This window comes from Delftia sp. WSY_16 (genome assembly GCF_043104415.1).
Lineage (GTDB): Bacteria > Pseudomonadota > Gammaproteobacteria > Burkholderiales > Burkholderiaceae_C > Comamonas > Comamonas tsuruhatensis.
Window position 1 is genome coordinate 55,934 of sequence record NZ_JBICKS010000006.1, and the last position, 114,000, is coordinate 169,933.

The 114,000-nt window shown below is 67.9% G+C and carries 98 protein-coding genes and 1 tRNA gene (2 of these 99 only partly in view); 40 read left to right on the plus strand and 59 right to left on the minus strand.

Going from position 1 to position 114,000, the window contains the following annotated elements:
- Window positions 1–610, minus strand: the 5' portion of a protein-coding gene (locus ACF8O7_RS05105; protein WP_016447947.1) for a LysR family transcriptional regulator. 314 nt of this gene lie to the left of the window's left edge; 610 of the gene's 924 nt are visible here — the first part of the coding sequence; the start codon lies at window positions 608–610; its stop codon lies off the left edge, out of view.
- A gap of 102 nt (window positions 611–712) precedes the next feature.
- On the opposite strand from ACF8O7_RS05105, the gene ACF8O7_RS05110 reads away from it, so the two are divergent.
- The 5 genes from ACF8O7_RS05110 (at window position 713) to ACF8O7_RS05130 (ending at window position 6,238) form a co-directional block, all read left to right on the plus strand.
- A complete protein-coding gene (locus tag ACF8O7_RS05110) occupies window positions 713–1,417 on the plus strand; it encodes a pirin family protein (protein ID WP_154835588.1) in 705 nt (234 codons plus the stop codon).
- Window positions 1,418–1,525: 108 nt separating this feature from the next.
- Complete coding sequence (locus tag ACF8O7_RS05115) at window positions 1,526–2,224, plus strand: hydrolase (RefSeq protein ID WP_016447949.1); 699 nt, start codon at window positions 1,526–1,528, stop codon at window positions 2,222–2,224.
- A 39-nt stretch (window positions 2,225–2,263) separates the two neighbouring features.
- Window positions 2,264–2,530 carry a XapX domain-containing protein gene (locus ACF8O7_RS05120; RefSeq protein ID WP_016447950.1) on the plus strand — a complete coding sequence of 89 codons (267 nt, stop codon included), beginning with the start codon at window positions 2,264–2,266 and terminating at the stop codon, window positions 2,528–2,530.
- 124 nt (window positions 2,531–2,654) lie between these two features.
- Entirely contained in the window at window positions 2,655–4,553 is a 1,899-nt protein-coding gene (locus ACF8O7_RS05125) for an amidohydrolase (protein WP_016447951.1), read from the plus strand.
- 11 nt (window positions 4,554–4,564) lie between these two features.
- Complete coding sequence (locus ACF8O7_RS05130) at window positions 4,565–6,238, plus strand: MFS transporter (protein ID WP_133072284.1); 1,674 nt, start codon at window positions 4,565–4,567, stop codon at window positions 6,236–6,238.
- Between the two features lie 49 nt (window positions 6,239–6,287).
- On the opposite strand, the gene ACF8O7_RS05135 is transcribed toward ACF8O7_RS05130, so the two are convergent.
- The 10 genes from ACF8O7_RS05135 to mdlC form a co-directional block, all read right to left on the minus strand.
- Window positions 6,288–6,926, minus strand: a complete 639-nt coding sequence (locus tag ACF8O7_RS05135; RefSeq protein ID WP_016453182.1) for a response regulator transcription factor — start codon at window positions 6,924–6,926, stop codon at window positions 6,288–6,290.
- Window positions 6,919–8,019: a sensor histidine kinase gene (locus ACF8O7_RS05140; RefSeq protein WP_047217479.1), complete on the minus strand. Its 1,101-nt coding sequence runs from the start codon at window positions 8,017–8,019 to the stop codon at window positions 6,919–6,921. The genes ACF8O7_RS05135 and ACF8O7_RS05140 overlap by 8 nt, the downstream gene beginning before the upstream one ends.
- A gap of 203 nt (window positions 8,020–8,222) precedes the next feature.
- The gene (locus ACF8O7_RS05145) at window positions 8,223–9,542 is read right to left on the minus strand and encodes a TolC family protein (RefSeq protein WP_392442641.1); all 1,320 of its coding nucleotides are present in this window, start codon (window positions 9,540–9,542) and stop codon (window positions 8,223–8,225) included.
- 11 nt (window positions 9,543–9,553) lie between these two features.
- On the minus strand, window positions 9,554–12,727 hold the full coding sequence (locus ACF8O7_RS05150; protein WP_392442644.1) for an efflux RND transporter permease subunit: 3,174 nt from the start codon (window positions 12,725–12,727) through the stop codon (window positions 9,554–9,556).
- The gene (locus ACF8O7_RS05155; RefSeq protein WP_392442646.1) at window positions 12,724–13,923 is read right to left on the minus strand and encodes an efflux RND transporter periplasmic adaptor subunit; all 1,200 of its coding nucleotides are present in this window, start codon (window positions 13,921–13,923) and stop codon (window positions 12,724–12,726) included. The genes ACF8O7_RS05150 and ACF8O7_RS05155 overlap by 4 nt, the downstream gene beginning before the upstream one ends.
- A 46-nt stretch (window positions 13,924–13,969) precedes the next feature.
- Entirely contained in the window at window positions 13,970–14,128 is a 159-nt protein-coding gene (locus ACF8O7_RS05160; protein ID WP_392442649.1) for a hypothetical protein, read from the minus strand.
- Window positions 14,129–14,412: 284 nt separating this feature from the next.
- On the minus strand, window positions 14,413–15,411 hold the full coding sequence (locus ACF8O7_RS05165) for a tripartite tricarboxylate transporter substrate binding protein (protein ID WP_141830153.1): 999 nt from the start codon (window positions 15,409–15,411) through the stop codon (window positions 14,413–14,415).
- Window positions 15,412–15,481: 70 nt separating this feature from the next.
- A complete protein-coding gene (locus tag ACF8O7_RS05170; protein ID WP_392442652.1) occupies window positions 15,482–16,456 on the minus strand; it encodes a Bug family tripartite tricarboxylate transporter substrate binding protein in 975 nt (324 codons plus the stop codon).
- Window positions 16,457–16,498: 42 nt separating this feature from the next.
- Complete coding sequence (locus ACF8O7_RS05175) at window positions 16,499–17,437, minus strand: ketopantoate reductase family protein (protein ID WP_126312464.1); 939 nt, start codon at window positions 17,435–17,437, stop codon at window positions 16,499–16,501.
- A gap of 28 nt (window positions 17,438–17,465) precedes the next feature.
- Entirely contained in the window at window positions 17,466–19,112 is a 1,647-nt protein-coding gene (gene mdlC, locus ACF8O7_RS05180; RefSeq protein WP_223275118.1) for a benzoylformate decarboxylase, read from the minus strand.
- Between the two features lie 130 nt (window positions 19,113–19,242).
- Between mdlC and ACF8O7_RS05185 the strand changes: the two genes are divergently transcribed.
- Together ACF8O7_RS05185 and ACF8O7_RS05190 are read left to right on the plus strand one after the other, a co-directional pair.
- The gene (locus ACF8O7_RS05185) at window positions 19,243–20,172 is read left to right on the plus strand and encodes a LysR family transcriptional regulator (protein ID WP_126312462.1); all 930 of its coding nucleotides are present in this window, start codon (window positions 19,243–19,245) and stop codon (window positions 20,170–20,172) included.
- 437 nt (window positions 20,173–20,609) lie between these two features.
- Window positions 20,610–21,392 carry a 3-hydroxybutyrate dehydrogenase gene (locus ACF8O7_RS05190; protein WP_047326103.1) on the plus strand — a complete coding sequence of 261 codons (783 nt, stop codon included), beginning with the start codon at window positions 20,610–20,612 and terminating at the stop codon, window positions 21,390–21,392.
- Window positions 21,393–21,408: 16 nt separating this feature from the next.
- Here the strand turns inward: ACF8O7_RS05190 and ACF8O7_RS05195 are convergent, their stop codons facing one another.
- From ACF8O7_RS05195 to ACF8O7_RS05225, 7 genes are all read right to left on the minus strand, one after another.
- Window positions 21,409–22,413: a tripartite tricarboxylate transporter substrate-binding protein gene (locus ACF8O7_RS05195; protein WP_126312461.1), complete on the minus strand. Its 1,005-nt coding sequence runs from the start codon at window positions 22,411–22,413 to the stop codon at window positions 21,409–21,411.
- A gap of 194 nt (window positions 22,414–22,607) precedes the next feature.
- The gene (gene nadC / locus ACF8O7_RS05200) at window positions 22,608–23,489 is read right to left on the minus strand and encodes a carboxylating nicotinate-nucleotide diphosphorylase (RefSeq protein ID WP_016447964.1); all 882 of its coding nucleotides are present in this window, start codon (window positions 23,487–23,489) and stop codon (window positions 22,608–22,610) included.
- 124 nt (window positions 23,490–23,613) lie between these two features.
- Window positions 23,614–24,564 (minus strand): membrane protein, encoded by a 951-nt coding sequence (locus ACF8O7_RS05205; RefSeq protein ID WP_013804059.1) that lies wholly within the window; start codon window positions 24,562–24,564, stop codon window positions 23,614–23,616.
- A gap of 68 nt (window positions 24,565–24,632) precedes the next feature.
- On the minus strand, window positions 24,633–25,508 hold the full coding sequence (locus tag ACF8O7_RS05210) for an SMI1/KNR4 family protein (protein ID WP_392442711.1): 876 nt from the start codon (window positions 25,506–25,508) through the stop codon (window positions 24,633–24,635).
- Window positions 25,509–25,513: 5 nt separating this feature from the next.
- Window positions 25,514–26,056: a CbrC family protein gene (locus tag ACF8O7_RS05215; protein WP_016453167.1), complete on the minus strand. Its 543-nt coding sequence runs from the start codon at window positions 26,054–26,056 to the stop codon at window positions 25,514–25,516.
- Between the two features lie 159 nt (window positions 26,057–26,215).
- On the minus strand, window positions 26,216–27,310 hold the full coding sequence (gene ychF, locus ACF8O7_RS05220; protein WP_016447967.1) for a redox-regulated ATPase YchF: 1,095 nt from the start codon (window positions 27,308–27,310) through the stop codon (window positions 26,216–26,218).
- Between the two features lie 69 nt (window positions 27,311–27,379).
- Complete coding sequence (locus ACF8O7_RS05225) at window positions 27,380–28,246, minus strand: MOSC domain-containing protein (RefSeq protein WP_034399449.1); 867 nt, start codon at window positions 28,244–28,246, stop codon at window positions 27,380–27,382.
- 175 nt (window positions 28,247–28,421) lie between these two features.
- On the opposite strand from ACF8O7_RS05225, the gene ACF8O7_RS05230 reads away from it, so the two are divergent.
- The 5 genes from ACF8O7_RS05230 (at window position 28,422) to ACF8O7_RS05250 (ending at window position 33,553) form a co-directional block, all read left to right on the plus strand.
- On the plus strand, window positions 28,422–29,567 hold the full coding sequence (locus tag ACF8O7_RS05230) for an FAD-dependent monooxygenase (RefSeq protein ID WP_026062153.1): 1,146 nt from the start codon (window positions 28,422–28,424) through the stop codon (window positions 29,565–29,567).
- Between the two features lie 144 nt (window positions 29,568–29,711).
- Entirely contained in the window at window positions 29,712–30,428 is a 717-nt protein-coding gene (locus tag ACF8O7_RS05235) for a DsbC family protein (RefSeq protein ID WP_016447970.1), read from the plus strand.
- A 121-nt stretch (window positions 30,429–30,549) separates the two neighbouring features.
- A complete protein-coding gene (locus tag ACF8O7_RS05240; protein ID WP_392442659.1) occupies window positions 30,550–32,472 on the plus strand; it encodes a M61 family metallopeptidase in 1,923 nt (640 codons plus the stop codon).
- Window positions 32,473–32,567: 95 nt separating this feature from the next.
- A complete protein-coding gene (locus tag ACF8O7_RS05245) occupies window positions 32,568–33,347 on the plus strand; it encodes an enoyl-CoA hydratase (protein WP_016447972.1) in 780 nt (259 codons plus the stop codon).
- Between the two features lie 129 nt (window positions 33,348–33,476).
- A tRNA-Met gene (locus ACF8O7_RS05250) sits at window positions 33,477–33,553 on the plus strand.
- A 106-nt stretch (window positions 33,554–33,659) separates the two neighbouring features.
- Here ACF8O7_RS05250 and ACF8O7_RS05255 read toward each other — a convergent pair.
- The 5 genes from ACF8O7_RS05255 to ACF8O7_RS05275 form a co-directional block, all read right to left on the minus strand.
- On the minus strand, window positions 33,660–34,862 hold the full coding sequence (locus ACF8O7_RS05255) for a DUF1513 domain-containing protein (RefSeq protein WP_392442661.1): 1,203 nt from the start codon (window positions 34,860–34,862) through the stop codon (window positions 33,660–33,662).
- Entirely contained in the window at window positions 34,846–35,940 is a 1,095-nt protein-coding gene (locus ACF8O7_RS05260; protein ID WP_392442663.1) for an imelysin family protein, read from the minus strand. The genes ACF8O7_RS05255 and ACF8O7_RS05260 overlap by 17 nt, the downstream gene beginning before the upstream one ends.
- The gene (locus tag ACF8O7_RS05265) at window positions 35,940–37,451 is read right to left on the minus strand and encodes a di-heme oxidoredictase family protein (protein WP_392442666.1); all 1,512 of its coding nucleotides are present in this window, start codon (window positions 37,449–37,451) and stop codon (window positions 35,940–35,942) included. The genes ACF8O7_RS05260 and ACF8O7_RS05265 overlap by 1 nt, the downstream gene beginning before the upstream one ends.
- 105 nt (window positions 37,452–37,556) lie before the next feature.
- Window positions 37,557–38,753, minus strand: coding sequence for an imelysin family protein (locus ACF8O7_RS05270; protein ID WP_016447976.1), 1,197 nt, complete (start codon window positions 38,751–38,753; stop codon window positions 37,557–37,559).
- Window positions 38,754–39,002: 249 nt separating this feature from the next.
- Complete coding sequence (locus ACF8O7_RS05275) at window positions 39,003–41,171, minus strand: TonB-dependent siderophore receptor (RefSeq protein WP_392442668.1); 2,169 nt, start codon at window positions 41,169–41,171, stop codon at window positions 39,003–39,005.
- 736 nt (window positions 41,172–41,907) lie between these two features.
- On the opposite strand from ACF8O7_RS05275, the gene ACF8O7_RS05280 reads away from it, so the two are divergent.
- Complete coding sequence (locus ACF8O7_RS05280) at window positions 41,908–43,065, plus strand: MFS transporter (RefSeq protein WP_227468451.1); 1,158 nt, start codon at window positions 41,908–41,910, stop codon at window positions 43,063–43,065.
- 81 nt (window positions 43,066–43,146) lie between these two features.
- On the opposite strand, the gene ACF8O7_RS05285 is transcribed toward ACF8O7_RS05280, so the two are convergent.
- From ACF8O7_RS05285 to ACF8O7_RS05295, 3 genes are all read right to left on the minus strand, one after another.
- Window positions 43,147–43,557 (minus strand): hypothetical protein, encoded by a 411-nt coding sequence (locus ACF8O7_RS05285; protein WP_392442671.1) that lies wholly within the window; start codon window positions 43,555–43,557, stop codon window positions 43,147–43,149.
- 93 nt (window positions 43,558–43,650) lie between these two features.
- Window positions 43,651–43,929, minus strand: a complete 279-nt coding sequence (locus ACF8O7_RS05290) for a hypothetical protein (RefSeq protein WP_016447980.1) — start codon at window positions 43,927–43,929, stop codon at window positions 43,651–43,653.
- A gap of 216 nt (window positions 43,930–44,145) precedes the next feature.
- Window positions 44,146–44,973, minus strand: coding sequence for a TOBE domain-containing protein (locus tag ACF8O7_RS05295; RefSeq protein ID WP_016447981.1), 828 nt, complete (start codon window positions 44,971–44,973; stop codon window positions 44,146–44,148).
- A gap of 103 nt (window positions 44,974–45,076) precedes the next feature.
- On the opposite strand from ACF8O7_RS05295, the gene modA reads away from it, so the two are divergent.
- The 9 genes from modA (at window position 45,077) to ACF8O7_RS05340 (ending at window position 55,051) form a co-directional block, all read left to right on the plus strand.
- Window positions 45,077–45,838 carry a molybdate ABC transporter substrate-binding protein gene (gene modA, locus ACF8O7_RS05300; protein WP_046237955.1) on the plus strand — a complete coding sequence of 254 codons (762 nt, stop codon included), beginning with the start codon at window positions 45,077–45,079 and terminating at the stop codon, window positions 45,836–45,838.
- An 89-nt stretch (window positions 45,839–45,927) separates the two neighbouring features.
- The gene (gene modB, locus ACF8O7_RS05305; RefSeq protein WP_016453156.1) at window positions 45,928–46,608 is read left to right on the plus strand and encodes a molybdate ABC transporter permease subunit; all 681 of its coding nucleotides are present in this window, start codon (window positions 45,928–45,930) and stop codon (window positions 46,606–46,608) included.
- Window positions 46,605–47,735, plus strand: coding sequence for a molybdenum ABC transporter ATP-binding protein (gene modC, locus ACF8O7_RS05310; RefSeq protein ID WP_126312453.1), 1,131 nt, complete (start codon window positions 46,605–46,607; stop codon window positions 47,733–47,735). Before modB ends, modC begins: the two co-directional genes overlap by 4 nt.
- A 52-nt stretch (window positions 47,736–47,787) precedes the next feature.
- Entirely contained in the window at window positions 47,788–48,708 is a 921-nt protein-coding gene (gene fdhD / locus ACF8O7_RS05315) for a formate dehydrogenase accessory sulfurtransferase FdhD (protein WP_061288075.1), read from the plus strand.
- Between the two features lie 73 nt (window positions 48,709–48,781).
- Window positions 48,782–49,183 carry a hypothetical protein gene (locus tag ACF8O7_RS05320; RefSeq protein ID WP_016447986.1) on the plus strand — a complete coding sequence of 134 codons (402 nt, stop codon included), beginning with the start codon at window positions 48,782–48,784 and terminating at the stop codon, window positions 49,181–49,183.
- 156 nt (window positions 49,184–49,339) lie between these two features.
- On the plus strand, window positions 49,340–50,668 hold the full coding sequence (miaB, locus tag ACF8O7_RS05325) for a tRNA (N6-isopentenyl adenosine(37)-C2)-methylthiotransferase MiaB (protein WP_016447987.1): 1,329 nt from the start codon (window positions 49,340–49,342) through the stop codon (window positions 50,666–50,668).
- Between the two features lie 209 nt (window positions 50,669–50,877).
- On the plus strand, window positions 50,878–53,166 hold the full coding sequence (locus ACF8O7_RS05330; protein ID WP_126312452.1) for a hypothetical protein: 2,289 nt from the start codon (window positions 50,878–50,880) through the stop codon (window positions 53,164–53,166).
- Window positions 53,163–54,380 carry a collagen alpha-1(I) chain gene (locus ACF8O7_RS05335; protein ID WP_082145151.1) on the plus strand — a complete coding sequence of 406 codons (1,218 nt, stop codon included), beginning with the start codon at window positions 53,163–53,165 and terminating at the stop codon, window positions 54,378–54,380. The genes ACF8O7_RS05330 and ACF8O7_RS05335 overlap by 4 nt, the downstream gene beginning before the upstream one ends.
- Entirely contained in the window at window positions 54,377–55,051 is a 675-nt protein-coding gene (locus ACF8O7_RS05340; RefSeq protein WP_016453151.1) for a DUF1266 domain-containing protein, read from the plus strand. The genes ACF8O7_RS05335 and ACF8O7_RS05340 overlap by 4 nt, the downstream gene beginning before the upstream one ends.
- A 22-nt stretch (window positions 55,052–55,073) precedes the next feature.
- On the opposite strand, the gene ACF8O7_RS05345 is transcribed toward ACF8O7_RS05340, so the two are convergent.
- The 3 genes from ACF8O7_RS05345 to ffh all read right to left on the minus strand — a co-directional run bounded on the left by ACF8O7_RS05345 (window position 55,074) and on the right by ffh (window position 57,598).
- Window positions 55,074–55,469, minus strand: coding sequence for a helix-turn-helix domain-containing protein (locus tag ACF8O7_RS05345; protein ID WP_016447991.1), 396 nt, complete (start codon window positions 55,467–55,469; stop codon window positions 55,074–55,076).
- A gap of 86 nt (window positions 55,470–55,555) precedes the next feature.
- Window positions 55,556–56,110 carry a C40 family peptidase gene (locus tag ACF8O7_RS05350; protein WP_016447992.1) on the minus strand — a complete coding sequence of 185 codons (555 nt, stop codon included), beginning with the start codon at window positions 56,108–56,110 and terminating at the stop codon, window positions 55,556–55,558.
- Between the two features lie 93 nt (window positions 56,111–56,203).
- Window positions 56,204–57,598, minus strand: coding sequence for a signal recognition particle protein (ffh, locus tag ACF8O7_RS05355; RefSeq protein ID WP_016447993.1), 1,395 nt, complete (start codon window positions 57,596–57,598; stop codon window positions 56,204–56,206).
- A 267-nt stretch (window positions 57,599–57,865) separates the two neighbouring features.
- Here ffh and ACF8O7_RS05360 point away from each other — a divergent pair, with 267 nt between their 5' ends.
- The 10 genes from ACF8O7_RS05360 (at window position 57,866) to ACF8O7_RS05405 (ending at window position 73,646) form a co-directional block, all read left to right on the plus strand.
- Complete coding sequence (locus ACF8O7_RS05360) at window positions 57,866–61,774, plus strand: response regulator (RefSeq protein WP_126312450.1); 3,909 nt, start codon at window positions 57,866–57,868, stop codon at window positions 61,772–61,774.
- Entirely contained in the window at window positions 61,767–62,693 is a 927-nt protein-coding gene (locus tag ACF8O7_RS05365; RefSeq protein ID WP_016447995.1) for a diguanylate cyclase, read from the plus strand. Before ACF8O7_RS05360 ends, ACF8O7_RS05365 begins: the two co-directional genes overlap by 8 nt.
- An 86-nt stretch (window positions 62,694–62,779) precedes the next feature.
- Window positions 62,780–63,595 carry an inner membrane protein YpjD gene (locus tag ACF8O7_RS05370; RefSeq protein ID WP_017407444.1) on the plus strand — a complete coding sequence of 272 codons (816 nt, stop codon included), beginning with the start codon at window positions 62,780–62,782 and terminating at the stop codon, window positions 63,593–63,595.
- Window positions 63,592–63,852: a PP0621 family protein gene (locus tag ACF8O7_RS05375; protein WP_126312449.1), complete on the plus strand. Its 261-nt coding sequence runs from the start codon at window positions 63,592–63,594 to the stop codon at window positions 63,850–63,852. Before ACF8O7_RS05370 ends, ACF8O7_RS05375 begins: the two co-directional genes overlap by 4 nt.
- 2 nt (window positions 63,853–63,854) lie before the next feature.
- On the plus strand, window positions 63,855–65,618 hold the full coding sequence (locus tag ACF8O7_RS05380) for a PAS domain-containing sensor histidine kinase (protein ID WP_126312448.1): 1,764 nt from the start codon (window positions 63,855–63,857) through the stop codon (window positions 65,616–65,618).
- The gene (locus ACF8O7_RS05385) at window positions 65,618–67,132 is read left to right on the plus strand and encodes a sigma-54 dependent transcriptional regulator (protein WP_017407447.1); all 1,515 of its coding nucleotides are present in this window, start codon (window positions 65,618–65,620) and stop codon (window positions 67,130–67,132) included. The genes ACF8O7_RS05380 and ACF8O7_RS05385 overlap by 1 nt, the downstream gene beginning before the upstream one ends.
- A complete protein-coding gene (gene ampD, locus ACF8O7_RS05390; RefSeq protein ID WP_126312447.1) occupies window positions 67,119–67,760 on the plus strand; it encodes a 1,6-anhydro-N-acetylmuramyl-L-alanine amidase AmpD in 642 nt (213 codons plus the stop codon). The genes ACF8O7_RS05385 and ampD overlap by 14 nt, the downstream gene beginning before the upstream one ends.
- Window positions 67,761–68,289: 529 nt before the next feature.
- Entirely contained in the window at window positions 68,290–71,208 is a 2,919-nt protein-coding gene (locus tag ACF8O7_RS05395; protein ID WP_310042485.1) for a ribonucleoside-diphosphate reductase subunit alpha, read from the plus strand.
- A gap of 206 nt (window positions 71,209–71,414) precedes the next feature.
- Window positions 71,415–72,509, plus strand: coding sequence for a ribonucleotide-diphosphate reductase subunit beta (locus tag ACF8O7_RS05400; RefSeq protein ID WP_016448002.1), 1,095 nt, complete (start codon window positions 71,415–71,417; stop codon window positions 72,507–72,509).
- Window positions 72,510–72,686: 177 nt separating this feature from the next.
- Window positions 72,687–73,646 (plus strand): hypothetical protein, encoded by a 960-nt coding sequence (locus ACF8O7_RS05405; protein WP_074922800.1) that lies wholly within the window; start codon window positions 72,687–72,689, stop codon window positions 73,644–73,646.
- Window positions 73,647–73,743: 97 nt separating this feature from the next.
- Here ACF8O7_RS05405 and ACF8O7_RS05410 read toward each other — a convergent pair whose 3' ends face one another.
- The 7 genes from ACF8O7_RS05410 to ACF8O7_RS05440 all read right to left on the minus strand — a co-directional run bounded on the left by ACF8O7_RS05410 (window position 73,744) and on the right by ACF8O7_RS05440 (window position 80,341).
- On the minus strand, window positions 73,744–74,646 hold the full coding sequence (locus tag ACF8O7_RS05410; protein WP_016448004.1) for a carbohydrate kinase family protein: 903 nt from the start codon (window positions 74,644–74,646) through the stop codon (window positions 73,744–73,746).
- Window positions 74,647–74,680: 34 nt separating this feature from the next.
- Window positions 74,681–76,027 (minus strand): zinc-ribbon and DUF3426 domain-containing protein, encoded by a 1,347-nt coding sequence (locus ACF8O7_RS05415; RefSeq protein WP_151019271.1) that lies wholly within the window; start codon window positions 76,025–76,027, stop codon window positions 74,681–74,683.
- A gap of 75 nt (window positions 76,028–76,102) precedes the next feature.
- The gene (gene prmA / locus ACF8O7_RS05420) at window positions 76,103–76,993 is read right to left on the minus strand and encodes a 50S ribosomal protein L11 methyltransferase (protein ID WP_017404628.1); all 891 of its coding nucleotides are present in this window, start codon (window positions 76,991–76,993) and stop codon (window positions 76,103–76,105) included.
- 85 nt (window positions 76,994–77,078) lie between these two features.
- Window positions 77,079–78,443: an acetyl-CoA carboxylase biotin carboxylase subunit gene (gene accC / locus ACF8O7_RS05425; protein ID WP_016448007.1), complete on the minus strand. Its 1,365-nt coding sequence runs from the start codon at window positions 78,441–78,443 to the stop codon at window positions 77,079–77,081.
- 132 nt (window positions 78,444–78,575) lie between these two features.
- Window positions 78,576–79,040: an acetyl-CoA carboxylase biotin carboxyl carrier protein gene (gene accB, locus ACF8O7_RS05430; RefSeq protein WP_016448008.1), complete on the minus strand. Its 465-nt coding sequence runs from the start codon at window positions 79,038–79,040 to the stop codon at window positions 78,576–78,578.
- 145 nt (window positions 79,041–79,185) lie between these two features.
- The gene (locus tag ACF8O7_RS05435) at window positions 79,186–79,686 is read right to left on the minus strand and encodes a TlpA disulfide reductase family protein (RefSeq protein WP_016448009.1); all 501 of its coding nucleotides are present in this window, start codon (window positions 79,684–79,686) and stop codon (window positions 79,186–79,188) included.
- A 46-nt stretch (window positions 79,687–79,732) separates the two neighbouring features.
- Window positions 79,733–80,341, minus strand: a complete 609-nt coding sequence (locus tag ACF8O7_RS05440) for a hypothetical protein (RefSeq protein ID WP_016448010.1) — start codon at window positions 80,339–80,341, stop codon at window positions 79,733–79,735.
- Between the two features lie 244 nt (window positions 80,342–80,585).
- On the opposite strand from ACF8O7_RS05440, the gene mpl reads away from it, so the two are divergent.
- Window positions 80,586–82,025, plus strand: a complete 1,440-nt coding sequence (mpl, locus tag ACF8O7_RS05445) for a UDP-N-acetylmuramate:L-alanyl-gamma-D-glutamyl-meso-diaminopimelate ligase (RefSeq protein ID WP_074922743.1) — start codon at window positions 80,586–80,588, stop codon at window positions 82,023–82,025.
- A gap of 83 nt (window positions 82,026–82,108) precedes the next feature.
- Here mpl and ACF8O7_RS05450 read toward each other — a convergent pair whose 3' ends face one another.
- Window positions 82,109–82,426, minus strand: a complete 318-nt coding sequence (locus ACF8O7_RS05450; protein WP_016448012.1) for a hypothetical protein — start codon at window positions 82,424–82,426, stop codon at window positions 82,109–82,111.
- Window positions 82,427–82,673: 247 nt separating this feature from the next.
- Here ACF8O7_RS05450 and ACF8O7_RS05455 point away from each other — a divergent pair, with 247 nt between their 5' ends.
- The gene (locus ACF8O7_RS05455) at window positions 82,674–83,042 is read left to right on the plus strand and encodes a YqcC family protein (protein WP_016453140.1); all 369 of its coding nucleotides are present in this window, start codon (window positions 82,674–82,676) and stop codon (window positions 83,040–83,042) included.
- A 57-nt stretch (window positions 83,043–83,099) separates the two neighbouring features.
- On the opposite strand, the gene ACF8O7_RS05460 is transcribed toward ACF8O7_RS05455, so the two are convergent.
- The 4 genes from ACF8O7_RS05460 to rodA all read right to left on the minus strand — a co-directional run bounded on the left by ACF8O7_RS05460 (window position 83,100) and on the right by rodA (window position 88,399).
- Window positions 83,100–84,257 carry a 3-deoxy-7-phosphoheptulonate synthase gene (locus ACF8O7_RS05460; protein ID WP_016453139.1) on the minus strand — a complete coding sequence of 386 codons (1,158 nt, stop codon included), beginning with the start codon at window positions 84,255–84,257 and terminating at the stop codon, window positions 83,100–83,102.
- A 441-nt stretch (window positions 84,258–84,698) separates the two neighbouring features.
- Entirely contained in the window at window positions 84,699–85,319 is a 621-nt protein-coding gene (locus tag ACF8O7_RS05465) for a hypothetical protein (RefSeq protein WP_312840213.1), read from the minus strand.
- 97 nt (window positions 85,320–85,416) lie between these two features.
- Window positions 85,417–86,877: a metalloprotease TldD gene (tldD, locus tag ACF8O7_RS05470; protein WP_016448016.1), complete on the minus strand. Its 1,461-nt coding sequence runs from the start codon at window positions 86,875–86,877 to the stop codon at window positions 85,417–85,419.
- 352 nt (window positions 86,878–87,229) lie between these two features.
- Window positions 87,230–88,399, minus strand: a complete 1,170-nt coding sequence (rodA, locus tag ACF8O7_RS05475; protein ID WP_016448017.1) for a rod shape-determining protein RodA — start codon at window positions 88,397–88,399, stop codon at window positions 87,230–87,232.
- Between the two features lie 212 nt (window positions 88,400–88,611).
- Between rodA and ACF8O7_RS05480 the strand changes: the two genes are divergently transcribed.
- From ACF8O7_RS05480 to ruvC, 6 genes are read left to right on the plus strand one after another with little or no spacing between them, the layout of a single operon-like run.
- Window positions 88,612–89,196 carry a YqiA/YcfP family alpha/beta fold hydrolase gene (locus ACF8O7_RS05480; RefSeq protein WP_016448018.1) on the plus strand — a complete coding sequence of 195 codons (585 nt, stop codon included), beginning with the start codon at window positions 88,612–88,614 and terminating at the stop codon, window positions 89,194–89,196.
- A gap of 55 nt (window positions 89,197–89,251) precedes the next feature.
- Complete coding sequence (locus tag ACF8O7_RS05485) at window positions 89,252–91,318, plus strand: ribonuclease catalytic domain-containing protein (RefSeq protein WP_126312869.1); 2,067 nt, start codon at window positions 89,252–89,254, stop codon at window positions 91,316–91,318.
- A 48-nt stretch (window positions 91,319–91,366) separates the two neighbouring features.
- Window positions 91,367–92,230 carry an energy transducer TonB gene (locus ACF8O7_RS05490; protein ID WP_016448020.1) on the plus strand — a complete coding sequence of 288 codons (864 nt, stop codon included), beginning with the start codon at window positions 91,367–91,369 and terminating at the stop codon, window positions 92,228–92,230.
- A 41-nt stretch (window positions 92,231–92,271) separates the two neighbouring features.
- Window positions 92,272–93,132 carry a shikimate dehydrogenase gene (gene aroE / locus ACF8O7_RS05495; protein WP_126312868.1) on the plus strand — a complete coding sequence of 287 codons (861 nt, stop codon included), beginning with the start codon at window positions 92,272–92,274 and terminating at the stop codon, window positions 93,130–93,132.
- A 7-nt stretch (window positions 93,133–93,139) separates the two neighbouring features.
- Window positions 93,140–93,856, plus strand: coding sequence for a monofunctional biosynthetic peptidoglycan transglycosylase (mtgA, locus tag ACF8O7_RS05500; RefSeq protein ID WP_016448022.1), 717 nt, complete (start codon window positions 93,140–93,142; stop codon window positions 93,854–93,856).
- 17 nt (window positions 93,857–93,873) lie between these two features.
- The gene (ruvC, locus tag ACF8O7_RS05505; RefSeq protein ID WP_016448023.1) at window positions 93,874–94,422 is read left to right on the plus strand and encodes a crossover junction endodeoxyribonuclease RuvC; all 549 of its coding nucleotides are present in this window, start codon (window positions 93,874–93,876) and stop codon (window positions 94,420–94,422) included.
- A 152-nt stretch (window positions 94,423–94,574) separates the two neighbouring features.
- Here the strand turns inward: ruvC and ACF8O7_RS05510 are convergent, their stop codons facing one another.
- The 18 genes from ACF8O7_RS05510 to hslU form a co-directional block, all read right to left on the minus strand.
- Window positions 94,575–94,751 carry a hypothetical protein gene (locus ACF8O7_RS05510; RefSeq protein WP_016448025.1) on the minus strand — a complete coding sequence of 59 codons (177 nt, stop codon included), beginning with the start codon at window positions 94,749–94,751 and terminating at the stop codon, window positions 94,575–94,577.
- Window positions 94,752–94,764: 13 nt separating this feature from the next.
- Entirely contained in the window at window positions 94,765–95,688 is a 924-nt protein-coding gene (lpxC, locus tag ACF8O7_RS05515) for a UDP-3-O-acyl-N-acetylglucosamine deacetylase (RefSeq protein WP_012203406.1), read from the minus strand.
- A 93-nt stretch (window positions 95,689–95,781) separates the two neighbouring features.
- Entirely contained in the window at window positions 95,782–97,020 is a 1,239-nt protein-coding gene (ftsZ, locus tag ACF8O7_RS05520; protein WP_392442682.1) for a cell division protein FtsZ, read from the minus strand.
- A 119-nt stretch (window positions 97,021–97,139) separates the two neighbouring features.
- Complete coding sequence (ftsA, locus tag ACF8O7_RS05525; RefSeq protein ID WP_012203404.1) at window positions 97,140–98,369, minus strand: cell division protein FtsA; 1,230 nt, start codon at window positions 98,367–98,369, stop codon at window positions 97,140–97,142.
- Window positions 98,370–98,453: 84 nt separating this feature from the next.
- Window positions 98,454–99,254 (minus strand): cell division protein FtsQ/DivIB, encoded by an 801-nt coding sequence (locus ACF8O7_RS05530; protein WP_016448028.1) that lies wholly within the window; start codon window positions 99,252–99,254, stop codon window positions 98,454–98,456.
- On the minus strand, window positions 99,251–100,228 hold the full coding sequence (locus ACF8O7_RS05535) for a D-alanine--D-alanine ligase (protein WP_017404614.1): 978 nt from the start codon (window positions 100,226–100,228) through the stop codon (window positions 99,251–99,253). The genes ACF8O7_RS05530 and ACF8O7_RS05535 overlap by 4 nt, the downstream gene beginning before the upstream one ends.
- A complete protein-coding gene (gene murC, locus ACF8O7_RS05540; protein WP_016453132.1) occupies window positions 100,225–101,658 on the minus strand; it encodes a UDP-N-acetylmuramate--L-alanine ligase in 1,434 nt (477 codons plus the stop codon). The genes ACF8O7_RS05535 and murC overlap by 4 nt, the downstream gene beginning before the upstream one ends.
- On the minus strand, window positions 101,655–102,746 hold the full coding sequence (gene murG, locus ACF8O7_RS05545; RefSeq protein ID WP_016448031.1) for an undecaprenyldiphospho-muramoylpentapeptide beta-N-acetylglucosaminyltransferase: 1,092 nt from the start codon (window positions 102,744–102,746) through the stop codon (window positions 101,655–101,657). The genes murC and murG overlap by 4 nt, the downstream gene beginning before the upstream one ends.
- Complete coding sequence (ftsW, locus tag ACF8O7_RS05550) at window positions 102,743–104,008, minus strand: putative lipid II flippase FtsW (protein ID WP_017404612.1); 1,266 nt, start codon at window positions 104,006–104,008, stop codon at window positions 102,743–102,745. Before ftsW ends, murG begins: the two co-directional genes overlap by 4 nt.
- 5 nt (window positions 104,009–104,013) lie before the next feature.
- Window positions 104,014–105,975, minus strand: coding sequence for a UDP-N-acetylmuramoyl-L-alanine--D-glutamate ligase (gene murD / locus ACF8O7_RS05555; protein ID WP_126312867.1), 1,962 nt, complete (start codon window positions 105,973–105,975; stop codon window positions 104,014–104,016).
- A 4-nt stretch (window positions 105,976–105,979) separates the two neighbouring features.
- Window positions 105,980–107,158, minus strand: coding sequence for a phospho-N-acetylmuramoyl-pentapeptide-transferase (mraY, locus tag ACF8O7_RS05560; protein WP_016448034.1), 1,179 nt, complete (start codon window positions 107,156–107,158; stop codon window positions 105,980–105,982).
- Complete coding sequence (gene murF, locus ACF8O7_RS05565; RefSeq protein WP_047217442.1) at window positions 107,149–108,564, minus strand: UDP-N-acetylmuramoyl-tripeptide--D-alanyl-D-alanine ligase; 1,416 nt, start codon at window positions 108,562–108,564, stop codon at window positions 107,149–107,151. The genes mraY and murF overlap by 10 nt, the downstream gene beginning before the upstream one ends.
- Window positions 108,561–110,090 (minus strand): UDP-N-acetylmuramoyl-L-alanyl-D-glutamate--2,6-diaminopimelate ligase, encoded by a 1,530-nt coding sequence (locus ACF8O7_RS05570; protein WP_016453129.1) that lies wholly within the window; start codon window positions 110,088–110,090, stop codon window positions 108,561–108,563. The genes murF and ACF8O7_RS05570 overlap by 4 nt, the downstream gene beginning before the upstream one ends.
- Window positions 110,087–111,835, minus strand: a complete 1,749-nt coding sequence (locus ACF8O7_RS05575; protein ID WP_013804112.1) for a penicillin-binding protein 2 — start codon at window positions 111,833–111,835, stop codon at window positions 110,087–110,089. Before ACF8O7_RS05575 ends, ACF8O7_RS05570 begins: the two co-directional genes overlap by 4 nt.
- Entirely contained in the window at window positions 111,832–112,116 is a 285-nt protein-coding gene (gene ftsL / locus ACF8O7_RS05580) for a cell division protein FtsL (protein ID WP_012203393.1), read from the minus strand. Before ftsL ends, ACF8O7_RS05575 begins: the two co-directional genes overlap by 4 nt.
- Before the next feature lie 40 nt (window positions 112,117–112,156).
- Window positions 112,157–113,086: a 16S rRNA (cytosine(1402)-N(4))-methyltransferase RsmH gene (rsmH, locus tag ACF8O7_RS05585; RefSeq protein WP_126312866.1), complete on the minus strand. Its 930-nt coding sequence runs from the start codon at window positions 113,084–113,086 to the stop codon at window positions 112,157–112,159.
- A gap of 15 nt (window positions 113,087–113,101) precedes the next feature.
- Window positions 113,102–113,530 carry a division/cell wall cluster transcriptional repressor MraZ gene (mraZ, locus tag ACF8O7_RS05590; protein WP_026062826.1) on the minus strand — a complete coding sequence of 143 codons (429 nt, stop codon included), beginning with the start codon at window positions 113,528–113,530 and terminating at the stop codon, window positions 113,102–113,104.
- Window positions 113,531–113,900: 370 nt separating this feature from the next.
- Window positions 113,901–114,000: the 3' portion of an ATP-dependent protease ATPase subunit HslU gene (hslU, locus tag ACF8O7_RS05595; RefSeq protein WP_193616008.1), read on the minus strand. Its footprint extends 1,220 nt past the window's final position; 100 of the gene's 1,320 nt are visible here — the last part of the coding sequence; the start codon falls outside the window, past its right edge; its stop codon occupies window positions 113,901–113,903.

Here is a 114,000-nt window from a genome sequence, read left to right on the forward strand (position 1 = left end):
AGGCCTCGCCCAGGCGGCTGTGCACATAGCGCAGCGCCCGGTGCTGCGCCAGCTCGCGCGGATGGGTGGGGCGGCCGTGGCGCTCGAAGTATTCGGGTGATCCCACCAGCAGCAGGCGCACCGTGCACAGGCGCCGCGCCAGCAGGCTGGAGTCGGGCAGCGAGGAGATGCGCAGCGCGATGTCGAAGCCCTGGGCCACGACGTCGATCAGCTCGTCGCTGAAGTGCAGGTCCAGCGTGACTTCCGGGTGCTCGGCCATGAAGGCGGGCACGGCCGGCGCCAGGTGCGAGATGCCGAACGACATGGGCGCCGCAATGCGGATGGGGCCGCGCAGGCTCTTGGACTGCTCGCTGATCTCGGCCTCCACGGCCTCGCCCTCGGCCAGGATGCGCGCGGCCCGCTCCAGAGAGGCCTGGCCGCCGGCCGTCAGCGACATGCGCCGCGAGGTGCGGTGCAACAGGCTGGTCTTGAGCCGCGTCTCCAGCCGCGTGATGGCCTTGGAGATGGTGGGCTGGGAGACGCCCAGCTCGGCGGCGGCCTTGGCAAAGGAGCCCGTCTCGGCCACCTTGGCGAAGACGGCCCAGGCTTCGAGGTCAGGAAGTCTTGGCATGAAAGTTTAGGAATAGATGTCTTTGCATATTTTCTATTCTCTTCTTGATCGGCAAAACATAAAGTTCATCCATCGCAACACACAACGCAGCAGGAGAACACCATGATCGAACGCCGTCCCTTCCAAGCCCTTGGCGGTGCCAACCACGGCTGGCTCGATGCCAAGCACCACTTTTCCTTCGCCGGCTACCACGATCCGGCCCGCATGGGCTGGGGCGCGCTGCGGGTGTGGAACGACGACACCATCGCCGCCGGCACGGGCTTCCCGCCCCATGCCCACGCCAACATGGAAATCATCACCTATGTCCGTGAAGGCGCCATCACCCACCAGGACAGCCTGGGCAACAAGGGCCGCACCGAAGCGGGCGACGTGCAGGTAATGAGCGCGGGCACCGGCATCCGCCACTCGGAATACAACCAGGAAAAGGACACGACGCGGATCTTCCAGATCTGGATCATGCCCGACGAGCGCGGCCAGCAGCCCCCGTCCTGGGGTGCCAAGCCCTTCCCCAAGGGCGAGCGCTCGGGCAGCTTCGTGGCCCTGGCAAGCGGCCTGCCCGGTGACGAGGACGCCCTGCCCATCCGCACCGCCGCCCGGGTGCTGGGCGCCACGCTCAAGGCCGGCGAGAGCACGGAGTACCGCATCGGCCGCGACCGCCTGGGCTACCTGGTGCCGGCCAGCGGCTCGGTGCAGATCGACGGCGTGACGCTCCAGGAGCGCGACGGCGCCGCCATCAGCGACGTCGAGACCCTGCGCGTCACGGCCCTGACCGACGCCGAGCTGGTGCTCGTCGACACGGCGCGCTGAAGCGCCCTTGCCGCCCCGGCTCCGGCCGGGACCCACCTGCCCCAACTGTCTTTCCGAATTTCCGCTGTCCCTTCCTTCACCCAACCCACTGCCTCACAGGAGATCACCATGACCGACCGCAAGTACCTCGAAGTCCTGACACCCGCCAACAGCCAGATCATCTTCATCGACCAGCAACCCCAGATGGCCTTCGGCGTGCAGTCCATCGACCGCCAGGTGCTCAAGAACAATGTGGTCGGCCTGGCCAAGGCGGCCAAGGCCTTCGACATTCCCGCCACCATCACCACGGTGGAGACGGGCAGCTTCTCCGGCCACACCTATCCCGAACTGCTGGCCGTGTTCCCCGAGCACAGGCTGCTGGAGCGCAGCTCCATGAATTCCTGGGACGACCAGAACGTGCGGGATGCGCTGGCCGCCAACGCCGCCCAGGGCCGCAAGAAGATCGTGGTCTCCGGCCTGTGGACCGAGGTGTGCAACACCACCTTCGCCCTGTCCGCCCTGCATGACACGGACTACGAGATCTACATGGTGGCCGACGCCTCGGGCGGCACGTCGCTGGACGCCCACAACTACGCCATGGACCGCATGGTGCAGGCCGGCGTGGTGCCCGTAACCTGGCAGCAGGTGCTGCTGGAATGGCAGCGCGACTGGGCCCGCCGCGAGACCTATGACGCGGTGATGGACATCGTGCGCGAGCATTCCGGCGCCTACGGCATGGGCGTGGACTATGCCTACACCATGGTGCACAAGGCCGCCGAACGCGTGCAGCATGGCGAGACCGTGGGCCCGAACCCCGCCAAGGCCTGAGCACCAGCGCCGCCGCCGGCCCGCCAAAGGAGTCTCGCCATGAAGCTCTACGCACTTTCCCTGGGGGCCGGCCTGCTGGTCGGCGTGGTCTACAGCCTGCTGCAGGTGCGCTCGCCCGCACCGCCGCTGGTGGCCCTGGTCGGCCTGCTGGGCATCCTGGCCGGCGAGCAGATCGTGCCCGTGGGCCGGCATCTGCTGCAGGGCATGGACCTGCGCAGCGCCTGCAGCAAGACGCAGGCCACCGAGCATGTGCTGGGCGAGTTGCCCGGTCGCAAGAGCACCGATGCCGATCGGCAGCACGGCTGACCTCTCCCCAAACCTTCAAGAAAACTGCACCATGACCACGCGCAGAAAAGTCCTGGGCTCCGCCGCCACCCTTGCCATGGGTGGACTGCTGGGTTGCACCACCAACGCTCGCCAAGGAGCCTCCATGTCCGATTCCACGCCCGAAGTCGTCTTCCACAACGGCCGCTTCACCACCCTGAACAAGGCCCAGCCCACGGCCACCGCCGTGGCCGTGAAGGACGGCCGGTTCATCGCCGTGGGCACGGACGCCGAGGTGCTGGCCCTGGCCGGCAGCGGCACGCGCCGCATCGATCTGCAGCGCCGCAGCGTGCTGCCCGGCCTGTTCGACAACCATACGCACGTGATTCGCGGCGGCCTGAATTTCAACCTGGAGCTGCGCTGGGACGGCGTGCGCTCGCTGGCCGATGCGCTGGACATGCTCAAGCGCCAGGTGGCCAACACGCCCGCGCCGCAGTGGGTGCGCGTGGTCGGCGGTTTCACCGAACACCAGTTCGTGGAAAAGCGCCTGCCCACCATCGAGGAGATCAACGCCATCGCGCCCGACACGCCGGTGTTCCTGCTGCACCTGTATGACCGCGCCCTGCTCAACGCGGCCGCCCTGCGCGCCGTGGGCTACACCCGCGACACGCCCGAGCCCGCCGGCGGCGAGATCACGCGCGATGCCAACGGCAACCCCACGGGCCTGCTGCTGGCCAAGCCCAACGCCACCATCCTCTATGCCACGCTGGCCAAGGGTCCCAAGCTGCCGCTGGACTACCAGGTCAACTCCACGCGCCACTTCATGCGCGAACTCAACCGCCTGGGCGTGACCGGCGTCATCGATGCGGGCGGCGGCTTCCAGAACTACCCCGACGACTACGAGGTGATCCAGAAGCTCAGCGAGGCCAACCAGATCACCGTGCGCCTGGCCTACAACCTGTTCACGCAAAAGCCCAAGGAGGAGAAGGCCGACTTCCTGAAGTGGACGCAGAGCGTGAAATACAAGCAGGGCAACGACTATTTCCGCCACAACGGCGCGGGCGAGATGCTGGTGTACTCGGCCGCCGACTTCGAGGACTTCCGCCAGCCGCGCCCCGACATGCCGCCCAGCATGGAGGGCGACCTGGAGGAAGTGGTGCGCGTGCTGGTGCAGAACCAATGGCCGTGGCGCCTGCACGCCACCTATGACGAGACCATCTCGCGCGCGCTCGATGTGTTCGAGAAGGTGCACCGCGACACGCCCATCGACGGCCTGAACTGGTTCTTCGACCATGCCGAGACCATTTCGGACAAGTCCATCGACCGCATTGCGGCCCTGGGCGGCGGCGTGGCCGTGCAGCACCGCATGGCCTACCAGGGCGAATATTTCACCGAGCGCTACGGCGCACGCGCCACCGAGGCCACGCCGCCCGTCAAGAAGATCCTGGAGCGCGGCGTGAAGACCTCGGCCGGCACGGACGCCACGCGCGTGGCCTCCTACAACCCCTGGGTGTCGCTGTCGTGGATGGTGACGGGCAAGACTGTGGGCGGCCTGCAGATGTACCCCCAGCGCAACCTGCTGGACCGCGAGACCGCGTTGCGCATGTGGACCGAGAACGTGGCCTGGTTCTCCAACGAGGAAGGCCTGCGCGGCCGCATCCAGGTGGGCCAGCTGGCCGACATGATCGTGCCCAGCAAGGACTATTTCGCCGTGCCCGAGGACGAGATCTCCTTCCTCACCTCCGACCTCACCGTGGTGGGCGGCCGCGTGGTCTATGGCGCAGGCCCCTTCCAGCAGCATGACGACAACCCGCTGCCGCCGGCCATGCCCGACTGGTCTCCCGTGCGGCGCTTCGGCGGCTACGGCGCCTGGGGCGAGCCCGAGGGCGCGGGCAGGAACTCGCTCAACCCCGCGCGCTACCGCAGCCTGGCGGCGGCCTGCGGCTGCGGCACCAGCTGCGGCATGCACGGCCACCGCCATGCCGACGCCTGGGCATCGAACGTGCCGACCTCGGACCCCCGAAGCTTCTTCGGCGCGCTGGGCTGCTCCTGCTGGATGGCCTGAGGAGCAAGGCCATGTCCATCGATTCCAAGCCGTCTGCCCCAGCTGTTGCCGGCAGTTCCTCCGGCAGCTTCGCGCCGCTGCGACAGCCCGTGTTCGCCGTGCTATGGGCGGCCACGGTGCTGGGCAATATCGGCAGCTTCATGCGCGATGTGGCCAGCTCCTGGATGGTGACCGAACTGTCGGCCAGCCCGGCCGCCGTGGCCCTGATCCAGACGGCGGCCACGCTGCCCATCTTCCTGCTGGCGATTCCGGCCGGCGTGCTGTCCGACATCCTGGACCGCCGCCGTTTCCTGATCGGCATCCAGATCCTGCTGGCCGCCGTCAGCGCCAGCCTGCTGCTGCTGGCCCGCACCAATACGCTGACCGTGGAGTACCTGGTGGCGCTGACCTTCGTGGGCGGCATAGGCGCGGCGCTGATGGGGCCGACCTGGCAGTCCATCGTGCCCGAGCTGGTGCCGCGCAGCGACCTCAAGAACGCGGTGGCGCTGAACTCGCTGGGCATCAACATCGCACGCGCCCTGGGCCCTGCGGCCGGCGGCCTGCTGCTGGCCAGCTTCGGCGCGGCGGCGGCCTACGGCGCGGACGTGGTCAGCTACGTGTTCGTAATCGCCGCGCTGGTCTGGTGGAAGCGCCCCAAGGCCGAGGCATCGGCGCTGAACGAGCAGTTCTTCGGCGCATTCCGCGCAGGCCTGCGCTATGCCCGCTCCAGCCGCGAGCTGCATGTGGTGCTGCTGCGCGCCGCCGTGTTCTTCCTGTTCGCCAGCTCGGTCTGGGCCCTGCTGCCGCTGGTGGCGCGGCGCATGCTGGGCGGCTCGGCAGGCTTTTACGGCGTGATGCTGGGCGCCGTGGGCGCAGGCGCCATCCTGGGCGCGCTGGTGCTGCCGCGCCTGCGCAAAAGGCTGGATGCCGATGGCCTGGTGCTCCTGTCCTCCGTGCTCAGCGCCGCCGTGATGGCCGCGCTGTCCACGGCACCGCCGCAATGGGCCGCCGTGCTGCTGATGCTGGTGCTGGGCCTGGGCTGGATCATTGCGCTGACCACGCTCAACGGCGTGGCCCAGGCGGTGCTGCCCAACTGGGTGCGCGGCCGCGGGCTGGCCATCTACCTGATGGTGTTCAACGGCGCCATGGCGGGCGGCAGCCTGGCCTGGGGGCTGTTCGCGCAGGGCGTGGGCGTTCCCACGGCACTGCTGATCGGCGCGGCGGGCCTGGTGGCCATCTCGCTGGTGTTCCACCGCATCAAGCTGCCCACGGGCGAGGCGGACCTGCAGGCCTCCAACCACTGGCCCGAGCCGCTGCTGGCCGAACCGGTGGCCCATGACCGTGGCCCGGTAATGATCCAGGTGGAGTACCAGGTGCGCCGCGACGACCTGCCAGCCTTCATCGAGGCCATGCAGCATGTGGCGCGCGAGCGGCGGCGCGACGGCGCCTATGCCTGGGGCATCGCCGAGCACACGGGCGAGCCGGGCCGGGTGATCGAGTGGTTCCTGGTGGAGTCCTGGGCCGAGCATCTGCGCCAGCACCAGCGCGTGTCCAGGGCCGATGCCGATCTGCAGGCCCAGGCGCTGCGCTTTCATATCGGCCCCGAGCGGCCCGTGGTCCACCACTTCCTGGCGCTGGACGCCGCCAGTGCAACCAGTGCCGCCAGCGGGCCTGCGCAGGCACCGGCGCACGGCCACGCCCACTGAAGCGTTGCGGCAGGCCTGCCCTGGCCTGCGCCCGGCCTGCCAGGACACCTCAGCGGATATCCAGCCGCTCCAGCGCACGCACCAGGTCGGCCAGCGTGCGCACCTGCATCTTGCGCATGGCCTGGCTGCGGCGCACCTTGACCGTGATTTCGCTCACGCCCAGGTCTGCCGCGATCTGCTTGTTCAGCAGGCCGCGCACCACGCCCACGACCACTTCCTGCTCGCCGGGCGACAGCGACTGCCAGCAGGCGCGCAGCGCCTGTTCGCCGGCCTCCAGCGCGCGGCGCTGGCGGTCCAGGGCAATGCCCTGCTGGATGGCGTCGAGCAGGTCCTGGTCGCGGAAGGGCTTGGTCAGGAACTCGATGGCGCCGGTCTTCATGGCCTCCACGCTCATGGGAATGTCGCCATGGCCGGTGATGAAGATGGTGGGCAGCTTCAGGCCCAGCTCCAGCATCTGGCGCCGGAAGTCCATGCCGCTTTGCCCCGGCATGCGGATGTCCAGCACCAGGCAGGCCGGCCCCTGCGGCGGCTGCCGCTGCCAGTGGTCCAGAAACTCGCGCGTGGCGCCGAAGGCGCGCACGCACAGGCCCACCGAGGCCAGCAGGTCCTCGATGGCTGCGCGCACCGAGGGGTCGTCATCGACGATGTAGACCAGTGCCTCGGCTTCGGCGGTGGAGGGTTCAGCCATGGCGCAATCCCGTGGAAGGCCTGGCGCCCGTGGCCGGGGCGCAGGCGATGGTGACGTGAAAAGCCGTGCCCCCGCGCCCGTCCTCGCGGTCCGTGGCCCAGATGCGGCCGCCGTTGGCCTCGGCCATGTGGCGGCAGATGTTCAGGCCCAGGCCCATGCCGTCGGGCTTGGTGGTCCAGAAGGCATCGAACAGGTGGGTGCGGGCCAGCGGCGACAGGCCTTCGCCCGCATCGGCCACGGTCAGCACCAGCTGCTGGCCCAGGGCCTGCGTGGCGATGGCGATGCGCCGCTGCGCGGCCGGTGTGTGCTGCATGGCGTCCATGGCATTGAGCAGCAGGTTGGCCAGCACCTGCTGGATCTGCACGCGGTCGGCCCAGGCCGGCTGCAGCGCGGTCGCCAGCTGCAGGTCCAGGGCCACGCCGCGCCGGTCCAGCTCTGCGACGGACAGGCGGGCCATTTCGCGCACGGCCTCGTTGAGGTCGAAGGACTGCCGGCTGGGTGCGTCTCCGCGTGCCATGCTGCGGATGCGTGCGATGACATCGCTGGCGCGCTGCGCATCGCCCAGGATGCGCTCCAGCGCCTGGCCGGCCTTGGCGAGGTTGGGCGGCTCCTGGGCCAGCCAGCGCTGGCAGGCGTTGCCGCTGGTGACGATGGCCGCCAGCGGCTGGTTGACCTCATGGGCGATGGAGGCCGTCAACTGCCCCAGGCTGGTGGTCTGGGTGATGCGCAGCAGCTGGGTGCGCGCCGCATGGGCCGCGTTCTGGGCCGCCACCATCTTCAGGCCCAGATAGGCCGTGATGGCAATGGCCAGGATGCTGATCACCATGTTGATCAGTCCGGTGCGATAGGCACCGGCAGGCGTGAGCGCAAAGCTGGCCAGGGTCAGCACGATGCACAGCGCCGTGAGGCCGATGACCACGCGCGGGCTGAACCAGCGCACCGCCACCAGGATGATGGCGGTGTGGAACACGGCGGCCGCCACGGCGTAGTCGGTCAGCGTGTCCAGCGCGAAGATCGCGGCCATGGCGACGCCCATGGCCGCCAGGATCAGGGCCCGGGGCCAATGGGGAAAGCGGCGCAGAGCGGTGGTCATGGCGTGCAGGGAAAAGGAATGGACTGTCAGCTGCCAATTCTCATTCAAGAAGCCGCTGCACCTGAATGCAAGCTATACCCGAACCGTACGATACTGGCGCGACCCAAAACAAGGGACACCGAGGAAGGGACGCCCCGCACCGAAGGTGTCGTCCCCCTCCCGCGCAGCGAGAGAGGGGGAAGCCGCGCAGCGGCTCAGGGGGTTCACAACACTGGCCGGCGGCCCACGCTCAGCTGCAGCTCCACCGTGGCCTTGGCCAGCTCGGTCTCGGCCTCCAGCGATCCCAGGTAGGCCTCGTCGGCCGAGCGCTGGGCGGACAGCAGCTCCAGCAGCGAAGCCTCGCCATGCCGGTAGGACAGGCGTATGCCTTCGAGCACGCGCTGCGCATCGCGCAGCACGCCGTCGCGGTAGCGCTGCACGTTCTCGCGCGCGGCGGTCAGGCGAAAGCGGGCGGCGCGCACATCGGCCTCGGCCCGGTTCTGTGCCTGCTGCAGGGCCAGCATGGCCTGGGTGACGGCCGCCTCGGCCTGCACCAGGTCGCCCCGGTCCAGGCGCGACAGCGGCAGCGGCACGCTGACCGAGACCGACAGCGTGCGCGAGCGCCCGCCGCCATCGAAGGGATTGCCCTGGGCATCGATGCCGGCCGCCGTGGACGGCACGGCGGCCATGCCCACGGCCAGCGTGGGATTGACCCAGCGGTTGGCCTGGGCCAGGCCCGCGTTGTCGCGTGCATGCTCCAGCGCCGCCTGGGCGATGCGCACCTCGGCGCGCGACTGCAGCGCCTGGGCGACCAGGGCGTCGGCATCCTCCAGCCCCGAGTCTTCGGCCAATTCCATGAAGCCGCATTGCAGCGTGTCGCTGGCAAAGACTTCGGACAGGCGGCGCCCCAGCGGGACGGACAGCGCCAGCCGCGCGGTCTGCGCCTCGGCGCGCGCCTGCACCACCTCGGCCTGGAAGCGGTCGCGCTCCACGCGCGACTGCAGCCATTCCACGCCGCCGATGTCGCCGGCCTTGCGCCGCAGCTCGTTGGCCTGCACCACGTCGCCCAGCGCCTTCAGCGTCTGCTGCTTGCGCTCCAGCGCCAGCGAGTCGCGGCAGGCCTGGGTGTAGTCCTGGGCGGCATCGGAGAACAGCTGGCTGCGCACGCCTTCAAGGCCGGCCTCGGACAGGCGCACCTGGCTGCGTGCGGACTGGATGCGCGCGGCGCGCTTGCCGCCCGTCTCCAGCTCCATGCTGATCTCGTAGTTGCGCGTGGTGGGCCGGGGCTGGCCGGTGCGCACCTGCTCGCGCGAGGCGCCCAGCGTGAGGCTGGGGTCGGGGCGTATGCCGGCGATGCCGATGCCGGCACGCGCGGATTCCACGCCCTGCTCCTCCGAGCGCAGCAGGGGGCTGTGCTGCTCCACGGCGTTGAGGTAGTCGGAAAAGCGCAGGCCGGCGGACGGCGCCGTCTGCGCCTGGGCTGCGGCGCCAAGGCACAGCAGCAGGGCCAGGGCCTGCCTGGGGAAGAAAGGGGTCGTTTGCATGGCGACTCGCATCAATGGGGTTGGCTCGTTGCGGTGCGATGCCCGCCCTCGTCCTCGGCGGCATCCGGATCGCCGCTCTCACCGCGTTCAGCGGCACGACGCTGGCGGCGCTCGGCCGCGCGGACGGCACGGGCCTCGATCACGTAGTAGAGGTTGGGCAGCAGCAGCAGGGTCAGCAAGGTGGCGCTGAACAGGCCGCAGACCACGACGGTGGCCAGGGGCCGCTGCACGTCGCTGCCCAGGCCCGTCGCCAGCATGGCCGGCGTGAGGCCGAAGGCGGCGACGGTGGCCGTCATCAGCACGGGGCGCATGCGGCTGGAGGCACCCTCGAGCACGGCTTCGCGCAGGCCCAGGCCGTCCTCGCGGCGCAGCCGGTTGATCTGCGAGACCATGAGCACGCCCGAGAGCACGGCCACGCCGAACAGCGCGATGAAGCCCACGGCGCTGGAGACGTTGAGCGTCATGCCGCGCAGGTGCAGGCCCGCAAAGCCGCCGATCATGGCCAGCGGCACCACGCCCAGCACCAGCAGCGGCTGGCGCAGGTTGCCGAACTCGCCGAACAGCAGCACCAGCATGATGCCCAGCGTCAGCGGCAGGATCATGAGCAGCCGCGCCTCGGCACGCTGCAGGTTCTCGAACTGGCCGCCCCACTCGATGTGCAGCTTCTGGCGGTCGTAGTCCAGGTGCTGGTCGATGGCGGTGTGCGCATCCTTGAGGAAGCCCGCCAGGTCGCGGCCACGCACATTGAGCTTGACGAGGATGTGGCGCTCCCCGCCCTCGCGCACGATGACGCTCTGGCCCACGGTGGTGGTGATGCGCGCCACGTCGGCCAGCGGCACCTGGGCGCCATTGGCGGCCGACAGGCGCAGCGCGCCGATGGCCTCGGGGCTGCTGCGCGTGTCGGGCGTGAAGCGCACGGCCATGTCGTAGCTGCGCTCGCCCACGTAGAGCTGGCCGATGGAGGCCCCGCCCACGCCGGTGGAGATGAGCTGCGCCACGTCGGAGGCATTGATGCCGTAGCGCGCGGCAGCGGCGCGGTCCAGCGCAATGCGCAGGTTGGGCAGCGGCGGCTCCACGTCCACGGCCACATCGGCCGCGCCGGGCACTTTCTCCAGCACGGCCACCAGGGCATCGGCCACGCGCCGGTCTTCGGCCAGGTCCTGGCCGAAGACCTTCACCGTGAGGTCGCTGTGCGCGCCCGACAGCTTGTCCTGCACGCCGTCGATCATGGGCTGCATGAAGCCCACGGAGTAGCCGGGCAACTGGTCGAAGCGCGCGGCCATCTTCGCGATCAGCTGCTGCTTGGTCAGGCCCGACTTCCATTCGCCATAGGGATGCAGGCCCACGCTGGCCTCGATGTGCGAGGGCGTCCAGTAGTCGGTGCCGTCATCGTTGCGCCCGGTCTGGGTGACGATGTAGGAGACCTCGGGGAACTCCAGTGCGGCGCTGCGCAGCGCGTCGGCCATGTCGCGCGCCTTGTCCAGCGTGATGCCGGGCGGCATCTGCACCTGCAGCCAGATGGAGCCTTCGTCCAGGTACGGCAGGAAGTCGCGGCCCATGGTGCCGGCCAGCACGCCCAGCGCCAGCAGCGAGGCCGCCACGGCCCCCGCCAGCCAGCGCACGCGGCCCACGGCCGCGCCCAGGAAGCGGTCATAGCCCACGCCCAGCCGGTGCAGGACGGGGTTGTGGAAGATCCTGCGCGGCCTGCGGAAGGCCAGCCAGGCCAGGGCCGGCGTGAGCAGCAGGGCCACGGCCAGCGCCCCCACCAGGGCCGCGCCCACGGCGCTGGCCATGGGCGAGAACAGCTTGTACTCGATGCGCTCGAAGGCGAACAGCGGCAGGTAGGCGGCCGCGATCACGCACATGCCGAAGAAGATGGGCCGCGCCACCTGCAGCGTGGCCGTGATGGCGTCCCTGGGCGTGAGCGGCCGGTTCTGGTCGGCCTCGCGGCGCCGCAGGATGTTCTCGACCACGACCACGGCCCCGTCCACCAGGATGCCGAAGTCGATGGCGCCCAGCGACAGCAGGTTGGCCGGAATCTTCGCGTGGTGCATGAAGATGAAGGCCAGCAGCAGCGCCATGGGAATGGTCAGGGCCACGATCAGCGCCGCGCGCGGACTGCCCAGGAAGACCAGCAGCACCAGGGTGACGACGATCAGGCCTTCGGCCAGGGTCTTGCCCACGGTGTGGGTGGTGCGCTCGATCAGCGTGGTGCGGTCCAGGTAGGGCACGACCTTCACGTCGGGCGGCAGCAGCTTGCCGTTGAGCTCCTCCACGGCGGCATGGATGCCCTCCAGCGCCTGCGAGGGGTTGGAGCCCTTGAGCAGCAGCACGATGCCCTGCAGGGTGTCGGAGTTGCCGTCCTTGCCCAGGATGCCACGCCGCTCCACGTTGCCGTAGGTCAGCCGCCCCAGGTCCTTGACCAGCACGGGCGTGCCGCTGTCCGTGGTCTTGACGACCACGTTGCCCATGTCGTCCAGCGAGCCCAGCAGGCCCACGCCGCGCACCACATAGGAGACATCGCCCCGGTCGATGACGCTGCCGCCGCCGCTGGCGTTGTTGGCATTGATGGCCTCGATCACCTGGGACAGCGCCAGCCCGTACTGCAGCAGCCGCGCCGGGTCCAGCTCCAGCATGAACTGCGTGGTCAGGCCGCCGAAGTTTGTCACGTCCACCACGGACTGGGCCTTCTTCAGGCGCGGGATCACCACCCACTGCTGCAGCTCGGACAGCTCGCGCAGGCTGCGCACCGGGCTTTCCAGCGTGTAGCGGTAGACCTCGCCCGTGGGCGAGCTGTAGGGGTCCAGCCCGGCGCGGGCACCATAGGGCAGCGTGACCTCGTCGATGCGCTCCTTCAGGCGCTGGCGCGCCCAGTAGCCGTCCACGCCGTCCTCGAAGACCACGGTGATCAGCGACAGCGCGAACAGGCTGCGCGAGCGCAGCACGTGCATGCCGGGCGTGGCCAGCAGGGCGCGCTCCAGCGGAATGGTGATCTGCTGCTCTATCTCCTCGGCCGCCAGGCCTGGCACCTGGGTGACGATCTGCGAGGTCACGTCGGCAATGTCGGGATAGGCCTCCAGCGGCAGCTGCTTCCAGCTGAACACGCCATACAGGGCCGCGAAGCAAAAGACCAGCCAGACCACGCCGCGGCGCGAAAAGCCGATGTTGACGATGCGCTCGATCATTGCAGCAGCACTCCCCCGTTGACCACCACGCGCTCGCCGGCCGCCAGGCCCGAGAGGATCTCGGCCTGGCCGTCCTGCTGCGCGCCGACCTGCACGTCGCGCGGCTCGAAGCGCCAGCCGCCCTTGTCCACGAAGACGCGCGTGCTGACCTGGCCCTGCAGCAGGGCCGCGGCCGGCACCATCACGGCCTGGCGCGCCGGGGCGTCGAAGCCCACGCGCGCAAACATACCGGGGCGCAGCCGCCCTTCGGGGTTGTCCACGGCCACGCGCACCTTGACGCTGCGCGTGGCGGTGTCCACCAGCTCGCCCACGTACTGCACGCGGCCCTGCAGCTGCAGGTCGGGATAGGCGGCCAGCGCGATGTGGGCCTGCTGGCCCACGTCCACATGGGCCAGGTCGCGCTCGCTGACGCTGGCGCTGAGCCAGACCTTGCGCAGGTCGGCCACGGTCATGACGGAGGCATTCACATCGTTCCAGTAGCCGCCCTGCGAGCCCGCCATCTCGACCACGCGCCCGCTGATGGGCGACTTGACCACGTAGCTGCCGCGCGAGCCTTCCTGCACGGCCGCACCCAGCTGGGACAGGTGGTCGGAGGCGGCGCGCGCATCGGCACCTGCTGCGGCCAGCGCCTGCTGCGCGGCCTCGTAGTCCTTGCGCGCGGCGATCTCGGCATCGAACAGCAGCTTCTGGCGGTCGAATTCCTGGCGCGCGTGCAGCAGCGCGGCCTGGGACTTGGCGTGCTCGGCACGCACGCTGGAGATCTCGGAGGAGTCCATGGTGATCAGCGCATCGCCGGCCTTCACCGCATCGCCCAGCTGGTGGTGCAGGCGCACCAGGCGGCCCGCCACGGGCGGCGTGATGCGGACCAGCTTTTCAGGCTCGGCCTCGATGGTGGCGGGGGCCGACAGGCGGGTCTGCAGCGGCTGCAGGGCGATCTCGGCCACCTGCAAGCGCTCGCGCAGCGGCGAGCCTTCGGGCACCACGATGAGGTTGCCTTCGCGGCGCACGGGAGCCGGCTGCGGGGCGGCGGTGGCGGGGGTTGCTGCTGCAGCCGGGGTTTCGGCCGGGCCGTTGCAGGCGGCCATGGCCACGCTGATCAGCAGCCCGCCCACAGGCCAGGCGGCCGCCAGCAAGGGATGGCGCGGGTGCAGGCCATGGGGTCGGCCTGGTCGTTCAGAAGCGAGAAAGCGGGTCATCCTGAGGTCTCCGGGTGCCATGGACCCGCGCAGACCTCTCGCCCCTTCAGGCGATCACAGGCCTCCGCCCAGGTCCGGGCAGATCAAGAAATGAAAGAAGGGAAAGGCGGAAAGGGACGGCGCGGCAGCGCCTGGCAGGATCGGGATCGGGATCGGGATCGGGATCGGGATCGGGATCGGGATCGGAATCAGGATCGGGGTCCATGGGGTACTCCTTTGCGTGTGGGTGGCGCAGTCCCCGTGCAGGCCGGGAGCCCTGTTTGCTGCAGTGCAATATGTGCCCGGAATTATCAAAGGCGAAAGTGCCTGCGGCCAGCCTTTGTTGGGAAGGTTGGCCTGTTCATTGGTGGATGCGGGATATACCTTCGTATAGAAGATGGCCGGCACAAGGGCCCCTCGGCCTGGCCTGGCCCGGCCCAGCCCGGCCCGGAAAGCAAAAAGCCGCCAGCGCGGAGCGGGCGGCTTGCGGGCGATGGCCTGCGGGAAAGCTCAGTCCACTTTCAGGCCGATGGCTTTCACCAGTTCGCCGAAGCGCTCGCGCTCGGTGGCGTGGTGGTCGATGAAGGCCTTGCGGCTCAGGGGCGCGGGCGTGGCTCCCAGGGTGAGGATGACGTCGTTGACGTTCTTTTGCTCCAGCGCCTTGGCCACGGCAGTGCGAACGGCCTCGATCACCGATTCGGGCGTGCCCGTGGGCGCGTAGAGGCCGAACAGCGTGTCCGCATCAAAGCCCGGCAGGCCGCTTTCGGCCAGCGTGGGCACGTTGGGGTACTGCGGCGAGCGGTGCGGGCTGCCGATGGCCAGCAGGCGCAGCTTGCCGGCCTCGACCTGCTTGAGGCCCGGACCCGGGTCGAACCAGAACTGCAGCTGCCCGCTGAGCACGTCGCTGAGCGCCGGGCCCGCGCCCTTGTAGGGGGCGTGCACGGCATCGACGCCGGCCATGCGCTTGAACATCTCGCCGGCCAGGTGCGGCGAGCTGCCCTGGCCCGGCGAGCCGTAGGACAGCTTGCCGGGGTTGGCCTTCAGGTGCTTGATGAACTCGGCCACGTTGGTGGCGGGCACGGCGGGATTGGTCTCCAGGAACACATGCACGCGCGCCACGGCAGCCACGGGCGTCAAATCCTTTTCGGGATTGAAGGCCAGCTTGCTGTAGATCATCGGATTGATGGTGATGGCCCCGCCCGAGCTGAGCAGCAGCGTGTAGCCATCCTTGGGCGCGCGCACGGTTTCGCTGATGCCGATGTTGCCGCCCGCGCCGGGCTTGTTGTCCACCACCACCGACTGGCCCAGCACCTGGGACATGGTGGGCGTGATGGCGCGCGCCAGCACATCGGCCGCACCGCCGGGCGCGAAGTTCACGACCAGGCGCACGGGACGCTCGGGCCATTTGTCGCCGGCCTTCTGCGCCAGCGCAGGGACCGAGGCCGTCGCGCCCAGCAGGGCCAGCAGGCCCAGGCGGCGCCAGCGGCTGAAGGGATTTGTCTTGTGCATGAGCTATGTCTCCTTGGGTTATGAGTTCTTGAAAACGGTGAGGGCGCCTGAAGCAGCAGCGGCGCTACGGTCAATCCAGCCGAATGCCCGCCGACTCGATGACCTGGCCCCAGCGCCGGCTTTCGCTGCGCCAGTAGTCACGCATCTGCGCAGGCGTGCTGGGCAGCGGCTCCAGCGACAGCGCCTCGAAACGCGCCAGCACGGCAGGCGAGCGCAGCGCCTGCTGCAGCGCCACGGACCAGGCCTGTACGGTGGCGTCGTCCGTGCCTGCGGGTGCGACCAGGCCCTGCCATGCATGGGCCTCGAAATCCTTCACGCCCTGCTCGGCCAGCGTGGGCACGCCCGGGTGGCTCTTGAGACGCTCGGCGCTGGCCACGCCGATGACACGCAGCTTGCCGGCCGCAATGTGCTGGGCCGCCGCCGCGCTGTCGGCCAGCATGAAGGGGATCTGGCCGCCGATCACATCGATCAGGGCCGGCCCCGCGCCGCGATAGGGCACATGGGACATCTTCACGCCCAGGCGCTGGGACAGCAGTTCGGTGGCCAGGTGGTGGGGCGTGCCCAGGCCCGGGCTGCCATAGCTGACGGGGCCGGGCTGGGCCTTCACCCACTGCGTGAACTCCTGCAGGTTGTGCACCGGCAACGGGTTGCCGACCACAAGGAACAGCGGAAAGCGCGCCAGCAGGCCGATGGGCACGAAGTCCTTCTCGGCGTTGTAGGCCAGCTTGCGAAACAGATGGGGGTTGGCCGCCAGCGTGGCGAAGTCGGCCGTGAAGACCAGGCTGCCCAGTTCGCGCGTGCGCGCCGCGTACTCGGCGGCGATGTTGGTGCCTGCACCGGGCTTGTTCATGACGACCACGGTGCGGCCCAGGGCCTTGCCCCAGACTTCGGCCACGCCGCGCGCCACGGCGTCCGAGCCGCCGCCTGCGGCAAAGCCCACCACCCATTCGATGGGCTTGCCGGTCTGGGCGTGTGCCGTGCCCATGCCCAGCAGGGGCGGGGCGCCTATGGCCAGTGCGGCCTTGAGTGCTTGTCTGCGCAGCATCTTGTCTCCTTCTTGTAGTGGCTCGTTTTGCCTTGAGCGCGTTCAGCGCGGTGCGACGGCGCCCGCGTTCTCGGACAGGCTGACCAGTGCATGCAGCGTGCGCGTCACGGGCACAGCAATGCCCAGCCGGTCGGCCACCTGCAGCACGGCGCCGTGGATGGCGCCCGTCTCGGTGGCACGGCCGGCCAGCAGGTCCTGCAGCATCGAGGGCTGGTGGCCCCGGTGATGGTCCAGCGCATCGCGCACGGCCGCGCCCACGCGCTCGGCACTGGCAGCGACGCCATGGGCATGGGCGACGGACAGCACCTCGTCCAGCACGCGCTGCAGCAGGGCCTCGCCCTGCGGATTGGCCAGTCCGTCCACGGTCTGGCGCGTCACGGCGCACACGCCGTTGAAGGCGGCATTGAAGGCCAGCTTTTCCCAGATGGCCTCCTGCACCTGCGGGTCGATGCTGCAATGCATGCCTGCGCGGTTGAGGTCTTCCGCCAGCAGGTCGAAGACCGCGCTGCGCTGGCCGTCGCAAGGCATGAAGCGGATGCCGCCCTGCCCCATGGAGCTGACCTCGCCCGGCGACATCACGCGCGCAGGCCAGGTGGTCACGCCCACGGCGATGCGTTCGAGCGGCACCATTTCACGCAACACATTGGCATGGCCTATGCCGTTTTGCAGGCTCAGGAAATGCGTGTCCGGCCCGATGAGATGGGCAATGCCCTGCAGTGCAGCGCGCGTATGGGCCGACTTGGTGAAGACCAGCCACAGCGCGGGCCCGGCCGTGAGCTGCTCGGCCCGCGCCGCACGTACGTGGGCCTGCAGCAGCCCCTCATCGGTGTGGCAGCGCGCGCCATCGCGGTTCAGGGCCTGCAGCAGTTCGTCGTTCACGTCGACCAGGGTCACGTCCAGGCCGATGCGGGCCAGCCGCGCGCCGAACAGGGTGCCCATGGCGCCTGCGCCGAGGATGCCTATGCTTCTTGTGTTTTCCATGGCTTTGTCTCCTGCAGGGGGCTTCGCCTCAGGCGACTTCGACCTCGACCACGATGGGCTTGGGATGGGCCAGCGCGCGGGCCAGCACCTCGGCCAGCTCGGCCGCGTTCTCCACATGCACGCCGTCGCAGCCCTGGCCACGGGCCAGCGCCACGAAGTCGATGTCGGGCAGTTCCGTGCCCTCGACCTTCTCGCCCTCGCGGTAGCCGAAGACATGGGCGAAGTCCTGCAGCGCCGCATAGCGGCGGTTCTTGAGGATCACGAAGCTGATGGGCAGGCGCAGCTGGGCTGCACTCCAGAGGGCCTGGATGGCGTACATGGCCGAGCCGTCGCCGATGACGGCGACCACCTTGGCCTCGGGCTGCGCCAGCGCCACGCCCACGGCGGCCGGCATGCTGTGGCCCAGGCCGCCGCTGCACATGGTGTAGAAGGTGCCCGAATGGAAGATGGGCAGGTAGGTCTGGATGGTGGAGCGCGAGCTGGGCGCCTCTTCCACCACGATGCTGTGGCGGTCACGCACCTGGGCCAGCGTGTGCATGGCAAAGGCCACCGACATGCGCTCGCCTGCGGCGGGCGCGGCCGGCACGGGCGCTGCGGGCCGGGGTGCGGGCGCCTGGCGCGGTGCGGGCGCGGGGCGCTGCAGCAGCTCCTCCACGCCCATGCGCACATTGCCCACGGCGGCCGTGCCCACGGGGGCCCAGGCGGCAATGGCCGGGTCCTCGATCAACTGGTAGAGCGCCGTGCCTTCGGGGATGTGCGGGCCCTCGCCTTCCACGTGGTAGGTGAAGGCGGCCGCGCCCACGGCGAAGACCACGTCATGACCGGACAGCAGTTGCACGATGCGCTCGCGCATGGCGGGCAGGAAGCCGGCGAACAGGGGATGGTCCTCGGGGAAGCTGCAGCGCCCGCTCATGGGGGCCACGAAGACGCGGGCCTGGTGGCGCTCGGCCAGCGCGACCACGGCATCCCAGCCCTGGGCCCGGTCCACGGCCGCGCCCACGACCAGGGCCGGGGCACGCGCCGCATCCAGCGCATCGCCGATAAGGTCCAGCGTGCGCGGATCGGGCCGCGTCTCGAAGCCCACATGGCGCAGCGTGACGGGCTCGGCCGGCTTGTCCCAGTCATCGGCGGGAATGGAGACCAGCACGGGGCCGCGCGGCTCCTGCATGGCGATGTAGTAGGCACGCGCCAGCGCCTGGGGCACGTCTTCGGCGCGCGCGGGCTCGCAGCTCCACTTCACATAGGGCTTGGGCAGCTCGGCGGCCTGGCTGGAGTGCAGGAAGGGGTCGAACTGCAGCAGCGAGCGCGCCTGCTGGCCCGCCGTGATCACCAGGGGCGTGCGGTTCTTGAAGGCCGTGAAGATGTTGGCCATGGCGTGGCCCACGCCCGCGGCCGAATGCAGGTTCACGAAGCTGGCATTACGCGTGGCCTGGGCATGGCCGTCGGCCATGCCCACGACCACGGTTTCCTGCAGGCCCAGCACATAGGAGAAGTCTTCGGGGTAGTCGCGGAACAGCGGCAGCTCGGTCGAGCCCGGGTTGCCGAAGATGCGCGTCATGCCCAGCTCGCGCAGCATGGCGATCACGGCATGGCGCACGGTGTAGGTCGCGGTGCAGGTCGCGGTGGAAGAGGATGCCTCGGCGGGCTGGCTGCGCGGTGTGGTGGGTGCTTGCAAGATGGGGTCTCCTGGGAAATGGGCCGGCCGCCCGGTGCGTGCCGCGCGGTGGCCATGGAAGTCGGTGCCCATGGTGCAGGCGCTTATGATTTCCAGCAATTGAATAAACTATCTAAGAGATATTCACCAAATGGATATCAAGAACCTGGACCTCAACCTGCTGCGCGTCTTTGACGCCGTGTACCGCCACTGCAGCGTCAGCCGCGCGGCCGAGGAGCTGGGCATGTCCCAGCCCGCCGCCAGCCAGGCCGTGACGCGGCTGCGCCTGCTGCTGGGCAATCCGCTGTTCGAGCGCGCGCACGCAGGCGTGCGCCCCACGCCGCGTGCCGAGCGCCTGGCGCTGGCCGTGCGCCAGGCGCTGGAGGTGCTGGAAGTCGCCATGTCCGAGGCCCAGAGCTTCGAGCCGCTGCAGGCGCGCCAGCGCTTTCGCATCCACCTGAGCGACATCGGCGAGGCGCGCTTTCTGCCGCCGCTGATGCAGGCGCTGCACCAGCGCGCCCCGCATGTGCAGCTGGAGACCCTGCCCATGCCGCTGGACGGCATTGCCGATGCGCTGGACCGGGGCACGCTGGACATCGCCATCGGCTTTCTGCCGGGTGGCACGCGGACCCGGCAGACCGTGCTGCTGTCCGACCACTACGGCGTGCTGCTGCGCAGCGGCCACCCCGCGCTGGCGCAGGTGCCCGAAGACGCGCCACTGGCTCTGGCCACGCTGCGCCAGCTGGATTTCGCGGCCGTGCGCTCGCATTCGGAGACGCTGCGCATCCTGCAGGCGCTGCGGCTCGATGAGCGCATCCGCCTGTCGGCCGCACATTTCATGGCCGTGCCCTCCATCGTGGGCAAGACCGACCTGGCGGTGATCATGCCGGCCGAGATCGCGGCCGGCTTTGTCGAGCGCGGCGGCTATGCGGTGCGCGATGCCGACCTGCCCGATCACCGCTTCGACGTGTCGCTGCACTGGAGCTGGCGCTTCGAGCAGGAACCGGCCAAGCGCTGGCTGCGCGAGCTGGTCTGCGAGCTGTTCCAGCAGCCCCGGCACCGCGAGGCCGCCGCGCACTGAAGGGCCGGCCGTCACGGGCATGACTTGCGGGCTGCCAACACTAGAGCGTGTTGTGCACTTTTACGTGCCCGCGAAAGCCGGGAAAGGGGTCCGGAACGAGGCGTAGCACGCGCCGCGGTTGCCACACCGCAAGCGGGCTGCAACGAAGGGCCGGGCCCCTTTCCCGGCTTTCCCTTCGGGTTGGCTCTGCGCGCAGGCGCTCGCGGCGTTGCAGCGCTTGCCAAGGCATGAGCCTTGGCGGCGCACTGCGCCTTGCGATCACCAGCGCGCAGAACCAACGCGGGTACTTAAAAGTGCATAACACGCTCTGGCCTGCCGACTCAGTTTCGTCTAAGAAACCGGCGCCAGACTGGTCCCTGCGCCGACAAGGGCACGCGGCCGGCCCCGCCGAAGATGGGCACCGGCCTGTTTCATCCACTCTCCAGGAAAGACTCACCATGCAACTCAAGGACAAGGTCGCCTTCATCACCGGCTCGGCCAGCGGCATCGGCAAGGAGATCGCCACGCTGTTCGCCAGCGAGGGCGCGCGCATCGTCATTGCCGACCTCAACAAGGAGGCGGCCGACGCCACGGCGGCCGAGCTGCGCGCCACGGGAGCGCAGGCCATGGGCGTGGCCGTGGACGTGACCGACGAGGCCCAGGTCAACGCCTCGGTCGAGGAGGCCGCCCGGGCCTTCGGCGGCATCGACATCCTGGTCAGCAATGCCGGGATACAGATCGTGCATCCGGTGGAGGAATTCAGCTTTGCCGAGTGGAAGAAGATGCTGGCCATCCACCTGGACGGCGCCTTCCTCACCACGCGCGCCTGCCTCAAGCACATGTATGCGCAGGGCCGGGGCGGCAGCGTGATCTACATGGGATCGGTGCACTCCAAGGAAGCCTCGCTGCTCAAGGCGCCCTATGTCACGGCCAAGCACGGCCTGATCGGGCTGGCCAAGACCGTGGCCAAGGAAGGCGCCAAGCACGGCGTGCGCGCCAATGTGATCTGCCCGGGCTTCGTGCGCACGCCGCTGGTGGACAAGCAGATTCCCGAGCAGGCCCGCACGCTGGGCATCAGCGAGGACGAGGTCATCAAGAACGTGATGCTCAAGGAAACCGTGGACGGAGAGTTCACCACCACCGAGGACGTGGCCCGCGTGGCCCTGCTGTTCGCGGGCTTCCCCAGCAATGCGCTGACCGGCCAGTCGCTGGTGGTCAGCCACGGCTGGTTCATGCAGTAAGTCGCCAATCGGCCACTCAATCGGCCTTCAGGCCCAGCGCACGCGTCACGGCGGCATAGCGGTCGATGTCGGCCGCGATCAGCGCCTGGAATTGGCCCGGTGTCTGCCGCGCCAGGGTGTAGCCCTGGTCGCGCAAGCCAGCGCTGACGGCGGGATCGGCCAGCGCCTGCTCCAGCGTGTCATGCAATGCCTGCACCGTGGCCCGGGGCGTGGCGGCAGGTGCCAGCAGGCCATGCCACTGCTCCACCGCAAAGCCCGGCAGGCCGCGCTCGGCCACCGTGGGAACGCCGGCCAGCTGCGGCAGTCGCTGCGGCGCCGTGACGGCCAGGGCGCGCACGCGGCCTGCAGCGATCATGGCCGCAGCACTGCTGGCCGTGACCATGCCCGCCGCCACCTGGCCTGCCGCCACGGCCGTGATGGCCGGGCCGCAGCCCTTGTAGGGCACATGCTGCACAAAGCGCTTCGCCTCCCGGGCCAGCATCTCGCCGGCCAGGTGCTGGGGCGTGCCGTTGCCGCAGGAGGCGAACAGCAGCGGCCGTTCCTGGCGCGCCTGGGCCAGCGCATCCTCCAGCGTCTGCAGCGCGCTGTCCGCAGGCACGACCAGCACCGAGGCGATGGAGCCCGCGTTGAATACCGCCGTGAAGTCCTTGCGCGGGTCGAAATCCAGGCGTTCGTAGACACCGGGGTTGATGGCGAACGAGCTGTTGGCCATCAGCAAGGTGCTGCCGTCCGCTGCGGCCTGGGCCACGGCATGGGCGCCGATGTTGCCGCTGGCGCCGGGACGGTTATCCACCACCACGGTCTGGCCCAGGCGCTGCTGCAGCTGCTCGCCCAGGCGCCGCGCCAGCAGGTCCGTGCCGCCGCCCGGCGGAAACGTCACGACGATGGTGATGGGCCGCTCCAGGCGCGTGCCGGCCTTGCCCGGCGCCGCCAGCCACAGCCCCGATGCGCCCGCCAGCAGCGCGCAGGCCGCCAGCGTCCAGAGTCTCCGTCGCTTCAAGGTACACCCTTCAAAAAACATGGCAACTGCTCCACTGGGCTAGGTGCAAAAAACCGGCGCAGCCCAACTCAGGGACACCGAGCAAGGGCCTGAGCCGGCCGCGCCGCCCCGCAGCCAGGGTGTCGCCGGTTGCCCGGACGCCCCCCTCCCGCGCAGCGAGAGAGGGCGCCGTGCACACGGGGGAAGCCGCGCAGCGGCTCAGGGGGTGCCTCATTTCAGGTGTCGAGGCCGATGTCGAGAACTCGGGCGCTGTGCGTGATCCAGCCCACGGCGATCTGGTCCACGCCGGTCTCGGCCACGGCGCGCGCCGTCTCGGGCGTGATGCGGCCCGAGGCTTCGGTCACCGCGCGCCCGCGCGCCATGGAGACGGCCGTGCGCAGCGTGTCCAGGTCCATGTTGTCCAGCAGCACCACTTCCACGCCCAGGGACAGCGCCACCTCCAGCTGCTCCAGCGTGTCCACCTCCAGCTGGATCTGCACCATGTGGCCCACGCCCGCGCGCGCCCGGGCCAGGGCTTCGGCCACGCCGCCGGCCAGCGCGATGTGGTTGTCCTTGATCAGCACGGCATCGTCCAGGCCGAAGCGGTGGTTGCTGCCGCCGCCCACGCGCACCGCGTACTTCTGCAGCGCGCGCAGGCCCGGCATGGTCTTGCGCGTGCAGGTCACGCGTGCACCCGTGTCGGCGATGGCCCGCGCGATCGATGCCGTGGCCGTGGCCACGCCGCTCAGGTGGCACAGGTAGTTGAGCGCCACGCGCTCGGCGGTGAGGATGGCGCGCGCGCTGCCGTGGATGCGCGCGATCTCCTGGCCGGGCGCCAGTTCGCTGCCATCGCGCAGCACCGGCTCGAAACGCGACTGCGCATCCAGCGCACGGAACGCCAGCCGCGCCATGTCCAGCCCGGCCAGCACGCCCTCCTGGCGCGCCACCAGGCGCAGTTCGGCCTGCGCGTCGGCAGGGACGATGGCATCCGTGGTCAGGTCGCCCGCGCGGCCCAGGTCTTCCAGCAGGGCCGAGCGCACCAGCGGCTCCAGCATCAGGTCGGGCAGCGGCGGCACAGGCAGGCGGGCACTGAGGGCATTGGCAATATTAATGCTCATTTTGAGTATATGTAGGTCAAAAAAATGTGGCGCGCGGCCTTGCGGGCTTGAGCGAGGAACTTATGCTAGATACGAGCATAAGTGCTGTCAAGCCATTGTCACAATCGGGCAAGTGCCGTGCAGCTCAGGGGGAACCGTCGATGCCCTTGGCCAGCGGCAGCTTGCTGCCGGAGATGGCCCGCTCCAGCAGCACATCGCTGCGAAAGCGGAACAGCTTGGCCGGCCGGCCCGCCGAGCCCACCGTGAGCTGGCCGGTCTCCTCGACCAGATCCTGCTGCTCGATCAGGCGGCGGAAGTTCTGCTTGTGCAGCCCGCGCCCGGCCAGGGCCTCCACCGTCTGCTGCAGCTGCAGCAGCGTGAACTCGGGCGGCATCAGCTCGAACACCACGGGCCGGTACTTGATCTTGGCGCGCAGCCGCGCCATGCCCGTGGCCAGGATGCGGCGGTGGTCGTGGTGCATGGCCTCGCCGGGCAGCATGGCGGCCGCGCCATGGACGCGGTGGGCCGCCTCCTGCACCAGTCCGGCCTCGTACAGCAGCTCGTAGCGCTGCAGCACCATGTCCTCGTTCCAGGGCCCGCCGTCCAGGCCGAAGGCGATGTCCGCGCGCTGGCGCCGCAGCGCACGCTGGGCGCCGCGCGCCTCGGCCATCCAGGCATGCAGGCGCGGAGCGATGTGGGAGCGCAGCAGGGCCGGCTCGCCGCCGCGCCAGTCTTCCCAGGGAAAGTAGCGGTACCAGTCCTGCCAGACGGCCTGTCCCGCGCTGCGGTCGGCAGACTCGCGCGTCAGCCCCAGGTAGCTGACCGAGATCACGCGCGCCCCGCTGGCATCGGTGCGATCGCCATCGGCAAAGGTGTAGAGCTGCTCCATGTAGCCCAGCGGGTGATGGGTCTGCTCCTCCACCCAGGCGCGCAGGCCGGCCTGCAGCGAACGGTGCCCCACCTCGAACGGCCCCGCCGGCAGCAACTGCCCGTCCGCCGTGGTCAGCACGCGCGGCGTGCCCTGGGTCACCGCCGCCAGCACGGCAACGAGTTCGGCATGGATGGGAGAGGCTGCGGGACTGGTGGGGTGGGGCACGAAGGTGAGGGAGGTCGGTTGGCGGGATGGGTGATTATGGTGGGTTGCAGGGGCGGGGTTGCCCGCGTTCAGGCATGGCGGTCCAAGCTTCCGATGTACTGGTCCACCATGGCCTTGGCCTGTCCCAGGCTGCAGCCATGCTCACTCTGGCAGGCTCTGATGGCCGCCATCTTCTGCAGGGGATCGGCGGCAAGGGTGCGCCAGTCGATCTTTGCGGGCTCTGGCACCAGGCCGGGCTGCGTGCTGCCCTCGTCCGATGAACACACTTCCCAGCGCGCCACGACGGGAAAGGAAAGGTCCACGGCGGGCAGCCTGTCCAGTTCGGCCGCCAGTTCATCCTGTGAAATCAATGAAGCCACCTGGCGAACACGCGCCCGGGGCCCGTCGCGCCAAGGCCTGATCTCCAAGGGACGCCGGCAGAAATCCTGCAGATAGCCTCCCAACTCCTGAGTCATGAAGCGCGTGGTCTGTGCGACATCGGCCCGCAACAATTGCAAAGCCTCCGGCTCCGACAATTCATCCAGCTGATCGCTCAGGTCCGCAAAGGCCTGCAGAAATCCCGCACAGACAAAGTCATCGAAGCAGGCATGGGCAACGCTGCTGGCCTCGTCATCGTGCAACACCAGCGCCACGCCCACGCCATGCGTGTCCAGCGGCGTCAGGCACCAGGCATCGCCGGCGCCCGACTGGGCGAATGGCAAAAAGCGCCTGCCGTTCTGCGCGGAAGGATTGAGCCAGCCCTCGATGATTTCCCGGCTGGCTTCGGCGTCTATCCATTCGAAGTCCTGCCAACTCATGAACAAGGGCGGGTCCTGCAGGCAGCGCTGGCGCCAGGTATCAGCCCAATCCGGGCCGTAGTGGGTCTTTCCCGATGCCAGAAATTCCTTCAACAGTGGCGGCAAGGCAATGCCGGTCTGGGTGGAGAGCGTTTCGTAGTCGATCATCGGGTTCATCCCACATCCATATGCAGCCTATGCTCGCCGCAACGCACGCACCGGAAAAGGCAGCCTGAAATCATGCCGTCCTTGGACATCCGCTCCAGCATCCACTGGGCATCCTTTTTGTAGATGCCTTCCATGTCGGGCAGGACTTCAGCAAGGAAAGGCTCTACGGTCTGCCTGTCGGCGTGACCCAGGAAGACACAGGGCTCGTTGCAGTGCGTGAGCCACACGGGCTGCTGCCAGGCCCTGTAGCCGGGCGTGCGCAGCGCTACTTCCAGCAGCAGCTCCCTGGCGATGGCGGGCTCCGGGTCTGCCGGATCAGGCGACACGCCTTCGATATCGGTGTATCCCACAAGTTCGCCGTCGTATGTCTCGCAAGCCTGCCCGCTGGCAATGCACCAGGGACACAGGTAGTCGGGGCTTTGCTGGCTGTAGAAAGGGCCTTCGTACTTGAGGCTTCGGTTTTGTCCGCAGCAGGAGCACACCCCCTCTTCCTGCTCGAAGACGGTTTCATAGGCACCGGGATGGAATCTGAAATGCGGGCGGTCCATTTCAAGGTCTCTCTTTCCCCAATGGAAAGGCGCCATTGTCCATGGACGTTCGGTGCGTGGGACTGAATCGATCCAGACATGAAAAAACCGCGCAAAAGCGCGGTTTCCTGAGGTGGGCGAGAACTGCTTTTCAGCAGTTCTGCCGCGGCATCCGTTGCCTCAGACGTTGAACAGGAAGTTCATCACGTCGCCATCCTTGACGACATATTCCTTGCCTTCGGCGCGCATCTTGCCCGCGTCCTTGGCGCCCTGCTCGCCCTTGAAGGCGATGAAGTCGTCGAAGGCGATGGTCTGGGCGCGGATGAAGCCGCGCTCGAAGTCGCCGTGGATGACGCCTGCGGCCTGGGGGGCGGTGTCGCCGACCTTGATGGTCCAGGCGCGCACTTCCTTGACGCCGGCCGTGAAGTAGGTCTGCAGGCCCAGCAGGCCGAAGCCGGCGCGGATCAGGCGGTTCAGGCCCGGTTCTTCCAGGCCCAGTTCCTGCAGGAACATGTCGCGGTCCTCGTCGCTCATCTCGGCCATTTCAGCCTCGATCTTGGCGCAGATGGCCACGACGGGAGCGCCCTGCGCCTCGGCATAGGCCTTGAGGCTGTCGAGCAGCGGGTTGTTCTCGAAGCCGTCTTCGCTGACGTTGCCCACGAACATGGCGGGCTTGGCGGTGATCAGGCAGAACTGCTTGAGCAGGGGCGCGTCTTCCTTGGAGACGGGAACCGTGCGTGCGGGCTTGCCCTGGTCCAGGGCAGCCTGGATGGGGGTCAGCAGCGCCACCAGCTTGGCGGCTTCCTTGTCGTTGCCCGACTTGGCGGCCTTGCTGTAGCGGTTCAGCGCCTTCTCGACGGTGGCCAGGTCGGCCAGGCACAGCTCGGTCTGGATGACCTCGATGTCGGCGATGGGGTCCACCTTGTTGGCCACGTGGATGACGTTCGGGTCTTCGAAGCAGCGCACCACGTTGACGATGGCGTCGGTTTCGCGGATGTGGGCCAGGAACTGGTTGCCCAGGCCTTCACCCTTGGAGGCGCCGGCCACCAGGCCGGCGATGTCCACGAATTCGACGATGGCCGGGACGATGCGCTCGGGCGTGATGATGTCGGCCAGCTTCTGCAGGCGCGGATCGGGCACTTCCACCACGCCGGTGTTCGGCTCGATGGTGCAGAAGGGATAGTTCTCGGCGGCGATGCCGGCCTTCGTCAGCGCGTTGAAGAGAGTGGACTTGCCCACATTGGGCAGGCCCACGATGCCGCATTTGAGGCTCATGGCAGGGCTTTCTACAGGGATTCTGGGGACAAACCCCGTATTTTAGTCAACCGGGCATTTCCTGTCGTTTCAGGCGAACTGCCAGTCGCCGGCCACGGACTGGCCAACAGCCAGTTCAGCCCCGTCGTGCAGGCCTTCCAGCACGGCATTCATGCCGAAGGTGATGGCACCATCGACACGGTCGTCCTGGCGGTAGGTACGGATGGCATCACCCACGGCGGTGCCCTGCACGGCCGTGACGGGGTCGATGTCGGGAATGGGGCAGCGTGTGCAGGGCTTGGCCATGCGCAGCCGCAGGCCCCGGGCATCGAGCACGTCGAACCCGTCGACCCGGTCCTCGTCGTGGGCCTCGAGGCCCTCGATCACGATGTTCGGTCGGAAGCGGCGGGCATCGACGGCGGGCTGGCCGGCGGCCTGCAGGCGCTGGTTGAGCTCATCCACGGCCGCCTGGCTCAGCACCAGCAACGGGTAGCCGTCCGCAAAGTGCACGGGCGCGGCCTCGCCGCCTGTCCAGCGCTCGCTGGTGCGGCGCGGCGCGGCCGGGTCGAAACGCACCAGGGCGCAATCCGCGCCCAGGGCCTGGGTCAGCCAGCGCGCTGCCTCCGGCCCCATGTCCCAGGCCTGGACCCCATCCGACCAGACGCGCGCCTGGCGCACCGGGCCCGTGGCCTGCAGCGGGATGCGCAGGGGCGGGAGCTGGGGGAAATGCAGGACCAGGTGGCCGGCCTCCAGCTCGGGGCGTATCCAGGCCATGCGCGGATGGTCGCGCTGGGTCAGGAATTCGCCGTTGGCATCAACCACCATCCAATGGCGGTCCCAGGCCAGGCCCGTGGCGCCGACGCCGCTGCTTTGCAGCGCGATGCCCGCGCAGGATTTGACGGGATATACCCACAACTGGGCAATGCGGCCCTGCACGTCTCTTTCTTGGTCAAACATCGGATAGCTCTTTTTGGGGAAATCTGGAGTGTGTATGCCATCCATGGCGCGAATGGCGCCATGCGATGGGCGGCAATATGCCAGATGGCGACGCAGGCTGCGGCACATCACGCCAAAGCCGGAGTTTGCGCCAGTTGGAATCCCCGGCATGGCCCGGACTCCTACAATGCCGGCCATGGCGCAAACCTTTGATGTATGTATACGCGGGGCCGGCATCGCAGGCCGGACCCTGGCTCTCCTGCTGGCCCGGGAACGGCTGCGCGTGGCCCTGGTGGTGGCCGCTCCCACCGGCAACGCGCCCGATGTGCGCGCCTACGCGCTCAATGCCAGCGCACGCGGCCTGCTGGACAGCCTGCGCTGCTGGCCGGACGACGAGCACGCCACGCCCGTGACGCAGATGGAAGTCTTTGGCGACCTGGACGGCCATGTGCTGTTCGACGCTGCCCGCCAGGACGTCGACGCCCTGACCTGGATCGTCGATGTGCCCGCGCTGGAGCAGCGCCTGGCCGAGGCCGTGCGCTACCAGCCCATGGTCGAGGTGGTGCACCAGCCCGTGGCCGCGCCGCTGACGGCCATCTGCGAAGGCCGTGCCAGCCGCACGCGCAGCGAATTCGGCGTGGACTTCGCCGTCACGCCCTATGCACAGCACGCCATCGCCACCCGGCTGCACTGCGAGCTGCCGCACGGCCAGGTGGCGCGCCAGTGGTTCACGCCCGAAGGCATCCTGGCCCTGCTTCCGCTGGAAGGTCCCCAAGGCCACAGCGTGGCCGTGGTCTGGTCCATCGCCCGCGAGCTGGCCGATGGCTGGCTGGCCGCCGACACGCAGGATTTCACGGCGCGGCTGGAAGCCATCAGCCAGGGCGCACTGGGCCGGCTGGAGCTGAGCGCACCGCGCATGGCCTGGCCGCTGCAGCAGGCCGTGGCCGACCACTGGTGCGGCTCCATGCCTGACGGCGATGCACGTTCGGCCCGCAGCTGGGTGCTGGTGGGCGACGCGGCCCACAACGTGCACCCGCTGGCAGGCCAGGGCCTGAACCTGGGCCTGGGCGATGTGCAGGCCCTGGCCCGCGTGCTGCAGGAGCGCGGCTACTGGCGCAGCACGGGCGATCTGCGCCTGTTGCGCCGCTACGAACGCGAGCGCAAGGCCGCGCTGGCGCCCATGGGCCTGGCCATGGACGGGCTGCAGCAGCTGTTCAGCCGACCGGAGGTGCCGGTGCAGATGCTGCGCAACTGGGGCATGAAGGGCTTCGAGCGCTTCGGCCCGCTCAAGGACTGGATGGCGCGCCAGGCCATGGGCCTGGACCCGCGCAGCGGCGCCTGAGCCCGGCATGCAGGAATGCTTGCCGTTGAACCCTTTGCCGATTTGCGACTCGTACCCGTGCTCCGTGGCGCACTGCGCTGCGCACTCCCCCCTCAACCACGGCGCGGCCGGCCTGAACGCGGCCCCGCCCACCTCCGCATTGCCATGAAACTCTTCGCCTGCCTGCTGACGGCTGCCAGCCTGACCTGGAGCCTCGGTGTTCACGCCCAGGACGCCAACCTGCGCAAGACGCTGACCGAGCGCATTCCCCAGCTGGAAAAGATCGACGAAATCCGCCCCACGCCCATGTCCGGCCTGTTCGAGGTGCGCATCGGCACGGATCTGTTCTACACGGACGCCAAGGGCAACTACCTGATCCAGGGCGAGCTGATCGACACCAAGGCACGCCGCAACCTCACCGAAGACCGCATGAACCAGCTGACGGCGGTGGACTTCAAGCAGTTGCCGCTCAAGGACGCCGTGACCATCGTCCACGGCAAGGGCGAACGCAAGATGGCCGTGTTCGAGGACCCCAACTGCGGCTACTGCAAGCGCTTCGAACGCGACCTGCAGAACGTGGACAACGTCACCATCTACCTGTTCCTGTACCCCATCCTGAGCCCCGATTCGGCCGAGAAATCGCGCAACATCTGGTGCGCCAAGGACCAGGCCGGTGCATGGGCCGACCACATGCTGCGCGACAAGGTGCCGGCCGCCGCCCAGTGCGACACCTCGGCCGTGCAGCGCAACCTGGCCTTCGGCCGCAAGTACAAGATCACGGGGACGCCCACCGTCATCTTCACCAACAACACCCGAGTGCCTGGCGCCATCAGCGCCCAGGAAGTCGAGAAGAACCTGGCCGCAGCCGCAGCCGCGCGCTGATCGCCGCCTCGCGGGCCCGATGCCGGGCCCGCCCCTCTGATTCCCCTTGGCCGGAGCTTCCCGGCTCCAGCCCGCCGCAGCGGGCCCGGGCAGCCTCCAGGCCACACCTGCAGGAGCCCGAATGACCTCTCCCCTCGCCGCCACCGCCGCTGCCACTGCCGCAGCGGACATCCACTACCGCGTGCAGGCCCTTGATGTGGACGCGCACCTGTTCAGCGCGCAGCTGCACATCGCCCGCCCGGCCGCCGGCCAGACCCTGTCGCTGCCGGTCTGGATTCCCGGCAGCTATCTGGTGCGGGAGTTCTCCAAGAACCTCCAGGACCTGTCTGCCGAGCAGGACGGCCGTCCCGTCGCGCTGGCCCAGCAGGGCAAGAACCTCTGGCAGGCCGACTGCGCAGCCGGCGTGCCGCTGGTGCTCAGCTACCAGTTCTGCGCCTACGACAGCTCGGTGCGCACGGCCTGGCTGGACCGCCGCCGCGGCTTCTTCAACGGCACCAGCCTGTGCCTGCGCGTGCACGGCCAGGAAGACACGCCGCATACGCTGCAGCTGCTTGCATCGGACGCCACGGCATCGTGGCAGGTGGCCACCGGCCTGGACGCCGTGGACGCCGATGCGCGCGGCTGGGGCCTGTACCGCGCTGCCCACTACGACGAACTGGTGGACTGCCCCGTGGAGATGGGCAGCTTCTGGCGTGGCGACTTCGTGGCCGCGGGCGTGCCCCACAGCTTCGTCGTTGCGGGCGCCGCGCCCAGCTTCGACGGCACGCGCTTGGTTGCCGACGCACGCAGGATCTGCGAGACCGTGCTGGCCTTCTGGCACGGTACGGGCGAGCAGGCCACGCCCGCGCCCATGCAGCGCTATGTGTTCATGCTCAACGTGGTCGATGACGGCTATGGGGGCCTGGAGCACCGCAACTCCACGGCCCTGATCTGCGGCCGGCGCGACCTGCCGCGCGTGGGCGAGCGCAAGGCCGCCGAGGGCTACACCACCTTGCTGGGCCTGATCAGCCACGAGTACTTCCACACCTGGAACGTCAAGCGCCTGCGCCCCGCAGAATTCGCACGCTACGACTACGGGCAGGAGAACTACACCGAGCTGCTGTGGTTCTTCGAAGGCTTCACCAGCTACTACGACGACCTGCTGCTGCGCCGCGCCGGCCTGATCGACAACGCCCAGTACCTCAAGCTGGTCACGCGCACCATCAACCAGGTGCTGCAGACACCGGGCCGCCGCCTGCAGTCCGTGGCCCAGGCCAGCTATGACGCCTGGGTCAAGTACTACCGCCAGGACGAGAACACGCCCAACCAGACCGTCAGCTACTACACCAAGGGCTGCCTGGTCGCGCTGGCCCTGGACCTGCAACTGCGCCGCGAAGGCCGCAGCACGCTGGACGACGTGATGCGCGCGCTGTGGCAGCGCTGCCAGGGCGGCCCCATGCGCGAGGCCGATGTGCTGGCCGTGCTGCAGGAGCTGGGCGGGCGCAGCTTCGCCCCCGAGATCACGCAATGGGTGCACGGCACCGACGACCTGCCGCTGGCCGAGCTGCTGGCCGCCCAGGGCGTGCAGGCCAAGGCCGAACCGGCGCAGACTGCCCAGCGGCTGGGCCTGCGCGTACAGGAAAGCCAGGGCATCACCGTCAAGACCGTGCTGCGCGGCAGCCTGGCCGAGCGCGCCGGCTTCATGGCCGGCGACGAATGGCTGGCCATCGAGCTGCCCACCGGGGCCGAGGATGCACAGCCCGCACGCTGGCGCATCACCCGCCTGGACGATGTGGCGCTGTACGCAGGCACGGCGCTGGAGGTCGTGGCCTGGGTGGCCCGCGACCGCCAGATCCTGGCCTTCACCCTGCCCTGGGGCTCGGCCCTGCTGAGCGAGGCCGCCATGGTCGAGAAAACGGACAACGGCGATGCAAAAGCTGCCATCTCCAGCGCTCCACAGCTCCCATCTCCCAGCAACCTCGCCCTGGAAATCACCGACGAAGAGGCCGTGGGACGCTGGCTGGGCGGCCGCGCCGACAGCCCGCAGGCTCCCGGCACGCCGTGAAACGCGGTGCAGGCGCGCACATGCACACACGCGCACCCGCGCCCCTGGCCGGTTATTCTTGAGCATCAAGACGACAACCCCAGCAGGAGACTCCCTTGGCCTACGAAATGATTGAAGTTCGCGTCGAAGCCGACAAGGTCGGCATCATCACGCTCAACCGCCCCAAGCAGCTCAACGCGCTCAACGACCAGCTCATGAACGAGCTGGGCCAGGCCCTGCAGGCCTTCGATGCCGACGAGGCCATCGGCTGCATGATCATCACCGGCAGCGAGAAAGCCTTTGCGGCTGGCGCCGACATCGGCGCCATGGCCAAGTACAGCTTTGCCGACGCCTACAAGGGCGACTACATCACGCGCAACTGGGAGACCATCCGCAGCATCCGCAAGCCCGTGATCGCCGCCGTCAGCGGCTTCGCACTGGGCGGCGGCTGCGAGCTGGCCATGATGTGCGACTTCATCATCGCCGCCGACAACGCGAAGTTCGGCCAGCCGGAAATCAAGCTGGGCGTCATCCCCGGCGCCGGCGGCACGCAGCGCCTGCCGCGCGCCGTGGGCAAATCCAAGGCCATGGACATGGCCCTCACGGCCCGCATGATGGACGCCACCGAGGCCGAGCGCGCCGGTCTGGTCAGCCGCGTAGTGCCCTTCGACAAGCTCATGGACGAAGCCCTGGGCGCCGCCATCATCATCAGCGGCTTCTCGCAGATCGCCGTCATGGCGGCCAAGGAATCGGTGAACCGCGCCTTCGAGGGCTCGCTGGCTGACGGCGTCATGTTCGAGCGCCGCCTGTTCCACGCGCTGTTCGCCACGCAGGACCAGAAGGAAGGCATGGACGCCTTCGTCAACAAGCGCCCCGCAAACTTCAAACATCTCTGAACCTGCTGAAAGACACGCTACAATGCGCGTCTTCCGGCAAGGCACTGCAGGCCTCTCGCAAAGAAATTTCGAGAAATTTGCACAACTTCCCGGATCGACCAAAAATTCTGCATATAATTTAGGTCTTACGGCGCTTTAGCTCAGTCGGTTAGAGCGATGGAATCATAATCCACAGGTCCGCGGTTCGAGTCCGTGAAGCGCCACCAAACAAAGAAAAGGGTCTACGTGCAAGCGTAGACCCTTTTTTCTTGCCCGACGAACAGAGCGCGGGCACGCCGGGAGCGCACCCTGCTCGCCGCCCTCCCCCGGCTGCTAGCGGCGGCTCTTCAGCTCAATCCAGTGGTTGTCCAGCGCCATTCCAGGCACTGCCACCGTGCGCAACACCTGGCCGCGTTGTCGCAGCTGGGCCTGGCGCGCACCGCCCATCCACAGCGCGGGCTCGGCAGGCAGGGGCCGGCCGTTGGCATCGAGCGAGACGCTTGCGTTGGCCACGCAGTACACGCCTGGCATGGCATCGCCACGCAGCCAGCGTCCGCTGGCCTGGCCGTTGCCGGGCACCTGCCACCAGGTGACGGTGTTCACGCGCGGGCAACTGACGGCGAAGAGCTGGCCGTCGCAACCGATGTCGCCGCCATAGCCGGCCAGGGGCTCGTGCCCTTCGGGCAGGGGCACGGCATGCAAACGGTGGCCATCGAACAGGGCCAGCACGGGCGCGGCGGCGCGCGCTTCGGTGTCGCGGTGCTCGGCCTGCAGCGCAATGCCCAGCCAGCGGCGCGCGGGCGCGTGGGCGACCTGCGGGCCCCAGGCCAGGTGGCGCAGGCTCAGGCGGCTGTCGTCCAGCTTCCACAGGCCGGCACGGGCGCCGCCTTCTGCCGGCAACAGCCGCGCGATGGACGAGTCCATGTGGTCCAGCTGCAGCTTGCGCCGGCCGGTCTCGGACTGCGTGGGAATGCCGCCGTTGGCGACCATAAGCGTGCCGTCGGCGTCCAGCAGCAGCTGGTGCGGGTCCATGCCGCCCGTGCGCCATTCGGCGATCTTCTCCAAGGTGATGGCATCGCGCACGCCGATCAGGCCCTGGGCATCTTCCAGGTCGGTCTCGGTGGTGTAGAGATGGCGGCCATCGGCGCTTTCGATGACATGGCCGTTGAAGAAGCGGTCGGGCTCTATCCACTGCCATTGCGCATCCTCGGCGGCCTGTCCGGGCTTCAGGCGCACCAGCCAGTCGCCGGGGCGGCGGCTGGCGAAGACCACGGAGCCGTCGCGCAGCGCGGCCATGCCATGGGCGCGCGTGGGCACATCCAGGGCCTGCAGCACCTGCAGCGGCCTGTCCACCTGCGCACTGGCCTGCACGATGCCGACACGCATCTGCTCGCCCTGCATCCAGGCCGCAGCCAGCGACCGTGCCGGTCCAGACGGCCTGGCCGCATGGGAGTTTGCCAGCGGCATGGCAGCCAGCAGACCCAGGCCCTGCAGCCAGCGGCGGCGATTCAGCGCCTGCTCAATCCCCGTCGGCATCCGAGAACCCGATGTTGACTTCCAGCGCAGGCGCCACCTCGCCTTCCATGAGGCGCTTGAGGCGCGACAGCGGCTTGGTGGCGGCATCGACGGCCTTGGCGCTCGGCTCGGTCAGGGCGCGCATGCCGGCATCGGCCTCGTTGACGGCCGTGAGCCAGCGGTCGGCCAGCGGGTTGAGGCCACGGCCGCGCAGGTAGGACTCGATGGGCACGATGTCCACGCCGGGCCGGGGCACCTTGCGGTCCACGCTCACGGCCAGCGTACGCAGGCCCTGCCAGTGCGCGCGCCAGACCTCGACGGTGCTGCCGCTGGCCAGGTGCTCCCAGGCGGGGGGCTTGCTGCCTGCACTGCCCGCACTGCGCAAGGGCTTTTCCATGTCCGCCCAGCGCAGGCGCTCCAGGCCGCCCACCCACTGGTTGATGAACTCGGCCATGGCTTCGGTGGTGGCATCGCCATCCTCGGACCAATCCTGGGTCGCGAGCTTGGCAAAGCCGTTGCTGAGGATGCCCATCTCGGCGCCGATTTCCTCGGACACCAGGGTGGCATAGGCGCAGGCCGGCGTCTGCGGCTCCACGGGCTGGGTCCACAGCAGGTTCTCGAGCGCCGGGTATCCCTTGGCGGGTGCACCGATGCGCTCCATGGCAGCCAGATCGGCGGGGGCCGACTGTATGGCCTTCTTGAGCAGAGCCGGGCGCATGGGGCGGAAGTCCACCAGACGCGCCGAGCGGCGCTCCACCAGCGGCCCCAGGGCCACGGCCGAGAAGCTGCTCCACTGCCGCGACGATTGCACATAGGCCTGGCGCGCCGTCTGCAGCGTGGCGGCAGCCGATCCCGCAGGTGCCGCAGGTGCCGTGCAGTGCGCGCGCAGCGCCTGGCTCAGCGCCTGGGCGGATGCCTGCGCGGCCTTGGCCTGGGGCGAGAACCATTGGCCATACAGCCCCTGCACGGCATGGGCCGTGTTGTAGAAGGGGATGGCCATGTTGGCCTCCACGTCCTGGGCCTGGGCCGGGGTGGTGGCCAGCAGCGCCAGCGCGGCGGCACAAAGGATTTGGCGAGGGGTCATGCGCATGTCTTGCATCAGAGGGACTCCACAAATTTGACCAGGGCTTCACGGTCTTCGGCGCTGAACTGGCGCACCTGTTCGCGCGCGGCTTCGGCCTCGCCGCCGTGCCAGAGGATGGCTTCGAGCACGCCGCGCGCACGGCCGTCGTGCAGCAGGCGCTGGTGGTTGTTGACATCGGGCAGCAGGCCTATGCCCCACAGCGGCGGCGTGCGCCACTGGCGGCCTGAGGCCTTGAAGTCGGGCCGGCCATCGGCCAGCGCATCGCCCATGTCGTGCAGCAGCAGGTCGGTGTAGGGCGCAATGGTCTGGCCCGACAACCCCTTGCTGCTGAGTGCCGGCGACAGCGCGGGGAACAGCTCCCCGCCGGTCTTGTACGAGGGCCGGTGGCACTGCGCGCACTGGGCCTGGTGGAACAGTGCCTCGCCACGGCGCACGGCAGGGTCGCTGGCGTTGCGCCGTGCAGGCGGCGCCAGCGTGGCCTGGTAGAAGATCACGTCGTCCAGCACGCGGTCCTCGATCTCCACGCCTTCGGCGCCGTTGCCGTTGGGCGCGGCCAGGCAGTCCTTTTGTGCGGGCGTGCAGGTCTGGTGCGGGAAACGCTTCGATGTGATGCCGATATCGCCCAGGAAGGCCGAGGCCGTCTGGTGGGCAATGGAGGCCACGTTGGCCTTCCAGCCGAAGCGGCCCAGCATCATGCGTTCGCCGTAGGCATCCCAGACATAGTTGGGCTGGCCCTTGATGGGGCCGCCCAGGGCCGCCTGGGCGGCAGCGTTGGCCAGGATCTCGGACTCGGGGATGTGCTCCAGCAGGCCCAGGCCGATGACCTGGGGCGCAATGCGCGGGCTGGTCATCAGGTTGGCAGCCAGGGGGCCGTAGTTGAGCGCAGCCAGCTCGTAGACCGGCTTTTCCAGCGTGTAGGCCGTGCCGTCGGCAAAGCGGCCATGCACCTGTTCATAGCGGATGCGCAGCTGGCCCTCGCCCCTGACGCCCAGCACGCCCTCGGTGTTGAACTGGTCGCCATAGACCGGGTCCGGCACCGGGCTGCCGTGCGGGCCTTCGCCCGGAATGGACAGCCGCATGAGCAGGCCCGCGAACGGCTGGGGCTTGAGCGGGTTGTGGAAGTCGGGCGGCTGGGCACGGCCGTCCTGCACATGGCAGCCGCCGCAGGAGCGCGCCAGGAAGTGCGGGCCCAGGCCATCGCGCGCCGTGGTGGAGGCCGGCGCCTGCACCCAGTTGCGCTTGAAGAAGGAGTTGCCGATGACGAAGCGCGTGCGCTCGGCATCGTCCAGGTTGGCGGCAGGCAGCGAGAAGGCGTTGCGGCCCGTGGCGTGGACCGTGGTCTGGCCGCCCGGGGGCAGGGGCTCGCCGGGTGCCGCGAACAAAAGAACTGGATCGGGAGCTGGATCGGGAGCAGGCTGCGGTACTGGCGCGCGCGCTGGCGCGGCAGCCACCGTGTCCTGCTGTCGGGCCGAGCAGCCCATCAGGACCAGGGAGGCAGCGACCAGCAGCGAGGGGGAGAGATTCATGGGTGGGGACGTCCCTGGAAAAGCCAGGGCCGCCGAACCCTTTCGGGGGCGGCGGCCTTGGCGCATGGGCGTGAGAGGGGTTGGACGCTTGGGGTGAATGCTCTTTTAGTTGGCCTTGGGGTCCACCAGGTTGAGCTGGGTGATGCCGACGGCATTGGCCGCCTCCACCAGGTCCTTGCTCTGCTGGACCAGGCTGTCGATGGTGGCCTGGATCTTGGCGCGCGAGGCCGAGTCGCGCGCGCCCTGGATGGCCTGGTCGAACGGCGCGGGAATGGCCTGGGCCGCCTGCACCGACTGCGTGATCTGGCGCGTGGTCCTGTCGGCCAGCGCGCTGTCCTTGGAGGCCACCCAGTCCCTGATGCCCGGGCCTTGCAGCTCGCTGCCGTCCAGGCGCTTGTAGCTGCCCTGCCAGACGTTGAGGATGCCCTGGGCATTGGTCACGGCATCGCGGTGCGTGTTGTCCGAGAAGCAGGAGTGCTCGTCTTCCTGGTCGCGGCTGGCCAGGGCCACTTCCAGGCGCTCGCCGGCCAGCTCGCCGCGCGACAGCGAACCCAGGCCCACGAAGATGCGGCGCAGCGCGTCGTCGGGCTTTTTCTCGAACTGGGCGCGGAAATTCTTGGCCGAGCCGGGCTTCCACTGGTCGGCCACCGACTGCAGATCCTCGATCAGCAACTCGGTCACCACCTTCAGGTACTCACGGCGGCGGTCGGCATTGGATTTCTTGCCATCGACGAAGTCGGTGTAGGGACGCGCGCCCGGTCCCTTGTCATTCAGGTCCTGGCCCCAGAGCATGAACTCGATGGCGTGCCAGCCGGTGGAAACGTTCTCCTCGCCGTCATGCTCGTTGAGTTCGGCCAGGCGCTTCTTGGTGATGGCTTCCTTGCGGTTGTTGATGATGCCGGCATTGGGGTTGCCTTCCACATAGTCCACATAGGACTCGTCCATGGGCCAGGCGTTGATCTGGCCTTCGGGTCCTTCATCGTTGTCGATGGGACCGGCGTAGAAGCGGAAGGCCTCGGTCTGGCCGTAGTACTCGCGTGCATCCAGCCAGGCCTTGCGCGCATTGTTCAGGCCCTGCTCGCTGGGTGATGCGAGAAAGGCCCCGATGGCTTTCTGCATGGTCTTGGCGGAGCTGATGGAATCCGAGTAATTGGCGTGCACCAGGGTGCCGTAATGCTTGACCACCTCTGCAACGGAGAGGTTCTTCTTCACGGGCTGTTGAACGGTGCCGGCGGCTGCGGCCTGGCTCATCGGGGCGGCCGCGCCCAAAGCGAGGGCGGCTGCAATCAGGATGGGATGCATGGCAGAAAGGATCGGAGGTTGGAGAACTCGGAATGCCAAACTGTAATGAGAATTGTTTTTATTGGCAAAACCTGCGAGATATCGCCGCACTGCACCGCAAGGTCATAGACGGACCCGGGCGGCCAACGGGCAGTGAACGGACGGCAATGGGAGCGCTTGCGGCGCACGGGCCGCAGCGGGCGCCAGCCTAGCACGGCGCCCTTGGCGCCAGGGCCAAAGACCCCGCGCTGGCGCAGCGCGGGCCCGGCCTCAGAACTTGTAGTTCAGGCTGACATTCACCGAGCGCGGCTCGCCCCAGGTGTAGGTGCTGTAGTAGCTGAAGATGGTGTAGTACTTCTTGTCCAGCAGGTTGCGCACGTTGACGGTGGCCGACAGCTGTTTGCTGAACTCGTAGCGCGCCATCATGTCCAGCAGCCAGTAGCCCTTGACGGTGTGAACGGCCGTGCCGCCCGATGGCGTGGAGATGTCGCCCCAGGTCTTGTCCTGCCAGCGCGCGCCGCCGCCCACCGTCAGGCCGGAAAGCGGGCCGTCCAGCCTGTAGCTGGTGTGCAGGCTGAACTGGTTGGAGGGCGTGAGCGTGGCCACGCGCTTGCCTTGGTCGCGCGAAATGGCATGCGAGAAACCGGCCTGCAGTTGCCAGGCGGGCGTGATCTGGCCGGATATCTCCGCCTCGAAGCCGCGCGTCCTGACGCCATCGACGGCCCGGTAGGCGGTGGCGCCGCCGGGCGTCACGCCGCCGGTCTCGATACCGAAGTTGTCTTGCTGAAGCTGGAACAGCGCCGCCGATGCATTGAGGCGGCCGTCCATGAAGGCCGCCTTGACGCCGACCTCGGCGTTGTTGCCGCGCAGCGGGTCCAGCGCCTTGCCGCTCTCGTTTTGCTTGGACTGCGGGCTGAAGATGCTGGTGTAGCTGGCGTAGACCGAATAGTTGCCATTGAGGTCGTAGATCGCGCCCACATAGGGCACGAAAACGCCGGTCTCGCGCTGACCCTGCACCTGGTTGCGATAGTTGGACCAGCGCCCGCCCGTGATCAGCTTGAGGTCGGCCGCCAGGTTCCAGCGCGCCGCCGTGTACAAGCCCTGCTCCTTGGTCACTTCGCTGTTCACGTAGTCGGGTGAGGCGCCCCACACCGGCAGGCGCGAATCGCCATTCCAGTGGTAGTAGTCATTGACCGTGGACACATAGTCGGCGGGCAGTTGCCAGTAGCCATCGTTCTTCCAGTGGCGCCTTGCTACGCTGGCGCCCAGCACCAGTTCGTGCTCGCGCCCGCCCAGCGAGAAGGGCCCGCTGGCGTAGGCATCGAGCGCATTGCTGGTGGTGCGGCCTATGTACTGGCCGCGCCACAGCGACACGCCGGAGCCGTCGGCCGGGTTGGGGAAGCCCGCAGCCGCCGCGCCCAGGTTGGCGTTGTAGCCGTTGATCTGGTGGTTGAACTGCGCCTTGGCCACCCAGCCGTTGCTGAAGCTGTGCTCCAGCGTGGCAAAGGCCGTGCGCGTGTACTGGTCCCAACGGCTCCAGCGCGTGCCGTTGTTGTGCGAGCGAGGCATGTCATTGAATTGGCCATCGGCATTGAGCAGCGGAATGCCGCCCCAGGTGGAGTTGACCGGACGGTTGTTCTGCGCATCGCCGCCCAGCGTCAGCAAAGTGCGTGGCGTCAGGTCCATTTCCACAATGCCGTACAGCGTCGCGGTCTTGCGCGAATAGCGGTCCATGAACGAGTCCTTGTCCTGGTAGGCGGCCACGCCACGCGCGCGCACGCTGCCGCTTGCATTGAGTGCGCCGCCCACATCCACCTCGGTGCGGTAGTTGCTCCAGCTGCCCGCAGAGATGGACGCATGCCCGCGGAAATCGCGCGTGGGCTTCTTGCGGATCAGGTTGATGGTCGCGCCCGGAGTGCCGCTGCCCGTGAGCAGGCCGGTTGCGCCCTTGAGCACCTCGACGCGGTCATAGATCGCCATGTCGCTGAGGGTGTTGCCGGCCGAGTACGCGGAGTCGCGCATCATCGGAATGCCGTCGTACTGGAAGTTCTGGATGGCGAAGCCGCGGGCGTAGTACTCGGTGCGCTCGCTGTCATAGGTGACGATGCTGATGCCGGGCGTGTGCTCCATCACCTGGTCGATGGAGGTGAGGTTGAAGTCATCCATCTTCTGGCGTGTGACCACGCTGATGGACTGCGGCGTCTCGCGCGGCGTCAGCACCATGCGCGTGGCTGTGGCAATGGTGCCCGGCGTATAGGAGCCCGAGCCTTCGGTCACCTCGCCCAACTGGTTGGAGATCACGTTGACCGTGGGCAGCGTGGCCGGGTTCTGCGTGTCCGGCAATGCCTGAGCCTGAGCGGACAGGGCGCCGATGGCAAGGGAGATGGCCAGCGCAAGAGGCGCAGGGCGATGGCCGGGTCGAAGGCGATGCAGTGGCATGAAATGCTCCGGGAGAACAGCAATACGGCAATAAAAAAACTTCCTCGCCATGCCCTCCGATGGGTCGAAGGGCATGAAGAGAAAGCGAATGCGATTTGTTCTCATTATCGTTTCTTCAATTGTCTGGGCCATCGGCAGCACAGGGGCTGCTGCATCCGCGCAACACCCGAATCCGTCCCGCGCCCGCCGGGCAGTACCAGCCGCCCATGTCGTAGAAGCTGTCTGGCAAGACTGCCCTACTTGCCTTGTCCGGCCACTTCCCTTACCATTGCGCCCGCCCGCATGGGAGCGCCCTTTTCACCGGGCCTGCCCGCAGCCTCCAAGCCCTGATCGCCCAGCCGATTCAGGGCTTTCGCTTTTTGCAGAAGCGGTCTTTTGGCGCTGCACCTTGCGCTCTGTCTTTGCGCGCAGCCCCTGCCATGCTCCGGCATGCCGGCCGCCCAGCTTGTTTTCCCACCAGGACTCCCGTGCCCATCGCCTTCCCAGGATGCAGCACACGCGCAGCGTGCCCGCACGCCGGCTCAGCCGGCGGCGCAGGCGTTTTGCGCGGTGCCGCACCCCAGCGAGAGCGCGCGCCGTCCTGGCTTTCAAGGATCTTCACGTGACCACCACTTCCTCCGGGGCGCTCGCAGCCAATGCTGCCGGCGCCAGCACAGACACGCATGCCGGCGCCCATGCCACCCAGGTCAATGGCTACAGCTGGAAGGCCCTGGCCGGCTCGGCCGTCGGCTATGCCATGGACGGCTTCGACCTGCTGATCCTGGGCTTCATGCTGTCGGCCATCTCGGCCGACCTGCACCTCACGCCGGGCCAGGCCGGCTCGCTGGTGACCTGGACGCTGATCGGTGCCGTGTTCGGCGGCATCTTCTTCGGCCTGCTCAGCGACCGCTACGGGCGCATCCGCGTGCTGACCTGGACCATCATGCTGTTCGCAGTCTTCACGGGCCTGTGCGCCTTCGCGCAGGGCTACTGGGACCTGCTGGCCTACCGCACGATTGCGGGCATCGGCCTGGGCGGCGAGTTCGGCATCGGCATGGCACTGGCTGCCGAGGCTTGGCCTGCCCGCCACCGCGCGCGCGTCTCGTCCTACGTGGCCCTGGGCTGGCAGATGGGCGTGCTGGGCGCGGCGCTGCTGACGCCGCTGCTGCTGCCCCTCATAGGCTGGCGCGGCATGTTCCTGGTGGGCGTGATCCCGGCCGTGGTGGCCTGGGTGATCCGCAACAAGCTGCACGAGCCCGAGGTCTTCGTGAAGCGCCAGCAGTCCGCCACGCCGTCGGCCCGCGTGCCGGTGCTGCAAAGCCTGAAGCTGCTGGTGAAGGACCGCGCCACGGCCAAGGTCAGCCTGGGTGTGATCGTGCTGACCTCGGTCCAGAACTTCGGCTACTACGGCATCATGATCTGGATGCCCAGCTTCCTGTCCAAGCAACTGGGCTTCAGCCTGACCAAGTCCTCGATATGGACTGCCGTGACCGTGGTGGGAATGATGGTCGGCATCTGGGTCTTCGGCCAGCTGGCCGACCGCATCGGCCGCAAGCCCAGCTTCCTGATCTTCCAGCTGGGCTCGGTCATCATGGTCGTGCTCTATTCACAGCTGTCCGACCCTGCGGCCATGCTCTGGGCGGGGGCCCTCATGGGCCTGTTCGTCAATGGAATGATGGGCGGCTACGGCGCCGTGATGAGCGAGGCCTATCCCACCGAGGCGCGCGCCACCGCGCAGAACGTGCTGTTCAACATCGGCCGCGCCGTGGGCGGACTGGGCCCGGTGGTGATCGGTGCGCTGGCCATGAGCTATTCGTTCCAGGTGGCGATCGCCCTGCTGGCGGCCATCTATGTGCTGGACATGCTGGCCACGGCCTTTCTGATCCCCGAACTCAAGGGTCGCGAGCTGTCCTGAGCGGTGCGGGCAACGGCCCTGCCATGCAAAGAGCTGCCGATGGCAGCTCTTTTTTTGTCCCGGGACCGGCCGGCCCGGGGCTCAGCCGCCCTCGCTGCATTCCAGGTTTTCGATGCGGTCTGCCGCCTCTCGGATGTCTTCCTGGAACATCTGATCGCCCAGCATCATGGAAACCTGGCCCTCAAAGCCGCGCAGCTTGACCAGCGCTGCCTCGTAGCCGCCGCTGCCCATGCGCTTGAGCCCGCACAGCGCATAGAGCTTGGCCACGGGAGATCGGCGCGGATCGTCGATCACCGACAGCAGGACGGCATTGGCCTCGGGCCGCCTGAGCATGGCCTCCAGATGCCGCTCCGCTGGCGAAATCTCGCCGGCAAGGCCGACCAGTCCCAGGTTGAACTGCGAGGCATCCAGCGGCGCCGGGTCCAGCGGACGGGCCAGGGCCGGGGCAGACAGGAACAGGCAGATCAGGGCGGCGGACAGGGTGGTCTTCATGGCAGGGGCAAGGCCGTGTGAGGCCTGGGAGGCAGTCGCAAATGCTCTTCGACGCAAAGCATTGCGGCAGGTTCCCCTTCGGCGCCATCGCGATCATCGACCGCCAAACAGCCAGCCTGCGACCAGCGTGCCGCCATAGAACAGGAGCAGGGTGACCGGCACCAGGTGCCAGCCCCAGACTCTGAACCACCAGTGATTGAACAGGGTCACCACGGCGCCGATGACGATGCAGATGGCCAGCGCACCCAGTCGCTGCTCCAGACTGTCCGCCACGTCCTGGGACGCGAAGAAGATGAACGCCGCGACGGACGAACACAGCAAGGCGGTGTAGAACGCCACTTTCTCTTGCCTGCGCAATTTCAGGATGCTCATGGGGGCTAGGGAGGTTTCGATGGATCGGTCGCCGGGAAAGCCTGCGCCACCGGAGCGCGCAGGTTGCGCTGCGGCACAATTTTTCGTATCCCACCCGGGATGCGCCATAAGACCCGTCCGAATCTGCAGCCACTGCAGCGCACGCGCAACGCGCTGCGGCCTTCTCGACGCCCAATCGGCCCAGTCAGCTCAATCGACCCTGTCAGGTCAGTCGTGTCAGTCGGCCACGGCCAGCACCACGGCGGACTCCGGCACCGACAGCCAGACCTTGCGTCCTGTGCGCAGCGTCCAGGGCTCGCCTTGCGCCTGCTGCGCCGCATACCCCACGCCGCTGCCGCCCCAGGGCAGCCTGGCCACCACTTCGCGCGGTCCGTCCCCCTCGGCACGGGCCAGGCGTTGCACCTTGGCAGGCCAGGCATTGGCCAGGCCCTGCGCACCGGCCAGCGGCGCCACTGGCAGCACCTGGACGGCAGTGGCCTTGCACAGCGCCATCACGGGCAGGCCAGGGGCCAGGCCCAGCAACTGGGCGCTTTCGGCGGTGATGCGTGCGGCAATGCCTGGCGCATCGCCACCGCCATCGGGCAGCATCCAGACGCGGACCTGGGCACCCTGCGCCTGCAGGGCCCCGACCCGGCAAGGCCACAGATTGCGCATGCTGGTGCGCAGGCCCAGCCCCAGTCCGGGAGCCGCCGAGGAAACGCCGGCCGGCCCGCCAAAGCGCTGCAGCACCTGTGCACGGGCCTGCTCCAGCGCATCGGCCATGGCCAGCAGGGACTGCCCGGCTGCGGTGATGCGCGCGCCGCCGCCGCCGGCGCCGCCGACCGAGCGCTCCACCAGGGCACAGCCCGCGAGATTGGTCAGCACATCCAGCGCCTGCCATGCCGCCTTGTAGCTGACGCCGGCCTCGCGCGCCGCCTGTGAAATCGAATGCCCTGCTGCGATATGGCGCAGGATGGCGAGGCGGCGGTCAGCCAGGTCATGGCCCAGCGCGGGCGCCAGATCGGAGGGTGAAGCAGGAGCGTCGGCAGTCATGCGCGACATCATGCCCGCCAAGCGTTATTTCCCACGAAGCAAAACGCCTGCACCCTGCATGCGCATTTTCAGGTCGCTACACTGCGCTATTCACCAACGGAATAGCGAGAGACCCATGAACGTGAACCAGCCCCTGCGTGCCACCGCCTTTGCCGCCCTTGCCCTGTTGGGCGGTGTCGCTGCGCAGGCTGCCGAAGTGTCGGTGGCCGTTGCCGCCAACTTCACGGCGCCCATGCAGAAGATCGCCGCCGAGTTCGAGAAGGACACCGGGCACAAGGCCCTGCTGTCCTTCGGCGCCACGGGCAAGTTCTACGCGCAGATCGTCAACGGCGCGCCCTTCCAGATCCTGCTGGCCGCCGACGACACCACGCCTGGAAAGATCGCCAAGGAAGGCCGTGGCCTGCCCGACTCGCGCTTCACCTACGCCATCGGCCAGCTCGTGCTGTGGAGCCCCAAGCCCGGCTATGTGGACGACAAGGGCGAGGTCCTCAAGACCGGCGACTACAGGCACATCGCCGTGGCCAACCCCAAGCTCGCGCCCTACGGCACGGCCGCCATGGAAGTGCTGGACAAGCTGGGCATCACGGCCCAGGTGCAGCCGCGCATCGTCATGGGCGAGAACATCGCCCAGACCTACCAGTTCGCGGCCACGGGCAATGCCCAGCTGGGCTTCGTGGCCCTGTCGCAGGTGATGGAAAACGGCAAGCTGCGCGAAGGCTCGGCCTGGCAGGTGCCCGCCGCCATGCACGAATCCATCCGCCAGGACGCCATCGTGCTCAACAGCGGCAAGGACAACGAAGCCGCCACCGAGCTGATGAAGTACCTGCGTGCTGATAAAGCGCGTGCCATCATTCGCTCCTACGGCTACGGGCTCTAGGCTCCCCCTGAGGCGCTGACGCGCCTTCCCCCTCTCGCTGCGCGGTAGGGAGACGACACCAGCGCTGCGAACCACTGAATTCTTCCAGCATGATTCTTACCGCCGACGACTACGCCGCCATACGTCTGACGCTGAAACTTGCCAGCGTGACCACGGTGCTGCTGCTGGCGCTGTGCACGCCGCTGGCCTGGTGGCTGGCCCATACGCGCTCGCGCTGGCGCGGCCCGATTGGCGCCGTGGTGGCGCTGCCCCTGGTGCTGCCACCCACGGTGATCGGCTTCTACCTGCTGGTGACCATGGGGCCCAATGGCCCCGTGGGCCAGTTGACGCAGGCGCTGGGGCTGGGCACCCTGCCCTTCACCTTTGCAGGCCTGGTCATCGGGTCCCTGGTCTATTCCCTGCCGTTCACGGTGCAGCCGCTGCAGCGCGCCTTCGAGTCGCTGGGCACGCGCCCCATGGAGGCCGCGGCCAGCCTGGGCGCGGGGCCGCTGGACCGCTTCTTCACCGTGGCGCTGCCGTTGGCGCGGCCGGGCTTCATCACCGCAGCCGTGCTGACCTTCGCGCACACCGTGGGCGAGTTCGGCGTGGTGCTGATGCTGGGCGGCAATATCCCCGGCGTGACGCGCGTGGTCTCGGTGCAGATCTACGACCACGTGGAGGCCATGGAGTACGCCCACGCCCACTGGCTGGCCGGCGGCATGGTGGTGTTCTCCTTCCTGGTGCTGCTGGCCCTGCACCTGTTGCAGCCGCGCGAGGAGCGCCGCGCATGATGACTGACTTCTCTCCCGTTGCTTCGGCCGGCGCCCCGCCCGCCGCGAGCCCTTCGCAAATCCTTGCTGCGCTGGCGCTGGAGCGTGCCGACTTCCGCCTCGATGTGCTGCTGCAGCTGCCCGGGCGCGGCGTCACGGCCCTGTTCGGCCCTTCGGGCTGCGGCAAGACCACCTGCTTGCGCGCGCTGGCGGGGCTGGAGCGCGCACGGGGCCGTGTCGTCGTCAATGGCGAGGTCTGGCAGGACGATGCGGCCAGCCAGTGGCTGCCCACGCACCGCCGCGCCCTGGGCTATGTGTTCCAGGAGGCCAGCCTGTTCCCGCACCTGAGCGTGCAGCGCAACATCGACTACGGCATGCGGCGCACGCCCGCCGCGCGGCGCAAGGTGTCCCAGGACCAGGCCGTGTCACTGCTGGGCATAGGCCACCTGATGGACCGCATGCCCTCCACCCTGTCGGGCGGCGAGCGCCAGCGCGTGGCCATTGCGCGGGCGCTGGCCACCAGCCCGCGGGTGCTGCTGATGGACGAGCCCCTGGCCGCGCTGGACGCCCAGCGCAAGGCCGAGGTCCTGCCCTACCTGGACCAGCTGCGCCGTGAACTCGACATTCCCGTGGTCTATGTCAGCCACTCCATCGACGAGGTAGCGCGCCTGGCCCAGCACCTGGTGCTGCTCAAGGCAGGCGGCATCGTCGCGGCCGGCGCCACCAGCGAACTGCTGGCACGGCTGGACCTGCCGCTGAGCATGGGCGACACGGCAGCGGCCATGCTCAGTGCGCAGATCCGGCAGCACGATCCGGATACCCACCTGAGCACGCTGTCCTTCGACGGCGGGCGCCTTCGCCTTGTCATGGCCCGCCCGCGCCCCATCGGCGAGAGCGTGCAGCTGCGCGTGCAAGCGCGCGATGTGAGCCTGAGCCTGCAGCACCCACAAGACAGCAGCATCCTCAACATCCTGGCGGCCACCGTGCAGGATCTGCGCGAGGACGGCCCGGGCCAGGTCATGGTCTCGCTGCAGCTGGGCACGTCCCGCCTGCTGGCGCGCATCACCCTGCATTCCGCCCGGCAGCTGGGCATTGCGCCGGGCATGCATGTCTTCGCCCAGATCAAGGGCATGGCATTGCTGGACTGAAGCTGCGCGGCGGCACCGATATCATGCGCAGGCCGCCTGCGCGGCCCACGCCATGAACGCCACCACCGAACACGCTCCCGCACCCGCCCCGGACTCGGGCCCGGCAGATGCTGCCTGCGCCATCGCGCCCGCCATTGCCGCACTGCGCACGCATGCGGTGGTGCGCCACCGGATCGCCGATGGCGGCGCCGTCAGCCTCCAGCCCGAACCCCAGGTGCTGGCCAGCGAAGTCCCCATCGCCCTGGTGTTCAATGGCATCTCGCATGCCGTGATGATGGGTACGCCCTCGGACCTGGAAGACTTTGCGCTGGGTTTTGCGCTCACCGAGGGCATCCTGGACAGCGGCGCCGACTGCTACGGCATCGAGGTGCGGGCCGTGGCCGCCGAAGCGGCAGGCCTTCCGTCCGGCATGGACGGCATCGAGGTGCAGCTGGACGTGGCCTCGCGCTGCTTCACGCGCCTCAAGGACCGGCGCCGCAGCATGAGCGGGCGCACAGGCTGCGGCGTCTGCGGCGTGGACAGCTTCGCGGCGCTGGACCTGTCCTTCGACCCCCTGCCCGCGCACGACTGGATCGCCCGTGTCGATGCCACCACGGTGTGCGCTGCCATCGATGCCCTGCCGCCGCTGCAGCGGCTCAACGCCGAAGCCGGCGCCGTGCATGCCGCAGGCTGGGCAGGGCTGGACGGGCAACTGACGGATGTGCTCGAGGACGTGGGCCGCCACAACGCGCTGGACAAGCTGGTCGGCCGCCTCTCGCGCACCGGCCGCCTGGGCGAGGCCGGCTTTGTCGTGCTCTCCAGCCGGGGCAGCCATGAGCTGGTGCGCAAATGCGCCAGGGTCGGCATCGCCGCCCTGGCCACCATCTCCGCCCCCACGGCCATGGGTGTGCAGATGGCCGAGCTGACCGGCCTGCGCTTCTGGGGCCTGTGCCGGCCGCCCAAGGCCGTGCTGTATGCGCCGGGCCGCGCCTGACCCAATGCCCGAGTGCCGCGCCCGCGCAGCGGCAAGTTCGTAGAATCGCGGGTTCAGCCCCTGGATGTACACCATGAACCGCTGCAAGCCCCATTTCTCCGCCGTCCGCCGCCTGTGCGCCGGCGCCCTGCTCGCCGGCCTGGCCTGCGCCAGCCTGGGCGCGGCCGCGCAGGGCCTGCCCTCCAACGAGACACGCAACTTCCCGCCGCAGGCCCAGTTCGGCGAGCTGGTCGTGACCGCGCAGTTTCCCGTGGTCGAAATCGACGGCAAGACCATTCGCACCAGCCCGGGCTTTCGCCTGTTCAGCCCCGAGCGCACGCTGGTGCAGGCCATCAACTACCAGGGCAGCAAGCTCGTGGTGGGCTATGTGATCGAGCCGCAGACGCAGTGGCTGCACCAGGCCTGGATCCTGACCAAGGCCGAGGCCGACAAGCACTACAAGCCCAAGTCGATGCTGCACCGCTTCTTCAACTGAGGCCGGCGCACACCGCACGCACACGATGGATGCGGCCCGCAGCTTGCGGGGCGCAGCGGCTCGGGCCAGGGAGCACAGCGCCCGCCCTGGCCCGGCCATCTTCTTTTTTTGCAGACCGCCGCTTGCAGTGCGGCGGCTGCCTGACGGAACCCCACCATGTCCAAGAAAGTCTTTATCAAAACCTTCGGCTGCCAGATGAACGAGTACGACTCGGACAAGATGGCCGATGTGCTGGGCGCAGCCCAGGGCTACGAGTCCACCGACGACCCGGAGCAGGCCGACCTGATCCTGTTCAACACCTGCTCGGTGCGCGAGAAGGCACAGGAGAAGGTGTTCAGCGACCTGGGCCGCTACAAGCACCTGAAGGAACGCGGCGTGCTCATCGGCGTGGGCGGCTGCGTGGCCAGCCAGGAGGGCGAGGAAATCATCAAGCGCGCGCCCTATGTGGACGTGGTCTTCGGCCCGCAGACCCTGCACCGCCTGCCCGAGCTGCTCAATGCACGCGCCGCCAGGCACAAGCCCCAGGTCGATATCAGCTTTCCCGAGATCGAGAAATTCGACCACCTGCCACCGGCGCGCGTGGAAGGCTCCTCGGCCTTTGTCTCCATCATGGAAGGCTGCTCCAAGTACTGCAGCTACTGCGTCGTGCCCTATACGCGCGGCGAGGAAGTCAGCCGCCCGTTCGAGGACGTGCTGGTCGAGGTCGCGGGCCTGGCCGACCAGGGCGTGAAGGAGGTCACGCTGCTGGGCCAGAACGTGAACGCCTACCTGGGCAAGATGGGTGACACGGCCGAGATCGCCGACTTTGCCCTGCTGCTGGAGTACGTGTCCGAGATCCCCGGCATCGAGCGCATCCGCTACACCACCAGCCATCCCAACGAATTCACGCCGCGCCTGATCGAGGCCTACGCTCGGCTGCCCAAGCTGGTCAGCCACCTGCACCTGCCCGTGCAGCACGGCAGCGACAAGATACTCATGGCCATGAAGCGCGGCTACACGGCCATGGAATACAAGAGCACCATCCGCAAGCTGCGTGCCATCCGGCCCGAGATGGCCATGAGCAGCGACTTCATCGTGGGCTTCCCCGGCGAGACCGAGGAAGACTTCCAGAAGATGATGAAGCTCATCCACGACGTGCGCTTCGACAACAGCTTCAGCTTCATCTTCAGCCCCCGCCCCGGCACGCCGGCCGCCAACCTGCACGACGACACGCCGCACGAGGTCAAGCTGCGCCGCCTGCAGGAGCTGCAGGCCGTGATCAACAACAACATCAAGGACATCAGCGACGAGCGCGTGGGCACGGTGCAGCGCCTGCTGGTGGAAGGACTGTCCAAGCGCGATGGCAGCGAACTCATGGGCCGCACCGAGTGCAACCGCGTGGTCAACTTCCCGGGCAACGAACGCCTGATCGGCCAGATGATCGATGTGAAGATCACCGAGGCACGCACCTTCACGCTGCGCGGCGAAGTCGTGGTGCGCCACTGATCCCAACCCGATCCCTGCGGCCCCGGTGGCCCAGCGACCTCTTGCGTAACGAAAGCCCGGCAATGCCGGGCTTTTTGCATGTAACAGGACGTGAAAACTCCCGGCCACACTGGCCTGGCGCGGGCCGGCCCGCTAGCATCGCGGGTTGCCGCCCTGAGGTCTGTCGGCCTGCATGGCTTTTCCAGCTTCGCTTGCTTGCTATCGATTCCATGAACACCTCCCAGCCCGCCAACGCCCAGGCCATCCTTGAGGGCGAAGCCCTGCATGCCTTCATGGACCAGGCGCACGACCTGCTGCAACAGGAAGATGAAACCAGCCCCATCGCCCCGGCCGAACGCCAGGCGGCCGTCATGGAGCTGCTCTCGCAGCAGCGCTTCGCGCCGGCCACGGTGAGCGAACTGGAGCGTCTGCACGATCTCTGGCTCGACCTGGAACGGCCCGAGACCGCCAACGCCCTGCTGCGCGAGCACCGCGATGCCACGCTGCAGCACCTGCAGGGTGACAACCGCCTGCTGGCCACGGCCAGCCTGGCGCTCAGCGACATCCAGAGCCGGCTGCGCTTTGACCGCGAAGGCGGCGTGGCCCTGCTCGCGCCTGCCGCCGATCTCATGGGCCGGCTGCCGCACACCGGCGAGCCCTATCGCTACTGGAATGGCTGGCACTACCTGGCCCGCGAGGCCCAGGCCTGGGAACTGGCCGAGCAAGGCGTGGACCTGCAGCGCAACCACGAGCGCAGCGACCCCGACGGCGAGACATCCCCCGCGCGCCGCGACGCGCGTGCCAGCCTGCGCAAGGCCGAGCTGGCCCGCCTGCGCGGCGATGTGCCGGCCACCGTGCGCCATGTGCAGGCCGCCACGGCGCAGTTGGCCCTGGCAGACGCCGACCAGAACGTGGACTTCGACGACTGGCTGCACCTTGCGCGCGAAGTGCTGCCGCTGGCCCCGCAAAGCGTTCCGGCCGTGCTGATGGCGGCGCAGCAGCACCTGGCCCGCACGGAAAGCCCCGCCGCATCGCAGGCGGTGCGCGCGCACCGCAAGGTCCATGAGGCACGGCTGCAGGCCATGGCCTGCCATGCCATGGGCCAGCCAGAGGCCGCGCTGCAGCTGGCCGAGCTGGGCCGCTTCGGCCTGGTGGACGACTCCGACGACGCCTTCAGCGGCCTGGTGCTGCAATGGCTGCAAGAGGCGGGCCGCCTGGCCGATGCAGCGGACCTGGCGCTGGAGAGCGTGCTGCACAGCCGCCCCGGATCGGCCCGCCAGGGCTATGAGCTGGCACTGCGCATGGTGGACAGCGACACCGCCCACGCCCCCGCCTGGGCGCTGATCCTGGCCTGGGCGGGACTGGATTCCGACATGCAGGAGATCCTGGAAGACAGCCCGGCTGCTGCGCGCAGCGCCGACGACTACCTGGCCCTGGCGCGTGCCCAGGCGCCCGGCCATCCGCTGCTGGACATGATCGACGGCTGGCGCCTGGCCAGGAACCACCAATGGGAACAGGCCCTGCCGCTGCTCGAGCGCGGCGTGGGCGAGCAGCCCCGGCACGCCAACTCCGAACTGCTGCCCATGCTCTGGGCCGCACGCTTTGCCGCGCTGCCGGCCGCGCAGGCGCTGCAGCGGCCCTTTCCCCAGGGCTTCGGCGCCCACTGGTGCTATGCGGCGGGCGTGACGCTGGATGACGAGGACGACCTGGCCGCCATCATGGGCGAAGGCCGGCAGGTGCCGGGCGACGAGGTGCGCGAGCCGCTGGTGCAGCGTTACTACGAGGAAGGCCTGGCCCGCTTCGAGGCCTTCTGGGCCAGCGGCCAGGGCAGGTACAAGGACGCGCACCTGCACGTCTACTCCATGCTCTGCAACAACCTTGCCATCAAGTACCGCTCGCAGCAGCGCTATGAAGAGGCTGCAGCCCTGCACCACAAGGGACTGTCCAGCAGCCCCTTCGCCGAGCACCATGACGGCCTGCTGTGGTGTGCCATCCGCCGTGACGACCGACCCGGCATCGTCACGGCGGCCGAGCAGCTGTGGCACTTCACCCAGGACTACGGCTACAGCCGCCACTGCCCCACCGACTACTTCCCCAGCGTGGCGCTGGCGCTCTACCAGCTCGGCCGCGCGGGCGAGATCGGCATCTGGCTGGAACGCCTGGACCAGTGGTTCGAGGAACTGGACGCAGACGAGCAGCGCGAACAGCGGCGCGACTACCTGGCGGCCCTGATGTCCCTGCTCGACTTCTTCTCCGAAAGCCATGGCGACGTGGTGCGCCCCCGCCTGGAGGCCCTGCTGCCCGAAGTGCGCGCCCTGGGCGAGTGCTACACGCTGCGCCGCCTGGCCTGCGCCATGGAAAGCTGCGGCCCCATCGATCAGGCCGTGGCCCTGCACCGCGAGGCCATCGCCAAGCTCACCCCCGATGACAGCGAGGCCGAGCACAAGATGGCCAGGGACGGCCTCCAGCGCTGCCTCAAGCTGCACTCGGACAGCAAGCCCTGGTGGAAGCTGTGGTGAACCCGGGAGCCGCCACGGCAGCCAGCGCCTACCGCCCGCGCGACGTGGTCAATGCGCCGGACATCAAGCAGCGCATCCGCGAGCGCAGCGCGGCGCGCGGCGACAGTCAGGAGATCGCGGCCTGGCTGGCCAACCACTTCTACCGCCACGTGATCGGCAACCTCGACGCCGATCCGCCGGCCGTTCAGCCCATCTCCACGCAGGCCGAACTGCTGCGCCTGCACAGGCGCACCGAGCCTGCCGCCTGGGCGCTGGAGCGCCTGCGCGCACATGCGGCCCGCCAGCCACCGCTACAGGACAGCCCTGCGGCCGGCGCCAGCGCACCGCTGTGGTGGGTGGAGCCTGACAGCGCCCCGCTGCTGGCGCTGGAAAGCCGGCTGCTGGAGTTCCTGTCCACCCGGCGCGGCACGGCGCTTGAGGGCAAGCTGCAGCGCATCAACTGCCCGCAGGCCCTGGCGCGCTGGACGCTGGAGCACCTGGCCTTCGCCAGAAAAAGCGAAAGCGGCTGGGCCGAGCACCGGCCCGGCGCCGTGCGTCCGCTGCTGCGCGGCCAGTTGGGCGTGTTCGTGGAATTCGATGCCCAAAGCCCGGACCTGCGCGCCGAAATGGCCTATGAAAGCCAGATGATGCGGCACTGCCTGGGCCAGTTCAGCGCGCGCGGCGCGCTGCGCGGCGGCTACGGCGAGCACTACGCCGAAGCCTGCGAGCAGGGCCGGCTGCGCCTGTTCAGCTACCGCACGGGCACGGCCCAGCCGCGCATCACCGTCAGCGCCCAGGTGCTTGACGGCGGGCGGCTGCGCATCGACCAGATCAAGGGCAAGCAGAACCGCCCGCCGATTGCGCGCTACCTGGCCGACGTGCTGGCCCTGCTCAACCACCTCGATGCCGATGGCGAGGCGCCAGCGGATGCCCTTGCCATGGGCATCGTGCGCCGTCCGGCGCATCTGCTGGCCTCGGGCCACACCGGCGCCTGGTGCGCGGCCAGCGAGCTGCACACCGAAGCCGAGCAATTGTGGCTGCTCCAGGCCCACCCGGCGCTGCTGGAGCAGCTGGATATCCGGTCGCCCCTGATGCAATGGCTGGTCGCGGCACGCCGCGACACCGTGCCCGTGCCCGCCTTCGAGCGCATGCCGCGCAGCGCGGCCCTGCAGCAGTCGCTGGAGCTGGCGCGGCGCCGGGCAGGATCGCCGGGCAGGACAGGAAATCCGCGATGAACGCCTTCACTCTTGTTGTGCTGTCTGCATTGGTCTGGTGGGCAGTGCGCGCCGGCCTGCGCCGCAGGCGCGCGGCGCGCCAGCGCGGCGACTTCAGCAGCTACCGCAGCGGCGATGCGGCGCTGGACTGGGCCCTGGCCCTGGCCCATCCCATGGCCTTTCACGCCATCCAGGGCGGCTTTGCAGACCGGCAGCTCCATGGTGCCGACGACGCCCTGACCACCCAGCTGCGCCCCATGGTGCTGCACCACCTGGGCCTGCGCACCGACCTGGACGATGCCCAGATCGCACGCCAGTTGCCCGACGGCCTGCGCCAGCGCTGGTTCACGCTGGACCTGCAGCGCCTGCAGGCCGGCGACGATCCCCATGCCGCCATGGCCTTTGCCTGCGCGCGCGTGGCCTTCCACGTGCGATGTGCCTGGCTGCTGGGCTGGCTGGACGAGGCCCTGCACCAGCAGATCCTTCACCTGAACGCATGCCGCGCGCGGGATTGCTTTGACAGCTGGCAGGCCTTCGGCCAGGCCTATGCGCGGGGCCGCAGCCAATGGCTGGCCCGTGGCCGGGCCGACGTGCTGGGCCGCAGCGTGACGCCCGAGGAGGTGCAGCAATGGGTGGCCGATCCGCGCCATCCCTGGCATGCCATGCCCTGGCAGCCGCAGGCGGTGCGGTGACGGCTGCCCGGTGGCCCGGCCCTCAGCCTTCGCCGTGCACCTTGGCGAAGGTCAGGATCACCTCCCGCACCACCTGGCGTTGCGGCGCGGGCAGCCTCAGAAAGGCGTCGAAGGTTTCGCGTTCAAGATAGCCCACGCCCGGTTCCTGGCATTCGTGCTGAGGCGGCAGTGACCGCTGGGCAGGGTCGCCAAAGCGCAGCACTTCGGGCTCGATCCTGAGCAGCTCGGCCAGCAGCACCAGCTTGTCCTGCTCGGGCACGGCCTCGCCGTTGAGCCAGCGCGCAACCGCCTGGAACGAAATCGGCCGACCCCAGTAACTGGAATTGAACAGATTCAGCAGCACGCTGGGCCGCGGCTCCAGACCCGCAGCCTCGATGGCCTGGCGCAGGCGCTGTGCGAATTCGAGCTTGTTATCCATTCCGAAACCCTGGATTTCTATGGAGCTCTCATTGGACCATCGATTCAAGAGCCGGCGCCAAGCCCGGCGCCTTGCCTGGCAGGCGCTCAGGCGAAGATGCTGCGCGCCTCGGTGAAGCGCCTGGCGAAATAGGGGTTGTCCATGCGCACGCGCTGCACCGTGCCGCCGCTGGACGGCGCATGCACGAACTGGCCGTTGCCCACAAAGATGCCCATGTGCGAATAGCGCGAGCCCAGGGTGTTGAAGAACACGAAGTCGCCGCGCTGCAAGCTGCGGCTGCCCACGGGATTGCTGAACTGCGCCCACTGGGCCGTGGTGCGCGGCAGGCGGCTTTCGGTAATGCCGCCCACGGCCCACTGGATCAGGCCGCTGCAGTCGAAACCGCCGTCGGGCGAATTGCCGCCGTAGGTATACGGCGTGTTGACCACGAGCATGGTGCGCGCCAGCAGGGCCTCGCGCAACTCGCCATCCAGGTTCAGGGCCTGCGGCGAAGGAGCAGGCCCGGGACCCGCGCCCTTGCGGGGAGCAGACGAGCAGCCGGCCAGCAGCGCAGCCGCCGCCAGCAGGCCCCAGTCACGGCGAGACAGCCGCGATGCAGTCACGCGGGAAGCCGCAAGGGAAGTCGAAACGCCAGCCTTCATGGCGCCGCATGTTCTCACAAAGCCCCGCAGCGGCCAAAGAAAAGCCGCAGGCTGTGCTGCGGCTTGACTGTCCATCGGCGAGGCCCGGCCCGCTCAGAACGGCAGCTTGGGCATGCCGCCGCCACCGCCCATCATTCCCTTCATGGCCTTCATGCCGCCCATGCGCTTCATCATCTTCATGAGGCCGCCGCCCTTCATCTTCTTCATCATCTCCTGCATCTGCTCGAACTCCTTGAGCAGGCGGTTGACTTCCTGGACCTGCACGCCCGCGCCGTCGGCAATGCGCTTCTTGCGCGTGGCCTTGATGATCTCGGGCTTCTTGCGCTCCTTGGCGGTCATCGAGCAGATGATGCCTTCCTTGCGGCGGATCTCGCGCTCGGCCTTGTCCATGTCCACCTGGCCGGCCTTGGCGGTGAGCTGTGCCGGCAGCTTGTCCATGAGGTTGGACAGGCCGCCCATCTGCTTCATCTGCTGGATCTGGGCCAGGAAGTCGTTGAGGTCGAAGCCGTCACCGCTCTTGACCTTCTCGGCCAGCTTCTGGGCGGCCTCCATGTCCACGCCCTTGGTGACCTGCTCGACCAGGGCCACGATGTCGCCCATGCCCAGCACGCGCTGCGCGTGGCGGTCGGCGTCGAAGACTTCCAGGCCGTCGATCTTCTCGGACACGCCGGCGAACTTGATGGGCGCGCCCGTGATCTGGCGCACCGACAGCGCCGCGCCGCCGCGCGAGTCACCATCGAGCTTGGTGAGCACGATGCCGGTCAGGGGCAGGGCCTCCTTGAAGGCCTTGGCCGTGTTGATCGCATCCTGGCCCTGCATGGCATCGACGACGAACAGGGTCTCGACCGGCTTGAGCGTGGCGTGCAGATCCTTGATCTCAGCCATCAGCAGCTCGTCGATGGCCAGGCGGCCGGCCGTATCGACCAGCAGCACGTCAAAGAAGTGGCGCTTGGCGTAGTCCAGCGCGGCCACGGCAATGTCGTGGGGCTTCTGGTCTGGCGTGGAGGGGAACCACTCGGCGCCAGCCTGGCCGGTCACGGTCTTGAGCTGCTCGATGGCGGCCGGGCGGTACACGTCGCCCGACACGGTCAGCACCTTTTTCTTGCGCTTTTCAATCAAGTGCTTGGCCAGCTTGGCCGTGGTCGTGGTCTTGCCGGCGCCCTGCAGGCCGGCCATGAGGATGACGGCAGGCGGCTGGGCGTTGAGATTGATGTCGGCCACGCCCTCGCCCATGGTGGCGGCCAGTTCCTTGTTGACGATGGACACCAGCAGCTGGCCGGGCTGCAGGGAGCCCAGCACCTCCTGGCCCAGCGCCTTTTCCTTGACGCGCGCAACGAAGTCGCGCACCACGGGCAGGGCCACATCGGCCTCGAGCAGGGCCATGCGCACTTCGCGCAGCATGTCCTGTACGTTGGATTCGGTGATGCGGGCCTGGCCGCGCATCTCCTTGACGAGTCGCGAAAGTTTGTCGGTCAGAGCGGAGGCCATAAGCGGGGAGGAACTGGAGTCGTCGGAAAGGAAAAGGTGTGCTGCAGCGAGCCAGCCGGGGCCAGGTTGCCGAATGGGGCCAGGCGGGGCCGGGTCGCGGCACGGACCCTGCAGATCCCGACGATTCTACCCGCTGCCCCTGCAGGGGTAAGTACCGGCCTTCCCTGCCGCGCAGCGGGCACCGGCCGGCAGTAACATCCACACTGTTTCCATAGATTATGGCTATCGCCCTGTGCAGTGCCGGCTTGCTACCGCCTAGGAGTCTTCATGCCCGATACGCCGTATGGCCAGTTCCTGGACCGTGTGCCCGACGGTTTTCTTCTGTTTGACGAGCAGGGCTGCCTGCTCGATGCCAATGCCCATGCCTGCGCCAGCCTGGGCCATCACAAGGCCGCCATGCTGGGGCTGGGCATCATGGACGTGTGGCCCGACGCGGACGGACTTCGGCGCGGTCCCTGGCAGGACATGGCCGTGGACAGCCAGGCCCATCTCTGCGGCCGACTGATCCGCCGCGACGGCACCAGCTTCCCCGCCGAGCTCCATATCTATTGCCAGTCGCTGTCGGGCAGGCGGCTTTTCTTCACCACCTGGCACGAGCTCAGCGAGCGCACCGGCCAGGACGAGCCGATCGGCCAGCCCGATGCGCAGCTGGAGCCGCTCCTGCGAAAAAGCACCGGGCCGTGGCAGGATTCGACGCGCCTGCTGGAAGCCGTGATGCACGAAACGCCCGACCTGGTCTTCGCCAAGGACCGGCAGGGCCGCTACACCTTCGTCAACCCCGCCGCCGCGCGCTTTTCCGGGCGCACGCCCGAAGACATCGTGGGCAAGACCGACCAGGAACTGTTCCCCGACAGCAGCTTCACCCACAGCGACCGCCGGGTGCTGGACAGCGACGCCCCCGTGGTGTCGGAGGATCATTTGCTGGTCAACGGGCAGCGCCGCCTCTTCCAGTCCACCAAAATTCCTTACCGCAATGACGAGGGCCGGACCGTGGGCGTGCTGGGCATTGCGCGCGACATCACCCTCATGCGCCAGACCGAGTCCCAGCTGCAAAAAAGCTACGACGTGCTGCGCCAGGCCGAACAGCTGGCGCGCCTGGGCAGCTGGACATGGGAGCTGGACACCGAGCACTTCCAGGCCTCGGAGATGATGTATGTGATGAACGGCCTGGACCCCCAGGGTCCGCCGCTGACGCGCCATGCCCTGCGCGCCATGCTCGGACCGCAGGATCTTGCCCGGCTCACCGCTGCCGTGCAGCTGTGCATCGGCACCGGCCAGTCCTACAGCCTCGATGTCGTGCACCACTGCCCGGACGGACGGAGGTTCGCGGCCCGCCTCATGGGCCGCGCCCTGCGCGACGAGCAAGGCCGCATCGTCGCGCTCAGCGGCACGCTGCAGGACCTGTCCGAACGCGAGGACGCACGCATGCGCCTCGAAGCCCTGGCCGACAACCTGCCCAGCGGCGCCATCTACCGCCTGGAAGGCGGCCTGGCGCAACTGCGGCTCAGCTACATCAGTGCCGGCATAGAGAACCTGATCGGCGTGCCGGCCCACGCCATCATGGCCGACCGTCAGGCCTACCTGAATGCCATCCATCCCGAGGACCTGCCGCACTACCAGCAGATGCTGCAGTGCTCGGTCGATACGCTGCGGGTCTTCGACTGCCGCTTTCGCGTGATCAGGCCCGATGGAGAGATCCGCTGGCTGCGCTGCCGATCGGCCCCCCGGAGCAGCCACGAGGGCATGGTTTGGGACGGCATCATGCTGGACATCACCCGCGAGCGCGAGGCCGAGCAGGCGCTGCAGCAGGCCAAGGAGGCCGCAGAAGCGGCCGAACGGGCCAAGTCGGATTTCCTGGCCATCATGAGCCACGAAATCCGCACCCCCATGAACACCGTCATCGGCATGACGCGCCTGGTACAGCAGACCGCGCTGACATCACGCCAGCGCGGCTACCTGGAGAAGGTGGAGCGCTCGGCCAGCGCCCTGCTGGCCGTGATCAACGACGTCCTCGACTTTTCCAAGATAGAGGCGGGCATGCTGGCGCTGGAGGAAGTGGATTTCGCCCTTGACGATGTGCTGGAGACCGTCTCGGCCTCCACGGCGCTGCGCGCAGAGGAAAAGGGGCTGGAAGTGGTCTATGCGCTGGACCCGCACCTGCCGCCCCGGTTGCGCGGCGACCCGCTGCGCCTGGGCCAGGTGCTGACCAACCTGGTCGGCAATGCCATCAAGTTCACCGAGCATGGCGAGGTGGTGATCTCCCTGCATCTGGAGCCGCCGCTGGCGTGCGCGCCGGTGGCGGCCGGCGCGCACGCCACGGCAGCGCCCCTGCACCACCTGTGCGTGAACGTGCGCGACACCGGCATAGGCCTGGATGCATCGCGGGCCGAACGGCTGTTCCAGCCCTTCACCCAGGCCGACATCCAGACCACGCGCCGCCACGGCGGCACCGGCCTGGGCCTGGCCATCTGCCACAGGCTGGTGCAGCTCATGGGCGGCGAGATCAGCGTCTGCAGCCAGCCCGGCCAGGGCAGCAACTTCCGCTTCACGGCCAAGGTCCGGCCTGCCACGGATGCGCCGCTGGACGGCCACGACAACCTGGGCAGCACCGGCGTTCTCATCGTCGATGACAACGCCAGCGCGCGCGAGGCCCTGGCCGCCATGGTGCGCAAACTGGGCATGCGCTGCGATACGGCGGCGGACGGCATGCAGGCGCTGCACATGCTGCAAGAGGCCGCACGCCAGGAATCCCCCTACGGCCTGGCCCTGCTGGACTGGCGCATGCCCGGCATGGACGGGCTGGACCTGGCACGCCGCATGCGCGAGCAACAGGACCTGGCCAAGACCCCGGCTGCGCTCATGGTCACGGCCTTCGGGCGCGACGAAGTGCAGCTGCAGGCCGCGCAGTTGGGCCCGCGGGGCCTGCTGATCAAGCCCTTGACCGCATCGGCACTGCGCTCGTGCATCCGGGAGGCACTGCGGGACCCCGAATCACCCCCGCCGGAAAGCCCGGCGGCCGGCCCCTCGCCACAGCAGCGCTACCCGGGCCTGCCTGGGCGCAGGGTGCTGGTGGTGGATGACAACGTACTCAACCGCGAGGTGGCCACCGAGCTGCTGGAGCAGGCCGGCATATCGGTACAGACTGCGCAGGACGGTCTGCAGGCGCTGCAGCTGCTGGACACCCAGCCTTTCGATGCCGTGCTCATGGACGTGCACATGCCCGGCATGGACGGCCTCAGTGTCACGCGCACCATCCGCACGCGCAGCGCGCTGCGGCATCTTCCGGTGATCGCGCTGACTGCGCAGGCCTATGTCGAGGAGCGCGCCCGGATCGAGGCCGCAGGCATGAATGCCCATCTGACCAAACCCGTTGACGATGTGCTGCTGTACGAGACACTGCAGCGCTGCCTGCGCGCGGGCCCTCCTCCAACGGCAGCGCTTGCGCCGGCCGCGCCCTTGCAGCCGACGCCGTCAAGCCCTGCCCAGGCCTGGGATCCGGCACGGCTGCGGCAACGCCTTGCCGGCCAATCGCCGCGCATGCTCCACGCCATCGAAGGCTTTGCCCAGGACTTTGCCGATGCGCCGCAACGGCTGCGCGATGCCGTGCGCAGCGGCCATTGGGACACCGTGGCATCGCTGGTGCACACCTTCAAGGGCAGTCTGGGCTACCTGGGCGCGGACCTGCTGGAGCAATGGTCGGCCATGGCCGAGACCGGTGCGCAAGCCTGCCTGTCAGGCGACGGCAATGGCGGCAACGCCCGGCCCGGCGGCGATCTGCAATCCCTGGTCCAGGCGCTGGCCGATGGACTGCAGGGCCTGCTGGCGGAAATCGCCCGGCGGTCCGGGCAGACGGCCGTAGTGGCCGTGGCGTCCGCGGCCGCCGTGACCGCCGTGACCACTGCCGCGCCCCCCCCGCAGCGGCAGCCGATGACCGCGGAAGAAGTCTCGTCCACCCTGGCTCGGCTGCGGCTGCAGATTGCCGACAGCGACTATGCCGCCATGGCCGAACTGGATCGGCTGCGGCCCCTGGTCGACGGGCGCCATGCGTCCGTGCTGCAGCGCCTCCAGCGCTGCACCGAGTCCCTGGAAACCGAGGCGGCGCTGCAGGCGCTCGAACAGCTGGCGCGGAGCATGGCCGTGAACCGGACGGTCCTACAGGGAGCTGCAGATGTTTGAAGCCTTGACCGGGCCGGAACTGCCCACGGTCCTCATCGTTGACGACGAACGGCTGAACCGCAGCATGCTGGCCGAGCTGCTGAGCCCCCACTACCGTGTGCTGCTGGCCAAGGACGGCCCGGGTGCGCTGGTGATCGCCCAGCGCGAAGCCCACCGGCTGCAGCTGATCCTGCTGGACCTGGCCATGCCCGGCATGAACGGCTACGAGGTGCTGGGTGCGTTGCGCGCCCAGGAGCGCACCGCCCATATCGCCGTCATCTTCATCACCGGCCAGAGCAATGCCCAGGCCGAGGAATACGGCCTGCGCCTGGGCGCGGCCGACTATGTCTCCAAGCCCATACGTCCCGCCGTGGTCGAGGTGCGCGTGCGCAACCAGATACGCCTGGCCCTGCAGCGCCAGGCCCTGGAGCGCCTGGCCATGGTGGACGGGCTGACAGGGCTGGCCAACCGCCGCCACTTCGACGACATGCTGGAGCGCTCCCACCGCCGCAGCCTGCGCACGGGCGAGTCCGTGGGCCTGGCTCTCATTGATATAGACCACTTCAAGCAATACAACGACTGCTATGGCCATGTGCAGGGGGACGAGGCGCTCAAGGCAGTGGCCGCCACGCTGCAGCGCCATGCGCGCCGGCCCTACGACCTGGCAGCGCGCTTTGGCGGCGAGGAATTCGCGCTCATCCTCCCCGGCGAAAGCGACGCCCAGGTCATGGCCGAGAATTTCCGCCAGGAAGTGCTGCGCCTGTCCATCGCCCACGCCGCCTCTCCCACGGCGCCGCTGCTCACCGTCAGTTGCGGCGTACTCACCGTGCGGCAGCCGTCTGCCGCGCCTTTGGAAACCTGGCTGCAGAAGGTGGACGGCCTGCTCTACCAGGCCAAGGCCCTGGGGCGCAATCGCATCGAGGCAGCCATCGAGCCCTGAAGCAAATGCGCTCCGAACCACGGCACGGCGCCCGGATTCTGAGCCTGCACAACCGGCGGCAGGAAAGCCACAGCTATCATAGAAAGATGCTCTCCGTCCCCCTGATTTCCGCCAACGCATCGCCCCTGGGCTGGATGCTGGCGCTTGCCGCAGCCGTGGCCTATGCCGTGCCGGCCGCCGGTGCCCGACGCATCAGCCATGCCGGCGCCCGCGCCGCATTGCGCCTGGCCTGGGTGCTCCACGCCCTGGCCCTGGCCTGGGGCCTGCTCGGGGAACAGCCGCACTTCGGGTTCGCGCCAGCACTGTCCATGACGGCCTGGCTGGTGCTCACCGTCTATGGGGTCGAACAGCAGTTGTTCCCCAAGATGCGCGCGCAATTGGCGCTGTCAGCGCTGGGCACGGCCGCCGTGCTCCTGGCCGCGCTGTTTCCGGGAACGCCCCTGCATGTCAACGCCTCGCCCTGGCTGCCGCTGCACCTGGCGCTGGGCATTGCCTCCTACGGACTGTTCGCCGCCGCCGTGGTCCATGCCTCGCTGATGACACGCGCCGAGCAGCACATGCGGCTGGGCGGCGGCGGGCATGACAGCGGCCTGCCCCTTCTCACGCTGGAGCGCCTGACCTTCCGCTTCGTGTCCGCAGGCTTTGTGCTGCTCACGGCCACGCTGGCCGCAGGCTGGCTGTTCGGCGAACAGCTCTACGGCAAGGCCTGGGTCTGGAACCACAAGTCGGTGTTCTCGCTGCTGTCGTGGCTGACCTTTGCCGTGCTGCTGATCGGCCGTGCGCGCTTTGGCTGGCGTGGCCGCAGCGCCGTGCGCGTGCTCTACGCAGGCGCCGCGCTGCTGCTGCTGGCCTATGCGGGATCACGCTTCGTGATGGAAGTGCTGCTGGAGCGCGCCGCATGAAGTACCTGCTGGTCCTGATCGTCATCGTCATTGCCATCGGCGTCTGGCGCAGCCAGCGCCGCACCGAGGCCCGTGAGCGGCGCCAGGCGGCTGCGCCTCGCAACCCGGCCAACCCGGCCAACGCGCCGCTGGCGGCACCGCAGGACATGGTCGAATGCGCGCACTGCGGACTGCACCTGCCGCGCAGCGAAGCCATCGAGGCCGCAGGCAGCAGCTATTGCAGCGCCGAGCACCGGGCCCTGGCGCAACGGCGCTGAGCATGCAGGACGCCGCCCGCTCCCCGCCGCCCACCATCGACGAGGCCACGGCGCAGTCGCCGCACGACGCCAACGCCCCCTTCGTCCGGCTGTGGCAGGGATTTCTGACGGGCCGCGTTCTCATCGCCACCGCGCTGCTGCTGCTGCAGTTGGCGCTGCTCAGCGTGCAGCCCGGCGGCAATCCCCTGGTCTGGCTGGTCTGCCTGGGCTACCTGGGGCTGACGCTGCTGGTGCGGCTGACCGCACGCGAGCAGCCGCCCTCTGCCCGCGCCGGCGTGCACTGGCTGCCCGTGATCGGCGTGGACATCGCGGCCATCTGCCTGCTGCAGGTGTTGCAGACAGGCCCGCTCAACTACTCGGCCCTGCTGGCCATCCCCATCCTGATTTCGGCCGTGCTGGGCAATCTGACGCTGGCGCTGGCCACCACGGCCAGCGTCACGCTGTTGACCCTGGGCTGGGTCGCATGGCAGGACCTGGCGGGCCGCATAGAAAGTACCCAGGCCTACTACCAGGCCAGCTTTGCCTGCGCAGGCTATTTCGCCGTGGCCTATCTGACGCACGAGCTGGCGCGCCGCGTGCGGCGCGAGCGGCACCTGGCACAGCACAGCAGCCGCAAGGCCCAGGCCCAGGAGCAGGTCAATGCCCTGGTGATCCGCCACCTGGGCGAAGGCGTGCTGGTGGTTGATCCCCAATTCCGCGTGCAGCAGGCCAACCCGGCCGCGCTGCACCTGCTGGGACTGGCCGACGCGCATGCCCTGCCCTTCGCCCTCAAGGAACACGCCGGCTGGCAGCGGCTGCAGGATGCCGTGGCCCAGAGCTTTGCCCAGAACCTGCCGATATCGGCCGCCATCCATCTGCAGTCCATCGGCCAGGAAGGCATGACGGGACTGCATCTGCGCACCTGGCTGACCGAGGTCGCCACCCCGTCCGACGCCACCGATGCCGCCGAGCCCGCGCTGCTGCAGCAGCTGTGCGTGGTCTTTCTGCACGACCTGCGCGAATTGGAGGCGCGGCTGCGCACGGAAAAGCTGGCCTCCATGGGCCGCATGTCCGCCGCAGTGGCCCATGAGATCCGCAATCCGCTGGCCGCCATCACCCAGGCCAACGCCCTGCTGGCAGAAGATCTGGCGCAGAACCCGGCCCAGCAGCAGCTGTGCCGCATCGTGGGCCAGAACGCCGAGCGGCTGGCGCGCACCGTCGAGGACGTGCTCAACATCGCGCGGGCCCAGCAGCACATTGGCGAGGCCCACGCCGGCCTGCTGGACCTGGACCAGCATGTGGCCCAGGCCTGCCAGGAGTGGCAGGCCCAGGGCCAGCCTGCGCGCAGCGTCCAGCTGCTGCTGGACGCGCGCGCAAGGACCGTGGTGTTCGACGGCGAGCACCTGCGCCGCATCCTGGTGAACCTGCTGGACAACGCCCAGCGCTACCGCAGCAACGCCCAGCAGCCGCATACGCTGCAGGTGCTGACCGGCGCGCCGGCCGCAGGCCAGATCTGGCTGCAGGTCTGGAGCGACGGCGCCGCACTGGAGCCCACGGTGCAGCGCCATCTGTTCGAGCCCTTCTTCTCGTCGGAAAGCCGCTCCAGCGGCCTGGGCCTGTACATCTGCCGCGAGCTGTGCCAGCGCTACGATGCAGGCATCAGCTACCAGCGGCTGTCGCGGCCCGCGCCGCACGGCCCTGTCGAGGGCAATGCCTTCAGCATCGTGTTCCGCGCCGGCGCCGCATCGGCTCTGCCGGCCTCCCTGTTTGACCAGATTGTGGTGTGATGCCCTTGAACTCCCTGCCCGCTGCCGCATCGATTCTTGTCGTGGACGACGAGCCGGATCTGCGCACCCTCTATGAACTGACCCTGCTGCGCGAAGGCTACCGCGTGGAAACCGCCGCCAGCGTGGGCGAGGCGCGCGAACAGCTGCAGACCCAGCGCTTCGACGTGGTCATCACCGACATGCGCCTGCCCGACGGCATGGGAATGGAGCTGCTGCAGGACCTGCGCAACCAGCAGCGGCGAGAACGCTGCGTGGTCATGACCGCCTACGGTTCGGCCGAAAATGCCGTCGAAGCCCTGCGCTCGGGCGCCTTCGACTATCTGACCAAGCCCGTGGACCTCAAGCAGTTCCGCCTGGTCGTGGCCTCGGCCGCCCAGGGCGTGGGCGGCGTGCCGCCCCCCGGCGTGATGCCGGCGCGCAGCCCCTCGGCGGCGTCGGCCGCAAGCCCCGTGCTCAGCGGCGGCGGGGCGCTCGACGCCATGGTTGGGGAGTCGCCCGCCATGCAGGCCGTCAAGCAGCGCATTGCCAAGGTGGCGCGCGGCATGGCGCCGGTGCTGGTGCACGGCGAGTCGGGCACGGGCAAGGAGCTGGTGGCGCGCGCCCTGCACGCCTGCAGCCAGCGCGCCCACGGCCCCATGGTGGCCGTGAACTGCGGCGCCATCCCCGAAAACCTGCTGGAGGCCGAGTTCTTCGGCGCCCGCAAGGGCTCCTATACCGGAGCCACCCAGGACCGCGACGGCTATTTCCAGGCGGCACGCGGCGGCACCCTGTTCCTCGACGAAATCGGCGACCTGCCGCTGCCCATGCAGGCCAAGCTGCTGCGCGCCATCCAGGAACGCCGCGTGCGCCCCCTGGGCTCGGCGCAGGAGGAAGCAGCCGACGTGCGCATCGTCAGCGCCACCCACCGCGACCTGGCCGCCGACGTGCAGGCAGGACGTTTTCGCCAGGACCTGTACTACCGCCTCAACGTCATCGAAGTACTTCTTCCGCCGCTGCGCGAGCGCCGCGAGGACCTGCCCGCGCTGTGCCGTGCATTGCTGGCACGGCTGTCGCAGGAGTCGGGCCTGCCCATGCCCGAGATCGACGAGCGTTCCCTGGAGCAGATCGCCCGCCTGCCCCTGCCCGGCAATGTGCGTGAACTGGAGAACCTGCTGCACCGCGCCATCACGCTGGGCGAGGAAGGGCCGCTGCGCATAGACCCCGAGATGCAGCTGCCCTGCGGCACTCCGCCGGCTCCACCCGCATCGACGCAGACCCAGGCGCACGACGGCGCCGCACCGCCGCCGGAGCCTGCCGACATGGAGCTGCCCCGCGACCTGCAGGCCTGGCTGGACGAGCGCGAGCGCGGCATCCTGGTGCAGGCACTGCAGGAAAACGGCTTCAACCGCACGGCCACGGCCGCGCGCCTGGGGCTGAGCCTGCGCCAGATCCGCTACCGCATCGACCGGCTGAACATCGCCCTGCCCGGCGACGCCAGCGCCGAGGCGGACGGAGGCGGCCATGGCGAAGCCTGATCGGCAGGCACCAGCCACCACGACCATGGGCCCGGCCTGGACCTGGCAAGGCGGCTGGCTGCAACAGGCACGCCACCTGCCCTCGCCCAACTTCGGCGAGCGCCCGGCCCAGGCCCTGGTCGATCTGGTCGTCGTGCACTCCATCAGCCTGCCCCCCGGCGAGTACGGTACGGGGGCGGTCCAGCAACTGTTCACCAACCAGCTCGACTGGGACGCCCATCCTTACTACCAGGGCATACGCGGCCTGGAGGTGTCGGCCCATTTCTTCGTCACGCGCCTGGGCGAGGTCTGGCAATTTGTGGACTGTGACGCGCGCGCCTGGCATGCGGGCGCCTCCAGCTGGCGCGGCAAGGACCGCTGCAACGACGACTCCATCGGCATAGAGCTGGAGGGCCTGGAGGGACTGCCGTTCGAGCCGGCGCAATATGCGGCCCTGGAGAACCTGTGCGAAGCCATCGCCGCACGCTACCCCGTCGCCCATCTCGCAGGCCATGAGCACATTGCGCCCGGCCGCAAACGCGATCCCGGCCCCGGCTTCGACTGGCCCCGGCTGCGCGGGCTGCTGTCCCGTCACCAGGCCACGGCGAACTGGCAGCTGCCGCCCCGCGCCGGCCAGCCCTCCACGTAAGCACACACCCTCCTGCCGGACTGCGCCAGGCCTTGCACGCAGGCCGGCTTGTCCACAGGCCCAGGAAAAGTGCGCTGTCAATCCAGAAAGCAACCCATGTGGCGCGCAGGCGCACGCCGTGCCGGCCTGATCTTTTTTTACAAATTCACGCATGTGTCGCAGCCCCACTGTTCATGGGGCTTTCGGCGGTCCGACCGGCGCAGCGGCAAGGCTGTAGCGGCTTGCGACAGGCCATCGCCCGCCAGCCACCGCGCAGCGGTGATCTGCTGCTATGGGCTTGCATGCTGGGCACTGTTTTGGCGCAGCGCAAACAGCGGTTTTCCGGCCGTGAGTACCCCGTGTACATGAGACGGCGATACACTACAGGTAGTGCCTGAGAGCACGCCGGACACCATATCTAGTGTTCACAAGCTGTGCACACCCTGTGAAAACGGTGTGCACATCCGGCCATCGATTCCATCTCCCAGCAAGCCTGCCCCCAGTGCAGGTCCGCGTCCGTTCTATCCACAAACACCCGTTGAGGAAACTCATGCAAGAAGCACTGAATTCTTTGGCTCCCGCTGCGCACGGTGATGCTGCCAATCCTTCCTCCGCCCATCACCTGTCCGTGCAGGACGGCTACCAGATCATCCGCCGCAGCGGCGACGTGGTGCCCTTCACCCCGCAAAAGATCGCCGTCGCGCTGACCAAGGCCTTCCTGGCCGTGCGCGGCGCCCAGGGCGCTGCCTCCGCCAGCGTGCGCGAGACCGTGGACGAGCTCACCCAGGCCGTGGTGCGCGCCCTGCTGCGCTCGCGTCCGGGCGGCGGCACCTTCCATATTGAAGACGTGCAGGACCAGGTCGAGCTGGGCCTGATGCGCGGCGGCCACCACGACGTGGCGCGCGCCTATGTGCTGTACCGCGACCGCCGCAACCAGGAACGTGCCGAGCAGAAGAAGGCCGCCGAGGCCGCTGCCGCCGCTGCGGCCGCGCCCGCCCCCGTGCTGCATGTGACCGACAACGGCCAGCGCGTTCCTCTGGACCAGGCCCGCCTGCTGGCCTTGATCGAGGCCTCCTGCCGCAACCTCAATGCCGACATCCAGGCCGCGCCCATCGTTGCCGAGACGCTGCGCAACCTGTACGACGGCGTGCCGATCGAAGAAGTCTTCAAGGCCTCCATCCTGGCCGCGCGCACGCTGATCGAAAAGGACCCCGACTACACCTACGTCACCGCCCGCCTGCTGCTGCACACCATCGTGCGCGAGGTCATGGGCCACGACGTGCAGCCTGCCGACATCCAGTCGGCCTACGCCGCCTACTTCCCCGGCTTCATCCAGAAGGGCGTGGACAACGAGCTGCTCAACCCCGAGCTGCTGAACTACGACCTGCCCCGCCTGGCTGCCGCCCTCAAGGCCGAACGCGACCAGCAGTTCGACTACCTGGGCCTGCAGACCCTGTATGACCGCTACTTCCTGCACGTGCGCAAGACGCGCATCGAGCTGCCCCAGTCCTTCTTCATGCGCGTGGCCATGGGCCTGGCGCTGCAGGAAGAGGACCGCAACGCGCGCGCTATCGAGTTCTACGAACTGCTGTCTTCCTTCGACTTCATGAGCAGCACGCCCACGCTGTTCAACAGCGGCACGCTGCGCTCGCAGCTGTCTTCGTGCTACCTGACCACGGTGCCCGACGATCTGGACGGCATCTATGAGTCGATCAAGGAAAACGCCCTCCTGTCCAAGTTCGCCGGCGGCCTGGGCAACGACTGGACGCGCGTGCGCGCCCTGGGTTCGCGCATCAAGGGCACGAACGGCGAGTCGCAGGGCGTGGTGCCCTTCCTCAAGGTGGTCAACGACACGGCCGTGGCCGTGAACCAGGGCGGCAAGCGCAAGGGCGCCGTCTGCACGTACCTGGAGACCTGGCACCTGGACATCGAGGAATTCCTCGAGCTGCGCAAGAACACGGGTGACGACCGCCGCCGCACGCACGACATGAACACGGCGAACTGGATTCCCGACCTGTTCATGAAGCGCGTCATGGAAAAGGGCCAGTGGACCCTGTTCTCGCCCTCCGATGTCGGCGACCTGCACGACCTCTTCGGCGCAGCCTTCGAGCGCGCCTACACGGCCTACGAAACCAAGGCCGAAACCGGCGAGCTCAAGCTGTTCAAGCGCATCCCGGCCGTGGACCTGTGGCGCAAGATGCTGTCCATGCTGTTCGAGACCGGCCACCCCTGGGTCACCTTCAAGGACCCCTGCAACGTGCGCTCGCCCCAGCAGCACGCCGGCGTGGTGCACTCGTCCAACCTGTGCACCGAGATCACGCTGAACACCAGCGACACCGAGACCGCCGTCTGCAACCTGGGCTCGGTCAACCTGGCGCGCCACATCACCAACGGCGCCATCGACCACGGCAAGCTGCGCAAGACCATCACCACGGCCATGCGCATGCTGGACAACGTGATCGACATCAACTACTACGCCGTGCAGAAGGCCAAGGACTCCAACCTGCGCCATCGCCCCGTGGGCCTGGGCCTGATGGGCTTCCAGGATGCGCTCTATGAAATGCGCATCGCCTACGCCAGCGACGCGGCCGTCGAGTTCGCCGACCAGTCGATGGAAGCCATCTGCTACTACGCCTACTGGGCCTCCACCGAACTGGCCAGGGAACGCGGCCAGTACTCCAGCTACAAGGGCTCGCTGTGGGACCAGGGCATCCTGCCGCTGGACACGCTGAACCTGCTGGAGAAGGCCCGCGGCGGCTACGTGGAAGTGGACCGTTCCTCGCGCCTGGACTGGGATGCGCTGCGCGCCAAGATCGGCCAGCACGGCATGCGCAACTCCAACTGCGTGGCCATCGCCCCCACGGCGACCATCTCCAACATCGTCGGCGTCGATGCCTCCATCGAGCCTTCGTTCGGCAACCTGTCGGTCAAGTCCAACCTGTCCGGCGAGTTCACCGTCATCAACCAGTACCTGGTGCGCGACCTGAAGCGCCTGGGCCTGTGGGACGACGTGATGGTCATGGACCTCAAGCATTTCGACGGCTCGCTGCGCCCCATCGACCGCGTGCCCCAGGACGTCAAGAACCTGTACGCCACCGCCTTCGAGGTCGAGCCCACCTGGCTGGTCGAGGCCGCTGCACGCCGCCAGAAGTGGATCGACCAGGCCCAGAGCCTGAACATCTACATGGCCGGCGCCTCGGGCAAGAAGCTGGACGACACCTACAAGCTGGCCTGGCTGCGTGGCCTGAAGACCACCTACTACCTGCGCACCACCAGCGCCACCAACATCGAGAAGTCCACGGTGCAAAGCCGCGTGCTCAACGCAGTGCCCACGGCTGCCGCCCAGCCCGCTGCCGTGAGCACCTCCAGCGCCCTGGAAGCCGCGGCAGCCGCCGCACGCGCCCAGGCCCCGGCGACGGACATCAAGTTCTGCGCCATCGACGATCCCGGCTGCGAAGCCTGCCAGTAAGCCGCGCAGCGCGGGGCCTCGCCACGGCGCAGGCCCCGCGCCCTGCCCGCCAGCCAGCGCCATGCGCAGGATCTTCGCCATGGACCTTGGGCCTGCTCAACATGCCAGGCCACCCATGGTCCTACATTGACCGGAGCAGAAAGAGAGGCCTCTTTCGCACCGAATGAACTGAACATATGCCTCAGGGCATGCCGGAGAAAATTGCAATGCTGACCTTTGACGACGACGCCACCCTCTCGAACACGCCGACCGGCGCAGGAGCTGCCCCCGCCACCGGCACACACCAGCGCGTCAACGCCGCCGACAAGCGAATCATCAACGCCAAGACCGACGTAAACCAGCTGGTGCCCTTCAAGTACAAGTGGGCCTGGGAAAAGTACCTGGCCACCTGCGCCAACCACTGGATGCCGCAGGAAGTGAACATGAACCGCGACATCGCCCTGTGGAAGGACCCCAACGGCCTGACCGAGGACGAGCGCCGCATCGTCAAGCGCAACCTGGGCTTCTTCGTGACGGCCGACTCGCTGGCTGCCAACAACATCGTGCTGGGCACCTACCGCCACATCACCGCACCCGAGTGCCGCCAGTTCCTGCTGCGCCAGGCCTTCGAGGAAGCCATCCACACCCACGCCTACCAGTACATCGTGGAGTCGCTGGGCCTGGATGAAGGCGAGATCTTCAACGCCTATCTCGAGGTTCCCTCCATCCGCGACAAGGACGAATTCCTGATCCCCTTCATCGAGGCGATCATGGACCCCAGCTTCAAGACCGGCACCTTCGAGACCGACCAGACGCTGCTGAAGTCGCTCATCGTTTTCGCCTGCCTGATGGAGGGCCTGTTCTTCTACGTGGGCTTCACGCAGATCCTGGCCCTGGGGCGTCAGAACAAGATGACCGGCGCTGCCGAGCAGTACCAGTACATCCTGCGCGACGAGTCCATGCACTGCAACTTCGGCATCGACCTGATCAACCAGCTCAAGCTCGAAAATCCGCAGCTGTGGACACCCGAATTCAAGGAAGAAATCACGGCGCTTTTCGTCAAGGCCGTCGAGCTGGAATACCGCTACGCAGAGGACACCATGCCGCGCGGCGTGCTGGGCATGAACGCATCGATGTTCAAGGGCTACCTGCGCTACATCGCCAACCGCCGCGCCACGCAGATCGGCCTGGAGGCCCTGTTCCCCAACGAGGAAAACCCGTTCCCCTGGATGAGCGAGATGATCGATTTGAAGAAGGAACGTAACTTCTTTGAGACACGCGTCATCGAGTATCAAACCGGAGGCGCACTTTCCTGGGATTAATCGCTTCTCTGCAGGCACAATGCGAACCATGACGCGCTTCACGCTTTTGCAATACCGATGGTGTTGCGGCGTGGGGCGTCTCCGTGTTCATTGCGATGCGTCACTCCACATCGCATTGAATCGCTTCGGAGCCCCGTACCCCGAAGTGTTTTGTGCAAATCAACGAAGGAGAAGATGATGGCAACTGCGAAGAAGACGGCCTCTACCAAGGCCCCCACCGACAAGAAGACCACCGCCAAAAAGGCGGCCGCCCCCAAGGCTGAAGCCGTGAAGAAAGCCACGGCCACTACTGCCAAGGCAGCGCCCGCCAAGAAGGCTGCGGCTCCTGCTGCAAAGAAGGCTGCCGCTCCCGCCAAGAAGGCTGCGGCTCCTGCTGCAAAGAAGGCTGCTGCGCCTGCTGCGAAGAAGGCCGCTGCTCCCGCCAAGAAGGCTGCTGCTCCTGCTGCCAAGAAGGCCGCCGCTCCTGCCAAGAAGGCTGCTGCGCCTGCTGCAAAGAAGGCCGCTGCTCCCGCCAAGAAGGCTGCTGCTCCTGCTGCAAAGAAGGCCGCTGCTCCCGCCAAGAAGGCTGCTGCTCCTGCTGCCAAGAAGGCCGCCGCTCCCGCCAAGAAGGCCGCTGCGCCTGCTGCAAAGAAGGCCGCCGCTCCTGCCAAGAAGGCTGCTGCTCCTGCTGCCAAGAAGGCCGCTGCTCCCGCCAAGAAGGCTGCTGCTCCTGCTGCCAAGAAGGCCGCAGCTCCTGCCAAGAAGGCTGCTGCGCCTGCTGCCAAGAAGGCCGCAGCGCCCGCCAAGAAGGCTGCTGCTCCTGCTGCAAAGAAGGCTGCCGCGCCTGCCAAGAAGGCTGCTGCTCCTGCCGCCAAGAAGGCCGCAGCTCCCGCCAAGAAGGCTGCAGCTCCTGCGGCCAAGAAGCCCGCCGCTGCACCGGCTGCCAAGCCCGCAGCAGCACCCGCCAAGGCTGCAGCAGCTCCTGCCGCTCCCGCCAAGAAGGCTGCAGCGCCGAAGAAGGCCGCTGCTCCCAAGAAGGCCGCAGCAGCTCCCGCCGCTGCCGCGCCTGCAGCTCCCGCTGCCGCACCCGCGCCCATCGCGCAAACCCGCCTGGCACCCCAAGCCGCATGGCCCTTCCCCACAGGCAGCAAGCCCTGAGACTTCTCCGGTCTCAAAGCAAAAAGCCCGGCTCTTTCGAGTCGGGCTTTTTTCATTGCGACGATGGCGGCTGTACCGCCACCCGGCGATCACCGCATCAGGGCTTGGCGAAGTCCAGCACGTAGTTCTGCGGGCCGCGGCTGGCAATCTTGAGCGCACCCAGGCGGTTGCCCAGTTCTGCACAACGCACCAGATCCCAGCCACGCTCCAGGCCGAAAAGCAGGGCGCCACGCCACGCGTCGCCACAGCCCGTGGGGTCAACCACGGCAGCGGGCTGCACAGGCGCCACCGGGGTCTTGGTGCCTTGCACCCAGACCTCGCAGCCTTGCGCGCCCAGCGTCACCACCAGGCCCTGCACCTGCCCTGAAATCTGCTCCAGGCTCCAGCCCGTGCGCTCGCTGAGCATGCGGGCTTCATAGTCGTTCACGGCCACCCAGTCGGCCTGCTCGATGAAGCGGCGCAGATCCTGCCCGTCGAACATGGGCAGGCCCTGGCCCGGATCGAAGACGAAGGGAATGCCTGCAGCCTTGAACTGCTGGGCATGCTCGATCATGGCCTCGCGGCCATCGGGAGCGATGATGCCCACGCGCACCTGCTCCCTGAGTTCGGGCGTGATGCGGTTGCCGTGGGCCTGCATCATGGCGCCCGGGTGGAAGGCCGTGATCTGGTTGTTGTCGCGGTCGGTCATGATCATGCACTGGGCCGTGTGCGTGTCCTGCAACTGGCCGATGTGCGCCGTGTGCACGCCCAGCTCCTGCAGACGCTGCACATAGTCGGCACCGTCACTGCCCACCATGGCCATGGGCCAGGCATCGCCCCCCAGCAGCCTCAGCGCATAGGCGATGTTGCCGGCGCACCCGCCGAAATCGCGGCGCAGCGTGGGCACCAGGAAGGACACATTGAGGATGTGCAACTGGTCAGGCAGGATCTGGTCGGCAAACCTTCCGTCGAAGGTCATGATGTTGTCGAACGCAAGCGATCCGCAGATGAGAGCGGCCATGGTGTGTCTCGGCTTTCTTGAAGAGTCAGGGGAATCAGGGATAAAAAACCAGGGCGCGGTAACCGGCAACGGCGGACTCCAGGCCCTGCACTTCGACCGGGGCGGTCACGCTCCATTCGCCATGGCCCTCGATCTGCGCCGGGGCACCGAACTGGTCGAGCCGGATCACGCGCCGCAGCAGCAGCTTGTCCTGCGCATCGGTGAGCGTGAGTTCGACAGCGGGCATGGCCACGGGGAAGTCGGAACGGTTCTCCAGGGTCAGGCTCCATTGGTACTGGCCGTTGCGCGGCAGCTGCCGAAAACCCGAACTGCCGATCACCACATCGCCGATCTGTCGGCGCGGCTGCAGCTCGCAGCCCGCCATGGCGCACAGGGTCTGCAGCGTGGGCGCCAGCGAAGGATGCTGCACGGCCAGCGCATCGCGCTGGCCCCACATCACCTGGCCTGCCAAAGCGCCCGCGCCCAGCAGGCAGCCCAGCACAAGGGCCACGCGTACGGCAGGCCGGCGCCAGAAGGCCTTGCGCCGCGCCTGACGCACAAAGCCGGGCTCGGCCTCGGGCAGCGCAGGCTGGTCGTCGCTGCCACCCTCGCCGTCGCTGTCGGGCCAGCGGGAGAACTCCGGCGAAGGCACGGATACCTGCGCCTGCCGCTCCGATTCACGGACCAGGCCCGTCGGGACGGACAGCGAAGGCGCATCGGCTTTCTGGGACGGCACGGCACCATCCACCTTGTGCGGCGATGGCGCGGAAACAGGCTTGTGTTCAGGCTCGGGCTGGGGTTCAGGCTCGGGTTCGGGCTCCAGGCCGGGCGGGGACGCCACCGCCGGCCCATGCCGCGCGTCAGGCTGGGACTGCGCCGCTGGTGCAGCCACGGACGCCGCCAGGATCTCGTCCACCAGCGACGCGCCAGGCAGCTCGCGGCCCGGATCGTCGGCGCCAAAAGCCGAAGGGGTCTGCGCAGGCGGTGCCGTGGACGTGGACGTGGACGCGGGCGCCTGCGGAGCCGCAGCTTCGGCAGGCGGCACGGCAGGCGAAGGCTCGACCCTGGCAGCAGGCGCCGTGCTTGCACCAGTTGCCGTGGCTGCAGCCGGTGCCGGAGCACCCCGCCCCGGCAGCCCCACGGGCGCCGTCGGCAGCCACATGGACTCCCGGAATTCGCGGATGTCATCGTCCTCGAATTCCGGCCCATCGAGCGATGCCCCGCCCGCCACGGGATTGCCGGCGGCATGCGCAGGCGTGGCCGGCAGGGGCTGCAGATCCTCGGAGGCATCGAACACTTCATGGCAGACGCCGCAGCGCACCCACCCCTGCGAAATTCGCAGCTGGTCGGCCACCACTTTGAAGCGGGTTCCACAGGCAGGACAGCGGGTGACTTGGCTCATCAGCGATCGATTGTAGGCAGCTGCTCGCGGCACGCGCCATGAAGGCGGCAGCCGCGCAGGGACTCGTGGCGCAAATCAGGCCGCGCGGCGCGCGGTCATCAGGATCCAGCCATCTTCGCTGTCGGCGACTTCGAGTGCCAGGTACGGCGCGTAGGCCTGCTTGAGTTCGTCGGCCTGGCGCTCCAGGATGCCGGCCAGCACCAGGCTTCCACCCTCCGCCACGCGGGCGCACAGCAGCGGCGCCAGCACCTTGAGCGGCGTGGCCAGGATGTTGGCCAGCACGGTGCGGTATTCACCCGTCACGGCATCGGGCAGGCCGGCCTTCAACTGCACGGCGTTGGCATCGGCGTTGTAGCGCGTGGACTCCACGGCAGCCGGGTCGATGTCCACCGCGTCGATGTCGGTGGCACCGAACTTGGCCGCACCGATGGCCAGGATGCCGGAGCCGCAGCCGTAGTCCAGCGTGCGCCCCAGGCTGCCCTCGGGCTGGCGTGCGATCCAGCGCAGGCACATGCGCGTGGTCGGGTGCGTACCCGTGCCGAAGGCCAGGCCCGGGTCCAGGCGGATGCTCACGCGCGCCTGCGGCGGCAGTTCGTGCCAGGTGGGAACAATCCAGAATTCGGGGGTGATGTCCACGGGGGCGAACTGCGACTGCGTCAGGCGCACCCAGTCCTGCTCGGGCACCTGCTTGACGGCGATGATGCTGCAGCCCTCGAAGAAGTCCTGGGGCAGCAGCAGATCACGTGCCTCTTCGGCCGCTTGCTGCGTGGGGAACAGCGCCACCAGGCGGCTGCGCTGCCAGCCGTCCTTGGGTGGCGGCATGCCGGGCTCGCCGAACAGGGCCTGCTCGGCCTCGGTCTGCGCGTCGGCGTCCTCGACCGATACGCTCAGGGCGTCCAGCGCATCCAGTGCATCGCTGATGGTTTCGACCCGGTCTTCCGGGCACAGCAGACTCAACTCGAACATGGGCCCATCCTTTTCTAAGCAATCAATGAAAAATGCCGGCCGCCGTCGCCGGGGGCCAGCATGCATGGTCGATCGGGTGACCCGCTCAACGCTTGTTGGCGTTGCGGTGCGCCAGCCACTCTTCCAGATAGTGGATGTTGGTGCCGCCTTCCATGAACTTGGCGTCCACCATCAGGTCCTGGTGCAGCGGGATGTTGGTCTTGATGCCTTCGACCACGGTCTCCAGCAGCGCAGTGCGCATGCGTGCCAGCGCCTGCTCGCGCGTGTCGCCGTGAACGATGATCTTGCCGATCATGGAGTCGTAGTTCGGCGGCACGAAGTAGTTGTTGTAGACGTGCGAGTCCACGCGCACGCCCGGGCCACCGGGCGCATGCCACATGGTGATGCGGCCTGGCGAAGGCATGAAGTTGTAGGGGTCCTCGGCATTCACGCGGCATTCGATCGCATGGCCCTTGAGCTGGGCATTGATCTGGCGCTGCGTGAAAGGCAGCTTCTCGCCTGCGGCCACCATGATCTGGGTGCGAACGATGTCCACGCCCGTGATCAGTTCCGTCACCGGATGCTCCACCTGCACGCGCGTGTTCATCTCGATGAAGTAGAACTCGCCGTTTTCGTAGAGGAACTCGAAGGTGCCTGCGCCACGGTAGCCCAGCTTCTTGCAGGCTGCAGCGCAGCGCTCGCCGATCTTCTCGACCAGGCGACGGGGAATGCCGGGAGCCGGCGCTTCCTCGATGACCTTCTGGTGGCGGCGCTGCATGGAGCAGTCGCGCTCGCCCAGGTAGACGGCATTGCGATGGTTGTCGGCCAGGATCTGGATTTCCACATGGCGCGGGTTCTGCAGGAACTTCTCCATGTAGACGGCCGGATTGCCGAAGGCCGCACCGGCCTCGGCCTTGGTCATCTGCACGGCATTGATCAGCGCCGCCTCGGTATGCACCACGCGCATGCCACGGCCACCGCCGCCGCCTGCGGCCTTGATGATCACCGGATAGCCCACGGCCTTGGCGATGCGGCGGATCTGCACCGGATCGTCGGGCAGTTCGCCGTCCGAGCCCGGCACGCAGGGCACGCCCGCCTTGATCATGGCCTGCTTGGCCGAGACCTTGTCACCCATGGTGCGGATGTTGTCGGGCGTGGGGCCGATGAAGGTGAAGCCGCTCTTTTCCACGCGCTCGGCAAAGTCGGCGTTCTCGCTGAGAAAGCCGTAGCCAGGGTGGATCGCCTCGGCGTCGGTCACCTCGGCGGCCGAGATGATGGCCGGCATGTTGAGGTAGCTCAGCGGCGAAGGAGCGGGGCCGATGCACACGGCCTCGTCGGCCAGCTTGACGTACTTTGCGTCACGGTCGGCCTCGGAATACACCATCACCGCCTTGATGCCCAGTTCACGGCAGGCGCGCTGGATGCGCAGGGCGATCTCGCCCCGGTTGGCAACCAAAATTTTCTTAAACATGAAGGTCCTCGCGGCTTGGTGCCTGCGGCGGTACGCAGGCCGAAGCCGTCAGTTGAGCCAATTGCTCTGTCGCGCCGCGGCATGCGTTCGCGCCAGGGCGTCGTGCCGCTTGCGGCATCGCTCGCCTGCAGGTTACTCGATCACGAACAGGGGCTGGCCGTACTCGACGGCCTGGCCGTTTTCACCCAGGATGCGGGTAATGGTGCCGCTCTTGTCGGCCTCGATCTCGTTGAGAATCTTCATCGCTTCGATGATGCAGATGGTCTCGCCTTCCTTGACCTGGTTGCCCACTTCCACGAAAGGCTTGCCGCCAGGGCTGGATGCGCGGTAGAAGGTGCCGACCATGGGCGACTTCACCACATGTCCCGCGACGGCTGCCTCGGCAGGGGCTGCCACGGGCGCTGCTGCGGGAGCGGCCACAGGTGCTGCCACGGGCGCAGCCATCGGAGCCTGCATGGGCGCAGCCACGTAGTGCTGCACCACGGCGCCTTCGCTCTTGACGATCCGGACCTTGCCCTCTGCTTCGGTGATCTCCAGTTCCGACACGTTCGATTCGGACACCAGATCAATGAGGGTCTTGAGTTTTCGCAAATCCATGGGAGCTCCAGCGGCTAACAACTAAATAGGGCGCGAATTTACTCCAATTTCGCCCTTCTGCGTGCTTTGAGGCATATTTTTCATCAACGTCGCCATGGAATTCGGGGGATTTCCTGAGCCTGCACAGGCTCGGTCGCTGCGGAAATCAGCCTTTTGCGCTCCAGGAAGCCAGATCTTCGGTAGTAAGCTCACCTATTTTACGTTGCCGCACCAGGCCATCCTCGCCGAGCAGCACGGTGAAGGGCAGTCCGCCCTGCAGATTGCCGAGCGAGCGGGTCAGGCCCAGACCGCCTTCCACCGCCAGCGCCACGGGGAAACGCAGGGGTGTGCGGCCCAGAAAGCGCTGCACTGCCTCGGGCTTGTCCACGGCCAGGCCAATGACCTGAATGCCATGCTGGTCTTGGCGTGCCGAGAAGGCATCCAGCATGGGCAGTTCGCGCACGCACGGCGGGCACCAGGTGGCCCAGAAATTGACCAGCACCGGCTTGCCACGCCAGCGCGACAGCGTCATGGCCGAGCCATCCGGCGTGATGAAACGCTGCTGCCACAGCTGCTCTTCGGCGCTGGACTCCATGGCATGGGGCTGAAATCGCCACCAGGCCAATCCGGCGCCACCCAGTCCCGCAGCGGCGGCAACGCCGCCCATCAGCCAGCGGCGGCGGGAAGATGTGTTTTGACCTGCATCCACGGAATCAGCCACGGTCGGCCTCCCCTTCGTCCTGGTTCAACAGCTTGCGCAATGCCTCTGCGCTGCCACGCGGGCTGCGCCCCTGTCCATCGGGCTTGAGCGCGCCGCGCAGATCGTCAAGATCATGGACCAGCAGGTGCACACCCACATCCTCGTTCAGCGGGCGGCAGAAGGCATGGATGCTCAGCGCCTCCACGCTCTGGCCGGTGAATCCCGTCACGGTGCTGGGTTCGTAGTTCACATGCTGGTTGATCAGTGCGATCTCTGCCGATTTGGGGTCGTCGCAGAACAGTTGCAGATAAATATCGGACAGGCGCGTGGCCGTGCCGCGCCAGACGGCGCCGGCCAGGTGGGGACGGAACTCGGCCAGGCGATCCATCCATTGCAGAGCCAGCTCGCGCAGGGCCTGCAGTTCCTGGGGCTGGGTGTCGGCGCAGAACAGGGCGATGTATTCGCGCACAGCCTCTTCCACCAGGTCATTGCCCGGCAGCGCAGTGCGCGAGGGCAGTCCCAGCTGGCGCACAGCGCGGTGCTTGGCAGGCCCCCATTCCAGACCTTCCTCGACCACGAGGCGGGCCGCAGTCTGGGCAATTTCGGCAGTGGCTTGGTCCATGGCTTTACGATCCGCTGTATCCCTACATATATATAAGAGGCCTTCCCTGCGGATGGCCCCGGGCCATTGTGACCCAAGCCGCGGCAACGCCGGCCGCTGACGGGCTTTGCATGTTCCCGCCAGCGCCTTGCACCGGCGATTTCGCAACCTTGTGTTTCCGGGACCCGGTGCCTGCTGGGCCGCAAGCTCCTGTTTTTGCAGGCCAGCCATCCCGGACATGGCGGCAACCGTAGAATGCCCGGCCATGCACATACATATTCTGGGCATCTGCGGCACCTTCATGGGCGGACTGGCCGCGCTGGCGCGCGAGGCTGGGCACCGCGTCACAGGCTGCGACGCCGGCGTCTACCCGCCGATGAGCGATCAGCTGCGTGCACTGGGCATCGAGCTGATCGAGGGCTACGGCGCCGACCAGATGACCCTGCAACCCGACATGTATGTCGTAGGCAACGTGGTCAGCCGCGCGCGCCTGCCCGACGGCAGCCCCAAGTTCCCGCTGATGGAGGCAATCCTCGAAAGCGGCGCTCCCTACACCAGCGGGCCGCAATGGCTTTGCGAACATGTGCTGCACCATCCGTCCTGCCCGCGCCATGTGCTGGCCGTGGCCGGCACGCATGGCAAGACGACCACGACGTCGATGCTGGCCTGGATTCTCGAATGCGCAGGCCTGGCCCCGGGCTTTCTGGTCGGCGGCGTGCCGCTGGACTTCGGCGTCTCGGCCCGCCTGGGTGCATCCAGGCGCCCGACGCCAGGCGAGGGCCCGGCCGGCGCGGAGCCCGTCTTCGTCATCGAGGCCGATGAATACGACACGGCCTTCTTCGACAAGCGCAGCAAGTTCGTGCACTACCGCCCGCGCACGGCCGTGCTCAACAACCTGGAGTTCGATCACGCCGACATTTTCGAGGATCTCGGTGCCATCGAACGCCAGTTCCACCATCTGGTGCGCACCGTCCCTGCTTCGGGTCGGCTTGTTGTCAACGGTATCGAGGAAAGCATCACCCGCGTGCTGCACCAGGGCTGCTGGAGCGAGGTTTCCAGCTTCGGGGCGGTGGTCAGCGACTTCAGCGCAGAGGGCGATCCGAGCGCCTTCGACGTGCTGCACCGTGGCCGCAAGGTGGCCCGCCTGGAATGGGCGCTGACCGGGGAACACAACCAGCTCAACGCGCTGGCCGCCATTGCGGCAGCCGAGCACGTGGGCGTGACGCCGGCACAGGCCTGCGAGGCGCTGGCGCGCTTTCAGAACGTCAAGCGACGCATGGAGCTGCGCGGCATGGCGGGCGGCGTATCCGTCTACGACGACTTCGCCCACCACCCCACGGCCATACGCACCACGCTGGACGGCCTGCGCCGCAAACTCGGCAGCCAGGCACGCATCCTTGCGGTGTTCGAGCCGCGCAGCAACACCATGAAGCTGGGCACCATGAAGTCGCAACTGCCCTGGTCCCTGGAAAGCGCCGATCTGGTGTTCTGCCACACGGCCGGCCTGGACTGGGACGCCGCCGAGGCGCTGCATCCCCTGGGCGTAGGCCCTGGCCGCAAGGCGCAGGTGGCAGGCGACATGGACACGCTGATCGGACAGATCCTCGCAGCAGCCCGGCCGGGCGACCAGGTGGTGTGCATGAGCAACGGCGGCTTCGGCGGCATACACCCCAAGCTGCTGGCCGCCCTGCAGGCCGCAGGCTGAACAAAGCGCAAGCAAGCCCCACCCCAATGAAAGAAGCCCGGGACATGCCCGGGCTTCTTTCATGTGCCTTCGCCTGTCAGCCGTCAGTAGCTGATGGACATGGCGGGCACGTCGACACGGATCAGCGGCTTGGACAGCACGGCCTGGGCTGCAACGGCATAGCTGTTGCGCCACTGCTCGTCGTCGAACAGCCCGGCACGCGAACGCGCCGCGCGCGCCACCACCACCAGCTTGTCGGCCAGCAGTACCTTGCCGCTGGCACGCAGGGGTTCGCAGTCCATGGAGATGAACTGCTGGTCCAGCCAATGCCGTCCTTCATCGGAACTCATGGGGGTGAGCCCGTTGGTGTCCGTGCGGTACTCTTTTCCGGCATCCAACACCACAATCACTTCGCTGCGCATGGAACTCCTCTCGTCATTACTGGATACAACCCCGTGCCTGCTCGCGCGGACAGGGCCGTTACTCATACCGCGAGCTTAACCGCAAGCGCCTTTTCCACACCCCGGGCAAGCTGACATGGCGCAAGCGCCGCAGCCTGGGGCTGGCACTGCCAGCAGCAGGTGTTTCATGGCGGCACGGCGCCCGCTTCAAGGTGCAAACGTACAATCGCCTGCAGATTGGACCCCGAATCTTCATCAACCGCATCGCATGACGACCGACACCACACACCAGAAACTGCTTGACCAGCTGCAGCAGCTCGAAGATGAGCTGCGCGGCCAGAGCCTCTGGTCGGCCGTGGCGCCAAGCCCCGAGGCCATGGCGTCGACCATGCCCTTCATGTACGACACGCTCAAGCTGCAGCAATGGCTGCAGTGGGTTTTCCTGCCCCGGCTGCGTGCCGTGATCGAGGCCGGCGGCCAGCTGCCCTGCCAAAGCCACGTGCATCCGCTGGCCGAACATGAGTGGAGCCAGCCCGTGGAATTCGACAAGCGCCAGTTGCTGGCCCTGCTGCAGGGCATAGACGACACGCTGAACCAGTGCGGTCTGACTCCGCCGGACGCCACATCGTCTCACTGACCACGGAGCGGCCAGGCACGAAAAACGGGGCGCAGACGCCCCGTTTTCTTTTGCGCCTCAGGCAGCCACCAAGGCTGCTGCCGCCTCGGTCTGCTTGACGCGGCGCTGCAGCACGGCGTCGGACAGCTCGGCCAGCGTGGCCAGGGAATCATCCCAGCCCAGGCAGGCGTCGGTAATGCTCTGGCCGTAGGTCAGGGCAGCCACTTCGTCCTTGCCGGGCGTGAACTTCTGGGCGCCGCCCACGAGATGGCCTTCGATCATCACGCCGAACACGCTGCGCGAGCCGCCGCTGATCTGTCCGGCGATGTCGCGGGCCACGTCCTTCTGGCGCTCATGCTGCTTGGAGCTGTTGGCGTGACTGCAGTCGACCATCAGCGTGGGCGTCAGGCCCGCCTTTTCCAGATCCTCGCAGGCAGCGGCCACGTTGGCAGCGTCGTAGTTGGGAGTCTTGCCGCCGCGCAGGATGACGTGGCAATCCTGGTTGCCCGCCGTGTTCACGATGGCAACCTGGCCATTCTTGTGCACCGACAGGAAGTGGTGGCCACGGCTGGCCGACTGGATGGCGTCGGTGGCGATGCGGATGTTGCCGTCCGTGCCGTTCTTGAAGCCGATGGGCGCCGAGATGCCCGAGGCCAGTTCACGGTGGACCTGGCTTTCCGTGGTGCGCGCACCGATGGCGCCCCAGCTGATCAGATCGGCGATGTACTGGGGAGAGATCACGTCCAGGAACTCGCTGGCGGCCGGCACGCCCAGGCGGTTGATGTCGATCAGCAGTTGCCGCGCAATGCGCAGGCCCTCGTCGATGCGGTAGCTCTGGTCCAGGTAGGGATCGTTGATCAGCCCCTTCCAGCCCACGGTGGTGCGCGGCTTTTCGAAGTACACGCGCATCACGATCTCCAGCGTGTCCTTGTACTGCTCGCGTATGGGCGCCAGGCGGCGCGCGTACTCGATGGCGGCCGCCGGATCGTGGATGGAGCAGGGGCCGACGATGACCAGCAGGCGGTCATCCTCGCCAGCCATGATGTTGTGGATGGTGCGGCGGGTATCGCCGATCAGGGTTTCGACGGCCGTACCGCGGATGGGGAAGAAGCGAATGAGGTGCTCGGGAGGGGGCAACACGGTGATGTCCTTGATACGTGCGTCGTCGGTTTGGCCAGTCTTTTGGGAACCGCCGCGATACCAGGAATCGGCGAGGGAAGCTTGATGAGCAGTCATTGCTTGCTTTCGTGAGGAAAGATGGATCGTGGAAAACGGAGCGAAGAATCGTGAGGGGAAAAACAAAAAACCGCCGGGCTCTGCAGCTTCGGCGGTTCTGAGGGAGGTTTGTTCGGGTGCGCGCGCTTACCTCTCTTCCGCCGGGGAGGAGAACCAAAAGTAAAAGTAGAAGGAGGTACGGGCTTGCATGGGAACTGAATGTAGCACAGTCATTTTTCGCAGTGCAACATGGCCATGGCAGCACGGGGGGCGCACTTCACAGTGCCACAGAGAGAAACCTCAAAATCCTCCACGCACTTAAACTGCTTTTTTAACCGTTCAACGCAAAAATATTTCGTCATCACGGATAAAAACACGATGGCATGCAGTTTTCTTGCATTCACCTTTGAAAACGTGCAAACCCCAGAAAATGACGCTTCCGCGCATCGCGGCAGGCCCGCCTCAACGCCGCAGCAAGGAGTCGCGCAGCCTGCGCAGTGCTCGGCGCAGGGCGCCCCAGGGACGCCAGCGACGCGTCCGGTACCAAGGCTGCATTGCGGCGGCATCGAACCCGCCGGCCACAGCGGCGGATTCCGCAAACATGTCTATCAACAGGCATGCATCTCCCAGCAGGCGCCAGCCCAGACGCTCGCAGCGGCGGAAATGCTCAGGCTCCTGGGCATCGCCCACCAGCACGGACTGCTGCCAGGCGTGCACGACCTCCCTGAATCCCTTGAGCAGGCGCTGGTAGGCGGGAAATTCGTAGAGGGCGTGCCATACCGCCCCCAGCGTGGTGAGGAAGTGCTGGTGGTCCAGCACGGCCAGGTCGAGTTGCTGTATGGCCTCTTCCACGGCAGGGCGTGCACTGCCCGCATAGCGCACGCGCACGGCCTCGTCCAGCGCAACGGCCAACAAGGCCAGTTGCTGGTGCATGGGCTGCAGATCGCCCACGATCAACTCGTTCAGCCAGACGCGGTTCAGCCGCGACTCGCCGGCCCAGGTGCGCCAGTGTTCCGGCAGGCTGCGCAGGGGATGGGCAGAAGTCTGCAGGCCTGGCCGGGAAGGAAAGGAAAGCTGGGTCATGGAATCGGCGCCGGGCGGCGCCCACGGAGCGCGGCGGGCCGCGTCAGGCAGGACAGAGGACCCGCCCCCTGCAATGCAGGGCGCGGGCATGCGACGGTCAGGCCGTGCCGCCCACCGTCAGGCCGTCGATGCGCAGCGTAGGCTGACCCACGCCCACGGGCACGCTCTGGCCTTCCTTGCCGCAGGTGCCCACACCGCTGTCCAGGCGCATGTCGTTGCCGATCATGGTGATGTGCTTGAGCGATTCCGGGCCGCTGCCCACGATGGTCGCGCCCTTGACGGGGTACTGGATCTTGCCGTTCTCGACCCAATAGGCCTCGCTGGCAGAGAACACGAACTTGCCGCTGGTGATGTCGACCTGACCGCCGCCGAAGTTGGTGGCGTACAGGCCCTTCTTGATCGAGGCCACGATTTCCTGCGGATCCTTGTCGCCACCTAGCATGTAGGTGTTGGTCATGCGCGGCATGGGGATGTGGGCATAGCTTTCGCGGCGGCCGTTGCCCGTGGGCTTGACGCCCATCAGGCGGGCGTTCATTGCGTCCTGGATGTAGCCCTTGAGGATGCCGTCCTCGATCAGCACATTGCTCTGGCTGGTGCAGCCCTCGTCATCGACGTTGAGCGAACCGCGGCGATCGGCCAGCGTGCCGTCGTCCAGCACGGTGACGCCCTTGGCCGCCACGCGCTGGCCGATGCGGCCGCTGAAGGCGCTGGCGCCCTTGCGGTTGAAGTCGCCTTCCAGGCCGTGGCCCACGGCTTCGTGCAGCAGCACGCCGGGCCAGCCGGGGCCAAGCACCACGGTCATTTCGCCTGCCGGCGCGGGGCGCGACTGCAGGTTGGTGAGGGCCGCGCTCACGGCTTCGTCCACATATTGCGTGATCTGCTCATCGCTGAAATAGGCCAGGCCAAAACGGCCACCACCGCCGGCCGAACCCACTTCGCGCCGACCCTTTTGCTCGGCGATCACGGTGACGGAAAGACGCACCAGCGGCCGCACGTCGGCAGCCAACGTGCCATCGGCGCGGGCGACCAGCACCACGTCGTACTCGCTGGCCAGGCCGGCCATGACCTGGACAACACGCGGGTCCTTGGCGCGGGCCAGGGTTTCGACCTTGCCCAGCAGCTCGACCTTGGCCGTGCTGTCCAGCGTGGCAATGGGATCCAGCCCCGGATACAGCGAGCGGCTTTGCGCGATCTTGGACGCGTTGGCGCGCACGCGCTTGCTCTGGGCCGCGCTCGAGATGGAGCGCACGGTGCGTGCCGCATCCAGCAGGGAGGCTTCGGAAATATCGTCGGAATAGGCAAAGGCCGTCTTCTCGCCGCTGACCGCCCGCACGCCCACACCCTGGTCGATGCTGAAGCTGCCGGTTTTGACGATGCCCTCTTCCAGGCTCCAGCCTTCGGCGCGGGTGTACTGGAAGTAGAGGTCGGCGTCGTCGACCTGGTGGCTGCGGATCTCGGCCAGTGCGCGCGCGAGATGGGTTTCATCGAGCCCGAAGGGCTCAAGCAGCAACTGGCGCGCTGTGGCCAGGCGTTCAATGGTGGGTTCGCGGGAGATCATTCGCCCATTGTAGAGAGCCGGCCATGCCCTCGCCGTGCAACGGGGGCAGCCAACGGTTCATGGGCCTGCAAAAAAGAACGGAATGCCGCCCCACCAGGCTGAGCGGCATTCCGTAGGCATGCATCCGCGTGGATGGCGAACATGCTGGCCCATGTCCGCGCTTGCTTTGTAGCGCGCCTCGGCGTCCGTGGCAAGTGCACGGTCATCCCGCAGACGTTATGGAAACAGGAGCATGCCAGTCTCATGCAGGCTTGGCTTGCTCGCCAAATCATGGAAAGAAACGGAGCTTTCCGGCAGCAGGCATCCAGACTATTTGACATTTGCAGGCGCCTTGGGCGCCGCAAACTGGTGTTCAGAGCGGGCCGCCGCCCTCGCCCGGCAGTTGCCGCTGCGAACGCGCCACCGACATCAGCACCCCCAGCGCCAGCCCCAGCGTGACCATGGCCGTGCCGCCGTAGCTGATGAAGGGAAGCGGCACGCCGACCACGGGCAGGATGCCGCTGACCATGCCCATGTTCACGAAGGCATAGGTGAAGAAGATCATGGCCACGGCCGCCGCCATGAGCCGCGCGAACAGCGTGTTGGCCTGGATGGCGATGGCCAGCCCGCGCCAGACCAGCAGCAGGAAGGAGACGATGATGAACAGGTTGCCGACCAGGCCGAACTCCTCGGAATAGGCGGCGAAGATGAAGTCGGTCGTGCGCTCGGGGATGAACTCCAGGTGGGTTTGCGTGCCTGCCATGAATCCCTTGCCCCAGACGCCACCGGAGCCGATGGCGATCATGCCCTGGATGATGTGGAACCCCTTGCCCAGGGGGTCGCGCGTGGGGTCCAGCAGGGTGCAGACACGGGTCTGCTGGTATTCATGCAGCACGGGCCAGCGCACGCCGTCGGCGCACAGCTGGGGTTCGTACCAGACGATGAGGGTGATGCCGATCACACCGGCCAGCACGGGCGGAACGATGAGCTTCCAGGGCAGGCCCGCGAAGAAGATCACCGACAGGCCGGCCGCCATCACCAGCAGCGAGGTCCCCAGGTCGGGCTGCTTCATGATCAGCCCGACAGGCACCATGAGCAGCACCATGGCGATCACGAAGTCCGTGCCGCGCAGCTGGCCCTCGCGGCGCTGGAACCACCAGGCCAGCATCAGCGGCGTGGCGATCTTCAGCAGCTCGCTGGGCTGGATCACCACACCCACGTTGACCCAGCGCTGAGCCCCCTTCTTGGTGATGCCGAACAGCGCCACCGCCACCAGCAGCGCCACGCCCAGCATGTACAGCGGCACGGCCACCTTCATGAGCTGCTGCGGGGGAATCTGGGCCACGACAAAGAGGATGGCCGCCGCGATCAGCATGTTGCGCCCGTGGTCGGTGAAGCGCGTGCCGTGGTCGAAGCCCGAGGAGTACATGGCGATCAGCCCCGCCGACGCCAGCATGCCCACGAACAGCAGCAACCAGAAGTCAAAGCCCCGCAGCAGCGGGGCAACACGTTGCCAGAGGGAGGGCTTGTCGAATTCGGTCACGGGGATGGTCGGTCGCGGGCACGGGCCGCCATTATCCCGTGGCGCATGCGGCCTAGCCCGGCGCAGGGTTGCCCACGGAGGCGGTTGTCATCCAGCTGTCGGCCCGGGCCTTCCCTGCTGGGCGCCACCCGCCGCAGCGGCCACAATGGGCCATGAGCCGTCCGGGCCGCATCCGGCGCCCGGCCCCAGCAACGCAAAGGAGAGCGCCCGCCATGACCACCACCCATTTGCTGTATCTGCACGGCTTTCGCTCCTCACCCCAATCCACCAAGGCCCGGCGCATGGCCGAACATGTGGCCACGCGCCATCCCCATGTGCGCTGGTGGAGCCCGCAATTGCCGCCATCCCCGCGCGAGGCGGCCGCCTTGATTGCCGACGGCATAGGCAGCTGGCCGCGAGAGACCATGGCCGTGATCGGCTCCTCGCTGGGCGGCTACTACGCCAGCTGGGTGGCCCAGCTGGCGCGCTGCCGCAGCGTGATGATCAACCCGGCCGTGAACCCGGCGCGCGATCTTGAAAAGTACATTGGCGAGCAGACGTCCTGGCACAACCCCGAGGAACGCTTTTTCTTTCGCCGCGAGTACATGGAAGAGCTGCGCGCGCTGGACACGCGCTCCATGACACCGGCCGCGCCCGAGATGCTGCTGGCGGCCGAGGGCGACGAAGTTCTGGACTGGCGCGAGATGAGCGCGCGCTACCCGCATGCGCTGCAGATCATCCAGGAAGGCGGCGATCACGCGCTGAGCAACTTCGAGGAGTACCTGCCCCAGCTCGACGAGTTCCTGAATCTGGCCTGATGCCGCACACGCCTGCGCGGCAGCTGCCAGCCGCAGCGTGGGAGAATATCGGGCTATGCACGCATTGTTTGAAGAAGCCGGCAAGTTCCTGGCCGGCCGCATCCTCTCCGAAGCCGACACCTCCGCCCAGGTGGAACTGGACTCGGGCAAACGGGTCAAGGTCAAGTCCGCCAACATCCTGCTCAAGTTCGACAAGCCGGCGCCTGCCGAGCTGATCGCCCAGGGCCAGGCAATGGCCGCCCAGATCGATCTGGACCTGGCCTGGGAATTCGCCCCCGAGGAAGAATTCGGCTTCGCCGACCTGGCACGCGACTATTTCTCGGACAATGCCACGCTGGCCCAGCAGGCCGGCGCGCTGTTTCGCATCTACGAGGCGCCGCACTACTTTCGCCGCGCCGGCAAGGGCCGCTTCAAGAAGGCGCCGGCCGAAATCCTGCAGCAGGCGCTGGCCGGCATAGAGAAGAAAAAGCAGATCCAGGCCCAGATCACGGCCTGGGCCGAGCAGCTGGGCGCTGGCGAATGCCCCGGCCCCATACGCGAACAGCTCTACAAGATCCTGTTCCGCCCCGACAAGAACGCCGCCGAATACAAGGCCGTGGTCGAGGCCAGCCGCGCCACGCGCCTGGCACCGCTGGATCTGCTGCACAGGGCCGGCGCCATTGAATCGGCCTACGAATTCCACTGGAAGCGCTTCCTCTTCGACCACTTCCCCAAGGGCACGCAATTTCCGCCACTGGAGGCGCCCCAGCCTCCGGCAGAGCTGCCGCTGGCCGATGTCCAGGCGTTTTCCATCGACGACTCGGCCACCACCGAGATCGACGACGCGCTGTCGGTGCGCGGCCTGGGCACGGGCACGGTCACCGTGGGCATCCACATCGCGGCCCCCGGCCTGGCCATCGTGCCGGGCACGCCGCTGGACCAGCTCGGCCGCTCGCGCCTGTCCACTGTCTACATGCCCGGCTACAAGATCACCATGCTGCCCAACGAGGTGGTGCAGATCTACACGCTGGACGAAGGCCGCGCCAACCCCGCCGTGTCGCTGTACGTCACCGTGGACGAGACCACGCTGGAAACCACGGCCAGCGAGACGCGCCTGGAACGCGTGCCCGTGCAGGTCAACTTCCGCCATGACAAGCTGGACCACATCGTCACCGAGCAGTGGCTGGCCGACCCGTCCATCGAGGTCGAGGGCACGCCCGAAGTGCTGCAGGGCAAGCGCGCCGAACTGACGTTCCTGCAGCGCTGGGCCAAGCACCTGAAGGCCGGGCGCGAACTGGTGCGGGGCAAGCCCGAGAACTTCAACCGTCCCGACTACAACTTCCGCCTGGTGGGCAACGGCAGCGCCGAGCCCCGCGGCAACGAGCAGGTCGAGATCACCGTGCGCAAGCGCGGCGCACCGCTGGACCTGATCGTGGCAGAGGCCGCCATCGTGGCCAACAGCACCTGGGGCGGCTGGATGGCCGATCTGGGCGTGCCCGGCATCTACCGCAGCCAGGCCAGCCTGGCCCCCGGCATCAAGGTGCGCATGTCCACCAAGGCGCTCCCCCACGCGGGCATCGGCGTCAAGAGCTATGCCTGGGCCACCTCGCCGCTGCGCCGCTATGTGGACCTGGTCAACCAGTGGCAGATCATTGCCTGCGCGCGCCACGGCAAGACCGCCGCACTGGCCGCGCCGTTCAAGCCCAAGGATGCCGAGCTGTTCGGCATCATCAGCAGCTTTGACGGCGCCTACAGCGCCTACAACGGCTACCAGGCAGGCATGGAGCGCTTCTGGACGCTCAAGTACCTGCAGCAGAACGCCATCACCGAGCTGACGGCCACCGTCATCAAGGAAGGCATGGGCGGCGGCCTGCTGGTGCGCGCCGACGACCTGCCGCTGGTCTTCCCCGTGCTGGGCGTCACCGGCCTGCCGCGCGGTGCCCATGTGCGCGTGCGCCTGGGCGAGATCGACGAGATCGCGCTCGATGTCTCGGGCACGCTGATCGAGCGCCTGGACAGCGACGCCGCCGCTGCCGACGATGGAGCGGAGGACGACGAGGAGGCCGTGGCCGGCCCCATCGCCATCGCCGTGGACATGAACGAGACCGACGGCACGCCCGCGGCCGATCCTGCCCAGCCCTGATCTGCCCGCGCCCCAGCCTCGCATCCAAGCCACTGCCTTAGATCTGACGTGAAACTGCCTACCGCCTTCCGTTCCCTGAGTACGCTGCAGTTGGCACTGGGTGTCTCCATTGCCCTGCATGCCGGGTTGCTCTCGTTCCGGTTCATCGATCCGGAACGCTTCGACCGCGTGTTCCAGGACACGCCGCTGGAAGTCATCCTGGTCAATGCCCGCGCCAACGAGCAGCCCGACAAGGCGCAGGCCATCGCGCAGACCTCGCTGGCCGGCGGCGGCGAAGCCGACAAGGGCCGGGCCTCCAGCCCCATGCCCTACTCGGCGCTCACCGCCGTGGGCGACGACTTCGAGGAACGCCAGCGCCAGATCGACTCCATGCAGGAGCAGCAGACCGTCTTGCTGACGCAGTTGCGCAAGCAGGTCGCGGCCCTGCCGCCGCTGGACCCGCGCGAGGCGGCAAAGCAGACCAAGGAGCAGCAGGCCCAGCAGGAAAAGCGCCAGCAACTGGTCAAGCTGCTGGCCGAGATCGAAAAACGCATCAACGAAGAAAACGCCCGCCCCAAGAAGCGCTATATCAGCCCGTCCACGCGCGAGGCCGTCTACGCCATCTACTACGACGGCCTGCGCCGCAAGGTCGAGGACAAGGGCACGGAGAACTTTCCCGAGCAGGCCGGCAAGAAGCTCTATGGCGAGCTGGTCATGATCCTCACCGTCAACCACGACGGCCGCGTGCTGTCCACCGAGATCGTGCAGGGCTCGGGCAACCGCCTGCTGGACACCCGCGCCGAAGCCATCGCGCGTGCGGCCGGCCCCTTCGGCCACTTCGGCCCCGCCATGCGCGCCAAGGCCGACCAGATCGCCGTGGTCTCGCGCTTCAAGTTCACGCGTGAGCAGACGCTGCAGACCACGGTCCAGTAGCCCAGTAGCGCCCCGCCCTCTTCGCACTCCATTTTTTCGACATGACTTCCGTTGCCGCCACCTCCTCCGACCGCTACTGCGTCATGGGCAACCCCGTCGCGCACAGCCGTTCGCCCTGGATCCATGCCCGCTTTGCCGAACTGTGCGGGCAGGACCTGCGCTACGAGCGCCAGCATGTGGAGCTGGATGGCTTTGCCGAGGCCGTGCGCGCCTTCGTCACGGCAGGCGGACGCGGCTGCAATGTCACCGTACCCTTCAAGCTGGAAGCCGCACAGCTGGCCACCACCTCCAGCGAGCGCGTGCAACTGGCCGGCGCCGCCAACACCCTGGTGCTGGCGGCGGACGGCATCCATGCCGACAACACCGACGGCCTGGGCCTGGTGGCCGACATCGTGCGCAATGCGGGCGTGCCGCTGGCCGGGCGCGACCTGCTGCTGCTGGGCGCGGGTGGCGCCGCAGCCGGCGCACTGGGCTCGCTGCTTGCCGAGCGCCCGCGCCGCATCGCCGTGGTCAACCGCACCTTCGAGCGCGCCCAGGCCCTGGTGCAGCGCCATGCCGCCATTGCCGCGCAACATGGCGTGGAACTGGTGGCGCTGGAGCAGCAGGCCGTGGATGAGGATTTCGACGTGGTCATCAACGCCACCGCCAGCAGCCTGGCCGGTGCCGAGGTGCCCGTGCCGGCCCGCGTGCTGCGCACTGGCAGCCTGGCCTACGACATGATGTACGGCCCCGCGGGCCAGGGCTTCATGCAGTGGGCCGAACAGCACGGCGCCACGGCCCGCGACGGGCTGGGCATGCTGGTGGAGCAGGCGGCCGAATCGTTTGCGCTGTGGCGCGGCGTGCGCCCGCCCTCGGCCCAGGTGCTGAACGAGCTGCGCGCCCATATTGCTCAAGGCGGCTGAGCGCTTCATGAAATCCCTGGCACGCGCCCTGCTGCTGGTGCTGTGCGCCGGCCTGCTGCTGCAGCTGTTCTTCGTGCTGCGCATTGCGCTGATGGTGGTGGTCGATCCCGAGTCCACAGCCTTCCAGCGCTCCGAAGCCTGGCAGATGCTGCGCAGCTCCGAAGGCCTGCACTGGAGCCAGCAATGGCTGCCCTATGACCGCATCGCGCCCACGCTCAAGCGCGCCGTCATTGCCTCCGAAGACGACAGCTTCACCGAACACCACGGGGTGCAATGGGAAGCCATCGAGAAAGCCTGGCAGCGCAACCAGCGCGCCGAAGCCCGGGCCATGAAGGCCGACAACGGCAAGGCGCCCAAGATCTATGGCGGCTCCACCATCACGCAGCAGCTGGCCAAGAACCTGCTGCTGTCGGGCGAACGCAGCCTGCTGCGCAAGGGGCAGGAACTGGTGCTGACCCAGCTGCTGGAACTGATGCTGAGCAAGCAGCGCATCCTGGAGATCTACCTCAACAGCGTGGAATGGGGCCAGGGCGTGTTCGGCGCCGAGGCGGCCGCTCGCCACTACTTTCGCAAGAGCGCCTCCCAGCTCAGCGCCGCCGAGGCCGCGCGCCTGGCCGTGATGCTGCCCCAGCCCAAGCGCTTCGAGAAGCTGCCCAACTCCGGCTATCTGCTGCAGCGCACGCGCACGGTCATGCAGAGAATGCCCAGCGCCGTCGTCCCCTGAACAGCTACATTCACCCCATGCGCATCCTTGGAATCGACCCCGGTCTGCAGACCACGGGATTCGGCGTGATCGACGTCGACGGCCACCGCCTGGCCTATGTGGCCAGCGGCACCATCCGCACCACGGGCATCGCGCTCGGCGACCTGCCGGGCCGGCTCAAGCTGCTGTTCGACGGCATCTCGGAAGTCGCCAGCCGCTACCAGCCCGACACCTCGGCCGTGGAAATCGTCTTCGTCAACGTCAACCCCCAGTCCACCCTGCTGCTGGGCCAGGCACGCGGCGCCGCGCTCACGGCCCTGGTCAACGCCGGCCTGCCGGTGGCCGAGTACACGGCACTGCAGATGAAGAAGGCCATGACCGGCCATGGCCGCGCGGCCAAGAGCCAGATCCAGGAAATGGTGCGCCGCCTGCTGCAACTGCCCGGCCTGCCCGGCACCGATGCCGCCGACGCCCTGGGCCTGGCCATCACCCACGCCCATGCAGGCGCCGCCATGACGAAGATGGCCGAGGTCACGCAGCTGCAGCGTCGCCAGCATGCGGTCTACAAGGGCGGCAGGGTCTACTAAGCTCCCTGTGTCGCCCCGTTGCAAAAAACTGGCGGCACCCAAAGCGAAAGATGCCGAGCAAGAGCCGCCTCGCGGCGATGGCATCGTCCCCCTCCCTTGCGAAGCAAGTAGAGAGGGGGAAGGCGCGCAGCGCCTCAGGGGGTGCTTCTATCTCAGACGATGCGTCCAAAGAACAGCACGGCGAAGAAGGTCACGCCGGCAATCACGGTCCACTTGAGGATGATGAAGCCCCAGCGCTTGTAGCGGGGCTGGCCCGTGCCCAGGTAGAACGCAAAGGACACGGCTGACGCCAGCAGCAGCACGGTGGCCAGCCAGCGGAAGATCAGCATGGCGGCGCCCGCCTCACCAGGCCCGCGCGGGCTGGGCGAAGCCCTTGGGCGCCTGGCGCTCGCTGTCGAAGCTGACCAGTTCCCAGGCGTCGGGCTGGGCCAGCAGGGCGCGCAGCAGCTGGTTGTTCATGCCGTGGCCCGAGCGGAAGGCGCTGTAGGCGGCCAGCAGGGGCCTGCCGATCAGGTACAGGTCGCCGATGGCGTCCAGGATCTTGTGCTTGGCGAACTCGTCGTCGTAGCGCAGGCCGTCGCTGTTGAGCACCTTGTAGTCGTCCATGACGATGGCGTTGTCCATGCCGCCGCCCAGCGCCAGGCCGTGGCTGCGCAGCATTTCCACGTCCTTGGTAAAGCCGAAGGTGCGCGCGCGTGCGATGTCGCGCGTGTAGTTGTCCTCGCCCATGTCGAACTCCACACACTGGCCGGTGGAGTCCACGGCAGGATGGGCGAAGTCGATCTCGAAGCGCAGCTTGAAGCCGTGGTACGGGTCAAAGCGTGCCCACTTGAGGTTCTGGCCCTCGCCCTCGCGCACCTCGACGGGGCGGATGACGCGGATGAAGCGCTTGGGCGCCTTCTGCAGCTCGATGCCCGCGCTTTGCAGCAGGAATACGAAGGAGGCGGAGGAGCCGTCGAGGATGGGCACTTCCTCGGCGGTGATGTCTATGTAGATGTTGTCGAGCCCGAGGCCGGCGATGGCCGACATCAGGTGCTCCACGGTATGCACCTTGGCGCCGCCCGTGCCGATGGTCGAGGCCATGCGCGTGTCGGTGACGGCTTCGGCGGAGATCGGGATGTCCACGGGCTCCGGCAGGTCCACGCGACGGAACACGATGCCGGTGTCGGGCTGCGCGGGACGCAGCGTCAATTCGACGCGCTGGCCGCTGTGCAGACCCACGCCCACGGCACGGGTGATCGTCTTGATGGTGCGTTGTTGGAGCATCCGGCTATTTTAAAGTGCGGCAGCCGTGCGCAGGGCATGGCCCTGGCACGGCATTCGCTATCACAACCATGCAGCGACCGTATCGGCCGCTGCTCAGTCAGCCTGCTTGCGCAGGAAGGCCGGGATTTCCAGATCGTCCATGCCGCCGGAGGCCAGGGCATCGACGCGGGCAGCGGCCTGCGTGCGGTTGGTACGCCAGACGCTGGGCACCGACATGTTGTTGGCATAGTCGGCGCCGCCAGCGGCACCGCCGACCAGGCCGCCGGCTGCCGTTGCGGCACCCATGGAGGCCGAAGGCAGCTGGTAGCTCATGTTGTCGGTACCGGTGCGCAGACCGCCCTGCACCACCTGCATGTTCTGGCGGCGTGCGCTGGGGCGCGACAGGCCGGTGGCCACCACGGTGACGCGGATCTCGTCACCCAGGCTGTCGTCGTAGGCAGCGCCGTAGATCACATGCGCATCGGGCGAGGCGTAGGCATTGATGGTGCTCATGGCCAGGCGCGACTCGGACAGCTTGAGGCTGCCCTTAGCGGCCGTGACCAGCACCAGCACGCCCTTGGCGCCCGACAGGTCGATGCCCTCCAGCAGCGGGCAGGCCACGGCCTGCTCGGCAGCGATGCGCGCGCGGTCGGGGCCGGCGGCCTTGGCCGTGCCCATCATGGCCTTGCCGGGTTCGCCCATGACGGTGCGCACGTCTTCGAAGTCGACGTTCACATGGCCGTACTCGTTGATGATTTCGGCAATGCCGCCCACGGCGTTCTTGAGAACGTCGTTGGCATGGGCAAAGGCCTCGTCCTGCGAGATGTCGTCGCCCAGCACGTCCAGCAGCTTCTCGTTGAGCACGACGATCAGCGAATCGACGTTGGCTTCGAGTTCGCTCAGGCCGCTGTCGGCGTTGGCCATGCGTCGGCCGCCTTCCCACTCGAAGGGCTTGGTGACCACGCCCACGGTGAGGATGCCCATTTCCTTGGCCACGCGCGCGATCACGGGCGCAGCGCCCGTGCCCGTGCCGCCGCCCATGCCGGCTGTGATGAACAGCATGTGCGCGCCTTCGATGGCAGTGCGGATGTCGTCCTCGGCCAGCTCGGCGGCTTCGCGGCCCTTGTCGGGCTTGCTGCCCGCACCCAGGCCGCTGCCACCCAGCTGGATGGTGCGGTGGGCGCTGCGGCGCAGCAGCGCCTGCGCGTCGGTGTTGGCGCAGACGAACTCCACGCCCTGCACGTTGCGCGCAATCATGTGCTCGACGGCATTGCCGCCGCCGCCGCCAACGCCGATCACCTTGATCTGCGTACCCTGGTTGAATTCTTCAACTTCAATCATGTCGATGGGCATGTTGGTTCTCCTGTAGCTCTCTGTAAGTGGTCACCACCGTCTGGGGAAAATTCTGTCTTCTGTCCGGTATTCGGAAGCCGGTGGGCGGGCCGGTAATGCGCAGTCGATGAAAGCACATATCAAAAGTTCCCCACGATGAAGTCTTTGAAACGGCCAAAAGCGGTCTTCATCGACCCACTCTTTTGTGCCACCTTGAAACCGCGCAGGCGAGCCAGGCGGGCCTCTTCGAGCAATCCCATCACGGTGGCGGCGCGGGGTTGAGCCACCATGTCAGCCAATGCGCTCGAATACTTGGGGATGCCGCGGCGCACGGGCTTGAGGAAGATGTCCTCGCCCAGTTCCACCATGCCCGGCATGACGGCGCTGCCGCCGGTCAGCACGATGCCCGAGGACAGCACTTCCTCGTAGCCTGAATCGCGCACCACCTGCTGCACCAAAGAAAAGATCTCTTCCACGCGCGGCTCGATCACGCCGGCCAGCGCCTGCTTGCTGATCATGCGCGGGCTGCGGTCGCCCAGGCCCGGCACTTCGACCTGGGCGTCGGGGTCGGCCAGCAGCTGCTTGGCATAGCCGCTTTCGACCTTGATGTCCTCGGCGTCCTTGGTGGGCGTGCGCAGCGCCATGGCGATGTCGCTGGTGATCAGGTCGCCCGCGATGGGAATGACGGCCGTGTGCCGGATGGCGCCGCCCGTGAAGATGGCCACGTCGGTGGCGCCCGCGCCGATATCGACCACGGCCACGCCCAGCTCGCGCTCGTCATCGGTGAGCACGGCCTGGCTCGATGCCAGCGGGTTGAGCAGCAGCTGCTCGACCTCCAGGCCGCAGCGGCGCACGCACTTGATGATGTTCTCGGCCGCGCTCTGCGCGCCCGTGACGATGTGGATCTTGGCCTCCAGGCGGATGCCGCTCATGCCGATGGGCTCGCGCACTTCCTGGCCGTCGATCACGAATTCCTGCGGCTCGACCAGCAGCAGCCGCTGGTCCGAGGAGATGTTGATGGCCTTGGCCGTCTCCATCACCCGCGCCACGTCGGTGGCCGTGACTTCCTTGTCCTTGATGGCCACCATGCCGCTGGAGTTCAGGCCGCGGATGTGGCTGCCGGTGATGCCGGTGCACACGCGCTGGATCTTGCAGTCGGCCATCAGCTCGGCCTCCTTCAGCGCCTGCTGGATGCTCTGCACCGTGGCGTCGATGTTGACCACCACGCCCCGCTTGAGTCCGTTGCTCGGGGCCACGCCGAGGCCGGCGAGCTTGAGTTCGCCGTTGTACAGGACCTCGGCGACCACGACCATGACCTTGGCCGTGCCGATGTCCAGTCCGACGATCACATCTTTGTATTCTCTTGCCATATCAGCATCCGCCCCCGGTTGGTTCTGTCCTGTCGCTGTGTCGCTGCTTGGTGTGCATGTACATAGGTCTGTCCTCCCTCGTCTTCAGCGTCGGGGACGCACTGCAGCCGGCGCCTTGGCCGTGCCGGTGGTCACACCGCGCAGCCTCAGCGCATATCCGTCTTCGTAGCGCAGGTCGGCCGACTCGATGGCGTCGGCCTTGCGCTTGTATTGGGTCGTGATCTGGGGCAGCGTGCGCACGAAGCGCTGCACGCGCTGCAGCACTGCCTCCACGCTGCCGCCACCCAGTTCGATCTGTGCGTCGTTGGCCAGCCTGAGCTGCCAGCTGCCGCGCGCATTGAGCGTCAGCCCGTCGATCTCCACATCCAGCGGCCCCAGCGCCGGCACCAGCAGCCGGTACATCTGCAGCATCTGCGGGGCGCTGTCCTCGGGGCCCTGCAGGCGCGGCAGGCCGTCGCGGTCCAGCTCGCCCAGGTTGGCCTCGAAGACCTCGCCGAAGCTGTTGACCAGGCCGGTGCCCGAATCAGGCCCCCAGAAGGCCTCGGCCACATGCTCGTGCAGGATGACGCGCAGGCTGTTGGGATAGTCGCGGCGCACCTGCGCCTCGCGCACCCAGGGCACCTGCTCGAACGCCGCCTTGGCGGCCTTGAGATCCACGGTGAAGAAGTTGCCCGTGAGCACCGGCGCCACATTGGCGCGCAGCGTCACCGCGTTGTTGTGCACCAGCTCGCCCTCGACCACGATGCGGCCGATGTTGAAGGCCGGATGGCGCAGCGCCCACCAGCTCACCGCTGCCAGCCCCAGCGCAGCCACGCCCACGAACAGGACCGTGGCGGTCACGTTCATGAGCTTGACGTCGAAGGGGGCCGGCAGGGAGTAGCTCATGCGTGCTCCTGCTCCGGTTGCGCGTCCAGCGCGGCGCTGGCCAGGATGCCCAGGCACAGGTTTTCGTAGCTCACGCCGATGGCGCGGGCCGACATGGGCACCAGCGAGTGGCCCGTCATGCCCGGCGAGGTGTTGATCTCCAGCAGGAAGGGCTTGCGGTCGCTGGCGCGGATCATGATGTCGGCGCGCGACCAGCCGCGGCAGCCCAGCGTGCGGAAGGCCCGCACGACGATGCGCCGGATCTCGGCCTCTTCCTCGGCAGGCAGGCCGCTGGGGCAGTGGTACTGGGTGTCGTCGGTGAAGTACTTGTTCTGGTAGTCGTAGTTGCCTTCGGGCGCGACGATGCGGATCACGGGCAGGGCGTGGGCGCCCTCGCCGGTTCCAAGCACGGGGCAGGTGGTCTCGTCGCCTTCGATGAACTCTTCGCAGAGCACTTCGGGGTCGTACCGGGAGGCCAGCACATAGGCCTGCTCGCATTCCTCGGCTGTCCAGACCTTGGTCAGGCCGATGGTCGAGCCCTCGCGCGAGGGCTTGACTATCATGGGCGCGCCCAGCGCCTGCAGCGCGGCGCGGGTCTCGTCGGCGCTGGCGACCAGCCGCCAGTCGGGTGTGGGCAGACCCTCGAAGCGCCAGATGCGCTTGGTCATGATCTTGTCCATGGCGATGCTGGAGGCCATCACGCCGGGGCCCGTGTACGGGATGCCCAGCAGCTCCAGCGCGCCCTGCACCGTGCCGTCCTCACCGTAGCGGCCATGCAGCGCGATGAAGCAGCGGTCGAAACCGTCCTTCTTCAACTCGCCCAGGTCCCGCTCGGCGGGGTCGAAGGCATGGGCATCCACGCCCTGCGACAGCAGGGCCTTGAGCACGCCCGTGCCCGACATCAGCGAGACCTCGCGCTCGGCCGAGCGGCCGCCCAACAGCACGGCCACCTTGCCCAGGGCCTTGACATCGATCTGGGTGCCGAAGCTGCTCATTGCGCAGCTCCCTGCTGCGCCTGCAGCTCTTGTTTCTGAAGCATTTCAACCAACTTTCCGGGCACGGCGCCAATCGAGCCGGCCCCCATGCACAACAGCACGTCGCCATCGCGGGCGTGGGCGGCCAGGGCCGCCGGCAGCTCGGCAACGTCTTCCACAAAGACCGGCTCGACCCGGCCGGCCACGCGCAGGGCGCGCGCCAACGAGCGGCCATCGGCCGCCACCACCGGCGCCTCGCCGGCCGCATAGACCTCGGTCAGCAGCACGGCATCGGCCAGGCCGATGACCTTGACGAAATCCTCGAAGCAATCGCGCGTGCGGCTGTAGCGGTGCGGCTGGAAGGCCAGCACCAGGCGGCGGCCCGGGAAGGCGCCGCGCGCAGCAGCCAGCGTGGCCGCCATCTCGACAGGGTGGTGCCCGTAGTCGTCGATGACGGTGAAGATGCCACCGTCCGCTGCAGGGAGTTCGCCATAGCGCTGGAAGCGCCGGCCCACGCCCTTGAAGCTTTCGAAGGCGCGCAGCAGCGCCTCGTCGGCAATCTCCAGCTCCATGGCGACGGCCACGGCCGACAGCGCGTTGAGCACGTTGTGCTCGCCCGGCAGGCTCAGCACCACGTCCAGGTCGGGATAGCTTTGGCCGTTGCTGCGGCGCACCGTGAAATGCATGCGGCCGGCCTCGGCGCGCACGTTGAGGGCGCGCACCTGGGCGTCCTCGGCAAAGCCGTAGGTGGTCACGGGGCGGGCCACCTGGGACAGGATCTCGCGCACGGCCGGGCTGTCCACGCAGACGATGGCGCGGCCGTAGAACGGCATGCGGTGCAGGAAGTCGACGAAGGCGCCCTTGAGCCGGCCGAAGTCATGGCCGTAGGTTTCCATGTGGTCGGCGTCGATGTTGGTGACGACGGCCATCACGGGCAGCAGGTTCAGGAAGGAGGCGTCGGACTCGTCCGCCTCGACCACGATGTAGTCGCCCTGGCCCAGCTTGGCGTTGGCGCCCGCGCTGTTGAGCTTGCCGCCGATGACGAAGGTCGGGTCCAGCCCGGCCTCGGCCAGCACGCTGGTCACCAGGCTGGTGGTCGTGGTCTTGCCGTGGGCTCCTGCGATGGCGATGCCCTGCTTGAAGCGCATCAGCTCGGCCAGCATGAGTGCACGCGGCACGACGGGGATCTTGTGCGTGCGCGCAGCGACCACCTCGGGGTTGTCGGACTGCACGGCGGTGGAGGTGACGACGGCGTCAGCCCCTTCGATGTTCGCGGCCGCATGGCCGACGTGGGTGGCAATGCCCAGGCCTGCGAGCCGGCGCAGCGTGGCGCTGTCGGACAGGTCCGAGCCCGAGACGGCGTAACCCAGGTTGTGCAGCACCTCGGCGATGCCGCTCATTCCGGCTCCGCCGATGCCGACGAAATGGATGTGATGAATGGCGTGCTTCATGCGGCCAGTTCCTCACAGGCGGCGACCACCTCGGCGGTGGCTTCGGTCTTTTGCATTTTCTTGGCTTTTCCAGCGCGCTCCAGCAGCGTCGCACGCTGCATATTTTGTAGCATTTCGGCCAGGCTTTGGGCAGTCAGTGCGCTTTGTTGCATCAACCATCCACCACCGGCATCGACCAGGAAACGCGCGTTCGCGGTCTGGTGGTCGTCCACGGCGGCCGGGAAAGGCACATAGATGGCGGCTGCGCCCACGGCCGCGATCTCGGTCACCGTGCTGGCACCGGCGCGGCAGACGATGACATCGGCCTCGGCAAAGGCGCGCGCCGTGTCGTCGATGAAGGGCGTCAGCTCGGCCTGCACGCCTGCCGCCGCGTAGTTGGCGCGCAGGGCGTCGATCTGTGCGGCGCCGCTTTGGTGGAGCACGACGGGGCGCACATCGGCCGGTATCAGGGCCAGCGCCTGCGGCACGATCTCGTTGAGCGCCTTGGCGCCCAGGCTGCCGCCCACCACCAGCAGGCGCAGCGGACCGCTGCGGCCCGCAAAGCGCTGCTCGGGCGCGGGCTGCTCGGTGAAGGCCTGGCGCAAGGGGTTGCCGACCCAGCGGCCCTTGGGGAACACGTTGGGGAAGGCGGTGAAGATGCGGTGGGAGACGCTGGCCAGCACCTTGTTGGCCATGCCGGCCACGGAGTTCTGCTCATGCAGCACCAGGGGCTTGCCGGCCAGCACGGCCATCATGCCGCCAGGAAAGCTGATGTAGCCGCCCAGGCCCACGACCACGTCGGGCTTGACGCGGCGCACCACGGCCAGCGCCTGCCAGAAGGCACGCAGCAGGCGCATGGGCAAAAAGGCCAGGGTCATGATGCCCTTGCCGCGCACGCCCGAGAACTCGATGGTCTCCAGCGGGAAGCCCTGGGCCGGCACGATGCGCGACTCCATGGAGCCGGGGGCGCCCAGCCAGCGCACGTTCCAGCCGCGCTCGCGCAGCGCCTGGGCCACGGCCAGGCCCGGGAAGATATGGCCGCCCGTGCCGCCGGCCATGATCAGGGCCGTGCGCTGGCGTTGCGTGCCTTGAGAGGTGGACTGCGTCATGCATGCCCTCCCTTCATCAGCAACTTGTTCTCGTAGTCCACCCTTAACACCACCGCTATCGCTATCAGATTCATGAGGATGGCCGACCCGCCGAAGCTCATCAGGGGCAGCGTCAGTCCCTTGGTCGGCAGCGCGCCCAGGTTCACGCCCATGTTGATGAAGGCCTGGAAGCCCATCCAGATCGCAATGCCCTCGGCCACCAGGCCGGAGAACACCCGGTCCAGCGCAATGGCCTGCCGCCCTATGAGCATGATGCGGCGCGTGAGCCACAGGAAGGTGACGGCGATCAGGAGCACGCCGACCAGGCCGAATTCCTCGCCGATCACGGCCAGCAGAAAGTCGGTGTGCGCCTCGGGCAGCCAGTGCAGCTTTTCGACGCTGCGGCCCAGGCCCACGCCGAAGATCTCGCCGCGCCCGATGGCGATCAACGCATGCGACAGCTGGTAGCCCTTGCCCAGGGCATGCTTTTCATCCCAGGGATTGAGGTAGGCAAAGATGCGCTCGCGCCGCCATTCGGAGGTGGCGATGATGAGCACGAAGGCCAGCACCACCAGGGCCGCGATCAGGAAGAACATGCGCGCGTTCACGCCGCCCAGGAACAGGATGCCCATGGCGATCACCACGATCACCATGAAGGCGCCCATGTCGGGCTCGGCCAGCAGCAGCACCCCGACCAGCACCACGGCCAGCCCCATGGGCAGCACGGCGCGGAAGAAGCGCTCCTTGACCTCCATCTTGCGCACCATGTAGTCGGCCGCATAGATGAGCACGGCGAACTTGGCCAGCTCGGACGGCTGGAAGTTCATGATGCCCAGGGACAGCCAGCGCCGCGCGCCGTTGACCACGGTGCCCACGTGCGGGATCAGCACGGCCACCAGCAGGACCAGGGACACCAGGAAGAGCTTGCGCGCCATGCGCTCCCAGGTGGCCATGGACACCTGGAAGGCCAGCAGCGCGCCGACGAAGGCCATGCCGATGGACATGGCATGGCGCATCAGGAAATGGGTGGGCGCGATCTTGCCGAAGCGCGGATTGTCCGGCATGGCGATCGATGCCGAATACACCATGACCAGGCTCCAGGCCAGCAGGCCTATGACCACCCAGATCAGGGCCTGGTCCAGGCCGAGCACGCTGGCCGGCGTCTGCGTGGGCCGGTGGTACTGGGGACCGCCCAGGCGCACGGGCAGCACGTCGATGGCCTTTTCCTGCGCGCCTCCGAACCAGGAGCGCATGCGGCCCAGGGCCTGGTTCATGGCGTTCATCGCGCTCATGCAGCACCTCCGAGTTCATGCCCGGCATCCAGCGCCAGCGCGCGCACGGCATCGACGAACTGGTGGGCCCGGTCCTCGTAGTTGCGGAACATGTCCAGGCTGGCGCAGGCGGGCGACAGCAGCACGGCGTCGCCTTCATGGGCGCGCGAGGCGGCCAGCTGCACGGCATCGGCCATGGTGGTGGCATCGACCAGGGGCACGCCGCAGTCCTGCAGCGCAGCGCGGATGCGGCCCGCGTCGCGGCCGATCAGCACGGCGGCGCGCACGTGGCGCGACACGGGTGCGGCCAGCGGAGAGAAATCCTGGCCCTTGCCGTCACCGCCCAGGATGACCACGATGCGGTGGTCAGGCCCCAGGCCCGACAGCGCGGCCACGGTGGCGCCCACGTTCGTGCCCTTGCTGTCGTCGTAGTACTCCACGCCGTTGACGCGGCCGATGGGCTGGACGCGGTGCGGCTCGCCCCGGTACTCGCGCAGGCCGTAGAGCAGGGGCGCCAGCGTGCAGCCGCCCGCGCTGGCCAGGGCCAGGGCGGACAGGGCATTGATGGCGTTGTGCCGGCCACGGATGCGCAGCGCGTCGGCGGGCATCAGGCGCTGGATGTACAGGTCTTCGGCGTTCTTGCCCTTGGCGGTTTCGTCGGCCTCATGGGCGCGCACCAGCCACGTCATGCCGCTGACCACTTCCAGACCGAAGTCGCCGGGGCGGCGCGGCATGTCGCCGCCGAAGGTGATGTGGGCGCGCTGCTGGGGCTTTTGGCGCTTGCCCAGCGGCACCACGGGTGCCGGCAGCATGCGCATGACCTCGGGGTCCTCGCGGTTGAGCACCATGATGCCGCTGCTGCCGAAGATACAGGCCTTGGCATCGGCATAGGCGCGCAGGCTGCCGTGCCAGTCCAGGTGGTCCTGGGTGATATTGAGGACGGCGGCGGCCGTGGGCTCGAACATCTGCACGCCGTCGAGCTGGAAGCTGGACAGCTCCAGCACCCAGGCCTGGGGCAGCGTTTCGGCATCGATGGCCTGGGTCAGCGTGTCCAGCAGCGTGGGGCCGATATTGCCCGCCACCGCCACGCGCAGGCCGGCATGCTCCAGCAGTTGGCCGGTCAGCGAGGTGACCGTGGTCTTGCCATTGGTTCCGGTAATGCCCAGCACGGTGGGACGGTAGCCATGGGCTGCGGCCAGGGCCTTGAGCGCCATGGCGAAGAGATCGAGTTCGCCGCCCACGGGCAGGCCCTGGGCCCGGGCCGTGTCGACCACGGGCGCCACGGCGGCCGGGCTCAGGCCGGGCGAGCGGTAGACCAGCCCCAGGCTCTGGCCGTCCACCAGCTGGGCCGTGAAATCTCCGGGCACGAAGCGCGCCTGGGGCAGTTCGGCGGACAGCTGTTGCAGCTGGGGCGGCGCCTGCCGCGTATCGGCCACGATGACTTCGGCGCCGCAGCGCACGCACCAGCGCGCCATGGCCAGGCCCGAGGCGCCCAGGCCCAGGATGAGCACGCGCTGGCCCTGCAGGTGCTGGGCCTGCTCGCCGGGCCAGCCGGCAGCCACGGGTGGCAGTACCTGTTCGGCTTCAACCGCCTCTTCGGTGGCGACCGGGGTGACCTCGGCGTCGGAGGAATCCGAGATGCTGGGGTCGGCAAAGATCTGGGCCACGAAGGCAGCGGCATCCCTGGCCGCCGTCAGCGTGGAGATGTCGGGTACAGGCTCGGTCATCGCCGCAGGGGCTGGGGCTGCCTCAAGCCCAAGCGCCTGCGAAGGCTCCGCAGCCAGCGGCTGCTCTGCGCCTTCCAGAGCCGCAGCCGGCGAATCGTCCAGGACCGGATCCGCGACCGGCTCGTCCGCCCGCTCACCGGCAGACTCCGAGGCAAAGTCGGCCCCCTTGGCCAGTTCGGCATGCAGCGCCGGGACAGCGGGCTCGCCAGCCGGCAGCGCAGGAGGTTCGGTCTTGAAGTCTTCGGTGTTCATGGACTCACCTCAGCTTCAGCGTGGACAGGCCCAGCAGGCACAGCAGCATGGTGATGATCCAGAAGCGGATCACGACCTGGGTTTCCTTCCAGCCGCTCTTCTCGAAATGGTGGTGCAGCGGCGCCATCTTGAGCAGGCGACGGCCTTCGCCATAGCGCTTCTTGGTGAACTTGAACCAGGTGACCTGCAGCATCACCGACAGCGCCTCGACCACGAAGATGCCGCCCATGATGGCCAGCACGATTTCCTGGCGAACGATCACGGCGATGGTGCCCAGCGAAGCGCCCAGCGCCAGCGCGCCCACGTCGCCCATGAAGACCTGGGCCGGATGGGCGTTGAACCACAGAAAGGCCAGACCCGCTCCGGCCATGGCCGCGCAATACACCAGCAGCTCGCCCGAGCCCGGGATGTGCGGGAACAGCAGGTACTTGGCGTAGCCGGCATTGCCGGTGACGTAGGCAAAGATGCCCAGGGCCGAGCCCACCATGATCACAGGCATGATGGCCAGGCCGTCCAGGCCATCGGTCAGGTTCACCGCATTGCTGGCGCCCACGATGACCAGGTAGGTCATGACCACGAAGCCGAGCACGCCCAGCGGGTAGCTGACTTCCTTGAAGAAGGGAACAAGCAGGCCGGCCTTGGGCGGCAGGTCCAGCGAAAAGCCCGACTGCACCCAGGTCACGAACAGCTCGAAGACCTGGGCATTGGTGTTCTCCGAAATGCAGAACACCAGGTAGAGCGCGGCCAGCAGTCCGATGACGGACTGCCAGAAATACTTCTCGCCCGAGCGCATGCCCTCGGGGTCCTTGTTGACCACCTTGCGCCAGTCATCGACCCAGCCGATGGTGCCGAAGCCCAGGGTGACCAGCAGCACGATCCAGACGAAGCGGTTGGACAGGTCGAACCACAGCAGCGTGGACACGGCGATGGACAGCAGGATCAGCGCCCCGCCCATGGTGGGCGTGCCGCTCTTGGCCAGATGGGTTTCCATGCCGTAGCCGCGCACGGGCTGGCCGATCTTGAGCGAGGTCAGCATGCGGATCAGGCGCGGTCCGGCCAGCAGGCCGATGACCAGGGCCGTGAGCGCGGCCATCACGGCGCGCATCGTGAGGTACTGGAAGACGCGCAGAAAGCCGAACTCGGGGGACAGGCCCTGCAGCCATTGGGACAGCATCAGCAGCATGCGGCCTCCTTCTTGCAACCGTCATCCTTGCCGGCCGCCTCGACCGCCTGAACCACCTGCTCCATCTTCATGAACCTCGAACCCTTGACCAGAATGCTACCCACCTCGGGCAGCGCGGCACAGGCTGCCTGTTGCAGCGAGGCCATGTCTTCGAAATGCCGGGCACCTGCACCGAATGCGGTGGCGGCGGATGTGCTTTGCGCGCCCAGCGTGAACAGCCGGGCAATGCCCAGGCTGCGCGCCAGCGCGCCCGCCTCGGCATGGAATTGCGGCCCCTGGTCGCCGACCTCGCCCATGTCGCCCAGCACCAGCAGCTGGGGAGCGGGCAGTTCGCGCAGCACCTCGATGGCCGCGGCCACCGAATCGGGATTGGCGTTGTAGCTGTCGTCGATCACGGTGACCGGGCGGCCTTGCACCGAAACGCTCAGCGCGCGCGAGCGGCCCTGCACGGGCTCGAACACGCTCAGGCCGCGTGCGATGTCGGCCAGCGGCACGCCGGCAGCCTGGGCGCAGGCCGCTGCGGCCAGCGCGTTGCGCACGTTGTGGCGGCCGGCGATGTGCAGGCGCACCGGCGCCTCGCCCTCGGGCGTGGCCAGGGTGAACTGCCAGGCATCGCCCAGCCACAGCGCGTCACGCGCGTGGATATGGGCGCCGTCGCCAGACTCGCCGAACAGCAGGCATTGGCGGGCGCCCGCCAGCTCACGCCACAGCGGCGTGTAGGTGTCGCCTGCGGGGAACACGGCCACGCCGTCGGCGGGCAGGGCCAGCAGCACGCTGCCGTTTTCGCGCGCCACGGCCTCGACCGTGTGCATGAATTCCTGGTGCTCGCGCTGGGCGTTGTTGACCAGGGCCACCGTGGGTTGGCCGATGGCGGCCAGCTCGGCAATCTCGCCGGGATGGTTCATGCCCATCTCCAGCACGGCCACGCGGTGCTGGCCAGTCATGCGCATCAGGCTCAGCGGCAGGCCGATGGAGTTGTTGAAGTTGCCGCGCGTGGCCAGCGCCGCCTCGCCCGCATGGGCACGCAGGATGGAGGCCACCATCTGCGTGACCGTGGTCTTGCCGTTGCTGCCGGTGACGGCGATCAGCGGCAGCGCAAAGCGCGCGCGCCAGGCCGTGGCCAGCGCGCCCAGGGCGGCCAGCGAATCGGGAACTTCGATGCCGGACAGGCCTGCAGCCTCCAGGCCGCCATGGGCCAGGGCTGCGGCGGCACCGGCCTCGCGGGCCTGGACCAGGAACTGGTTGGCATCGAAACGCTCGCCCTTCAAGGCGACGAACAGATCCCCGGCCTGCAGCGTGCGGGTGTCGGTGTGCACGCGCGTGAGCACGGTCTGGCCGTTGCCGACCAGCCGTGCCTGGGGGATATGCGACTGGATCAGCTCCAGCGCTTGTTGCAAGGTCATCATGACCGCTTCTTTCCTTCACGGGCCGCCAGCGCCTTGCGCGCCTCGGCCATGTCGGAGAACGGATGGCGCTGGCCTGCCGTCTCCTGGTAGTCCTCATGTCCCTTGCCGGCGATCAGCACCACGTCGCGTTCGCTGGCGTGCGCGATCGCCTGGGCGATGGCCGCCGCGCGATCGGCCTGGGACTGCAGGTTCTCGCCCGGCTGCATGCCGGCCAGGATCTGGTCGATGATGCGGTCGGGCACTTCGCTGCGCGGGTTGTCGCTGGTGACCAGCACGCAGTCGGCATTCTTCTGGGCGGCCTGCCCCATGAGCGGCCGCTTGGTGGCATCGCGGTCTCCACCGCAGCCGAACACGCACCACAGCCGGCCCTGGCGCTGCTCGGCGGCCGGGCGCAAGGCGCGCAGGGCCTTGTCCAGCGCGTCAGGCGTGTGGGCGTAGTCCACGGCCACCAGCGGCTGGCCGGGCTGGACGATCTGCTGCATGCGGCCGGGCACGGGTTCCAGGTGGGCGCAGGCAGCGACGGCCTGGTCCAGGCTCAGGCCCAGGCAGCGCAGCGCTGCCAGCACACCCAGCAGGTTGGATACGTTGTACTGGCCCACCATGCGCGTGTGCATGCGCAGGCTGTGGCCGGCCTCGATCACGGTGAAGCTCAGGCCCTCGGCGCCCAGCGCGATGTCCTTGGCCTGCAGGCGCGCCGCGCCCTCGATGGAAATGCTCCAGACATCGAGCGCGGCAGAGGATGGGCGCGACTGCAGCGTGGCCCACAGGCGCGCGCCGTGCGCGTCGTCCACATTGACGACGGCGGCCTGCAGGCCGGGCCAGTCGAACAGCGCGGCCTTGGCATCCCAGTAGGCCTGCATGCTGCCGTGGTAGTCGAGATGGTCCTGCGTGAAATTGGTGAACATCGCCACGCGGATGCGCGTGCCGTCCAGCCGGTGCTCGACGATGCCGATGGACGAGGCCTCGATGGCGCAGGCCGCCAGGCCCGCATCGGCGTACTCGCGGAATGCGCGCTGCAGCCGCACCGGGTCGGGCGTGGTCATGCCCGTGGATTCCAGGGCGGGCGGGATGCCCACGCCCAGCGTGCCCACCAGGGCGCAGCCGCTGCGTTCCTGCAGCTTCACCTGGGCCAGCGCATGCGCCAGCCACCAGGCCGTGGTGGTCTTTCCGTTGGTGCCGGTGACGGCCAGCACGTCGATCCGGGCGCTGGGATGCTGGAACCACTGGTCGGCGATCAGGCCCGTGGCGGCCTTGAGGCCGGGCAAGGCCGCAATGTGCTCGCCGGAAAAACCGAAGGGCTCGACGCCCTGCGCTTCGACCAGGCAGGCCACGGCGCCGCGCTCCAGGGCCGAGGCCACATGGGCGCGGCCATCGGTGGCCGCGCCGGGCCAGGCAATGAAGGCGTCGCCGGGCCGGACCTTACGGCTGTCGGTCTGCAGCGTGCCGCTGCCTTGCAGGCGGGCGGCCAGCCATTGGACAGCCTCGGTGGCCGACGACAGCATCAGCAGGGCTTGGGAGGAACTCATAGCGAGGGCTCCTCCACGGGATTGGCGACGATCAAGGGCTTGACTTCCATATCGGGCTGCACGCCCATCAGGCGCAGCGTCTGCTGCACCACTTCGCTGAACACGGGTGCCGCCACGGTGCCGCCGTAGATGGTGCCGGCACTGGGCTCGTCCACCATCACGGCGACGATGATGCGCGGGTTCTCGATGGGCGCCATGCCCGTGAACCAGGCGCGGTACTTGCCGGCGGCATAGCCCTTGCCCTGCTGCTTGCGGGCCGTGCCCGACTTGCCGCCCACCGAGTAGCCGATGGTCTGGGCGCGCTGGCCCGTGCCGCCGGGGCCGGCCGCCAGGGCCAGCATCTTGCGCACCTCGTTGGCCGTGCGCGGAGAGAACACGGGCACGCCCACGGGCGGCTCGTCGGTCTTGACCATGGTGGCCGGGATCACGCGCCCGCCGTTGGCAAAGACGGTGTAGCTGCGCGTCATCTGCAGCAGGCTGGCGGACAGGCCGTAGCCATAGCCCATGGTGGCCTGCTCCACCGGCCTCCAGGTCTTGTAGGGACGCAGGCGACCGCTGGCGGCGCCGGGAAAGGAGATCTGCGGCTTCTGGCCGAAGCCCACGGCCGAGAAGGTTTCCCACATTTCCTTGGCCGGCATCTGCAGCGCGATCTTGGTCGTGCCCACGTTGCTGGACTTCTGGATCACGCCGGCCACGGTGAGCAGGCCATAGTTGTGGGTGTCGGAAATCGTCGAGCCCGTGACGTTGACGCGGCCCGGCGTGGTGTCGATGGGCGTTTCCGGCTTGAAGCGGCCCGACTCCAGCGCCAGGCCGATGGTGATGGGCTTCATGGTCGAGCCGGGCTCGAAGGTGTCGGTGATGGCGCGGTTGCGCAGCTGCTCGCCCGTCAGGTTCTTGCGCTTGTCGGGCACGTAGCTGGGGTAGTTGGCCAGGGCCAGCAATTCGCCGGTGTGCGCATCCATGACCACCACGCTGCCCGCCTTGGCCTTGTGCGCGATGACCTGCTCCTTGAGCTTCTGGTAGGCGAAGTACTGGACCTTGCTGTCCACGGACAGCTGGATGTCGCGGCCGTCCTGAGGCGGCACTTCCTCGCCCACGCCCTCGACCACGCGGCCCAGGCGGTCCTTGATCACGCGGCGCGAGCCGGGCTTGCCACCCAGCTCCTTGTCGAAGGCCAGCTCCATGCCTTCCTGGCCATGGTCTTCCACATTGGTGAAGCCCACGATGTGGGCAGCCGATTCGCCTTCCGGGTACTGGCGCTTGTATTCCTTGCGCTGGTAGATGCCCTTGATGTTGAGGGCATGGATCTGCTGGCCCACGTCCCAGTCGAGCTGGCGCTTGATCCAGACGAAGGTCTTGTCCTCGTCGGCCAGCTTTTCCATCAGCGCGGGCAGCGGCATCTCCATGAGCGCGGCCAGCTGCTTGAGCTTGGCCTTGACCTCGGGGTCGTCCTGCTCGACATCTTCGGGAATGGCCCAGATGCTGGCGGCCGGCACGCTGGAGGCCAGGATCAGTCCATTGCGGTCCAGCAGGCGGCCGCGGTTGGCCGGCAGCTCCAGCGTGCGCGCAAAGCGCACCTGGCCCTGGCGCTGGAAGAAGTCGTTGCCGAACACCTGCACATAGGCCGCGCGTGCGCCCAGGCCGACAAAGCCCAGGCCCAGCATGGCCACGATCATCTTGCTGCGCCACAGGGGTGTCTTGGACGCCAGCAAGGGGCTGGAGGTGTAGAGCACGCTGCGCGTCATGGAGCCACTCCGGTGCGCGCATCGTCATTGACGTACTGGGCGATGGCCGGCGTGGCCGGCTTCATCTGCAGGCGCTCGCGCGCCATGACCTCGATGCGCTGTGGCGTGGCCTGGGCGCGCTTTTCCACCTGCAGGCGCTGCTGCTCGGTGGCCAGGCGGCGCGATTCGGCCACGGCGCGGTCCAGTTCGGTGAACAGCCGGCGCGACTCGTACTGGTTGTGCACCAGGAAGATGGCGCTGGCCATCACCGCCAGCAGCAGCACGAGGTTCAGGCGCAGCATGCCACGCCCTCCTCTTGCGCCAGACGACGGTGCGTGCGCTTCATGCAGGCACCTCGGTGCGGCGGGCCACGCGCATCACGGCCGAGCGCGAACGCGCATTGGCGGCGACCTCGGCCTCGCTGGGCTTGATGCGGCCCAGGGCTTCAAGGCGCATGGGTGTGGGCGCGGCAAAGGGTGCGCGCCGGTCATAGACTTCCTTGGAATGCCTGGCAATGAACTGCTTGACGATGCGGTCTTCCAGCGAGTGGAAGCTGATCACCACCAGGCGCCCGCCCGGCGCGAGCACGCGCAGGCTGGCCTCTAGCGCCTGTTCGAGTTCTTCAAGCTCGGCATTGATGAAAATCCGAAGAGCCTGGAATGTGCGTGTCGCTGGGTTCTGCCCAGCCTCGCGGGTCCGGACCGCGCCAGCCACGAGCTCGGCAAGCTCCGCGGTATTGCGAAGGGGCCCCTGGCTTTCGCGCCGAGCAACAATCGCCTTTGCAATGGGGCCAGCAAACCGTTCTTCGCCGTAGTCACGTATCACCTCCGCAATCTGCTGGGCATCGGCTTCCGCCAGCCAGTCCGCCACGCTCTGACCGCGCGTGGTGTCCATGCGCATGTCCAGCGGACCCTCGAAGCGGAAGCTGAAGCCACGCTCGGGGTTGTCGATCTGGGGAGAGCTCACCCCCAGGTCCATCAGCACGCCCTGCACGCTGCCGGCCGGCAACTCGCTGAGGTGGCGAAACCCTTCGTGCCGAATCGAAAAACGCGCATCGGTGATGCGCGCTGCCTCTTCGATCGCGTCCGGGTCCTTGTCGAACGCCAGCAAGGTCCCGCCCGGCCCTAGCCGCTGGAGGATGCGCCGGGAATGCCCGCCTCGCCCGAACGTCGCGTCCACCCATTGCCCGGCAACGGGCTGCGCGGCGCCGCCCAGCAGCGCATCGACGGCCTCGTCGAGCAAAACGGTGATGTGTTGCAACGGCTGATTCAAGAGAACGCCTCTTTCCTAGAAAGCAAAATCCTGGAAGGCCGCAGGCATCTCTTCCTGCATGGCCTTCGCTTCATGTGCCTCATAAGTGGCCTTGTCCCACAGCTCGAAATGGTTGCCCATGCCCAGCAGCACGACCTCCTTGGTCAGACCCACGGCGTCGCGCAACTCGGGCGACACCAGCACACGGCCGGTGGCATCCATGTCCACGTCCATGGCGTTGCCCAGGAAGATGCGCTTCCACCACTGCGCCGACATGGGCAGCTGCGCGATCCGCTCGCGGAACTGCAGCCACTCCGTGCGCGGGAACAGCATCAGGCAACCATGGGGGTGTTTGGTGAGGGTGACCTGGCCCTGCGCCATGGCCAGGAGGGCGTCACGATGCCGGGTCGGCACAGACAGCCGCCCCTTGCCATCGAGATTCAGCGAGGACGCCCCTTGAAACACGGTCAGTCACCCCGGTCGGTTGGAGCCATCGCGTCCCGGAAATCGGGGCACAAAGGCAACTTTCACCACTTAATTGCACTTTTTTGCACTGTAGCAGCAATTTGGTGTTTCACAACCCGGGAATGGACAATTATTTGCAATGAAATCAACAACTTAGAGATCGAATGCAATGTGAGTGATGACAAAAAACCGAGACTTTACAAGCACTTAGGGGAGTGATTGCAAGTGAACTCTCAATCCCGGCAGGCAATTGCAACGATTCAATTCGCTGGCGACCGGGTGCAACTCGGGCCGGCCTCCTACAAAAAGTGACTGCCCGGCAATGCGGGCAGTCACTTCGATGGCGGCTGCTCGGCCGCCGGGGCAGGCTTCAGAGGATGAAGCGAGACAGGTCTTCGTCCTGGCTCAGGGACTGCAGGCGCTGGTCCACGTAGGCCGCGTCGATGGTGACGGTCTGCCCCGAAAGCTTG

Bases quoted from the DNA above. Each gene is read 5' to 3' on its own strand.
- ACF8O7_RS05265 (WP_392442666.1), bottom strand. From the start codon at position 37,451: ATGAATCTCTCCCCCTCGCTGCTGGTCGCTGCCTCCCTGGTCCTGATG.
- ACF8O7_RS05140 (WP_047217479.1), bottom strand. From the start codon at position 8,019: ATGACCACCGCTCTGCGCCGCTTTCCCCATTGGCCCCGGGCCCTGATC.
- ACF8O7_RS05175 (WP_126312464.1), bottom strand. From the start codon at position 17,437: ATGGAAAACACAAGAAGCATAGGCATCCTCGGCGCAGGCGCCATGGGC.
- ACF8O7_RS05385 (WP_017407447.1), top strand. From the start codon at position 65,618: ATGCCCTTGAACTCCCTGCCCGCTGCCGCATCGATTCTTGTCGTGGAC.
- ACF8O7_RS05160 (WP_392442649.1), bottom strand. From the start codon at position 14,128: ATGGACCCCGATCCTGATTCCGATCCCGATCCCGATCCCGATCCCGAT.
- ACF8O7_RS05270 (WP_016447976.1), bottom strand. From the start codon at position 38,753: ATGCATCCCATCCTGATTGCAGCCGCCCTCGCTTTGGGCGCGGCCGCC.
- ampD (WP_126312447.1), top strand. From the start codon at position 67,119: ATGGCGAAGCCTGATCGGCAGGCACCAGCCACCACGACCATGGGCCCG.
- ruvC (WP_016448023.1), top strand. From the start codon at position 93,874: ATGCGCATCCTTGGAATCGACCCCGGTCTGCAGACCACGGGATTCGGC.
- ACF8O7_RS05510 (WP_016448025.1), bottom strand. From the start codon at position 94,751: ATGCTGATCTTCCGCTGGCTGGCCACCGTGCTGCTGCTGGCGTCAGCC.
- ACF8O7_RS05380 (WP_126312448.1), top strand. From the start codon at position 63,855: ATGCAGGACGCCGCCCGCTCCCCGCCGCCCACCATCGACGAGGCCACG.
- ACF8O7_RS05440 (WP_016448010.1), bottom strand. From the start codon at position 80,341: ATGGACCAAGCCACTGCCGAAATTGCCCAGACTGCGGCCCGCCTCGTG.
- ACF8O7_RS05455 (WP_016453140.1), top strand. From the start codon at position 82,674: ATGACGACCGACACCACACACCAGAAACTGCTTGACCAGCTGCAGCAG.
- ACF8O7_RS05460 (WP_016453139.1), bottom strand. From the start codon at position 84,257: ATGACTGCTCATCAAGCTTCCCTCGCCGATTCCTGGTATCGCGGCGGT.
- ACF8O7_RS05130 (WP_133072284.1), top strand. From the start codon at position 4,565: ATGTCCATCGATTCCAAGCCGTCTGCCCCAGCTGTTGCCGGCAGTTCC.
- ACF8O7_RS05125 (WP_016447951.1), top strand. From the start codon at position 2,655: ATGTCCGATTCCACGCCCGAAGTCGTCTTCCACAACGGCCGCTTCACC.
- ACF8O7_RS05360 (WP_126312450.1), top strand. From the start codon at position 57,866: ATGCCCGATACGCCGTATGGCCAGTTCCTGGACCGTGTGCCCGACGGT.
- ACF8O7_RS05150 (WP_392442644.1), bottom strand. From the start codon at position 12,727: ATGATCGAGCGCATCGTCAACATCGGCTTTTCGCGCCGCGGCGTGGTC.
- ftsL (WP_012203393.1), bottom strand. From the start codon at position 112,116: ATGCTGCGCCTGAACCTCGTGCTGCTGCTGGCGGTGATGGCCAGCGCC.
- ACF8O7_RS05195 (WP_126312461.1), bottom strand. From the start codon at position 22,413: ATGTTTTTTGAAGGGTGTACCTTGAAGCGACGGAGACTCTGGACGCTG.
- aroE (WP_126312868.1), top strand. From the start codon at position 92,272: ATGACTTCCGTTGCCGCCACCTCCTCCGACCGCTACTGCGTCATGGGC.
- ACF8O7_RS05215 (WP_016453167.1), bottom strand. From the start codon at position 26,056: ATGGACCGCCCGCATTTCAGATTCCATCCCGGTGCCTATGAAACCGTC.
- ACF8O7_RS05350 (WP_016447992.1), bottom strand. From the start codon at position 56,110: ATGAAGGCTGGCGTTTCGACTTCCCTTGCGGCTTCCCGCGTGACTGCA.
- ACF8O7_RS05225 (WP_034399449.1), bottom strand. From the start codon at position 28,246: ATGTTTGACCAAGAAAGAGACGTGCAGGGCCGCATTGCCCAGTTGTGG.
- ACF8O7_RS05240 (WP_392442659.1), top strand. From the start codon at position 30,550: ATGACCTCTCCCCTCGCCGCCACCGCCGCTGCCACTGCCGCAGCGGAC.
- prmA (WP_017404628.1), bottom strand. From the start codon at position 76,993: ATGTTCGAGTTGAGTCTGCTGTGCCCGGAAGACCGGGTCGAAACCATC.
- ACF8O7_RS05330 (WP_126312452.1), top strand. From the start codon at position 50,878: ATGAACACCTCCCAGCCCGCCAACGCCCAGGCCATCCTTGAGGGCGAA.
- murC (WP_016453132.1), bottom strand. From the start codon at position 101,658: ATGAAGCACGCCATTCATCACATCCATTTCGTCGGCATCGGCGGAGCC.
- ACF8O7_RS05185 (WP_126312462.1), top strand. From the start codon at position 19,243: ATGGATATCAAGAACCTGGACCTCAACCTGCTGCGCGTCTTTGACGCC.
- ACF8O7_RS05345 (WP_016447991.1), bottom strand. From the start codon at position 55,469: ATGGATAACAAGCTCGAATTCGCACAGCGCCTGCGCCAGGCCATCGAG.
- ftsA (WP_012203404.1), bottom strand. From the start codon at position 98,369: ATGGCAAGAGAATACAAAGATGTGATCGTCGGACTGGACATCGGCACG.
- ACF8O7_RS05155 (WP_392442646.1), bottom strand. From the start codon at position 13,923: ATGACCCGCTTTCTCGCTTCTGAACGACCAGGCCGACCCCATGGCCTG.
- accB (WP_016448008.1), bottom strand. From the start codon at position 79,040: ATGGATTTGCGAAAACTCAAGACCCTCATTGATCTGGTGTCCGAATCG.
- ftsW (WP_017404612.1), bottom strand. From the start codon at position 104,008: ATGAACGCCATGAACCAGGCCCTGGGCCGCATGCGCTCCTGGTTCGGA.
- ACF8O7_RS05375 (WP_126312449.1), top strand. From the start codon at position 63,592: ATGAAGTACCTGCTGGTCCTGATCGTCATCGTCATTGCCATCGGCGTC.
- ACF8O7_RS05260 (WP_392442663.1), bottom strand. From the start codon at position 35,940: ATGCAAGACATGCGCATGACCCCTCGCCAAATCCTTTGTGCCGCCGCG.
- ACF8O7_RS05145 (WP_392442641.1), bottom strand. From the start codon at position 9,542: ATGCAAACGACCCCTTTCTTCCCCAGGCAGGCCCTGGCCCTGCTGCTG.
- tldD (WP_016448016.1), bottom strand. From the start codon at position 86,877: ATGATCTCCCGCGAACCCACCATTGAACGCCTGGCCACAGCGCGCCAG.
- ACF8O7_RS05415 (WP_151019271.1), bottom strand. From the start codon at position 76,027: ATGAGCCAAGTCACCCGCTGTCCTGCCTGTGGAACCCGCTTCAAAGTG.
- ffh (WP_016447993.1), bottom strand. From the start codon at position 57,598: ATGGCCTCCGCTCTGACCGACAAACTTTCGCGACTCGTCAAGGAGATG.
- ACF8O7_RS05235 (WP_016447970.1), top strand. From the start codon at position 29,712: ATGAAACTCTTCGCCTGCCTGCTGACGGCTGCCAGCCTGACCTGGAGC.
- ACF8O7_RS05395 (WP_310042485.1), top strand. From the start codon at position 68,290: ATGCAAGAAGCACTGAATTCTTTGGCTCCCGCTGCGCACGGTGATGCT.
- ychF (WP_016447967.1), bottom strand. From the start codon at position 27,310: ATGAGCCTCAAATGCGGCATCGTGGGCCTGCCCAATGTGGGCAAGTCC.
- ACF8O7_RS05530 (WP_016448028.1), bottom strand. From the start codon at position 99,254: ATGAGCTACTCCCTGCCGGCCCCCTTCGACGTCAAGCTCATGAACGTG.
- modA (WP_046237955.1), top strand. From the start codon at position 45,077: ATGAACGTGAACCAGCCCCTGCGTGCCACCGCCTTTGCCGCCCTTGCC.
- ACF8O7_RS05465 (WP_312840213.1), bottom strand. From the start codon at position 85,319: ATGACCCAGCTTTCCTTTCCTTCCCGGCCAGGCCTGCAGACTTCTGCC.
- lpxC (WP_012203406.1), bottom strand. From the start codon at position 95,688: ATGCTCCAACAACGCACCATCAAGACGATCACCCGTGCCGTGGGCGTG.
- modB (WP_016453156.1), top strand. From the start codon at position 45,928: ATGATTCTTACCGCCGACGACTACGCCGCCATACGTCTGACGCTGAAA.
- ACF8O7_RS05400 (WP_016448002.1), top strand. From the start codon at position 71,415: ATGCTGACCTTTGACGACGACGCCACCCTCTCGAACACGCCGACCGGC.
- ACF8O7_RS05570 (WP_016453129.1), bottom strand. From the start codon at position 110,090: ATGAGTTCCTCCCAAGCCCTGCTGATGCTGTCGTCGGCCACCGAGGCT.
- ACF8O7_RS05405 (WP_074922800.1), top strand. From the start codon at position 72,687: ATGGCAACTGCGAAGAAGACGGCCTCTACCAAGGCCCCCACCGACAAG.
- ACF8O7_RS05295 (WP_016447981.1), bottom strand. From the start codon at position 44,973: ATGATGTCGCGCATGACTGCCGACGCTCCTGCTTCACCCTCCGATCTG.
- ACF8O7_RS05210 (WP_392442711.1), bottom strand. From the start codon at position 25,508: ATGATCGACTACGAAACGCTCTCCACCCAGACCGGCATTGCCTTGCCG.
- ACF8O7_RS05190 (WP_047326103.1), top strand. From the start codon at position 20,610: ATGCAACTCAAGGACAAGGTCGCCTTCATCACCGGCTCGGCCAGCGGC.
- accC (WP_016448007.1), bottom strand. From the start codon at position 78,443: ATGTTTAAGAAAATTTTGGTTGCCAACCGGGGCGAGATCGCCCTGCGC.
- ACF8O7_RS05450 (WP_016448012.1), bottom strand. From the start codon at position 82,426: ATGCGCAGCGAAGTGATTGTGGTGTTGGATGCCGGAAAAGAGTACCGC.
- miaB (WP_016447987.1), top strand. From the start codon at position 49,340: ATGTCCAAGAAAGTCTTTATCAAAACCTTCGGCTGCCAGATGAACGAG.
- ACF8O7_RS05290 (WP_016447980.1), bottom strand. From the start codon at position 43,929: ATGAGCATCCTGAAATTGCGCAGGCAAGAGAAAGTGGCGTTCTACACC.
- murF (WP_047217442.1), bottom strand. From the start codon at position 108,564: ATGATGACCTTGCAACAAGCGCTGGAGCTGATCCAGTCGCATATCCCC.
- fdhD (WP_061288075.1), top strand. From the start codon at position 47,788: ATGAACGCCACCACCGAACACGCTCCCGCACCCGCCCCGGACTCGGGC.
- ACF8O7_RS05535 (WP_017404614.1), bottom strand. From the start codon at position 100,228: ATGAGCAGCTTCGGCACCCAGATCGATGTCAAGGCCCTGGGCAAGGTG.
- murG (WP_016448031.1), bottom strand. From the start codon at position 102,746: ATGACGCAGTCCACCTCTCAAGGCACGCAACGCCAGCGCACGGCCCTG.
- ACF8O7_RS05485 (WP_126312869.1), top strand. From the start codon at position 89,252: ATGCACGCATTGTTTGAAGAAGCCGGCAAGTTCCTGGCCGGCCGCATC.
- ftsZ (WP_392442682.1), bottom strand. From the start codon at position 97,020: ATGCCCATCGACATGATTGAAGTTGAAGAATTCAACCAGGGTACGCAG.
- ACF8O7_RS05285 (WP_392442671.1), bottom strand. From the start codon at position 43,557: ATGAAGACCACCCTGTCCGCCGCCCTGATCTGCCTGTTCCTGTCTGCC.
- ACF8O7_RS05115 (WP_016447949.1), top strand. From the start codon at position 1,526: ATGACCGACCGCAAGTACCTCGAAGTCCTGACACCCGCCAACAGCCAG.
- ACF8O7_RS05110 (WP_154835588.1), top strand. From the start codon at position 713: ATGATCGAACGCCGTCCCTTCCAAGCCCTTGGCGGTGCCAACCACGGC.
- ACF8O7_RS05480 (WP_016448018.1), top strand. From the start codon at position 88,612: ATGACCACCACCCATTTGCTGTATCTGCACGGCTTTCGCTCCTCACCC.
- nadC (WP_016447964.1), bottom strand. From the start codon at position 23,489: ATGAGCATTAATATTGCCAATGCCCTCAGTGCCCGCCTGCCTGTGCCG.
- ACF8O7_RS05370 (WP_017407444.1), top strand. From the start codon at position 62,780: ATGCTCTCCGTCCCCCTGATTTCCGCCAACGCATCGCCCCTGGGCTGG.
- mraY (WP_016448034.1), bottom strand. From the start codon at position 107,158: ATGCTGCTGATGCTGTCCCAATGGCTGCAGGGCCTGTCCCCCGAGTTC.
- ACF8O7_RS05410 (WP_016448004.1), bottom strand. From the start codon at position 74,646: ATGGCCGCTCTCATCTGCGGATCGCTTGCGTTCGACAACATCATGACC.
- ACF8O7_RS05135 (WP_016453182.1), bottom strand. From the start codon at position 6,926: ATGGCTGAACCCTCCACCGCCGAAGCCGAGGCACTGGTCTACATCGTC.
- ACF8O7_RS05170 (WP_392442652.1), bottom strand. From the start codon at position 16,456: ATGCTGCGCAGACAAGCACTCAAGGCCGCACTGGCCATAGGCGCCCCG.
- ACF8O7_RS05120 (WP_016447950.1), top strand. From the start codon at position 2,264: ATGAAGCTCTACGCACTTTCCCTGGGGGCCGGCCTGCTGGTCGGCGTG.
- ACF8O7_RS05255 (WP_392442661.1), bottom strand. From the start codon at position 34,862: ATGCCGACGGGGATTGAGCAGGCGCTGAATCGCCGCCGCTGGCTGCAG.
- ACF8O7_RS05280 (WP_227468451.1), top strand. From the start codon at position 41,908: ATGGACGGCTTCGACCTGCTGATCCTGGGCTTCATGCTGTCGGCCATC.
- ACF8O7_RS05320 (WP_016447986.1), top strand. From the start codon at position 48,782: ATGAACCGCTGCAAGCCCCATTTCTCCGCCGTCCGCCGCCTGTGCGCC.
- ACF8O7_RS05230 (WP_026062153.1), top strand. From the start codon at position 28,422: ATGGCGCAAACCTTTGATGTATGTATACGCGGGGCCGGCATCGCAGGC.
- modC (WP_126312453.1), top strand. From the start codon at position 46,605: ATGATGACTGACTTCTCTCCCGTTGCTTCGGCCGGCGCCCCGCCCGCC.
- ACF8O7_RS05275 (WP_392442668.1), bottom strand. From the start codon at position 41,171: ATGCCACTGCATCGCCTTCGACCCGGCCATCGCCCTGCGCCTCTTGCG.
- ACF8O7_RS05575 (WP_013804112.1), bottom strand. From the start codon at position 111,835: ATGACGCGCAGCGTGCTCTACACCTCCAGCCCCTTGCTGGCGTCCAAG.
- mtgA (WP_016448022.1), top strand. From the start codon at position 93,140: ATGAAATCCCTGGCACGCGCCCTGCTGCTGGTGCTGTGCGCCGGCCTG.
- ACF8O7_RS05435 (WP_016448009.1), bottom strand. From the start codon at position 79,686: ATGGGCGGCGTTGCCGCCGCTGCGGGACTGGGTGGCGCCGGATTGGCC.
- mpl (WP_074922743.1), top strand. From the start codon at position 80,586: ATGCACATACATATTCTGGGCATCTGCGGCACCTTCATGGGCGGACTG.
- ACF8O7_RS05365 (WP_016447995.1), top strand. From the start codon at position 61,767: ATGTTTGAAGCCTTGACCGGGCCGGAACTGCCCACGGTCCTCATCGTT.
- ACF8O7_RS05340 (WP_016453151.1), top strand. From the start codon at position 54,377: ATGAACGCCTTCACTCTTGTTGTGCTGTCTGCATTGGTCTGGTGGGCA.
- murD (WP_126312867.1), bottom strand. From the start codon at position 105,975: ATGAACACCGAAGACTTCAAGACCGAACCTCCTGCGCTGCCGGCTGGC.
- ACF8O7_RS05165 (WP_141830153.1), bottom strand. From the start codon at position 15,411: ATGCACAAGACAAATCCCTTCAGCCGCTGGCGCCGCCTGGGCCTGCTG.